The sequence below is a fragment of the Rudanella lutea DSM 19387 genome, assembly GCF_000383955.1.
GTDB classification, from domain to species: Bacteria; Bacteroidota; Bacteroidia; order Cytophagales; family Spirosomataceae; genus Rudanella; species Rudanella lutea.
This window is the reverse complement of sequence record NZ_KB913013.1, coordinates 2114412-2229754: the sequence shown is the minus strand read 5'-3', so window position 1 is coordinate 2229754 and position 115343 is coordinate 2114412. Positions and strand designations below refer to the sequence as shown.

Genomic DNA, 115343 nt, shown 5'->3' with positions numbered 1-115343 from the left:
GCTTTCGATGAAGGGCATCGACAATCGGGCTTACTACCGGCAGGTAGAAGAGAATCCAATCTATTTCAACGACTTTACCGGTACCGGCAATACCGTCGACCTGACGCATCCCCGCACCCTGCAATTAGTGATGGACAGCCTCCGCTACTGGGTGACGGAGATGCACGTAGATGGGTTCCGGTTCGACCTGGCATCGGCTCTCATCCGCGACGAAGCCGAAGCGGGCCGGGTGTCGTCGTTTCTGGACACCGTAGCGCAAGACCCCATTCTGGCGCAGGTAAAACTCATTGCCGAGCCCTGGGACATTGGTTCGTACCACGTGGGGCAGTTTCCGGTAAGCTGGGCCGAGTGGAACGGCAAATACCGCGACTGTGTCCGTAAATTCTGGAAAGGCGACGCGCATCAGGTGCCCGAACTGGCCTCGCGCCTGTTGGGTAGCCCCGATTTGTACGCCAACGATGGCCGTTCACCCGTCAACAGCGTAAACCTCATTACAGCACACGACGGCTTTACGCTCAACGATCTGGTGAGTTACAATGAGAAGCACAACGAAGCCAACGGCGAAGATAACCGCGACGGTGCCAATGACAACGAAAGCTGGAACCACGGTGCCGAAGGACCCACTGACGACCCCGAAATCAACCAGCTTCGTGAGCGGCAGAAACGCAACTTCCTGGCTACGCTGCTGCTCAGTCAGGGAACGCCGATGATCGTGATGGGCGACGAGTGCGGTCGCACCCAGAACGGTAACAATAACGTCTATAATCAGGACAACGAACTGAGCTGGATGAACTGGAACTGGACCGAAGACCAGCAGGCCCTGTTCGATTTTACGAGCCGCCTGACGGCCCTGCGCGGGCAGATGCCCCTGCTGCGTCGGCGGAAGTTCTACGATGGCGAGCAGATTACGTGGGTCCGCCCGGACGGCCATCCGTTCACCGACGAAGACTGGGCCAATGGCGATACGCGTTGTGTAGGCCTGTACATCAATGGCGATGCCGTAACGGATCAGGAGGAAGATGGCTCTGCCGTTGAGCCCGACCATCTGCTGTGGGTGCTCAACGCGTACTGGGAAGAGTTACCGTTTCACCTCCCCAAGCCCGGTCGTGGGCATCAGTGGGCTGTTGTGGTCAACTCGGCCGATCAGACGGTCAATCCCGAAGGCCATAAAGTGAGCGTTAAAACGCCCTTTATGATTCCGGGGCGCTCATCGGTACTGTTGAAAGTGGTGTAATGGTATTCGTTTTTTTTGAATCCCTTCGACCACCCCCCTTCCCCCTCCTTGAACTAAGGAGGGGGTGGCTTATCTGACAGGTGGAGAGTCTTTTTGCATCTCCTTTTTAATGCAAGGTTGATTTTTTACTCCCTCCTTAATTTAACGTGAATTGCTGAAAACTGCTGACGCATAGGCCTTCGACAGGCTCAGACTGACAGGCCGCTATCAAGTCTACAGTCAGCCTGAGCCTGTCGAAGGCCTATGCGTCAGCAACTACTTGTAGGACAAGGGTTTTGCCGTACGTATTGTCCATAACTCACGTTAATTTAAGGAGCGAGGGGGAGACCTAGTAATCAGAGCGCCTTCTTGGCTCCTTTTTTAGTCAAGAGTGACGTTTTTACAACCCCCTCCTTAGTTCAAGGAGGGGGCAGGGGGTGGTCATTTTGTGCCCACTTCACTCCCTGAAAGTCCAGCTCAGTTCTGCTACGTCGGCGTCGTTGAGGGCGTTATACAGCTCGGCATCGTCGGTAAAGGCGAGTTGCGTGAGCTGGTACGATTCAATGTGGACTGTAAACTCACCCGTGGCAAAGGGCCACGGATCGAGCCCCACCGAGCCGTCGGTGCGCTGGTAAATGAAGTAGGGAATCTTGTCGGGGCCTTTGCTCACTTCGAGCCGACGTTCTTCGATCTGAAGCAGGTCCTGGCACAGTACGAGCGAGAGTGCATCGCACCATTGCAGAAAATCGTAGGCATACCGGGCTTCGGCTACGGTGGCCCCGTAGGTTTTGCGCCACTTGGTCTGGTTGGTTTTCTGCTGGTCCAGAAATTCATCTAAGGCCCCGTCTTCGCCCCGTTTTTCGGTATACAGAAACGTGGTGTGCATAGAGAGCATCAGGGCGTTCCAGCGGCTCTTTTCCAGCCCAATCCGAATCATGTTTTTCATCTGCTCCACGGAGTACTCCAGCTCGTGAAAATCGAGGGGAGCCCCGGCATCGGTCAGGTGATTACGGCCCTCCCAGGCATCCTGACCATCGTCGTGCTCAAGCAGAGCGGCCAGAGTTTCGTGCCATCGGGCCGGGCGGTTTTGGGGTTTCCATCGCAGGGCAAGCTGCATCGCCAGAAGCCCGTGCGCCTGCTGATGAATTACCCGCCAGCCTGTGTTGGTAGTGGTTACGATCATGGTCAAAGAGTGAAAGAGTCAAAGAGTAAAAGAGTGAAAGAGTGCTGCCTGATCGCTCGCTCATTCACTCTTTCACTCTTTCGCCCTTTAATTGAATACCTTCCGGTTCTCGCCCTCTTTGTACGTGTCGCCGGTGACGGCCGCGCGGGCCATCTCCAGGAAACGAACCATCCGGCTCGATGTGGAGTCCCAATACTCGGCCAGGTGCGTATCCACTTTCAGGAGGGTCAGTTGCGGATCGTCCTTACCATCGGGGAACCAGGGTTTGGCTGCTGGCGACCATAGTTCTTCAATTTTCGCCCGGTCGTCTACCTCGTGAGCCGTACCACTGATCGACACGTACGAAGCATCCGACACATCGGCGAAGCTCAGATTAACCTGCTGCTCGTGGTTTTCGATCTGATCTACCTTGGGCGAGCTTTTTTTGGTGAAAAACCAGAGCGTGCCGTTGGCATCCATCTGCATGACAGACATCGGGCGGCTCACCAGATGCCCCGCATCGTCGACGGTGGTCATCATGGCAATCCGAATATCTTCAATCAGGTCTTTAACCTTTTCCAGGTCTTTGTTGTGCTGGGGTTGTGTTTCCATAACGTTTTGGTTTGTATGGCTGAAACAGCCGGAGTGGGACCGGGGTTTGAAAAAACGAGCCAACGCCCGATTGGGTAGGTACGGCCTGATTGCGGTAGGCCATATACCAACGAAAAAGCCGCCCCGGAGTAAATCGGAACGGCTTTGTTGGTGAGGTATTAGTCGTTGTCGTTTATGCTTAGTTGTACAGGGTTTCGCGCAGGTCGATTCCGTAGAACAGCGACGACGGTGTCGTGCCTGGGTTGGTTGAATCGAGCGTCTGCTGATGCGACATGTCCAGAATGTTTACGCAGCTCCGAATGGTCTGCTGGCACATGGCATACACCTGTTGCGTTTCGGGGGTGTTGAAATTAGCAGCCTCCTCAGCGCACTTTTCGCACACCTCAATACAGGTTTTGGCCAGTAGTCGGGTGTTTTCAGAGCCCCGAACGTATAGCATCGCTACCTGACGGCAGAGGTCAGCACAGTCCAGATTAAGGAAGATGTAACGATACCAGTTTTCAATATCGGCCTGGCGCGACGCGTTCGTGGCGGTTTCGTCGCAAAGGGCTGCACATCCGGTCAGGGAATCGTAAATGTTCTTCTTCCAGTTCATAACGGTAGAGCGTAAAAGGTTTAAAATCAACGAGAATGAGATGAATACAGGCCCGTAGCGTCGGAACCCGAATAGCTCAACCGAGCCATCCGGCGTGCTTCGCTGATGCTCACAGTGATCGCCTGTTGCTTTGTCATGTCGCCCTGAGCTACCAACCGGTTGGCAATCTCAATTGCTTTCGCCCGAGTGCTGGGGTTAAGCGAGCGCATCGCTGCCGGGAAATGAGTATCGCTCCACATCATCTTCGTATTCATTTACGCTATGGGTATAGAAATTTTGGTGCCAATATGGACGGACCAGCCGGTTCAAAGTAACACCTGTTTTGTAAGCAGTTCAGAATCAAGTCTAATGTATGATTCTGAGTGCTTCAAGTGATTATGTTTTTTCGGGACTGTATCCATTAAACGGTGCAGGCTGTAGAAAAAAAGTGGGGTGAGTGTGGAGTTTATTACCCATCGACGTCCTGGATTCCCCAATAAAAAACCCGGCACTGGGCCGGGTCTGTATTGAGTTCGGAAACAGATTACTAAACCGAAAGCGGAAAGTTGATTCGGAACGTGGTACCGAACCCCTCTTTCGAGTCGACCTCGATGCTGCCTTTGTGGCTGTTTACGATATTCTGCGTGGTGGTCAGACCGAGGCCCATACCGCTGCTCTTCCCCGTGAAGAACGGGTCGAAAAGCCGCTTGCGGTTTTCTTCCGAAATACCACTGCCGTTGTCTTTCACTTCCACAATCACACGGTCATCATCGGAGCAGGACGTGCTCACGGTCAGAATCCCCTTGCCGGGCTCCATAGCTTCCACGGCGTTGATAAAGATGTTGAGCAGGGCCGTTTTGATCTGCTCACTGTCGAGCAGGGCAATGCAGGGGCCTGCACAATAGTTGGTTTGCAACTGCATGGATTTGAGCTTGAGCCGGTCCGAAACCAGGTGCAGTGTGTCGCGCACAATATCGGTCAGATTCTGCGGCTTCCGGTCAAGTTCGCGCGGTTTTGAGGAGTTGAGCATCTCGGTAATCAACTGCCCAATGCGCTCCACGTTGCGCTGAATGATGTCGGTGAACACCTGCGTGCTGTCGTCGTCGGCCGGAAGTTCTTCCTTGAGCTGTTCGAGGGCCAGACTGAGGTTCGTGAGGGGGTTCCGAACCTCGTGCGCAATGCTTCGGGCAATTTTGCCGGTCATCGACAGCTTCTCGGCCACGATCAGGTCTTGCTGTGCCCGCTTTTGCTCGGTCACATCGCGAATAATGCCCTGGTACCAGTTGGGTTGCCCCTGATTATCGTCGACGGCCCAGATCGACACCAGACAGGTACGCTTGCGGCCCGCTTTGCTGATGAGTGTGGTTTCGTAGTCTTTTAGCTGGTTGTGCTCCCGCACGTTGAACCGAATCTCGCGCAGGGCGTCGATATTGGTAAAAAGCCGGGCCACGTTCATGTACTTCAGGTCGTCGCGGGTGTAGCCCAGCAGTTGTTCGACGGAGGGGTTGGCATCCTGAAAGATCAGGTTGCTATCCATCACGAAAATGGCGTCCATCGACCGTTCAAACAAAGCCCGGTACTTGTTCTCGTTTTTAGCCAGTTCGGCCAGCGTTTCGGCCTGCCGCAGGGCGTACCGGATACTCCGGCCCAGTACCTGCGCGTCGATGCGCCCCTTGACCAGATAATCGGCCGCGCCCAGTTCGAGGGCCGAGTTATCGACCGACAGATCGTCCTGCCCCGTCAGCAGAATCATGGGGGCCTGACTACCCAGCCGGAATGCCTCCTGAATCAGGTCGATACCGGTGTTCTCGCCGAGCCGGTAGTCGATCAGGTACACATCAAATTCGTTGCGCTGAATGGCTTTCAGTGCCGAATCGTAATTGTCGATCCACTCGAGTCGGATGTTGGCGTTTTCCCGCGACGAAACCAGTGTACGCGTCAGTACGTAATCGTCTTCATCGTCTTCCACCAGCAGAACCCTGATTTTGTCTTGTTTAGCCGGGGCTACGTCAAACGTAATTTTTTCCTGAGAAATCATGGTTAATATGGATAGCAAAGGAGGCCTTTGGTTTACTGAGGCAGGCGAACCGTTTCGAGCCAATAGGCCTTCAATGCAGCGATAACCTCAACCAGCCGGTTGTAATTAAAAGGCTTGATTACAAAGGAGTTGACGCCCAGATTGTATGAGCGCACCACATCTTCGTCGGCCGAGGAGGTCGACATGACCACCACCGGTAACCGGCGCAGATTGGGGTTTTCCTTGATAAGGCCCAGGGCCTGAAAGCCGTTCATGCGGGGCATGTTCAGATCCAGAATCAGTAGCGTAGGGCGCGGGGCCGACTGAGTCGTGTAGGCGCCCCGCCCATTCAGATAATCGAGTAGTTCTTCCCCATTCTCAACAGATCTAACTTCGTGTGTATAGCCATTTTGTCGTAAAGCCTGCTCCAGAAACATGCGGTCGTCGGCATCATCATCCGCAATTAATATTAGCATGGAGGTACGCTGGGTATTGGTCATGACCGGAAAGTTAGTAGCAACTAATCCAATTGTAATGTAAAACTACTTAATTGATAGGTAATAAGAGTTTAAAAGTGGCGCCTTTATTTGGATAACCCTCGGCCACAATCTCACCCCCGTGGTTCTGAGCAATCTTTTGTACGATGGCAAGGCCGATTCCGGTGCCACTATACTCGCTGCGGCCGTGCAAACGCCCAAAAACCTGAAAAATCCGTTCGGCGTGCTGCTGTTCGAACCCGATTCCGTTGTCGGTAACAACCACCTCGACCACCAGCCGGCGCTCGTCGGAGGGGTCCATGTGCAGGTTGGCCGAGATGTTGATCATAGGCTGCACACCCGCTCGCGTGAACTTGAGCGCGTTGGAGAGCAGGTTCTGAAACAGTTGCCGAAACTGACTGGCATCGCCCTTTACCACCGGCAGCGACCCCACGTGGATGTGGGCGCTTTTTTCGCGGATATTGGCCTCCAGATCGTCGATCACCTCGGCCACAATCTGATTCAGGTTGGCGGGTTTAAACGGGGCGGTTTGGGCCGAAAGTCGGGAGTAGGTCAGCAAATCGTGAATCAGAGCCGACATGCGCCGGGCTGCCAGTTGCATTCGCTGTACCAGATCGTAGCCAGTTTCGCCCAGGGCCTCGCGGTATTGATCGGCCAGCACATCGCCAAAGGATTGCACCTTACGCAGCGGCTCCTGCAAATCGTGCGAGGCTACGTAAGCAAACTGCTCCAGATTGGCGTTCGACCGTTTCAGCTCGTTGACCGACTCCTCCAGCTGCCGCTGAAACAGCCGGTTTTGGGTTACGTTCCGAAACGTGAGCATGGCCATCACGGTTTGGCCGGCATCGTTGTGAACCGGGGCGAAAAAGACCTCGTAAATCTGGTCGCCCACCTGTTCTTCCATCCGTTGGCTGCGGCCCGAGAGGGCTTCGGTAAAGTTGGCCAAACCCTTCTCCCTAAACTCCGGCACTACCATTTCGACAAAAGGCTGGTTGGTAAGAGCCCCATTGCCGCTCACCCGAAAAGCGGGCGGTAGGTCGCCGTTGGCGTACAGGATCCGGAGTGTGTGATCGCAAACGAGCACACCCGTTTCGGGTACGTTGTTAGAAAGGGCCTTGAACAAAATAGACTCGCCCATGAGTGCGTGCTGCGCCTTCCGAACGTCGGTGATGTTCATAAACGCTATCACCAGCCGGTTACTGCCCGACGGCGAAACCGACACGTCGAGCCAGCGTTCAAAACCATCCTGATTCATGTACACCTCCTGCCGGTGTTCTTTCTGTTCGTGCAAACTCCTTTTGTACAGATCAAAGAGGCCCGTGTCGATATGCCAGGGACAGCACTTGAGCAGACTTTTACCGATCAACTCGGCTTCGGTAGTTTCCAGAAACCGTTCGGCGGCCCGGTTCACCACCGCAAACCGGAAGTCGACCAGTTGGTGCCCGGTATCATACACCGCTTCGAGCGAAACCAGGCAACTAATCGACCCATTGAGCACCACCCGGAGCCAGTTGGCCTGCTGCTGTACGGTTTCGAGCGCCAGCCGCGACTCGGTAATGTCCATGAACGTCACCAGCAGGGTCTCTTCGCCCAGCCGGCGAGCCGACTCCTCAAGCCAGAGCGGTTGTTCGTCGCCGTTGTACAAGGCCTGCATTCGCTGCGGTTGCCCGGTTTCCATGGCCTTTACGTACATGTCGAACAGGCCCATCGACAGGTTTTCGGGGAAGAGATGAAGCAAACGCTGCCCAATCATGGTCGATTCGGGCATATTCAGGTACACTTCGGCGGCCTGATTGGCGGTCAGAATCTCGAAATCTTCAATATGGCCCTCGGCGTTACGCATGGCCCGGAAGGTCATGATGCTGTTGATAGAGCCGTCGAGCACACTATTGAGCGTATCGACCAGTTCGCGGTGCCGGATTTCGGCTTCTTTGCGGGGGGTAATGTCGCTGAAGTTCAGAACCAGCCCATCCTGCCACACACTCGCCGAATAAGCATACCACGATCGGCGTTCGGGCTCGTAATGTTCGTACTCGAATGGCTCACTCGTGCCGATCAGCTGCACGCATCGGTCAAACAGCCCGGTTTGTTTGGCTTGTGGGAATCGCCTGAGTAGGGTATATCCCGAGAGTCCGTCGGCCGGATACCCCGACAGTTGCCGGGCTACCGGGTTCATACTTATCACCAGAAAGTCGTACACGACCCCGGCTGTGTCGCGCAGGGGTTTGTAAATCTCAATCCCGTTGGGCGAATTATTAAGCAGATTATGCAGTAGTTCGACCTGGGGTTGATTCTTGGTTTCGTCCAGTCCAAACAAGGCGTGCATCTGATTGGCAGGGTTCATTCTGGTAATAGTTAAGAACGGTGGGTTGGTTGATTAATTCCCCGATTTGGGGAGACGAATACGCAGTTCATGGGAGTAAACCACTCGTTCGTGTGCGTCAATCGACCAGTTAATATGCAAGTAAACAGGGTCATAATCAGTTTCCAAACGTATTTATGACGTTCGGCAATCAACTCTGGCACGAAATTGACCCTATACCTGAGCAATAATGCCTTAGTCGGCATTGTCAACTAACCATTACACGTTATGAAAACTACACGCAAATCATGGTTGGCTTTAGGTCTCATGGGTCTCGGAGCCTTCTTGTTTCAACCTACCGACGCTACTGCACAAAACCGAGTTCGGGCGGGTATCAAAGGCGGTTTCAACGCCAGTTCTATTTCCTTTGAAAACGCCAATGCCAACGACCGTAAAGAGCGGTATGGCTTTCACGGCGGGGTATATGCCCAGATTCCGGCGGGTGAGTTTTTTGCCATTCAGCCTGAGTTGCTATACTCAGCTAAGGGGGCTTCGGCCAATTATAACCTCAATGCAGGCGGGTTTAATTTACAGGGCCGCAATACGTTCCGGCTCAATTATGCCGAACTGCCCGTACTGGCAACCTTCAAACTGGGCAATGCTGTTGAATTGCAGGCAGGCCCGTATGCTGCGTACCTCGTGAACTCAAACGTAAGCTCTACTGGCGACCTGGGCAACAGCACTCTGGCTCTCAACCGGGACGCTTTCAATAAGTTCGATTACGGTGTAGCCGGTGGTCTGAACGTATTTTTGGGCAAAGCCCTGATTGGGTTGCGTTACGGGCAGGGTCTGCAAAATATTGCCAACTCGGCAGCCGCCCGAACAGTACTGGGTAACGCCAAAAACGGCGTCGGGATGATCTCAGTTGGTTTCAGTGTTAACTAACAGAATTCCAGTCTGATAAGCTTACAAAAGGATCGGGGTCGGTAGCACACAGCTACCGACCCCGATTTGTATTGGTATCCAGGAGAGAGATGCCAGGTATCGCGTCTCGACCGCCATAACCCTAAACTCTAAACTGTAAACTGTAAACTGTAAACTGTAAACTCTTACAAGTGTATGTCGTACGCTTTGAGTTTGTTGTAAAGTGTTTTGCGGTCAATGTTGAGTACCTCAGCGGCTTTGGTTTTATTGTAGCCTGTTTTTTCGAGGACTTTCAGGATGGCGGCCCGCTCGGCATTTTCCGATACCGACTTCAGGTTGCTGGCTGGTTGCGCAATTACCGTTGCCCCGGCCCGAATCACGTCGGGGTACACCTGAACGCCAGCCGCTACGCTTTGATCTTCGGGGTGGAAGTACGTCGGGTGGACAATCTCGTGGGGGAGGGCCTCAACCTGCACATAATCGCCCTGCGTGAGGAGTACCGCCCGTTTCACCACGTTCTGCAGTTCGCGGAGGTTGCCGTGCCAGTAGTAGTCGCGGAGCTTTTCTTTGGCTTCGTCCTCAAAACCCTGCACTTCTTTCTCTAACTGTTGATTGGCCAGTTGGAGAAAATGCTCGGCAAAAATCATGATGTCGGTACGGCGTTCGCGCAGAGGGGTCAGCTCAATCCGAAACTCATCGATCCGGTGGTAGATGTCCTCGCGGAAACGGCCCTGCCGCACAGCGTCGCGCAGGTCTTCGTTGGTTGCGCACACAATCCGAACATCAACCGGAATATCCTGGTTGCTCCCGATGCGCCGAATCTTACGCTCCTGAAGTACCCGCAGCAGTTTAATCTGATTGTCGTACGACAGGTTGCCAATCTCGTCGAGAAACAGCGTGCCGCCGTTGGCGTACTCGAAACTACCCGCTTTGTCGGAGAGGGCACCCGTAAAGGCCCCTTTCACGTGGCCAAACAGTTCACTGCCGGCCAGGTCTTTTGAGAGCGCCCCGCAGTCGATGGCCACAAACGGTTTTTCGGCCCGCTTGCTGCGTAGGTGAATGGCGTTGGCCACAAATTCTTTCCCCGTCCCGGTTTCGCCCGTGATAATCACCGACATGTTGGTGGGGGCAATCAGCTCAATGTGTTTCTGAAGCTGTTCGGCGGCCCGGCTCTTTCCAAAAATGAAGCGTTTGCCATCAGGCGCCATTGTGGCCGATTTGGTACCCCGGCCCGACGTCCCTTTGGCGGGGGTTGAGGCTGGGGCAGTTTCGGTTTCAGAAGTGGCTCCGGCAGGGCTGGTTAGGGTTTGCTGACGCCGGTCGAGCGCACTCTTAATGGTGTACAGAATTTCGTCGGGGTAGAGCGGCTTGGTTACGTAATCGAAAGCACCGTATTTGAGAGCCTGTACCGCAATCCGAACGTCGGAGTACCCGGTTATGATGATAACCGCCGTTGATGGGCTGATGACTTTGATCCGGCGCAGCATTTCGAGGCCGTCGATATCCGGAAGCTTAAAATCACAGATAACCAGTTCGAAGGCATCTTTGCGAATCAGGGCCAGTCCGTCTTCACCCCGCTGGGAAGAAGCCGTTTTGTAGCCCTGCTTCGACAGAAACCGTTCGAGCAGCAGGCAGATATCGTTATTATCGTCAACTATGAGAATACGTTCCATGGGCGGTAGTGTCAATGAAAACAAAAGGTGTTGGCAGGGCAAAACGAAAGAGCGTCGTGTATCGACACGACTACCCACGAACACGCGTTTTATGAAATCGGGTGATGCAGATGCAGCCTATACAAAGATAACTTATTCCGAAATAGCTTGCAGGGCCTGTTCAACCGATTTGCGGGTGAATGGTTTGCCGATAAAATAGTCGGCTCCTTGTTCAGTGGCCCTTGATCGCTCGGCGTTGCCATCGAAGGCACTAATCATGATCACCTTGGTCTCATTGTGGGTGGTTTTGATGGTTGGGAGCAGATCAAAGCCTAACCCATCGGGCAGGTTTAAATCGAGAAATACGGCGTCGAACTGTTGCGAACGCAAACACCGACGACCTTCCTCCAGAAAGTGGGCACAGGTGGGTTGATATCCCAACCGTCGTAACAAACCTGATAGCAATAAGCATATATCAGCTTCATCGTCAACGATCAAGACTCGTTTTATAGTTGTCATATCATATTTCACGGTGGGGCGTACTTGCTGACCCGTGTTGGTTCCTATTGCTCGTATCACGATGCAAACAATTCAAAGTTCGGTAATGAACTATTCTAAATTGATGCCTAACTCATCAGGCGAAGCTACCGGGGTGGTTTTTTGACGTTCAAAAACCACAGTATGAGCTATTTAATAAGTTTCTGCGAAGTTTGTTTGTCTATTTCGCTAAATAACTTAACCTGACCGAGTGCGTGAAATCTCTACACTATATTCTACAACTGTAGAGATTATTCTACGGTTTTCATACTGACCGCTTTTGTCTACAAAAGCTGCTTTTTTGTTTTTTACCGCTCATTTTCAACTAATAAGCGGCTCTTAATCTACTAACCACAAAGGTTATCATTTTCTGGCATAACTTTTTCTATAAACTTAACCGAAGCGAGACACAGCCACGGGCTTCGGCCCCTATGCTGCTCTGATTTACTCAACTTTTGCCTCAACGAATGTTTGCCTGCCCGTCGCACCAGTTTGGTAGGCAAACAATGAAAAAATAACAAAGACATTTTCGCTGTCTCGACACAGCAGCGAGCCAATTTAGGTTAAGTACAAGTTACGGTGGGTACGGAATTCCTGCGCCAATTTGAGTGCAGGAATTTTTTGTTTAAACCGGTTTGCCAGCATCCGTATCGGATTGGTTGGCCGACAAAGCCTCCGTTATTTTCTCTTTAGCTTCTTCCAGATCGTTGCCCTCAGGCTCAGGTACCTCGTCTATACGTTGTGGGTCGGGGGCGTAGGTAAGCGCTACCAGAATCGGGAAGTGGTCGGAGCCGCAGTTGGGCATCCGGCGCAAACTGTTGACCGTAAAGTGGTGCGACACAAACACGTGGTCGAGGGGCCACCGCAGAAAGAAGTACTTCGCATGAAACGTGCTGAACAGGCCCCGCCCAATGCGCGGGTCGAGCAGGCCACTCACCCGCCCAAAGAGCCGGGTTGTGTGCGACCAGGCTACGTCGTTAAGGTCGCCAGCCACAATGATCGGTCCCTTCAGGCTGCGTGCTTCCCGGCCTACCAGCAGTAGTTCGGCATCGCGCTCGGTGGAGCGGTAATGCTCGGTTGGGCTGGGCGGCATCGGGTGTACCCCGTAAAAGTGAATCCATTTGCCCGACGGCAGTTGAAGCTGGGTGTAGATCGACGGGATGTCGTCCTGAATCTGAAACCGAACCTGTGTAGCGCGCATGGGCAACCGCGAATAAAACAACATGCCGTACGTATTCTCCAGCGGAATGAGCTGCCGGTAGGGGTAATCAGGTTCAATACCGCTCAACGCCTGCCGCCAGGTTTCGTTGCCTTCCAGAATCAGCACAATGTCGGGCTTATGTTTGCTGATGAGCCGGCACACATCGGGGCATTGTGTATTGTCCATAAACACGTTGGCGATCAGAAGCCGAATGCCGTTGGCTTCGATTTCGGGCGATTTTCGTTTCTGACGCGGCACCTGCACCCGGTGCAGAAACGTGTACGGGTAAATGAGCCAGCCCTGGTACGCCAGAGCCGCCGTCAGGAGCGTCGGTACGAGCAACTGTGGCCATGTCCAGTCATTCTGAAAAATGAGCCAGGCTACCAGCCCCACTGCGGCCAGCACCATGAGCTGAAAATGGGGGAAGTCCCACATCCGAATCCACCAGTAGTCGAGCCGGATAAGGTTGAGGAACGAGGCAATACCGACAAAAAGGCCGTAGCCCAGGAATAGTGATTCGGCGAAGTTCATGGCCAGATAACTAACAGATGTGTTCGTCTGTTGGGGTTGCCCCTCAAAAGTCGCCTGAACGCATGGTGTACCTACTCAGCGGTAATTTGAAGGGCAATAGTCGGCCGGGAAATTATGAGGAATAAAGTCGAAGAAGTGTAGAAAATCATTCCCACGTTTGGTCCCCATCAATCTGTCGGTATAGTTATAATTTTCTGATAAAGAGTATATTATGTCTGGGGTACTTGTCTGGTACGCTTTTTTCTAAAAGGTAGGATGTCGGAAGACGATACACAACCGACTCGACGAACCATGAAAGCATTACCAGGAATTCTGATTGGACTTGCGGCTGGCGTAGTGCTTGGCGTGCTGATGGCCCCCGATAAGGGCAATGCAACACGTAAGCGTATTTCGAACGACGCAGATTCATTCTTTAAAGACTTGCAGGATCAACTGCAGGAGGGCATCGAGACCATTAAGGGGCAATACAATGATTTTGTAGAGACCTCAGCGTCGCGCACAAAAGACGCCCTCGGCCGGGCTGAGCGCCGGGCAAAACGTTAACCGATTATCAACCTAAAAACAAACAACGATCATGCGTAGCACACGCGATTTTCTGACAGGTGTATTGACTGGAGTAGCTATCGGCTTGCTGACAGCCCCACGTAGCGGTAAAGAAACCCGTGACAAACTCAAAGAAGAAGCCAACAAACGTTCGGGCGATCTGAAAGATCAATGGAACAAAGGCGTTGAGCAGGTGAAACAGGGCTACGAGCAGGCTAAAACGCAGGTTTCTGAATACACCGATAAGGCCAAGCAGCAACTTAACGAGTACAAGTCGCAGGCTCAGAATGAGTACGACAAGCAGCGTGCTAAAAGCCAATATAACGACACCGTCGACCAATTGGCCGACCAAACAGAGTCAGGTATTAACTCGACTCGTGAGTCGCTAAAGATTGATTAAGCAGGGCTAACCCCCGCTTTCTGATTTACTCAACGTTATGAACTAAGCCTCCCCACCCGTAAACCGGGTGGGGAGGCTCTTTTTTTGTCCCTTTTAACTATGATTTAACTAGTGTTTAAGTGCGCTTTAACAGACATGTCACAACTTTGTAGTGTCAATAGTCTACAGGCTTTTACCCCCATGCGCACGTCTAACTTTGCTACTGAGTCCTGGTTTCGTCTGATCGCCCTGCTGACCCTGCTGGTCATGGCGTATTTCGCTCAGAATTAACCACCCGGCTTGTTACCTCATCAAAACAAATCGTCTATACAGCACGTTTCCGTTCCAACCTTCGTATCGAAATGACTAAATTGTATTCAACCCCTCCGTGCTTCCGTCGTCCGAAAATTCGGGATGTATTCGGCTTCACAACCACTACAACGCCGGGCAATAGCTTCGCCTTTGTGGTTCGTAAGCAGGCAGGGTATACAACCAAGACTACCCAGGCATTCGCTTGACACCCCTATAAACAAGAAAACCTGCCTCCAGAGGAAGCAGGCTTTCCAATCCCACCATTCACTACACTACCAAGGCCAGTCGAGCCATCGACGCGTGGGCCGATTCGATGCTCTGTTTTTGCCGCAACAGCAACTCTCGGGTGCTGGCGGCCAAGTCGGTTTGCTGCAACACGTTGTTGTAGTCATCGAGCGCTTCTTTGTCGCCCCGCTGACATTCCTGCACGGTTGCTTTATCATTATCACTTGCGAAAGCTGATTTGATGTTGATCCAGGCCCGGTGCAAATCCGACAGAATACTCGTGTTCTTGTCGGGCTCGCCACCCAGTGTCCGGATCTCCCGGTCGAGTTCCATAGCGTACTCGGCCCGCTGCCGTGATTGAGCCAGAAAAAGACTTTTCAGCTCAGAATCCTTCGTGTTTTCGGCAGCTTCCTGATACCCTTCTTCAGCGTCGTGGCTGCGGGTCAATAACGTGTTTAGTGCGTCGAGGATTTCGCCCCGGGTCTGTTTAACGTTCATAATGTTGAGTTGTTGGTAATCTACTTTGCAAATCGACAAAGGCGATTGCATTCGCGTATCTACTTAAATCAGAAAAAGTCACCTTTTGTTTGGATCGTGCCCCCAGTTTTTGAGCGAATATTCCCAGTTACTCTCCCGGCTTTCTTTTGGCTCCTGTGCCGAATGCCGTTTGATATAGCTGATCACCTTCCGCATGTGGGCGTAATCGTCATCGGTGTACTCGGCAGCTTTCTTACCCAGTAACGACACAATGCGCTCACCTGATTTATGGCCAGTTGATTCAGTGTCACCGTTTTGTTTCTGACCAACCGACTTTGACTCGTCGGGGCCGAGCCATTTTTTCAGCTGGGTAGCCGTCATATTTACGAGCTCATCGAACTCTTTTTTTACGGCTTTCTGATCCTGCGTGTCGGTTGTTGTGGCCATCTCTTCTTATCAAACGGTTCACTTCTTCGTAACCTCACTTGCCGATTTAACGACCCTGGTTTTTTTGTCCTGCGTTATCACCAGCGCGGGCTCTTCGGCCGACCCCTTACGTTTAATCGTCTTACCCTGCACGGTTTTGCTTACGTCTGACGTATGCACTTCGGTAACGGTGCCTTCGCCCGTTCCTTTACCGTACTTCCATTCGACTCGGTCGCCTTTTTTTACCGTTGCCATAATCTGTGCGTGTTGAATGTATAGTGAACAATGTAAAATGAGCAATGAATAATTGAGTTATTTTCTGATAATCAGCTATTTAACTGCGCATTTTACATTGTTCATTATACATTGTTAGTCGAGGTTGCCGTTTTTGGCATCCCGCTTCATCTTGTCGTTCGCAAACACCGCGATGTCGACCCGGCGGTTTTTCTGCCGACCGGCTTCGGTATCGTTATCGGCTACCGGTTGCGATTCGCCGTAGCCTTTTTCATCCATTCGGCCAGCTTTCACGCCCTGTGCCTTCAGGTAGTCAGCAACGGCATCGGCCCGTTGGCGCGATAGCCGCAAATTCAACTCGTCGGAACCGGTGGCGTCGGCGTGACCTTCAACCAGAATGTCGGTGTCCTGATACTTCTGAAGGGTTTGCGCAAAATCAGCCAGGTCCTTCCGTGTCTGGGGCTTCAGGTCATATTTGCCCACATCAAACAGAATATCAGACCCGAACGTAATTTTGATGCCCTCCCCGACGCGCTCAACCTTGGCGTTGGGCAGGTCGCGTTGCATCTCTTCGGCAGCTTTGTCCATGCGTCGGCCAATCACGGCCCCAGCGGCACCACCCACGGTGGCACCCAGAATAGCCCCCATCACGGTATTGCCCGACCGGCGCCCGATGATTCCGCCGACTGCAGCACCACCCGCTGCACCGATGGCGGCACCCCGCTGGGTCTTGTTCGTATTGCGTTTAGCCGATTTACAGCTTGTCAGGACATCGCCTGATAGTAACGTGAATGCGATGGCTACTGTGGCCATCTGTTTCTTGGATACTCCTTTATTCCAGTTCATAATCCTGTGGGATGTTTTGGTAAACAGGGGCCAAAAGTTGTACCAGTTGGGTGCCTAGTTAATAAGTAGTTGCTATTTTTGGTGTATAATATGCTGTAATTCAATTGAATATACTTTGTCTATTTATTTTAAAGACTAATAGGCTTTGCCCCAAAGTCGGCTGGAAAGGGAATAGGCTTTCCTCATAATTGTGGAATCGATTCTACGTGGTTTACCCACAAGGGGTTAAGGGTCGGCCCGAAACGATTTATCCGCCCGAATTGTTATGTTTATAGCCGATTACGGCTTTTCTTCCCCCTCAATTTTCCTTCATGCTGTTTACAACAAAGACGTTTTTGAGCGTCCTGATGATGACATTGTTATCAGGACTGGTTTTACTGGGTCCCAGTGGTTGCCGCACCGCGCCCACCGAAGAGGTAGTAACCCCCGAACCCCAGCCATCGGTACTGGTGAGTGCTACGGCGGTTGGGGAATACACAACGGCCCAGCTGGGTAGCCGCTACACGGCTCTGTTTGGTAATCTGGCTCCGGTGTTGGTGGGTCAGTATCTGAAAAACTCGATTACGGTGTATAAACTCACCTACAAAACCCGCAATACCGACGGCTCCGAGATTCAGGCCTCGGGGGCTCTGGTTATTCCGAAGGTGAGCGGACCGTTGGCCATGGTAAGTATGCAACACGGCACCATTCGGTCGGATAGCGACGCGCCTTCGTACAACGGCCCCAACAGCGATACCTACCTCTTCGGCTCTCTGTTTGGCTCGTCGGGCTACATTGTGGCCCTGCCCGATTACATTGGCTACGGGGCCTCGCGCTCGCTGCCGCACACGTATGAGCATCGGGCGGGTTTGGCCCGGGCCTCGGCCGATATGCTGCGCGCCAGCCGGGAGTTTCTGGCTCAGAACAAAACCAACTGGGACAAGCGGCTCTACATAACCGGCTATTCGGAGGGGGGGTACGCAACCATGTCGCTGCACAAATACCTCGACGAAGAAGCGAAAGGGGAGTTTAACCTGAAAGCATCGAGCGTGGGGGCGGGGGCCTACGACAAAACTTCGTTTATGAAGTATGTGGTGAATACGGCTACTACCAGCCGTAATGATTACACCTCGCTGTATATATGGGTACTGCTCACCTACGACCGCATCTACGGCCTAAACCGCCCGATGTCGTATTATTTCAAGGAGCCGTATGCAAGTCAAATTGTGAGTCAGGGGCAAAACGTGAACCTGAATGCCAGCCTGAGCCAGATTTTCACGGATACGTTCAAGCAGTCGGTCAATAGCGGTTCCGATGCTGCTTTTGTGCGGGCTGTGGCCGACAACGATGTGTTCGACTGGAAGCCCTCGGTACCGGTGCAGCTCTACCACGGCACCAACGACCAACTTGTCCCCTTTTTCAATACGCAGAATGCCTTCGATGCGATGCAGAAGCGCGGGGCTACCGTGTCGAGAATTCCCATTGAAGGTGCCAACCATACCGACGTAACGGCCATCAGCACCTATGCTTTGGGTACGTTCGAGTTTTTCAGAACGGTGCAATAAAAAGGAATAAGAGACGAAAGGAAAAGGGAGAAAGGGATCGCTTCGATCATGCACCCTTTCTCCCTTTTCCTTTTTTCCTTCTCCTTGCTTCTAATAACTCACAAACGCGAATTTCCGGCTGTCGGGCGACCAACTGGGTACGTTGATGGTTCCTTGTCCACCACGAAACCGGGCTAATTCGCGGAGGGTTCCTGATTGCAAATCCATAAGCCGGAGCATCACATCCTTGTCGGCCGGGTGAGCCGAACCCTGATCCTCAACATAGCTGATAAATACGATGTACCGGCCATTGGGCGAAGGGTGCGGAAACCAGTTGGCGTACCCGTCGTTGGTGAGTTGGGTGGGTGCGCTGCCGTCGGCGTTCATGCGCCAGATTTGCATCCGACCCGACCGGATTGAATTGAAATAGATGTATCGGCCATCGGGCGAATAATCGGGCCCATCATCGAGGCCGGGTGCGGTAGTCAGGCGGGTTTCGGTGGTACCGCCCGTAATGGGCATGGTATAAATGTCGTAGTCGCGTTTACCATCGGCTCCGGTTCGCTCGCCCACGTACGCGAGGGTTTTGCCATCGGGAGATACTCCGTGCCAATAGGAGGGAGCCTGCTCGGTAATGAGCCGGGGTACTCCGCCCGACGCTGGCAGTGTGAACACCCGCGAATTAGCGCCCGCGGTTACCCGTTTGTCGTTGTGGCTGATGATGAGGGTTTTACCGTCGGGGGTAAGCCCGTGGTCGTTGTTGCAGGCCGTGGCAAAATCGGTGTTGATCACTTCTTTCTGACCTGTTTTTAGTATCACCCGGTATAGTTTGCCTCCCTGATTGATAATCAGAAACCGCCCATCGTTGGTCCAATTGGGGGCTTCGAACCGGACGGTGTCCCGGTGTACGATGCTACGTTGCCCGGTAGCGAGATCGTAGGTTTCGAGTTGGCTGGTCAGGCGTTGGGCGCTTACCCGCTGGATAAGGGTTAAGGCCGTGATACACAGAGAGAGAGCAAGTGTACGGTTCATGCTGTCTAAAGCATGGCCACCTGCTCTTCTCCTGTTTAGCTTATTATACGCCCGGAACGTACGATTCGAGTAGCGTCATCTCCCCGTCGGGGATGAGTGTTACCGACTTAACCGATGCCGGAATGAGCGCGCATTGGCCCATTTTGAGCGTTATCTCATGGTCGCTCCCCGACTGAATGGTAACGCCCCCGCCCACGCAGACCAGAATTACGAATGAATCCAGATGGCTGAAATCGTGCAGGACTTCCCTGTCAAAATGAAGTACGTTGGTCACAAAATACGGGCAGGTAACCGCATTTACGCTGTGGTTCAGGGCTTTCTCGTATTCTGTTTTGTACGTATCGTGGAATTGGTAGTCAATTGCGTCGACGGCCTGCTCGGTATGGAGTTCGCGCTTTTGGCCTTTATCATCGGTGCGGTCGAAGTCGTAAATGCGGTACGTGATGTCGGAAGTCTGCTGAATTTCGGCGAGCAACAACCCTTTGCCGATGTAGTGTACCCGGCCCGCTGGTAGAAAAAATACATCGCCCGGTTTGGCGGGTTCGATGTTCAGAATATCCATCAGGGTGTTTTCCTCCACGGCTTTGAGGTACTCGTCGCGGCTCACGGTGCGGTTGAAGCCGGAGTTAAGCGTAGCCCCTTCGTCGGCCTGAAGAATATACCACATCTCGGTTTTGCCGAACGAATTGTGCCGTTCTTTAGCCAGCTGATCATTCGGGTGAACCTGAATCGAAAGGTCGTCGTTGGCGTCGATGAATTTCACCAGCAGCGGAAACGTATCGCCAAACTGCTCGTACACGTGCTGCCCCACCAAATCGGCTTTATACTCGCCAATCAGTTCGGCCAGGTTTTTACCCGCCAACTGCCCGTCTTTCACCACCGACACATTGCCCGCAACTCCCGACACCTCCCAGGTTTCACCACAATTGGGTAGGGCACCCGCCGACTCGGTAGTGAAGTCTTTGCCGAGGATTGTTTTAATTTTTTGACCACCCCAGATTTTGTCCTTGAAAATCGTCTCGAACGTAAGCGGATACAGCATCGGTAAAAATTGAATGTTGGTAAAAAAGACGTTACTCCGTTTAAAAAGGTCACGCCCCTTGCTCTTTAACGGCAAAGTAAATGCATTGTTGGCAGTATTGAAGTACCGGCCTTCTCCGACCGTTCATCCAGCCTGATAACCATTGGTGGGACGAGCGCATCCAAATGGCAACAAATTGTGAATTTTTTAGTTGAGTAATTAGTTAATATATCAACTGATATTATTTTTGCACCATGGTTTTAGATCGAGATAAAGAATTGAAGGCGAATTTTGCGAGCAAAATGGGCCACCTGTCCATCTTCATGATCAGTCAGGCCGGCCATCTGATTGTTCGGCAAACCAATCGGGAGTTGAGCCGTATGGGCTTTGCCTTGCAAATGGAGCAGCTACCCATTCTGCTCATTATTTACTTTGCCGATGCCGATTTGCTTTCACAACAGGAGATTGCCAACGCACTCCAAAAAGATAAATCAGGTGTGCAACGCTCCCTACGCACGCTGGAGCGGGATGGTTACCTTCGGATTGTAGCCGATAGTGCCGACCGTCGGAAAAACCTGATTCAACTGACGCCCGCCGGTAAGCTGGTCGTCGACAAAGCGATTGAGACCGCCGGTGAGATCAACAAGCGCCTGACCGAACAACTCACCACCGAGGAGTTGGACACGTTTCAGGCTACCCTTCGTAAAATCATTTCATTATTCGACCAATAAATTTTTTCACTAAATAGTTGATATGTCTACAGTAGACACCTCAACGTTTTTTGACTTATGAAACAAAAAATTGCACTGAGCTTATTAGCGCTGCTACCGTTCAGTGGATGGGCTCAATCAGAGTCGCCCCAACCGACTACAGCCCAACCGGCCGTAACGGGTACCTCTTTCCGGCTAAAGGATTGTATTGACTATGGACTGAAGAATTTCGGAACGACCCGCATTGCGCAGTATCAGGTTGAAACGGCCAACCAGCAGGCCCGGCAGGCTCTGGGTTTATACCTGCCACAGGTGAGCGGGGCTGGCACGTTTACGAATAACATTAAGTTGCAAACCTCCATCATCCCGGCCGGGGTGTTTGGGCCGGAGCCGGTTCGGGTGGCTTTTGGACAGAAATACCAGACCAACCTGGTGGCACAGGCGTCGCAGGCCATCTACGATAAGTCACTGCTGCTGGGCCTGAAAGCTGCCAAGCCTAACCAACAACTGGCCGACATTAATTCGCGTCAGACCCGCGAGGAGATCATCTACAACATTGCCAGCAATTACTATCAGGTGTTTGTGGTGCAGCAGCAGATTAAGCTACTGAAAGACAACCTCGAACGCACGCAGCAGGTGTTGAATATCCTGAAGCTGCAACGCGATAATGGCGTGATTCAGCCTATCGACTACACCAATACCGAGGTGAATTACAACAACACCCGGTCGCAGTTGGCTCTGGCCGAAAACGACCTGAATCTGGCCCTGAACCGGCTCAAGTTTCAGATGGGTATGACGCAGGAGCAAACCATTACGCTGGCCGATTCGCTCGTGGCGAGTCAGCTGCCAACGGTGCAGCCCGCCGTTTTTGACCCTCGCAATCTGGCCAGTTACCAGCAGGGCGAAGCCAACCTGGCCCTCCAGCGGATTCAGTTGGAGCGTAACCGGGCGGGATACCTGCCTACGCTGAGCGCAACGGCCAGTTATGGTACCCTGGCGTTTGCCAACGACTTCGGTGGGGCGTTTAAAAACATGACGGGCTTCGGGAGCATTGGCCTTCGGCTGAACGTCCCGATTTTCGACGGTCTACAACGCGATGCACAGGTGCAACAGTCCAAACTGACCGTGCTGACGCAGGAAGAACGGCAGCGGCTCAACACGGCTTCGTTTCAGTTGCAGTTCAACAATGCTCAGTCGCAATTGCAGCGGGCGCAGGTGAGCGCGCAAAACGACGACCGCAACGTGCAGCTGGCCCAGCAGGTGTACAACGTAACTACCCTGCAATACCGGCAGGGCACCAAATCGCTGACCGACCTGCTCAATGCCGACAATAGCTACCGGCAGGCACAGTCGAACTACATCAATTCACTCATTAATTTTTATCAGGCCCGGCTCGACCTCGAACAGTCGCAGGGTACGCTCCTGACTTTCTACAGCGGGCTTTAATCAACCGGAATACAACCGAATGTCATGAAAAAGACACCTTTAATCGTCATCATGAGTGCCTTGGCTATCGTCGCTTTGATCGGCTTCCGGCTGGCCTCCAACAAAAAGAAAATCGACGAGCAGAAAGCGCCCGTCGTAGCTACCAACGTGGCTATTCCGGTTACGGTGGCCTCGGTCGAAGAGGGCACGGTGAGCCAGCAGTTAATCAAAACTGGTAACCTGATTCCGTTTCGGGAGGCCAATATTACAGCCACAACCGCCGGTAAAGTCGAAGCGGTCAACTTCAATCTGGGGAGCCAGATTCGGCAGGGGCAAATGCTCGTGCAACTCGACAACAAGCTGAAAGAACTGTCGCTCCAGTCGACCCAGCTCACCATCGACAAACTGAAAAAAGACGTCGACCGGTACAACACCCTGCTGGCGGGCAACGCCACTACCGAAATTCAGGTAAATGAAACCCGGTACAACTACCAGAATGCCTTGAATCAGGCCGAGCAGATTCGGAAGCAGATTCAGGACGCCAACGTGAAAGCCCCCATCAGCGGGCAGGTGGTGAAAAAGGACATTGAGCCGGGCGAGTACATTTCGCCGGGTACGGTGCTGGGTACGGTACTCGATGTGTCGCGGCTGAAGGTGAACGTGCTGGTCAACGAAAGCGACGTGTACGGGCTCCGCAAAGGGCAGTCGGTACGGATTTCGGCTGATGTATTTCCGGGTCGGACGTTCAGCGGTCAGATTTCGTATATCGCTCCGCAGGGCACCGAAGAGCACAACTACCCCGTTGAGATTACTCTCAGCAGCGCGGGTGGCCTGAAAGCGGGTACGTTTGTCAACGTTGATTTCTCGCAGCAGTCGAACCAGAAAGCCCTGCAAATTCCGCGTATCGCCCTGGTCGAGAGCATCAAGAATCCGTACGTGTACGTGATTGAGGGCGGAGTAGCCCGGCAACGGAAAATCAAAGTAGGCCGCGAGTTTGGCGATTCAATCGAGGTGATCGGTGGACTATCAGCCGGTGATCAGGTAGTCACAACCGGTCAATTGAACCTGAGCGACGGTAAGACCGTGCAAATCACGAAATAAAGCGAAATCATGTCTGTATCCGAAATAGCTGTCAAACGGCCGCTGTTGGTCACCACGGTCTTTATCGTACTGATTTTGTTCGGTGCGCTGGCCTACCAGCAGTTGTCATATAATTTGTTGCCCAAGTTTGAGGCCAACGTGATCAGCGTGGCCACGGTGTACCGGGGTGCCTCGGCCGACGAGGTCGAAACCAACGTGACCAAACGTATCGAAGACGCCCTGTCGTCGCTCGAAGGCCTCGACCGGATGACCTCAACTTCACAAGAGGGGGCATCCATTGTGGTGGTGCAGTTGAAAAATGGGGTGAGTACTACACTCGCCCAACAGGACGCCCAACGTAAGGTGGAGCAGATTCTGAACCTCCTGCCCGACGGTGCCGACCGGCCGATTCTGAATAAGTTTTCGACCGACGAAATTCCGGTGTTGCGGATGGGTGTAACGGCCGATATGCCCCCAACGGCGCTCTACGACCTGATCGATAAAAATATTAAGCCACAACTCTCCAACGTGTCGGGGGTGGGGCAGGTGAATATTATCGGGGGTAACGAGCGTGAGATTCAGATCAACGTAAACAGCGAGAAACTACGCGGTTACGGGATGTCGATCGGGCAGGTGTCGCAGGCGATTGCCGCGGCCAACACCAGCTACCCGGCCGGTCAGATCGAAACTCGTGAGTCGCAGTACTCGATTCGGTTCGATGCGTCGGTCGAAACCACCAACCGGCTGCGGAACCTGATTGTGGCCCGGCGGGCCAATGGCAGCGAGGTGTTGCTGAAAGACGTAGCCGAAGTGGTAGATGCCACCACCAAGCCGACGGCCATTAACCACATCAACGCCCGCCCGTCGATTGGTTTGCAGATTCAGAAGCAGTCAGACGCCAACGCTGTGTCGGTGAGTCAACTGACGCAGGCGCGTATCAAACAGCTCGAAAAGCAGTACGACAACGTGAAGCTGAAGTTTAATATCGCGTCCGATCAGTCGGTGTACACGCTGGCTTCGGCCGATGCCGTGGTGTTCGATATGGGGCTGGCTATCCTGATTGTGTCGGTGGTGATGTTGCTGTTCCTGCACAGTTTCCGGTCGGCCATGTTCGTACTGGTGGCTTTGCCTTCGTCCATGATTCCGACGTTTGCGCTCATGTATATCATGGGCTTCTCGCTCAACCTGATGACCCTCATGGCGCTTTCGCTCGTGGTGGGTATTCTGGTCGATGACTCGATTGTGGTCCTGGAAAACATCAACCGGCACCTCGAAATGGGTAAAGACAAGCGGCAGGCGGCCCTGGATGGCCGGAGCGAAATCGGCTTTACGGCCCTCGCCATTACCCTTGTCGACGTGGTGGTGTTTGTACCGCTCGCCATGACGGGTGGTTTGATTGGTAACATTCTGCGCGAGTTTGCGCTGGTGGTGGTGTTCTCTACGCTCATGAGCTTGCTCGTGTCGTTTACCCTGACTCCCTTGCTGGCGTCGCGGTTCGGTAAAATTGAGGTGCTGAATCCGAAGTCGTTGTGGGGTCGGTTGAACCTTGGTTTCGAAAACATGATTACCCGCCTGACCGAGGGGTATGGCGTGGTGCTGCAATGGTCCCTGGGCCACAAACGATGGATATTTCTGGGGGTTATTGCCCTGATGGTGGGTTCTATTGCGCTGGTGCCGGCTGGGTTTATCGGGGGGGCATTTATGCCGCAGAGTGATCAGGGCGAGATGAACGTTCAGATTGAACTGGCTCCAACGGCCTCTATTTACCAGACCAATGCCGTAGCGCAGCGGGCTGAGCAGATCATCATGAAGCACCCTGAGGTGACCAACGTGTTTACCAACGTGGGCTACAGCAGCAACGGCCTGGCAACGGCGTCGAACAGTAACCTGGCCGACCTGAACGTGAAGCTGGTAGATAAAAAGCAGCGGACCGTATCGACCGAAGGCTTTGGTCAGATTCTGAAAGACGAAGTGGGCCGGATTCCGGGCGTTAAAGTAACGGTAAGCCCCGTGGGTATTGTGGGGGCGCAACAGGCACCTATCCAGATTGCCGTGAAGGGGACCAACCTCGCCGATATTCGGAAGGCGGCTGCCATTGTGAAAAAGGTAACGCAGGCCGTGCCGGGCACGCAGGACGTGAAGTACTCGGTGAAAGACCCGAAACCCGAAGTGACCGTAAACCTCGACCGCGAGAAAATGGCGCAGTTAGGCATCAACGCGGCCGAAGTAGGTATGGCGCTGCAAAACGCGTTCCGGGGTAACGATCAGTCGAAGTTCAAGCAAAACGGCAACGAGTACGATATTCTGGTTAGCCTCGACCGATTCGACCGAAGCAACCCGCAGGACATCAGCCGCCTGACGTTTATGAACAACAAAGGGCAGATGTTCGAGCTGTCGCAGTTTGCCCGCGTGGAAGAGCAGGTTGGCGAGAGCGTGCTGGAGCGCATCGACCGGCTTTCATCGGTGACGATCAATGCGCAGGTCGTGGGTCGTCCGGTGGGTACGGTGGGTACCGATATTCAGAATCTGATGGCCAAAGAGCAGCTGCCCGAAGGCGTATCGATTCAGTATCTTGGTCAGTTGCAGCAGCAGTCCGACGCCTTTGGTAGCCTTGGTTTGGCCCTCGGCATCGCCATTTTGCTGGTGTATTTCATCATGGTGGCCCTGTACGAGAGCGTGGTGTACCCATTCGTGGTCTTATTCTCGATTCCGGTAGCGCTCATTGGGGCCCTGCTCGCCCTGGCCCTGACTATGGAGAGCCTGACGGTGTTCTCGATTGTGGGTATGATTATGTTGCTGGGTCTGGTGGCTAAAAACGCCATTCTGATCGTCGACTTTGCCAATCAGCTCAAAGCCGAGGGGCACGATGTGATTCACGCCTTGCTCGAAGCGGGTAAAGAGCGTCTACGCCCGATTCTGATGACCACCTTAGCCATGATTTTGGGTATGTTGCCTATCGCGTTGGCGAGTGGTGCCGGTGCCGAAACCAAAAACGGTATGGCGTGGGTCATCATCGGTGGTCTTACCTCGTCGCTCCTGCTGACGTTGCTCGTGGTGCCGGCCATGTACCTCGTCGTCGATCGGCTCATTGCCCGGTTCACCCGGAAAAAAGTACAGCCCAAAAAACCGCAGGAGCTGGAAGTGGCCAAGGCCATGAGCTAATGCGTGATTGCACAAGCCGAGATGATATCTCATTTGGAGAGATGTCATCTCGGCTTACTAAGTAGGCACCCTCTCAAAGCTGGTTCAGCGCGGCCTTTGCTTTATTATCAATGCTGTTTTTGTATTCGTGTTTTTTATAGCTCAGTGCTTTCTCGAAAAATTGTCTGGCCAGTATTCGCTGGCCTTTTTGTTGGTGGATGTAGCCCAGTTGCAGAGCAGCCGTAGCCCCAAACGATAACCCCGCCCCGGCGCTGTCGGTGAGGGTAATGGCGCGCCGAAACGGAGCCAGCGACAACTCAGGCGTGTTTCGACGCTGGTAAATCCGGCCCAGCCGGTACTGGTATTCGGCCCGGTCGGCGAGGGTCGAAAAGCGGCCTTCGGTGTAGGGGGCCAACACGGCAAGGGCGCGGTCGGTGAAGCCGCCATCGGTAGCGAGTCGGGCCTGCATCAGTACATTTTGCGCGGGGGTAAGACCCCGGTTACCCTGGGCTTCGGCAAACTTCTGAGCGGCCTTGTCTGACTCGGTCACCGTGCGACCCACCGCTCTGACCTTCTGGAGGTAGGGGAGGGCTACAACCCGGTTGCCACTCAGCCAATGCCCCAGAAACAGTTTGTAGTACGTGTCTTTCAGGAAATTCTGGCCCCGGTACTGACGCAGAAACTGCTCGTAATGCCGGATCGACTCGGTTTCGTCGCCTTTTTGCAGATAAATATCGCCCAGAATATTCTCGATGATGGGCATGGGTAGGTACGCGCTGCCCGTCGGGCGGGTCTCCAGGAAAGCGAGGGCTTTATCGCTTTGCCCGTTTTTCATCTGAATGGTGGCCCCAAAAAAGTGCAGTAGCAGGTTGTCTGGGTTTTGCCCGACAAGGGTGCTCAGCTGTTTGGCGTCGGCATCGCTAAAGCGCAGGATGTACGACCGAATCAGGAGTGTCACCATCTCGACCTCGGTTCGGAACACCGGGTCTTGCCGGGCTCGTTCCAGCTCGGCTAATCCCTGTTGCACATTGCCCCGTAGGCCAATCAGGCGGGTGACCCAGGTATAGTTTTCTGGTACCGACCCAATCAGAATATGCAGCACCCCGAGGGCTTTCAGTTGGGGTAAAAACGTGGGGTGAAGCCGGGCGTTCTCAGCCAGCAGCTTGTATGCCTTGATAATATCCCAGCAGGCGCTCACCTCGCGGCCAAACTTGAGCTTCACAAACGCACCATGCAGCCGTACCTCGGCCTGTAGCATCCGCGCCCAGGGCGATTCGGCCGGGAGGGTCTCCAGCCGTTCGAGTCGGGTTTGCAGGAGGTCACTTTTGCGGTCATACCCCGACTCGTCGTCTGACACGAGCAGAGTAATCATTTCGGCGTAATTGGCCAGCCAGATCGTTAGGCCATTGTTGGGGTTTTCGCGGGCTAGCTGGGCGCGGGCGTCGGCTACGCGTAACTTAATCAGGTCGGTATATGCTCGTTGGAGGCCGGGTGTCCAGCCCATGGGCGGTTGGCAGTAGGCAGTGGGCAGTGGGCAAAAAAGAAGTAGGCAGGAAGCAATTGAGAGAACCAGCCCCCATAATTGCCTGCTGCCTACTGCCTGCTGCCTACTGCTTGCTGCCACTATCTGCGACCGGGTGTTACCGGCTCAGGGGCACCTTCTACGTCGGCCAGAATACGGCCGCAGTGTTCACACACAATAATTTTCTTCCGGTCTTTAATATCAGCCTGACGTTGGGGCGGCACCACGTTGTAGCAACCACCGCAGGCACCCCGCCGAACGGGTACTACCGCCAGACCGTTGAGGGCGTTGCCCCGAATCCGGTCATACGACTTCAGCAACCGCTCTTCGATAGTCAGGGCCTGCTCGTCGCGCTCTACTTTCAGGGTCTTTTCTTCTTCCTGACTTTCGGCCAGAATCTGATCCAGTTCCTGCTTTTTCACGCGCAGGTCTTCTTTCCGCTCGTTCAAAGCGGCCTGCGTAGCCTTAATTTCCTCTTCTTTAGTCCGAATCCGGAACGAAGCTTCGTTGATGCGCTTGTCGGCCAGTTCAATTTCGAGCGACTGAAGTTCAATTTCCTTCGAAATGGCGTCGTACTCGCGGTTGTTCCGCACGTTCATCTGCTGCTCCTTGTACCGGGTAATCAGCTTCTCCGCATCTTTCTTAGCGGTTTTGTTGCGGTCGATTTCGTCGTCCTGCGTTTTGACTTCGTCCTGAAACTTACTGATGCGGGTTTCAAAACCGATGATCTCGTCTTCCAGGTCGCGTACTTCCTCGGGGAGGCTGCCCCGAATCTTTACCAATTCATCGAGTTGAGAGTCAATAGATTGCAATTTGAGGAGAGCATCGAGCTTTTGCGCAATCGTTAGTTCCATGTTGTTAATATAAAATGATTAATGAAGAACGGATAATGGGCGAAGGGGATAATTGAGCCTTGAAAATGACTCATTTCATTACTCGCTACTCATTACACATTGTTCATTAAAAAAAGTAGCTCACCGGATTGGTGACTGTTTCCGATAAAATTACCGCAAAGGTAGAGAAATTTTTTTCCAAATGCTGTCCAATCAGGTCTTTCGTGAACACTTCGCTCTCGTAATGGCCTATATCGCAGATGGTAACCCGGTTGTCGGCATCGAAAAATTCGTGGTACTTGTAATCCGCCGTTACGAATACCTCGGCACCGGCCCGTATGGCATCGTTGAGCAGGAAGCCGCCCGATCCTCCGCAAACGGCCACCCGGCGCACCGGCCGGTCGAGCAGGGCCGTGTGCCGAATCACCGACAGGCCCATCTGATGTTTCAGATAATGCAGCCACTCGCGGGCGTACATGGGGGCGGGCAGGTCGCCCACGGCTCCCGAGCCTACGGTCTGATTGGCGTTGTTGAGCGTGTATAAGTCGTAGGCGACTTCTTCGTACGGGTGGGCCTGTTTCATGGCCGCCACTACCGCCGATTCGAGGTAGCTCGGAAACACCACCTCTACCCGGTGTTCGGTCACGGCCTCGTCGTCGCCCACAGCCCCGATGGCGGGGTTAGCCCCATCGAGCGGCCGAAATGTACCAGTGCCTTCGGTTCGGAATGAGCAGCGGTCGTAGAGGCCAATTTGCCCGGCCCCGGCATCGTGCAGGGCGTTGAGCAGGGTTTGCGAATGATCGACGGGGACAAAAACGACTAACTTGGTCAGTACGCCACTTTTGGGGGCCAGAATCCGAACGTTCTGAAGCCCCAGTTTTTCGGCGATCATGAAGTTGACCCCGCCCACCACATTATCGAGGTTGGTATGAATAGCGTACAGGGCCACATCGTTTTTAATAGCCTTAATCACGGTACGCTCCACGTAGGTGCGGCCGGTGAGTTTCTTAAGTCCCTTAAACACAATGGGATGGTGGGCTACTACTACGTTGCAGCCTTTGGCGATGGCCTCGTCGATAACGGCTTCGGTGGCATCGAGCGAAACCAGCACACCGGTTACCTCGGCGTTGGGGTCGCCCACAATCAGGCCCGAGTTGTCGTACGATTCCTGGTAGGCCGACGGGGCCATCTTTTCGAGGATAAAAGAAAGTTCGCGGAGTTGAGTCATTCAAATTGGGTCTAAAACGTATGTATTGGCTACAACGTAGGAGGATGAGAAAAGAGTTTAGCGTTGCCGGTGAGTGCTACCCAAAACGCTAAACCCAAAATGAACTGTTAGTCGGCCAATTCGAACATGGCTTCAATTTCGACCGATATATTGCCCGGCAACGAACCCATTCCGACGGCACTACGCACGCCAACGCCGTTTTCTTCGCCCCAAATTTTGGCAAACAGCTCGCTGCAACCGTTGATTATCCTGGGGTGCTCGCCGAACGTTTCTACAGCGTTGACCATGCCCAGCACTTTTACCACGCGCTTTACGCGGTCGAGGCTCCCCAGGGCTGCTTTGAGCGTAGCCAGAATAGCGAGGCCCGTTTGCTGAGCAGCTGCAATACCGGCTTCCATATCCACTTCGGAGCCGACGCGCCCCACCATCAAGGTATCGTCGGGCTTGTAGGGACCGTGGCCCGATACGTAAATCATATTGCCCACAATCAGTGAGGGCTTATAAACGCCCTTGGGAGCCGGGGCTGGCGGTAACTGAAGGTTGAGGGCTTGAAAATTCTGTTCGGGAGACATAGGGGAGTTTTGAGTTTATGGTTTATAGTTTTGGGTTTCTGGTTTATCGTTTCTGGTCTCTGGTTGAGGATGAACAACCCTAAACTAAATACGATAAACCAGAAACCCCACTTCTATCGACGGCGCAGCAGGGCGTCGCGGGAGAGCGTAATCAGGTGCCCAATCGGCTGTCCGTTGCGGTACGTAATCACCCGCAATGTGATGGGCCCATCGGGTACAGCAACGGGTTGCGTGTACTTAGCCGATTGCTCGTCGGGCATCGTGTCGTCGAAGGTATAGTGAATAGCGAGACCCGGAATTTCGCCTTCCAGTTCGAGCATCAGTTTACCATCTTTCTGAACCGTGCGGATTATGGGGTCGTAAATCGCTTTGGCGTAGTTGATGTTGGCGGCATCGGCCCGTTCGAAGTGGGTTTCCATCCGTTGTACAAAGTTCGGCCAGTTTTTGGCTTCTACCGGCGACCAGAACACCTCCGACAAGGCCCACGCCCGCGGGAACGTCATGTACTCCATGTGCCGGACCGTCGGGACTTGCTCCGTCCAGAGGTTACCCTGCCCGCCCAGAATCCGTTTGGGGTCAACGCCCGGCGGCACGGGATCGTAGCTGTAGCTTTTCTGCGCCCGCAACGATGCGTAGATAGGCGGGTCGATGGTAGGGTCGCCCTGGGTATAGTCGAGGTAGGCAAAGGTGGTCGGGGTCATCACCACGTTGTGGCCGGCCTGAGCCGCTTCGATACCGCCTTTGATACCCCGCCAGCTCATAACGGCCGCATCGGAGGGGACGCCCCCTTCCAGAATCTCATCCCAGCCGATCATTTTCTTGCCTTTCGACTGCACAATTTTGGCCACCCGCTCCATGAAGTAGCCCTGTAAATCTTCGACATGTCGGATGTTGAGCTTCTTCATCAGAGCCTGACAGCCGGGGTCGGCGGCCCAATATCCTTTGTAGCATTCGTCGCCCCCTACGTGGATATACGGGTTCGGAAACAGCGTAGCTACTTCCGTAAATACCTTGTCCAGAAACTCGTACACCTTCTCGTCCGACGGGTTCAGCGTATTTTCTACGAGCATCTTAAACGTACCGTTGCCGTACCACTCCGAGAAAGCCGTGCCGGGGTTTACGCTGACGGCCGCTTTGGTGCAGCTCAGTTCGGGGTAGGCGGCCAATGCGGCCATGCTGTGGCCGGGCACGTCTATTTCGGGTACGATGGTCACATGGCGGTCGGCGGCATAGCGCACTACCTCCCGAATATCGTCGTGGGTGTAAAAACCGCCGTAGGTTGTCGGCTCGTTGGGTTTGGGGGCCTCGCGCTGCCCAAACTTACCCGACCGTGCCACCCGCCACGCACCTACTTCGGTGAGTTTGGGCAACGACTTAATCTCGATTCGCCAGCCGTTGTCGTCGGTCAGGTGCCAGTGGAAGGTATTGTATTTTAAGGCTGCCAACTGATCGATGTATCGTTTTACTTCCTCTTTGGTGAAGAAATGGCGGCTCACGTCGAGCATAATGCCCCGCCACGGAAAGCGCGGATAGTCGGTAATGTTCACAGCCGGCGCGGTCCAGGCCACGTTGGCCACCTTACTGCCGTTGACCTCTTTCGGGAGCAGTTGCAAAAACGATTGTACCCCGTAATACAGACCGGCGGGTTGGTTGGCCGCAATCACCACCTGCCTGGGCGTTACCTGTAGGGTGTACCCCTCAGAGCCGAGCTTTGGGTCGGGGGTGCCGTTGATTTTCAGTTGAATCCCGCCCCGGTCGCCGGGAACCGCCCGGAGTTTGAAGCCGGTAGGGGTACTCAGTTTCTGGGCGAGCATATCGGCTGCGTACTGTGCCGGTAACTGCCCGAAATGAATACTGGTGGTATTGGTGAGCCGAAACGTACCTGCCCCGGCCTGTACCGATACCGGCTGCGGAATAATCGAAATCGGCAGCTGTTGGGCAGTCAGCGAAATCGAAAACAGCAAAAAGCCGTTTAGGAGGGCCAATAGTGATAATTTCATCAATCCTGTGGTTTATGAAGTTCGTGAAATAAAAAGGACTATCTCGTTTTGCCAAATCGGTGGGTGCGGCCGTTTTCAGAAAAAACAGGAGGGTGTCCCAACCCTTTTAAAGCAAAAAGGGTCTTAAGGCTATCCATGCCGACGCGAATCTTTCGGTTCTAAGGTGAAATGGTTCGGTTGGTGGTCTACGATTCCCGGTTTATCTAAACAGCAAAACAATGAAAACAGAACGTATAAGCACATACCTGCTCACCGCGGCTACTACGCTTGCTTTGGCGGTGGGCTGCACCTCGTCGCCCCAAACGCCTGATCCCGGTAGTACGGCCGGTTCATTGCGGGTGTCGGCTCCATTTGCCGCCCAAACCACCGACTTCGCTTTCGATCTGCTCAAACAGGTTAGTGTGCAGGATGGCAAAGAGGCCAACTCGTTTGTGTCGCCCCTGAGCCTGCACATGGCGCTGGGAATGTTGCTCAACGGAGCCAAGGGCCAAACCGCGACCGAAATTCAGAAAACGCTCAAACTCGACGCACAAACGCTGTCCGAAGCGAATCAGACGTACACTAACCTGCTCGAAAACCTGCCCGGTGTAGACCCGAAGGTGAAACTGACCCTGGCCAACTCGGTCTGGTACCGGCAGGGGGTTACCGTCGAAACGTCATTTGGGGACGTGTTGCGGAAAAGCTTCAAGGCCGAAGTAACGGCCCTCGATTTTGCCAGCCCCACAGCCAAAGACCGCATCAACACCTGGGTAAGCGACCAAACGGCCGGTAAAATCCAGAAGGTGATCGACGAGGTAAAACCCGACCACGTAATGTTTTTGCTCAACGCTCTGTACTTCAAGGGGGACTGGAAAACCGAGTTCAAAACCGAACAAACCGGGGATATGCCTTTCCGGCTGGCATCGGGGAGGAGCAAAAATGTGAAAATGATGCGGCTCAACACCGGCCTGCGTCGGGTGTTTCGGCCTGCTTACACGGCGTTTGAACTGCCTTACGCCAACGGTAACTTTGTCATGACGGTGCTGCTGCCTGCCGAAAACTCGTCGGCCGAGGCCCTCATCAATAGCCTGAACGGTGCCGAGTGGACCGCCCTCCAGAAAGACATGACCGAGGGCACTATCGACATTGGGTTGCCCCGGTTTACGCTGAACTACGAAATTCAGCTGAACAACATTCTGGCCAAAATGGGTATGCCAACCGTGTTCACCAACGCAGCTGACCTTAGCGGTATCCGGCGCGAGGGCGGCCTCAAAACCGATTTTGTGAAGCAGAACACCTTTATCGCCGTCGATGAAAAAGGTACCGAAGCTGCCGCCGTTACCTCCATCGGAATCGTGGTCACGTCGATGCCAGCCTCGTATCTCTGCGACCGTCCGTTTGTGTTTGTTATCCACGAAAAAACGTCGGGTACGGTGTTATTTACGGGGAAAATCGCCGATCCGCAGACCAACGGATAAGGCTCGGTGCTAATTTAGGCGAACCAACCGCCGGGCTGATGAGCCGGATACGCGCGGTTGTTCAACGGATGATAGCACAACGTATTTCTAACTTTCTGGTGGCTTTGTGGCTGGGCTGTACGCTCACCGGTACGGCCCAGCCTCTGCCCAATAGCCCCGACAATGTGGGCTCAATTAAAGAAGCCGAAATCAAACGCGACCTGTTTGCACTTTCGGGCGATCATTTCCGGGGTCGCCGGGCCGGTACCCTCGACGAACTGCGGGCGTCTATGTGGATTGCCGAGCAGCTCCGGGCTATGGGCCTGCAACCGGCAGGCGACGACGGTACGTACTTTCAGTTTTTTCATCTTCAACGCACCCGTATTTCCGAAACCAGCCGCCTGAGCATTGGCAACCGTACCCTCGAATACGGCGAAGACGCCATTGCGCTGGCACCGGCCATTGCATCGGTGGTGGCTCCGCTGGTATATGTAGGTACGGGTACGCCCGACGAACTGGCGAAGGTCGACGTGAAAGGCAAGGCCGTCGCGATTCTGTTTTCGGGCAACCCGCCCGGCGATATGAGCTACCGTCGGTTCCTGTTTTCGAGCATGCAGCAGCGGTCGGCGGCTCTGGTCAAGGCCGGGGCAGTGGCCGTTTTGTTTGTGTCGGATGCGCCCGCTCAGGCCATTTTTGAGCGGTGGAGCGGTGCTTACGATGCCGGTCGGTACGACCTGCCCGGTGGCCCCAATACCCGTGTGTTCAGTCAGGCGCCCACCATCTGGCTACCGGCCAAAGCCCTGCCCTGGGTGCAGCAACCCGACGCGCAGTTTACCAACATCGTCAACGTCGAAAGTTTCAGTTATCCGTCGGTCAATATTGTGGCCAAAATACCGGGCACCGATCCGGTGCTAAAAAACGAGTACGTGCTGTTCAGTACGCATCAGGATCACGATGGGCTCCGGCGTCCGTTTATCGAGGGCGACTCCATATACAACGGGGCCGACGACAACGCGACGGGCTGCGCGGCTGCCATGGCTATTGGCCGGGCGTTTGTGAAGAAACCCGGCAAGCGATCGGCGCTGATTGTGTTTCACGGGGCCGAGGAGCGGGGTCTGCTGGGCTCGCGGTATTTTGTGGATAACCCAACGGTGCCTAAAAACAGTATTGTGGCTTGCCTGAATGGGGAAATGATCGGTCGGAATGCCCCCGACAGTGCCGCTCTGCTGGGTTCGCAGGTACCCCACCGCAACTCGCCCGATCTGGTCAATATTGCCCTGGCGGCCAACCGCGCTACGGCCAATTTTAAGCTCGACACGCTCTGGGATCGGCCCGATCACCCCGAAGGCTGGTACTTCCGCAGCGACCACCTGCCGTATGCGCGGGCGGGGATTCCGGCTATCTGTTTCACCACCCTGCTGCACCCGGATTACCACACGGCCAACGACGAACCCGACCGGATCGACATTCGGAAGCTGACCAACGTAACCCGCTGGATGTACCGAACGGGCTGGGCCATAGCCAATAATCCTAAACGCCCGGCCGTCGACCCGAATTTCAAGCTTGAACGGTAAACACCTTACCGAATACGCCCATCCACTACGGCCTCGTCGTCTTCGCCCCGGTTCAGGTTGCCATTGCCGGGCGTAGAGTCGAGGTCGGTGCCGGTGGCCGCGCTTATCTCGCTTTTGAGTTGAAATGGCCCTCTGTCCGCTCCAGCACGGAGGGTAAGCACCTGTGTGATGGTTTGGCCGGGGTCAAGCAGGCCTAGCGGTACCGTCACTACCCCGCCCGATTGATTCGCTCCGGTGGTTGGCAGCAGTTGCCAGCCTGCCGGAAGGGTAGTTTGCACCGAAACGGCCGAAGCCGATAGCCCACCCGCGTTGGTTACGCGAATCCGTAGCTGAAGCGTGTCGCCGGGTTGGGCAACGCGACGGCTCAGGTCGGTGGCGAGGCTGAGGTCGGTGCGGGTAGAGTCGGGGAGGGGCTGGTTGGGAACAACCGTTGGCAGCACGCGCCCGTTGGGATTGGGCGAAACCCGGCGGGTAAGCGCCCCGTCGGGCGTACGGGCATCGGTACCGGCCATGTCGTTCTCACCATCGTCGGTACCCGAACCGGGCAAACTGTTCGGGTCGGTTTGGTCGAGGGCCGTGATTTCGGCGCGGTTGTCGAACACGCCCGGTGCCGTAATAACCGCGCTGAACGTGAGCGATTGGGTAGCTCCCGGTTCGAGCCCAGCCAACGTAGTCGAAATGACACCACTGGCTGCGCTCAATCCCGTTCCGGTGCCGAATTGCAGGGCGTCGGGCAGTCGGTTGGTCAGGCCAATGCGGGTGGCATCGTCAGGGCCGTTGTTGGTAACCTGAATGGTGTAGGTGAGTTGCCCACCCACGGGCGCAACTCGCTTATCGACATGCATTTGCAAAGCCAGATCGGCCCGGTCGGGTAGTGATTTGGGCGTTGGAGCTGCTTCGTTGGCGATGTACACCGTATGCCGTTTGTCCAGAAACGTTCCTTCGACCCATACCCCCGCGCCTGTGTCGCCCTGCCGCCGTACCGACAGCCGGTAGCGCCCCCATTCAATACCTCCCACACCTAAGGCTACCGGCGGGTAGTTTCGGAACTGATTAAAACTGGGGAAGTTACTCGTTGGCGTGGCAACTGCCCAGTTCGTATTGGTAAACGGGCCGCCATCGAGTCGTTGCATCTGTATCTCAACCGGCACCGATGCCCAGATGAGCGCTTCAAAGCCGTGGGTTGGCGCGTCGTATCGATACCCAATCCGCTCGATGGCAGGATCGGCCTGACCACCCGTTACGAATGGGGCCGACGCAACTGGATTAGGGGTCGGTGCAGCCGCTGGGTCAATCTGGAAGGGTTCGCTCCAGGGGCTATTCAGCATAGGTGAGGTGGTTTGCACCCGCACCCGGTACGTACCCGGCCCTAAGCGGTTGGGGATGATCCACCGGATTGGATCTTGATCGGTGACCGGCTCCGACTGGGCCACGATCAGCTCATCGGTCGCGCGGGCGAGTTGGAGCCGAAACTGGTTACCGGGCAGCAAGGGGGCCGTTTGCAGGAACGGGACCGAGAGGGTATCGCCCGTACGGCGGGTGAGCGGCAGAATATAGCCTGTGGTGAGCAGGGCCACCGAGTCGGGAATAAAAGGAGTTGCCGAAGCGAAAAACGGGTTGGAGAGCCGCTCATTCCAAAGGGTAGCCAGCAGGCTTAGCCCCTTGTTTCCTCCAAAATGCAGGCCATCGAGCCGAAGCGAATCACTCGTGTACAGGTCGGTTTCGGGGCCGGGCCACACGTTTGGGGTGTTGGCAATCAGCCCATTCTGCGCCTGAATAATGGCATTGCTGGTGGTGCCGCTGATGTAGCTGGTACGCGATATGAGCCAGGGTAGTTGCGCAAAGCCGGTTTGCTGCCGGGTTTTCTGAATCACTGTGAGCAGGTTGTTCATGTACGTTTGTACCGAAGTGCCACCCAAATTATCGCTCTCGCCCTGATGCCAGAGAACAGCCCGCAGGCCCGTCCGGGCCGCGTAGTGCCGCAGCGCCACCCCCAACCGGCGGTAGGGCGACAAGTATGCCGGGCCGATGCCACTCGCGGTCTGGGCCCATTCGGTACTGGAAGTGCCCCCCTGAGCCGCGCCCAGAAACAAGACCGGTACATTGAGCCGTCGGGTCAGGCTATCGCCCAGAATGGTCCAGATATACGGTGGGTTGGCGGGCCCGATATTGGTTTTGGCCCCGGCCCGGCTGAACGGTAGCAACAGGCATTGCTCGGAGGGGTCGTCTTGCCGGGAGTCGATGCAGGACACCCGGTCGTCGGTGGCATCGACTGATTCTTCGAACACACCGAGTGCGTTGGATTGCCCCGCCACCACAAACACCTCGCCCACACCCACCCGGTTGAGGGTAGTTTGGGCGAGTACGGTAAACCCGGCTTTGGCGCGTACCTGAAGTTGATACCAGCCCCCCGTTGCCCGCACATGCCCCCGAAACGCGGTTGTACCGGTAATGAGCGAGAGCGATTGCCAGTTGGTCGGCGTGCCCATCCCCTCCGACAACGGCAACAGGCGGGCCTCAAGGCGGGTGGTGCCGGTGGGGGCGAGGCCCGTTACGGGTACGCGGGCTTCATTGTTCAGGTCGCGTTGGTAAACAATCCGGGCCTGTGGGGTGGTCAGAATCATGGACTGTGCCTGAACGGTAAGCGTACTGAATAGAAGAAACAGAAACCGGTAAAATATCGGCATATAATAACGGATAATGGTGGGTAGTGCCCGGACGCCGGGTGTACTATCAGCATCTAATTACTGGCAATTAGACGCCGATGAAAGCAAACGTACTATGTTTTTATTATTCGTAAAGGTGTCTATTTATTTCTAAATCTTCATATGTATTTGGGCGGATTAATCGGTTTATAACTGAGCTTTTACCGCGTCTCTGGCCGCCTTGTATGAAATATTGTACTTGCTGTATTTGAGCTTGTGTTTAAGTAAGGTTTGGGTGTGTTTTTCGGTGTAATTGTGTGCGAAGAACCTGAGTAAATAATTGGGGTTATTTGTCTGTTTTATCGGCTGGGCGATTCTTTCGGAATGGCGTGCCGAGTCAGGATACGCTGTTTTTCGGCCTGACCAATGGCCGTTTTGCGAGGCCGGTGCAGCTCGGTCTGGGCCGCGCGCCCGGTAACGGCAATGTCGACAATGGGGGCCGGGTAGTCAACTCCGACCCTAAATCGGTAAAGGGCCTGCTCGAGCGGGGGCATGGTCCAGGGCTGATGGATGTAGGCGTTGGGGCAATGGGCGAGCTCGGGCACCCACTGCCGGATAAACACCCCGTCGGGGTCATGGTCCTGCGATTGCTTCACGGGGTTGTACACCCGCACCGTATTGGTGCCGGTCATGCCAGCCTGCATCTGAACCTGCGCGTAGTGAATGCCGGGCTCAAAATCGGTGTAAAGCCGCGCCAGATGCAGGGCTCCCTCTTTCCAGTGCTGGAACAGGTGGTGGGTCAGAAACGACGTGAGCATGGCCCGCATCCGAAAGTTAATATATCCGGTTTGGTGAAGGCAGCGCATACAGGCGTCTACCAACGGGTATCCGGTGCGCCCTTCGGCCCAGGCCTGGTATTGCTCAGAATCAGCGTTTTTGGTGAGGCCATCGAACGCCCGATTTACATTCTCAAACTCAATCCGGTCTTCGCTTTCAAACTTCTGGATAAAGTGACAATGCCACCGCAACCGCGACGCAAAGGCGGCCAACTGCCGTTTGTGCCCGTTGGTCCGTCTGGCGGCCTGTTGCGCCCCAAATACCTGCCGAATGCTCAGGCACCCCCACGCCAGATACGGCGACACGCGGCTGCATCCCCGCCGACTTTCGAGCGGTTTTGAGATACTCTGCGCGTAGAGGGCTATTCGGTCGGTGAGGAACGAATAGAGGTACCGATGGGCGTTGTATTCTCCGCCCGGCTGAAAACGAGCATCGGGCTGTTGCCAAGCATCGGGTAGGGGAGTTCCTTTCCGGTGCGTGTACCAATCGGGATCGAGCTGGGCGGGCAGCCAGTTGGGTAAGTCGGGGTGTTGTTGCGGAGCCCGTACGGTCTGATGCCAGCGGGCCGTCCAATCGGTACGGTTGGTGAGTCGCCGAATTACGCCGTTACTCTGAAACTCCCGCCAATTGATGCCCTGCTCCCGGCAAAAGCGGGCCACGGCCTTATCGCGCTCGAAGGTGATGCGCAGGCCGGTTTCCTCGTGCGAAAACAGGTTCTGAATGGTGTATTGGGTGCTTAACTCGGTGAGCACGTCCAGTACTTCGCGGTGAAACACCCAGATCTGTTGCGGGCCGGGTGCCGGGCCTTCGGTTGGTGCTGGCGGGGGCAGTTCTTCCTCATCAAACACAAACGGTAGCCATTCTACGGGCTTTGGCGGGTGGCTGGCCGAGGTTGCCGGAGAAGCCCGTTGCACATCGGCGAGTTGGCGGTTGAGGTCGGTGAGGCACTCGTTCACAAAGCGCCAATGCCGCAGGTCGTAGTTGGGGTCGGCCACGACCGAGGGCTCAAAACAATAGAGCAACAACAGCGGGACACCGGCCGCACAGGCGTCGATAGCGGCTTGCAACGGGGCGTGGTCGCGCAGGCGCAGGTCACGTTTGAACCACAGAATGTTTATCGTCGGGCGAGTCTCCACAGGGTTGGGTCGGGCCAAATAGCTCGGCTAGCCGTCCAATCAATTGCTTGTTGACCCTTTTTGTTTTGGGCAGGCTGGGGCCTGAATGCCGTTGCCTTTATACCACCAGCGTGCCACGTTGGAATGAAGTCCGCCTAATCTCGTACATTCGGATTCAGGCATTCACGAAACCAACATCCGAATATGACTCCCGAAACCGCTTTCACGCTGGCCAATGCGCTGGTATTTCCGCAATGGTTGCTGATGATCATAGCCCCGCGTTGGCGGGTGACTCAATGGCTTGTCGGCACGCTCATCATTCCGATGGTGCTGGCCGTGATGTACCTGGCCTACCTCTTTACTGGCTCAAAGCCGCTGGACTTTATGGCCTTCAGCACGTTGCAGGGGGTAATGTCGCTGTTGGGCTCGGGCGACAAAGGTCCGGCGCTGGCGGGTTGGATTCATTACCTCGCTTTCGATCTGGTGGCCGGTAGCTGGGTGCTCCGCGACGGGCAGCAGCGCCAGATTCACCACGGTTTGCTGGTGCCCTGTTTGCTGTTCTGTTTTATGCTCGGCCCCACGGGTTTGCTGTTGTATGGAATTGTGCGGCTGATGGCATCCCGGAAGTAAACATATAGAAAAATACCCCAAACGAGGTGTGCCCAAGGGAGTTAGGTATCTTTGAACAACAATACGTTTCGGTAAGGGACCTTTAATGTATGGCAAAAGACATTTTTCACGATATTGTTAAAACAGTCCTGCAACAGGATGGCTGGACTATTACGCATGATCCGCTTACTCTTAAACTCTCTAAACGAAACCTTTTCATTGACCTGGGAGCCGAGCGAATTATGGCAGCCGAACGGGACAATCAGAAAATAGCCATTGAGGTCAAGAGTTTTGTTGGACTTTCGCCGTTGACTGATTTTTACAAAGCACTTGGGCAATACCAACTCAACATCTTGGCGCTCAAACGAAAAATGCCATATCGGGTGTTATATCTGGCAATGCCCCAAGAGAGCTACGAAACCTTAATGAATGATGATATACTCGCCGAATTTCTGAACGAATTGTCGCTCAGATATATCATCTTCGACCCGAAAAACAAACAACTTGTGCAATGGATAAATTGACTCAATATCGGCAAATTGCCCAGCAGGTTGTGACTGAGACTGCGGCCAAACTTAATTCGGCCGAAAACCTGGAAGCACTGCTCTCAGTAGATAATCAGCATGGGCAATACCTGGTTCTTACCGACGGTTGGGAGGGTATTGAACGAATATACGGTCCTTTGGTGCATCTGGAAGTAAAGCCTGATGCCAAAGTCTGGCTCCGCTACGATGGCACTGATTTAGAAATCGGTCAGGAGCTTCTCAACCGGGGCGTTCTATCAACCGATCTTGTTCTGGCGTTTCATTCGCCACAACTTCGAGAGTATTCGGGGTATGCAGTCGCCTAAAAACATTTTAGGCCTACCTTCATCGCAATTCCTTCCAGCTATACGCATACAGGCCGACAAAAATGAGGCTGAAAAATACCCCGAAGGAAGTATGCAATGCGCTGAAACCGAGTAGCGCGATGGGGGCAATAATACCTACCAGAACACCGGCTACGTACACGAAAAATCCCAGCCGGCGCCCGAAAAACATCAGGACGGCACCTATCAGCGTGATGAGGTTGTAGACAAAGCTCGAAGCTGCCAACGGCCGGATTTCCTCAGGGTCGCCGGGGATGGGGTCGTCGCTGTTGGAGCGATCTTCGAAATACTCGGGGGGCTTATTGGGGTCGACTACGCGCGGGCGTTCGATGCGCTGCGTGCGAGCCACATCGGCCGTTCGGGTGTACGACGTAGCACTATCGATAAGACCGATTCCGCAGCTCATAAACGTCAGGATGCACAGCAGGGTCAGAAAGTCGGAGCGTTTGGGCATTTTTAATACGTTAGTTCGTCAAATGATGGCAAACTTACTACATAAACAAGCCATCTGCCGTATTACGGGGCAGATGGCTTGTTACTACACTTCCAATCGACTACTTATTATCTCCCTGGTAATCCTGATCTGACATCAATAATATCTCTTGAATCGGCGGATGAACCTTGGTGTATGTTCTGGTTTCCATAACCATTTTATCAACAGTAGCCCCGCTCCTGCATTGATAATCAGAAGGGGCAGAAACCCAGATCCCTGCCAGTTGATACGGAAGGCATAGTGCTCAAGGCTGAACCCACCGATAACACCGAGTAATATACCGACCACTCGCTTCATGTTTTTTCGTCGGGCGTATCGTCTACACAATGTCAGCGTTGCATCCTTTGCAGACGCGTAATCTCCACCTGGTTTCATATCCGCAGTTTGGGCAGGTCAGGGTGTTCATGTTGGATACCACTATTCTTTGATGAGTTTTCGAGTGAGTTGTTTATCTCCCGCTTCGGCGCGTAGGAAAAAGACACCACCGGGCAAGTCACTTACATCAAATGTATGCTCGTGTTTGCGTTGCCTTACGCCAAATGCCTGTGCCTGTAGTTGCCGCCCGGCTCCGTCGAACAACCGAAACGTGGCCGTAGCCGGGGTGTCAAGTACCAGCCGGACGCGGAGCAGCGCAGTGGCTGGGTTAGGCGAAACTTCCAGCGCAAAACCGGGCAATGTGGGTTCGGTGGCCAGGATAATGCTCACGACGGTAGGCACTGAGATAGCCTGGCAACCGGCGCGTGCGACGACCACCGCATACGTACCTGCCTGCGTGACGGTGAGACTGCTGTTGTTGGCCCCGGCTATAGTTTGCCCGTCGCGCGTCCAGAGATATACCTGGCCTGCTACGGCTGGTACGCTCAATACCGTAGCTGTGCCGGTAAGCAGCGAAATTGCCCCACTTGCTGTGATAGTCGCATTAGGCGTGGGTATTTGGACCAATGTGAACGCGGGCGAAACAGCCGTCAGGCTCTGGCTGTCCGTAATCGTTACAGCATAAGTGCCGGGGGCGTTGGCAACCAATTGGTTTGCGCTACCCGGCTGGAGAGTTCCGTTCAGCCGCCACTGGTAGGTAAAGGGGGCTGTTCCATTGGTGGTATTTGCCACGAGCGTTGTGCTCTGTCCGCTACAGACTACAGCCGACCCGCTAATTATGACTTGTAGGGCCACGCTGACACGCACAGGGGGCGACGTAATCAGACAACCCTCCCGATTCACCGCAATCGTATAGTCACCCGCCGTATTGGCAACATATTGGTGACTGGTTGCTCCGGTGATACTGATACCATTGCGAAACCATTGGTAGAGCTGCCCACTGACATTCGGCACGCTCAGGGTAACGGTAGTGCCAGATTGCAGCGTCAGTGACCCTCCGGCAGTGATAACAACCGAAGAGGGCGGTACGCTCGGTTTCACAAAAACCCCCAATGTTGCCGTACTGGACGTACAGTCGTTTGAGGCCGAGACAGAAACGGTGCGTTGGCCGCTTTCAAGCCATTCTACCGTTATGGTCGAATCATTGTTGGCAACGATTCGGCCACCCTGTACCGACCACCTACGAATTTCCCCCGCCCGGGGTGTGTTTACGCGGTATCGCTCTACGGTTCCATTACAGGGTAAGGTACCGCCCAAAATGACCGGGCGGGCAGGGGGGGTACAGGAAATATCGAGGGCGTATAGCTCTTCCCCTGTTCGTGAGCTATACGTGCCTGCATTGATGCTGCCTTCGTATTCTTCGGCGGCAAAAACCAGCCTGTTGCCTAATCGGATGGGCCGTGTGAAACTTTCTATATCCAGGGTTGTTGCTGTGTATTGGGCAACATCAAATAGTAGCCGGGTACCAGCTTCTGTACCGTCTGTTTCGTAGATACTCGTGCTATTGTTGGCTGGGCTCGACGGGCTACGCTGCGGAATATACATCCTGACTTGCTTGGGGTTTAGCCTGTAGTATTCATAGTCTTGCGGAGAAAATCCCCCCCCATCTATCGGCAGGCGCACCGTGCCCCGCACTGTACCGTCGCTAACCCAAAATTCAAATCTGTTGGTATCGATTGCCTTCGTAAAGCAAACTTTATTATTAAGATTGACCAGGACATCATTTCGGAATGGCACATTACGTTTATGTAAATCGCTTATTTTCAATGTACCCTGACTGGTTTCATCGCTGACCCAAAGCTCTTGCTGTAAGTTGCTGTCTCGCTGAAAAATGTAGTAAAGTTTTTTCTCTATGGGGAGTACTTCCCATATAACCGTTTTATACCCCTGAGGGGCCGGCGAGTCATCCAGCACCGTCAGTTGCCGGGTGCTCGCTACCGTTCCATCCGAACGCCAGAGACTATGAACTTCCCTGTTGGGTAATAATTCCTTGACGATCAAATACACACTATTACCCGCAGCCCGCATATGCACCACACTGGAGTTTTGGGTAAACAGATTGGGCACATTTAACGGTGTAGTGCCATTTCTTGTCCCATCCGATCTGTAGAGTCGTCTATCGTTGATAAAATACAGCGTATTGTCTGTGGCCGTCAGATTGCTGAAACCACCGCGAAGATCCGTTGCCGAAATAACCCTCACAGTACCGGCCAAAGTGCCGTTGGTTCGCCAAAGCTCATCCTGCACTACAAAATAGTTTTGATTATTGAAGGCCTGGAAATTGCTGAGTGTGGAAGTAGTCCAGGTTGTAAATTCAAACATTCTGAGCTGAAACGTGCCATTTTTTGTCACATCCGAACGCCATAGTTGCGCCCGAGTAACATTTCTATTTGCGTCAATGGCATATAAGTAGAAATACAGCAGGCCGTTAATCACCGCTTTATTGACCAGTTCAACCTCCCATTGGCCCTCTGGCCAGAACATGATTTGCTGCGTACCATTTTCGGTGCCATCGGTCACCCACAAGGCGTCTCTCCCTCTTGTTTCGCCATTGACCACAACAATCTCCTTAGCCGTAAAAACAATCCTGTTATTCACCTCAATGAACCGTTCGGGGCTGGAGCTATTCGGTTTGGCAAATGGGCCCATCTGAAAGAATCCCGGATAAATATCTTTCAACAGACGCGGCTTTTGCGCCAGGGCCTGCCCCAAACCAATTAGCATCAGGAAGCCCAATAAGAGATACCGTCTGCCTGGTTGATACTCCAGTATTGATAGTCTGTAGGGGTGTGTCATAGCTTTCTCAAAAAGGTTAGCTGTCCGATTAGCCGGAATCTGCTTCTTCTACTTCCGCAGAATTACAAACTCGACCCGGCGGTTTTGCTGCCGACCCGCTTCGGTGGTGTTGGGAGCTACCGGTTTGTTTTTGCCATAGCCTTTGCCAATCAGTCTGGATGCCTGTATGCCCCTCGATTGCAGGTAGTAGCGTACGGCGTTGGCCCGGTCCTGCGAGAGTATTTGGTTAGCTGCATCTCCCCCGACGTTGTCGGTATGCCCAGCTATTTCGGTCACGATACTCCCGTTTGCCTTCAGAAAATCGGCTATCCGGTTCAACTCCAGAAACGATTCGGGCAACAGGGCAGCTTTGCCGGTTTCAAAGAAGATGTTGTTCAGCGTAATGGCATTTCCTGCTTCAATGGTGGTAATGGCCAATTCGCCTGGGATGCTTTTGGGGGCTGTGTTGATGTTCGTGAGGTCAATGTTGGTCGAAGCCGCGATAAAGCCCTCGCCTTTGGCCGAAATGCCGTAGCGTTTGCCGTAGGGTAAATACAGCACAAATTCGCCCGTACGCCCATTTACGTCGGCCTGACCGAGCATTTCGCCGGTGCTGAGATCTTCGTAAAAGACTACCACATGCTGAGGTACGGATCTGGTTTTCTTATCTGTCAGAACACCCCGGTACTCGAAGGCCGACGGCTTTTGATCAGCCTTTTTGCTGTCTGTCTGCCCTGCTTTCTTCTTCAAGACCACCTGAATGTCGGCAGGGGTAGCCAATGTGCCAGTCCCTTTTATTACATCGCCCGATATCGTTCCCTCTACGGGTATGGCATCCAACTGCACCTGGATTTTAGTGCCATTTACCGTTCCCCTCACGTCTCTTTTTACGATTCGCCCCTCCTCATCGGTGTAGTAGCCTGTAAACTGATTACCATCGAAAGCCGTGATAAACAGGTTGAAATTATAGTACATGGCCCCTCTCATTTCGCCCTGCCATTGGCCAATAAAGTTCTGGGAGCTGGCTGTATTCTGAGGTTGGGGTTTGGCCTGTTGAGAAGGGCTCCCATAACACTCAACCCGTTTTGAAGTCCCCAGTAGTTCGTACGTTTTGTTCAGGTTATTGACCAATTCACACTGATACGTTTGAACCCTGTGAGCGCGCTCGAAATAGGCTGCGGCCTTCTCAAAATTTCGCCGTTGTGAACTTAGCGTTTGCCCGGCCTGCATTCGATTAGCCCCCTCATTGTAATAATAGACACCCAGATTATACAGCGCATCATACTGATTTGGGTCAATACCGATTGCTTTTTCGTAATTGCTTACTGCACCAGCTTTGTCGCCTTTACCGTCTAAAAAAATCCCCAGGTTGACATAAGCCTGAGTGCTATAGGGGTTTTGTGCAATGAATGTGTTCAGGTGATCGATTACATCATTTATACGGTTGTCAGCTATCAATGTATTGACTATCAAACTTGATAAATCAACATTCGAAGGGTGGACCAAAAGACCTTTTTTCAGAACCCCCAGGGCTTTATCCGTATTTCGCTGCTGTGTGTAGATAGTAGCTAATGCGTAAAAAATGGACACGTCTCTGCCACCCGAGTTAATGTAAGTGGTGAAGTGGGCTTCCGCTTTTTCTGGGTTATTGGCCGATTGAGCACTGATTCCTGCATAGAGAGCAGAAAGCGTATCCCGACCGTTTTTGAGGGACAATGCTTTTTCAAACTTTGTAAGAGCTTCAGCGTAAGCACGCTCCTGAAATTTTTTTGATCCCTCGTCAAGCAGGGCTTTATAATTGGGTTGAGTGGGCTGAGGAGAGTTGGAATTTAAGGTTTCCTGCTTAGCTTGAGTCAGCGTTGGTTTCGGGTCATCTGGATAGCTAATACGTACATCCTTGTATTGCACGGTATACACGTAAGTCTCAACCACAAAATTGAACTTGACCAGTTTAAAATACCGTACTCTACGGGGGACCTTGCTCAGTTCGACGTAGGCTTTTTGTTCAACGCCCTTGGATAAGGGTAGGGCGTTGAGACCTCTGTTGACAACATTGAACTGTTCGGAATCATAGCTGTTGCCTTCCATGTCAATAGCCGTAAGCTCACTTACATTTCCAAAACCATCTTTGGAGTTGATACTGGTGAATGAGAAGTCGAGCCTGACCGTTTGGGATTGCGGGTTAAATGCGCAACTTAAAAACCGCATTTGTACGCCCTGTAAAACATCGACCGTCTCAAAAGGTCGGTCTTTCATATTTAGACTTCTCTTGAGACCATCTAACTCGGGACAGTTCTGGGCAGTGGAATTAATCCAGAATACCATCCACAACAGACCCGTCAGTATAGTTTTCATGAAACAAAATGCTGTTAATGACTTCATTTCCAGTCTATTTTGACATTGCGATATTCTACGACTTTCTGTTGGCCATCGACATAAATGTTTAGTTTCATAATTCTAAACATTGGAATATCAGGGCTGATATTATCAAAAGTCAGAAACATACTGCGCGGAATATCCGAAGATAGAGCCATCGGTTCGCAGCAACCAACTTTGTACTCATTGCCTTCTGGATCCAATACATAGTGGTAGTAGTAGAAACTCCCACTTTTATCTGTTCGTTGGCTGGTAAAGAGCGCATTCACTTGTACGGTCTTCGTTCGCTTACTGCCAACGACAGACACTATTTTAAGTTCTACACCCATTACCACGTCAGTGAAAACTGGATTACTCTGCATCTTAAGTGCATTACGGAGGTAGTCCACTTCTGCTCGTAATTGATCGCAGTCGTTATTAGTTTGGGCAAACGCAGGCAAGGTTATGGTCCAGCATGCCGCAACGAAAAGGAGGAAAAGTGATCTCATTGGTTTTGGTCGGTTTGGCTTGAATGGAATGGAAATTGGCAGGATGGGACAATAAGGTGAGTTAATTTTCCCACCAATTACTCATTCTCATGCACACACAAAGTGAGGTTCTAATCGGCAGATTTGTACTTCTAATGAAACTGCCGATTTTTCCTATGAAGTGTTTTAGTCGAAAAGACCGCCAGCTTTATTTGTCATTACGGACAGACAGTTCATAAAAAACCACCACATGAAAAAAGCGTACATCAGTTTCATGTACCAGCGGTCGTAGAGCAGGTGCTGCCGTCCGTAATAAAATACCCCGGCGGTAATGGCAGCAATGAGCAGACCAGCGAGCCAGGGCGACAGCGTTTTGAGGTAGCCGACGGCCAGCGAGCCACCTGTAAGCGCAAAAATCAGACCGAGCATATTCCACCAGAAACGCCGGGGAGGACGATGAAAGGTACTCGTTGATTCTGTGCGTAGAAATCTGTCGTATTGATCGTAGTAGTCGATTTTTTCGACTTCCCAATAGGTGTTCTCGTCTTTGTACTTCTGCCAGGCGGCATCGGTTTTCTGCCGGAATTCGCTGGTTTTTCGTTTAATTTCGGCTCGTTTGCCAGGGATAATAGTAAGCCCAAACAGCCATTTCAGAAAGAGTAGCCAGCAACTTATACCTATAATATTGCCCAGCAGGGTCTTGCCCGAGAAGGTAAATAGCATGATAGTCAACATGGCAAAGCAGGAGTAAGATGATTTGATGCGTTTGATGTCTTCCAAGTACTTAAGTTTTGGCCTTGACATTCACGCGAATCTTACGGGTGAGCTAATTTTTCTCATGAAACTGGAGCTATTTCTGACGAAGAAATTTTCCGGGAAGTTATATGTGTCTTTGCGTAGCTTTGGTATTCATCAAATGCGTACAAGTGGCTGTTTTTCAGATTCAATACACTATTTGTATAGGGCTGTTCTGTGGCTTCTCGGGCATGTGCCAGGGGCAGAACGTCCTCCCCGCTGCCGACAAAATGGCCGCTGCCCAACAACTGGAGCGGGAAGCCACCACCCAGCGCGATTCGGCCAAACTGGCTAAGGCTTACTACCAATTCGGTAAGGTCTTCAATGCTCGGGCAAACTACCTACAGGCCCAGCAGTACTACACGAAGGCATTGGGAATTTTGACCAGACGGGCCGACTCCTACGAGTTGGGGCAGGTGTACCTGCGCATGTCGGAGTTGGAGGCCGAACAGGAGCACAGTCTTAAATGCATCGAATATGCCCGCACAGCCCTGGCCATCTTTGAACGAATTGGCTCCGATAAGGGTCGGATGATTGCCTACGGGGCACTCAACAATGGGTACGTAAAAATCTGGATGAGTCAGCAGCAAAGCGATCGCCAGCATCCCCTCTGGGACACATTATGGCAGTACACCCGTGCCAGCGAACGCCTGGCTTATCAACTACAAGACTCGCTGGCAATCGCCGAAATCAGCATTAGTATGGGTAGTTTGTACGCGCATGCCCAAGACCGTAAAGCACTGTTGTATTTGAATCGGGGTAAAGATTATTTTCAAAAAAAGGCCAGGCTGTACCTGTACCAGTTATCGTCTACCTGGATTACTCTGGCGAATGCACACCTCGCACTCGGAGAGCCCGCCCGCGCCTACGAAGCTCTGCGGGCGGGCGAACGGGTATATCGGCAGATGGCCGCTGAAAATACAATAGACCGTAGATTTCTGGAGACATACATTCGCTACCATAAAGCCACTCGCAACTTTCCCAAAGCGTTTGAATACGCTGAAAAACTGCGGGCTTTGGAAAGCAAAATACTCCTTGCCGACCGCGAGGGGGCCATCAGTCGACTCAACATTGCCTATGAAACGGAGAAAAAAGATGCCCATATCAAAAACCAGCAACGAGAATTACAGCTACGGGCCGAAAACGAACGAAACCAACGCCTGTTGTTGGGGGTGGGCCTATGCTTACTGTTAGGGGCTATTGCCACCAGTGTAGCCTTCTATCGGCTTTATCGCCGAAATAGGCGTATCAGCCACCAGAACGAAGTGCTGGTGAAAGAGCAAAACCACCGGGTAAAGAACAACCTGCAGGTTATATCCAGCCTGCTGAACCTACAGGCTCGCCGACTTACCGACGAGGCCGCCCGACGAACCATGCGCGAAAGCCAGGTGCGTATCGAATCGATGGCTATTTTACACCGAAGCCTCTACGAACAGGAACAATTGGCGCAGGTCTATCTGCCCGAGTTCGTCGCCGAACTGGTCGAAAACGTGGGTCAGTCGTTCGGGTATAGACCGTCAGAGCAACGGATAAACATAGACCCGATGTTTCTGGATGCGGACAAAGCTACATTGGTCGGTTTAATTTTGACTGAGTTGCTGACCAATGCGTGGAAATACGCATTTCCAGACGCCGACGCGTCGGTGCTCCGCATCAGTGCCACGCAGAACGAACGTATGCTGGAGATTATAGTCGCCGATAATGGCCCCGGTTGGGACGGTACCACCGACCAAAAATCGCTGGGAATACGCATTATCCGGGCACAGGCCGCGCAACTTCAGGCTGAATATGGGTTTAAACAGCACCAGGGAACCGTATTCTGGCTACGGTTCTCCAATCAGACCACCACTCTATGAATACACTATGAGACAACGCTTGAACATCCTGATTGTTGAAGATGAATCGGTTACGGCAATGGACATTCAGGAGACTTTGGAAGAAGTTGGCCATACCGTTTTGGCTATTGCTGACACGTATGAAAATGCCCTGCAGGCTATTCGGAAATACCCACCCGATTTGGCAATTGTGGATGTGAAACTGAGAGGCTCGGCCGCAGATGGTATCATTCTGGCTAAAGAGCTACAGCAAACCCACCAGACTCCTGTTATTTTTCTGACGGCTAATTCTGAGCCAAAAACCGTGCAACGCGCCAAAGAGGCCAATCCTACGGCCTATCTGCTCAAACCCTTTCGGCCCGAAGAGCTGCTGATTCAAATCGAGCTGGCCTGGGGCTATTTTAAAAACAGGCAGGCCGATCCGGGGCGTTTCCTGTTTTTTCCCATCAAGAATAAAGGGCACAAGCGAATTGACCTGAATGAGGTAATGTATGTGAAGGCGTCAGGAGCCAATACCCACATCTTTTTGGCCGGCGAAGTAGTCCATTACGAGGTAAGCACCCATCTGGCTAATGTAGCTCAATACTTCTCTGCACCTAATTTTTTCAGATTATCGAGGTCGTTGATTGTTAATTTGGACATGATTGATAGTATCGAAGCTGAGAAAGTGCGGATGAGGGGTAAAGTTCATACCCTCGAGATTTCGCCTAAAAACCGGAAAGAACTACTTCATCAATTTAGCGTCGTTAAAACGAAACCACTCAACGGCTAATTCGCCATTGTATCAGATGAAGCCATCGTTTTTTGAATTCGTACAAATCCGGTATAGTTTTGACAAAACGTAGTAGGCCAACAGGCAGGCTCATCGGCCAGAAAGCCGTTACGTTTCAACGAGCAAAACAAACGAAAAACCAATTACCAATGACTTTACAGGAACTTACTGAGCAGATCCGACTGAAAGCCGCCCATGCTGACGGCCTGGATGCGACCGTGAAAATTGATACCGATCAGGGCCCCATTTTTATCGACGCCCGTCAGTCGCCCGCCGTGGTGACCAATGACGATCAGCCTGCCGATACGACCATTTCCGTGAGCGTGTCTGACCTGGTGAAAATGGGCTCCGGCGATATGAACCCCATGATGGCCTTCATGACCGGCAAGCTCAAAGTAAAAGGTGATATGGGCCTGGCCATGAAAATGGGTCAGATTATGGGATAAGGTAAATGAGTTAAAAAGCGAAAGAGTGAAAGAGTGGCTATATTCGCTCTTTCACTCTTTCGCTTTTTCTCTCTTTATGTCTCGTCGCAACTTTCTCAAAACCAGCGCCGTGGCGGCCGCTGGTTTTTATATTGTCCCCCGCCATGTGCTGGGGCGGGGCTTCGTGGCTCCCTCCGACAAACTAAATATTGCCGCTGTAGGCTGTGGCGGCAAGGCCGACTACAATATTCAGCAGGCTTACAACGGCGGCACCGACAACCTAGTGGCCCTCTGCGATGTCGACGACCGGCAGTCGAAAAAATACCGGGCTAAGTTTCCGCAGGCGCCTTACTTCAAAGATTACCGGCACCTGTTCGATGGGGCCGGCAAAACCTTCGACGCGGTCATTATCAGCACGCCCGACCACATGCACGCACCCATCGCCATGGCGGCTATGCAACTGGGTAAGCACGTGTACGTGGAAAAGCCCCTTACGCACAACATTCACGAGGCCCGTATGCTTACCGAAGCCGCCCGTAAATACAAGGTGGTGACCCAAATGGGGAATCAGGGAAGTAGTGGCGATGCGACCCGGCAAATCGAGACGTACATTCAGAAAGGTCTCATTGGCCGGGTACATAAGGTGGAGTGCTGGACCAACCGGCCGGTGTGGCCGCAGGGCGTGAAGTCGCCCAAAGACCGGGGCGAAAGTCAGCCCGTGCCGCCCGAGGTTGACTGGAAACTGTGGCTGGGTACGGCCCCTTTCCGCGAGTATCATGAGGCTTACATGCCGTTTCGGTGGCGGGGCTACTGGGATTTCGGGACTGGCGCCCTCGGCGATATGGGTTGCCATTTTATGGATGTGCCTTTCCGCGCCTTGAAGCTCAAATACCCTACCTCGGTTGAGTGCAGCGTGGGTTCGGTGTACGCCGATTTCTTTCAGGAGGCTTTTTTCGATGATGTGTGCCCGCCCTCGGCAGCCATTCACCTCACGTTTCCGTCGGCTGACCCCAAAGTGAAAGAGATCAAATTTTCGTGGTACGACGGGGGTATCCGCCCAGCCCTGCCCGACGGCATTCCGTACGAGGTCATGTTTGCCAGCATCGACGGCGGTATGATTTTCTACGGCTCCAAAGGCATGCTGACGGCGGGCCTGTTTGGCAATAATCCGCGCCTGTTTCCCGAAGAGAAATTTGGCGGCAAGAAGCTACCTGAACCCGAAAAACCATTGGTGGAGGGCAAAACCGAAGGCCATCAGCAGCAATGGGTGAAAGCCTGCAAGCAAGGGTACGGGGCTTACACGTCGTCGTCGTTCGATGAGGCCGGTCCGCTCACCGAGACCGTACTGATGGGCAATCTGGCTACCCGCAGTTTCATGTACCGGGAGGGCAAGCAGTTTCCGGGTCGTAAAAAGCTGCTCTGGGACGGTGAAAATATGCGCATCACCAATTTCGACTACGCCAATCAGTTTGTGAAATAGGGGAGAAGGGAGGAAGGGGAAGATGGAGGAAAGGGAAGAAGGGGAGGAGTAAGCGTTTGGCTTTTTCCCTTCTCCCTTTCTTCCCCTTCCTCCCTTTTCTCTTTTTTTTACAACCCCCGATTCGTTACGTCACGTTCGGGGTCGATGGTACGGTCGGAGTCGGTGCGGTGCATATCGGCGTTGGTACCCGACAGGTTTTGCACGTCGACATCGGTATGGCGCACCGTATCGCGGATGGTTTCGTCGCGTTCAGTCACGTCTTTGTTCAGTCGTACCTCTTCCACAACGCGGGCTTCTTTGCCCACCACAGGTACCTCAGCATGTTCCACCATTTCGACGTCGCCTTCGCGGAAAGCCGTAAAATCGGCGTCGGTGGCCGGGCGGTTCACGGGGTTACGATCAACCCGAACCCGCTCTTCGCGCAGGCGAACGCTCTCTTCCACGGGTCGCTCAACAATCCGGCTCCGCAGCCGCATACCCCCGCGTTCAACGGTCCGCTTGCCTACGTTGAGCTGTTCGTCGATAATCGGAATGTTAAGGCTCTCGTCGTTTGTCGTGTTTCTGAACTCGTCCCGATCCATCCGGCCCCGGTCCATAGTGTCGCGGTCATTCAGGTTAGTGTCGGCATAGTTGGTCGTGCCCGAGGTGGTAATACCCGAGGTGACACCGTAGGCGGGGGCGAGTGGGTCGGCTGATACGCCGGTGCCCAGGGTTGAGCCCGAATAGCCTTCGTCGGTATTGTACGAGCCCCGGTTGTCGGCATAGGTGCTGCTGCGGTATTGGTCGGCCCGCTCGTCAACATCAATCGCCCCGGCATCGTCCATAATGTCGGCCGCCCGCTGGGCCTCGTCCGCATCCATGGCGTGAACGGTCAGAATAGAGTGCCGGTCGCCCACGGTGGTGTAATTGTCGCGGAGCCGCCGATCGTCGTCATCGTCGGTACCGAAGAGCGACGCAAAGAACCCGCTAATACCGCCTTTTTCTTCGCGGTTTTCGTGGGTGTGTGCGCTATCGGTCTGGTACGAACTGCTGCCAGTCATGTCTGAGCTGGTTTGCGCCGAAAGGTCGATGTTGTTGCGCGAGAAACCCGCTTCCATCAATTCCTGCATTGCCTGTTGGGCTTCTGAGGCATCATCGAAGACGCCGATCACGGTCTGTGCCATGGTTTTGTTTTTTAACGTTGATACTTCATTTATAACTCAGCAGATGAGTCCGTTGGGGGTGATGCCCTGGGTACCCGTTCGACGCCCACCGTCTCCTGCCGTAGCGACACGGTTTCCTGCCGATGGGTGTGCACGGGCTTGCGGGTGATGTGGACCTCTTCGACCAGTATCAGGCGTTTCTGCACCACAACCTCCTCGCGTAGTACCGGGATGATGAGTGTATCGCCCTCGTGCCGTACCGGGGGAGCTGTATGGATAACCTGATTGACGGCCACCCGGTACACCTCGGTTTCTTCGTGCATTTCGGGTAATTCAATCGACTGTACCGTTTCGTCGACTGACTTGCTCACCCGCAGGCGACCCGTTTCGACAATCTGACTATCCACCCGTAGTTCTTCCGCCCGAACCGGAATCACCACTGAGTTGGTCTGCTCAAATGGCCTTGTCTCCTGTTCTGCATTGGGCTGCTTTTCCGGTTGATTGTTCATTTATTTATTGTCTATGGGTTTAGTAGGTGAACAGGTGGCCGAGCGCGTTGTTTTGAAAAATTTCGTTATCTGAATTAAATTTTTCGTGAGCCTGCCCGGCTAAATAGGTGGTTTCTTTGACTGATAAATAGGTTAGAGAGGGCGCCGTTGAGTAAGCATATTGAGTGTCATTTAGGACTATTCCGATAAAGCCCTATTTTTGTTGCGTACAATCACCACCTGCTTTGGACAGTTCGACGGTAACTCCCTCTGATACCATTTACGTTGTTATTCCTCTTTTCAATGATTGGGAGGCACTGAGCCTGTTGCTCGAACGGATGCGCGCGGTGGTGCCCGCTCCCTTACTGAGCCGGCTTTCGTTTCTGGTGGTCGATGACTGTTCGGCGCAGGATTACCGCACGTTGCCAACGGGTATTGGTCGGTCGTTGTCTATTTTGCGTTTGTACCGCAACGTGGGCCATCAGAAAGCCATAGCCCTGGGGTTGTCGTATCTGGCCGACGAGAAAGTGGCCTGCCCGGTAATTGTGATGGACTCCGACGGCGAAGACCAACCCGAAGACATTGCCCGGCTGGTAGCAGCCTCGGAGCAGCAACCCGGCCATGTGGTGTTTGCGCACCGCGCCAAACGCCGGGAACGGCTCCTGTTTCGGGTGTTTTATTCCCTGTACAAAAGCATGTTTCGGTTGCTGACGGGCAAGGTAATTACGTTTGGCAATTTCAGTCTGGTACCGGCTCCGTTATTGCGTAAACTGGCGCACGTGTCGGAGATATGGAACAACTATCCCGGCGGGGTGATCCGGTCACGACTACCCTACACGGCCATTCCGCTCGAACGCGGTAAGCGGCTGGCGGGCGAGTCGAAAATGAATTTTGTATCGCTCATTCTGCACGGGCTGAGTACGGTGTCGGTCCTGATGGACACTACGGCCGTACGTATTGCCTTGTTTTGTGTGATGGCCGCAGCAGCTTCGGTGGTGGGCATCGGGCTGGTCGTGATTGTGCGGTTCTTTACCGACTTTGGTCCCAAGCCGGGCGTACCCAGCTGGGGCAGTTTTCTGGTGTTTTCGTTTCTGGTGGTGATTATGCAGGCGTTTCTGATTTCGCTGCTTCTGGTATTTATTGTGTTGACCTACCGTACCCAACCGCAGTTTATTCCGGCTATTGAGTATCAGAGCTTTGTAGAACGGCGGGAGGTAATTTATTGACGTTGGATACTGGCCGTTAGACGCTGGACTAAAACCGAAAGTCTATTGTCTAACGTCCAGTATCTAACGTCTTCTACTTATGATTTCATTAGATACGACTTCGCTTGTTAAAACCATCATTGCCCTGGGGCTTTCGGCGGTGGTTATGCTGGTTTGGTACGGGCAACGACGCCTTATGCCCGTATTAGACGCAAACGAGCGCACAACCCGCTGGCTGGCGTTTGTGGCATTGCGGCTTGTTCCGTTTGCGGCTGTTTATCTGGTACTCGATCAGGAGCCGCGCTCCGATGTTATATTCTTCTACGAGCGCGCCGTACCCGCCATGGAAGGCAAGCTGGTGTACCGCGATTTTCTGTCGTTTCATGCGCCCTTGTTCACCTACCTCACCGTTTTACCCCTGTTTATCTGGAACAATGCCCGGGTGCTGGTGCTGATGATGGCCTTGATCGAGTTCGTGATTGCCAACGCTACCTACCGCTATGTGCGACCTACTACGCCCGATGCGTTGCTTCGGTACGTGTTGTACTACCTGTTGCCATTGCCCTTTGTGGCCATGGTGCTCAGCAGCGAAGAGGATGTCTGGATGTGGGGCTTTGGCCTGCTTACACTTGCCCTCCCGGCGAGCCTGAGCGACCGCCGGTTTGCTTTCCTGACGGGCCTGATTTGGGGTGTAGCCATGCTGACCATCAAGTTCATGCTGGTTGTGCTGCTGATTCCCTTGTTTTTTCTGATCAAGGATCGGCTGTACTATCTGTTGGGTCTGGCCGTTATTGGCATTCCTTCCATTCTGATTCTGTATGCTCTCATGGGAACGGCCTTCCTGATGCCGATTCAGCACTCGTCGTACCCAATGGCCCCGAACCTGGTCAGCGTACTCCGGCCTATTCTGGGAAGTTTGTTTGGGCAGGTGTCGCTCACGAGCCTCAACTGGGTGGGTTTGCTGGGGACCATTGGTGGCGGTTCATGGGTAGCCTGGCAGTTTCGGCATCTGGGGTACCGGCGGGCGTTTCCGCTTGTATTCTGTTTTGTGTTCGGGTTGTTTATGGTGATGCTGCCCAGCGCCCCGGGTTATTACCTCTTTACGCAGGAGATGGCTCTGGTATTTGTGTTGCTGGCCAATACCCGCACGCACTGGTTTCGGTTTGCCGTACTGAATTTTTTACTGGTGGTACAGCCAATCCTGATGATTGTGTACGCCGACAATGCGCTGTACACCAGCCTGGCTATGCTGGGTAATCCGGTGTATTTGCTCGATTACGGTATTCAGGTAGTCGAGCTGGCCGGGCTCATCTGGCTCGTCGTTCTGAGTTATAACAAACTAAAAGTGGAACAGGGAACAGGGAGAATGGTACAGGGAGGGTAGTTGTCTACCCCCTTTTCCCTTCTCCTTTTTCCTTTCTCCACCCGTTTTTATGTTTATCGTCCTTGTAAAAACAGCTGTTTCCGTCGGATTGTGTTTGTGGCTGGCGGTGTTGCTCTGGAAACGGCTGTGGATCACCGAGTATCTGCAACAGCATCACCGAACGCCCTGGATCGCCCTGTTTTATACCATCTTCCGGTTGTTGCCGATTGTGCTGACGTTCTTTGTGATGGGCTATCAGCCGCAGTCAGACGTACAGTATTACTACTACCCCATAGCGAATACGGCCCGTCAGTTCGGGATTGTGTACCGTGATGTGTATTGCCCCTACAGCCCGTTTTTCGGGTACTGGCTTTCTATCCCGCTGCACATCTGGAACGACATGCGGACTATTGTGGTAGCCATGACCCTCATTGAGTGGCTGGCGGTGTATGTTACGTTCCGAATCTACCGGGGTGTCGAAAGCAACGGTCAGCGCCTGTTTCGGGCCCTGTTTTATTTCAGTCTGCCGGTACCGTTTGTGATGTGTGTGTTTAGCGGGCAGGAAGACGTAGCCCTCTGGCTGCTGGCTCTGGTGGCCGTGTGGGTCTGGCAAGAGAAAAAGAGCCCGTTCTGGGGGGGCGTATTGCTGGCCCTGGGCCTGCTTTCGACCAAGGCGGTGTTTGTGTTCCTCATCATCCCCTTGTTTCTGATGGCCCCTAACCACCAGAAAGCCCCCCTGGTAGCGGGGTTGGCCGCCCTGGGCCTGCCGGTGCTGGCGTTTCTGTACTGGAAAACGGGTTTGTTATTTATTGAACAACCCCTCGACGAAGGCGAATACCTGAAAGCGCCCAACTGGCGGTCGGTGCTCAACCCGATTATTGGTGGGTTTATTCCCGAAAATGGGGGCGTCTGGAAATGGGTAATGATGCTGGTCACGCTCGTCATCATCTCGCTGACCGGCATCCGGGCGTATGGTAAACGTCTGGTGGATACATTGCCCCTGATATTTCTGGTTGCCTTCGGGAGTATGACGGTATTGCAGCAAAACGCCGTGAGCAATTACGCGTATCTGTTTGTGCTGCCTGTTGTGTTTACGATGACCGACTTCAAAAGCCGTCTGACTACCTTTTTATTGGTTGGTTTCAACGCGCTGGCTGCTATTCATCCCTCGTTGTGGTGGCGTATTGGCCAGCCATTTTACAAAGGCCTGAGCATGTTTAGCCGCCCCGAATATGCCCTGGAGTACGGGATCGAACTGGCCCTGGTGGCGGGTTTTCTATACTACGCCTGGCTGGGATACAGAGCTATTGACGATGTGCCGCTCTCGGCCGAAGGGGCCGTACGGAACCGCTCGTTTCGGGGGCGGTTGTTTGGCCTGAAATAGCTCCGGATGGGCGTTGGCCAATCGGGGTTCGCCCGCAATGGATTACTTTTGTACAAACCTGGCTGTCTGGGGCTACGCTCAACCGAGCAACCTGCCCGGGCCGCATCGACGCATAAACACCTACTTATTACCGAATGACCCCTTTAATTTCCATCGTGGCTCCTCTCTACAATGAGCGCGAATCGTTTGGGCCGCTTATTGAGCGACTCAATGCGCTCATGGACAAACTGCCCTACCCGGTAGAGGTGGTGCTGGTCGACGATGGAAGCCGCGATAATACGGCCGACCTGATTCGGCTCACTGCCTTGTCGGACCCCCGCTATCATGGAGTGTTGCTGGCGCGCAACTTCGGCCATCAGACGGCCGTGACGGCGGGTATGGCGGCCGCGCGCGGCACTGAAGCGGTGCTGATTATCGACGGCGATTTGCAGGACCCGCCCGAGCTGCTCGAAGAGTTCTACGCGCATATTCAGAATGGCTACGATGTAGTGTATGCCGTTCGGCGGAAACGCAAAGAAGGAGTGCTGAAGCGGTTTGCCTATTCGACCTTCTACCGGATCCTGAAGAATATCTCGTACGTCGACATCCCGCTCGACAGTGGCGATTTCTCGATGGTGAGCCGCCGGGTAGTCGACATTATGAACAAGATGCCCGAGGAGAGCCGGTTTTTGCGCGGTATGCGGAGCTGGATCGGTTTCAAACAGATTGGGGTGGAGTACGAACGGAGCGAGCGCGTAGCGGGTGTCCCCAAGTATTCGTTCAAGATGCTGCGTCGGCTGGCGTACAACGGCATCTTTAACTTTAGTGAGTTTCCGGTCAAGTTTATCATCCGTACGGGGGCCTTCGCCATCGGGATCGCTTTGATTTACCTGATTCAGACGCTCGTCAAGAAATACGTATTTGGCACGGTGCCGCAGGGGTTCACGGCCCTTTTGTTTGTGATTATCCTTTTCAGCGGTATTCAGCTTATGGCCCTGGGTATTATCGGGGAGTACGTCCTGCGTGTGTTCTTCCAGGTAAAAGGCCGCCCGTTGTTTGTGGTGCGGGAGGAAATCTGTGAGCAACGAACAATGGACAGTGAACAACGAGCAGTGAACAATGGACAGTGAACGACGAGCTGTTAATAGGGTAATGCTCTAACTTGCTCCATCTTTAACTTTCTAACTGTCATGGAAAAAGCTAGTGTCATTTACCCAAAAGCTTGTGTATTTGCTATTCGAATTGTCAAGGCCTATCAGTTTTTGTCAGAAAATAAACGAGAGTATGTTCTCTCCAAACAACTACTTCGTTGTGGTACATCGATTGGTGTTAATCTTGCAGAAGCAAATGGGGCTATTTGAAAGGCAGATTTTTCGGCTAAAATATCCATAGCGTATAAAGAAAGCCTTGAGACCAAATACTGGCTGGCTCTATTGAAAGACACAGGCTATTTAGAACAAAACCTCTTCGAAAGCATGCATCATGATGCAGATGAATTGTCAAGAATGTTGTTTGCTACTCTCAGGTCAACTCGTATTAGTCCATTGAAGATGATAGTGCTCTGGCTAACCGCTTTCATCCCCTAATTAGCGGCTCCCCTCGTTCGTTGCTAATTGTTCGTTGTTCTCTGTTAACTGCTCGTTGTTAACTGTTCGTTGTTCGTTGTTAACTGTTCCCTGAAAATTGCTTTTCAACTCTCTCCAATTCCTGCTTTTTTTCGTCGTCGTGACGATCCTGTACTTCAGCCTACGGTTTCAGCTGAGGTGGGCGTTGCTGCTGGCTGCCAGTTGTTATTTCTACATGGTGTTTCAGCCGGCGTACATCCTGATTCTGTTTCTCACGATTGTTATCGATTACATAGCCGGGCTTTGGATTGAGCGCTCAGAAGGGAAAACGCGCAAATGGCTGCTTATTCTTTCGCTTATTTCGAACATCGGCATTCTGGCGTTTTTCAAGTACCTCGGTTTCTTCACCGAAAACATAGCGCTCCTGTTCGATGCACTCAGTATGCCCGACCTTGCCGACCGCATCACCAACGGTACCAACCGCATTTTCGTGGGTGTGCTGAAGCTCTTCGGCGAGAGCGGAATTGATTCGTTCAAAGATAACATGAGTATTCTGCCCATTGGTCTGTCGTTTCACACGTTTCAGGCCATGAGCTACACCATAGAAGTGTACCGGGGCAACCAAAAGGCCGAGCGGCATTTCGGGATTTACGCCCTGTACGTGATGTTTTACCCGCAGTTGGTAGCCGGCCCTATCGAGCGACCGCAAAACGTATTGCACCAGTTTCATAAGCCACACGCTTACGATTTTGAGGAGGTAAAAGCCGGCCTTATGCAGATGGCCTTCGGGTTTTTTAAGAAGTGCGTGATTGCCGACCGGCTTGTCTTGTTTCTCGACCCAGCCTTCAACCACCCCGAAGGGTACAACGGCCTGTCGCTGCTGATGGCCACGTTTTTCTTCACCATCCAGATCTACTGCGACTTTTCGGCCTATTCCGACATTGCCATCGGGGCCGCCCGCGTGATGGGCTTCAAGCTGATGGAAAACTTCCATACGCCGTACTTCGCCCATTCGATTTCGGAGTTCTGGCGACGCTGGCACATCTCGCTGTCGACCTGGTTTCGCGATTATCTGTACATCCCGCTGGGCGGTAACCGGAAAGGCCCGGCCCGGACGTACCTCAACCGGTTTATCGTGTTCATGACGAGCGGCCTCTGGCACGGGGCCAACTGGACCTACGTGATCTGGGGGGCGCTGCACGGGCTGTACATCGTGCTCGATATTGCGCTGGACAAGCGAAAAGCGCAGAAAGGAAAAGCCGAAAAGACGACCACGCAACTGGGCGGGGTGGGTCTGCCCCGACGGGTGTTTGGCGTACTGTTTACGTTTGTGCTGGTAATGCTGACGTGGGTGTTTTTCCGGGCTGTATCGGTGTCAGACGCCCTGCTGATTCTGGGCCGTATCGTTACGCTCTCACCCTCCGACCCGCTCCAATCGGCTCTGAACCCAACCGAACTTTGGTTCAGCTTCGGGCTGATTGCGTTTATGTTCTGGAAAGAGTGGTACTATTTTATCATTCCTACGCGCAGCACTGTCCGCTTCGCCGTGCTGTTTGGCTTACTCGCCTTTACCACCTACCTGTTCGGGGTGTTTACGAGCAATCAGTTTATCTATTTCCAGTTTTAGGGGTTGCCCGGCTTGAGCAACAGAATCGTTTCCTGATGGTTCCGAAGGGTGGCCAACTGCCCGGTCTGTCAACCGTTACTCATCGGGTAAGGTAATCCCCTCGTCCTTGAGTTTGGATTTGGTATCGCGAATGGCTTCTTCCACCGAGTGCGACTGGCGCAGATCGCGGGCCCGGCGCGTTAGTTCGGCCATAGTATGGTAGTGCTGGCACAACACTTCCAGTTCATCATCGCCCATTTCTTCCACGGCAACAAGCCGGTTACTGGCACCTTTGGTAGCCGCAATCAGTTCGTTGAGCTTTAACTGTATGGCCAGCGAATCTTTGTTCTGCGCTTTCTGGATGATAAACACCATCAGGAAGGTTACAATGGTTGTGCCGGTGTTGATGACCAGTTGCCAATCTTCCGAATAGTTGAAAATCGGGCCGGTGATTGCCCAGACCAACACCACGCCGAAGGCCGTCAGAAAGGCCCCCGAACTCCCCGTGACTTTGGTGATGTACGTGGCTAAATGATCAAATTGGGTGTTGAGTCGACTCGGTTTGTGATTCTCCATGACTGTAGGCCTTCGTGAGGGTAATAACAAAAACCAGAAAGGAACCCACCTATTTATTATCGGGAGGTTCCTGTCGGCCACTCAGAAATTAATATCCCCCAGTTCAAAGTCGGCTTTGAGCGGAATCACGCCTTTCTGAAAACCGGGATGGTAGATAATCTCTTCGGGCTGAATGAGTTGCTGAATATTGCCCGTGTCGCGTCGGCCGTTGCCGTTGCGGTCCAGAATAAGCCGCACCCGGTACCGTCCCGGTTTGAGCCGCGCAAACACGTAATTGGGCGTGTTGGCCACCGACCGAATCACCTTGTAGTTCTCATCGGTCAGCTCCACAATGAATTTTTCGCCCGCGGGCCGGTTCACCTGCCCCGAAATAAGCCCGAAATCCTCCGTATTAAGCACCCGGTACTGAAGCCGGGCTCGCGACGAAGTGTCGTTCTGAATGCTCATAAACGCCCCCCGCCGAAACAGCAGGTTGAGCGTATCGGCTATGTTAGTGCGGGCCGTAATGGTCAGGCGGGTGTTGCCGTTACTGAACGAAAACGACGTGGCCGAGGCCGGTAGCGCCTTCGTACTGTCGGAACGGTAAAGCCGGATCAGGGCGGGGTTAATGGTCTTGATGGGTTTGTTGAACGTGACCGTAAACACCTGATTGTTGTCGATGGCCTCGCCCGATTTCGGGTCTACCTCCTGGCCCAGCACCACCCGGTCGCGGGCGCGTGATTTGAGCGGGGAGAAGTACAGCCGCTCGCGGAGTTCGTTGGCATTACCCACCGAGTCGACTGTCGTGATCAGCACCGGAATGGTATCGCCCGCGGCCCGGCCTTCGGGTTTGTAGATGCGGATGAGGGTGGGCCGTTCCAGAAACGACACCACCGAGTCGACGGGAGTAAGGGTTGAGCTGCTCGGGATCTGCGGTTGCAACTGGTAGCTCGCAATGCCGCTGCTCAGTTCGAGGCCCATGGTTTCGTCGGTGCGTTCGCGCCGGGTGATCCGAGGTTTCACATACCCCCGGAAGGCCACCAGATTCACGTCATCGTAGTTGCGATTGAGGTTCACGACCGAATCGCGGAAGGCCACCCGCTCACCGGGCTGATTGTTGACCAGGTTCAGGTCTTTGTCTTCAAAGGCAAACGGTTTATACTGGGCGGCTTTGATATTCTCGATCAGGTACACCCCGTTGCTATCGGTCCGGGCAAAGTACTGCGGGCGTTTTCGTTGTACCGGCAGGGTGTCGTTGGGGGCAAAAAGCCCAACTACCATGCCCAGAATCGGCTGTTTGGTGTCGGCGTCGAGTACGGTGCCGCCAAGGCGGAGCGAGTCGATAGCGGGGCCGGTGCTGAACACCAGCTTGGGGTTTTCGGCCACGTTGCGCTCGGTCACGTCGCGGATGGCGTCGGCAAAGCTGATGGTGTAGGTTGTGTTGGGCTTAAAGTTCTGGTTGAACACCAGCCGGAACCCCTGCGGGAGCTGCCGCACCACAAACGGGTTGGTATCCTGCGGAGTGATGAGGATTTTCTGTTGCAGGTTCTCGGCCGACACGTACTCGTCAAACAGGAGTTCGATGGTTTTACCCTGCACATTCAATTGCCGGTTTTTAGGGATGCTGCTCACCAGTTTGGGAGCCAGTGTGTCTTTTTTGCCACCCGGTGGGTTAGCTACCTGCGCGCAGTTTTGCAGCAGAAAGGGCAGCGAAAGCAGAACCAGAAAGAAACTTATGCGTAAGGACATTCAAGTGTTGGAACGGTTGAGAGCCCCCAGATAAACGGGCCATCAGTATTTCAGAACAAACATACGGCCCAGCCGGACAGCCGCCGATGCCCAACCCCTTAAAATTAGTTAAGTAGCCGGGAAGATGTAACGTAAAAACGGCCGGCATGGGTGCCCAGCGGAGGCATATTGGAGGGTAAATATAGAGTAGGGTACTGGTAAGTCGTTGATTACTCGTTGTATAAGTCTACGTTTATGCCCGCTTGAGGGGGTATTTTGTCTATAAAAACATAAAATTATTAGCGCATTTACATTTTACAGACCAGATAACAGATTAAGCTTTATTGATATAATGGGCCTGCATAGTTTTGGTAAACCTCGACAAACCTTAACTACTTTATAATCACATGGATGCAGGCGGCTGGGATGTTATCTACGCCAGCGATGTAGCCCGGCTCAACGTGGTGTTGGGCGGATCATCGCAGCAGTTTATGCCGACGTTTTCGTTCAGCGACTCGTCGACGCAGGTGTCGTTTAACGGCACATTTGGCCCGTGGGCCATTACGCCGGGCGGTAGTGCCAACCGGATCAATGTGCAGGTGCCCGTTACGCAGGGAACGCTCAACGCACCGGGCTTTTCCAATTTTTCGCTGACGGGCATTCTGCCGGTCATGAACATGGCGCTCACCTTCGTGGAGGATGCCAACAGCGCCGGTACCCAAAACGTTGTGTTCGATATTCAGTCGGTGGCGGCCTCGGCTATGTCGGCAACGGATGGGCAGATTTACGTGGCCAACCCCGACGCCAGCGGAATTCTGAACCAGCGCGACCCGTCGGGCACGGTAAAAAGTATGCTGGAAACCGACTTGCCCCAGTGTTTCATTGCCAACCGGGCGGCTATCTCGTTTGTGTTTGCGGCCTTGTTCACCAATCCGCAAAATGTGCCGTGGTTAACGCCCAAAGCCAGTAGCATCGTGTATTTCGGGTCGAGCGACAACTCGATTCAGGCCATTGCTATCCGGACACTCACGCAGTCGCCCTGGGGTCCGGTGGGGCTGTCGACCTCGGTAGATCCGAGTCTGCTCAGCGCGAGTCAGAATCTGTTTTACGCGCTCTCGCAGGGTGTGTTTATGAAAAACCTGTTGCTGCCCGCCTTACCCTCGGCCATGGGAAATGTGGCGGCCGATGTGTTCCAGTTCAACGGACCCACGCAGCCCAATCAGCAAAACGCCTGTTCGATCACCAATACGCGCTCGTTCAACACTAAATCCGTCGAAAACGCGGGCACCACCTACTACCCGCAAATTGATAGCTTCACGATGAAAATAAGTGATAATCAGATTATCACAACGGCATCGGGGCAGTTCAATATCACCGGGTTAGCGGGGGCGTGGGTGTCGTTTGATAACCTACAGGTTGTCAACTCCATCTCGTACAACCCGGCTACCAAGTCTATTCAGTTTCAGTTGGTCAGCCAAACGTCGCCCTCAACCACGCGGCATATTCCGTGGGAATACTGGTTCCTGGCGTTGGGCGGGCTGATTGGGCTGATCGTGATCGCCATCATAAACATTGTGGTGACGGTGATCGAGAACGCCGTACAAAGCGCCCTGACCGGAGCCGGCAATCTGTCGGTGGTGGGGTTGCCCACCAGCACAGCCTCGTGGGCGGGTGCCGGTTCATTCCAGATCAACCAGGCCGACCTCGAAAGCGCCCTCGTTATTCGGGGCGAAAGTGCTTCCTGACACGTAGTTGGTGGTTTTGGGTAGCCTATTTACCCCAAAACTGGCCCATCACGCCAATTTTTTCAGTGCCTCTTTATTCCGTCAACCAAAAACAAAACAATCATGGTAATGCAGGAAAATCCGACGGCTACCCCCAGCGGTGGCGTCGACCTTATGGGCTGGGATACCGTTTTTGCCCTCTCGCTCGAAGCCCTCAACGATTCGATTGTGGCGCAAAATACCACCCCGCCCTCGTTTTCGGGTACCGACCCGCAGGGTGGGGCCTCGGTGAGTGGCTCGTGGGGCCCGTGGAGCGTGACCGGGGGCGAAGGGACCGGTATTTACATTAAATGCCCGGTCAAAACGGGGCAGCTAACCGTGCCGGGCTCGGGCAATCCATTCGCATTGGACGGGGGCTCAGTATGCGTCGAGATCACGTTGCAGCAAAACAAGGCTCCCCAACAGATCGACGATAGTTCGGCTAAGCCGGGTACGGGGACTACGTATCATTTTCAGGCTAACGGCACCTCGGAGGATCCATTTCAGCAGCCTAAAGTGATTGGGGTGAGCTTCACCAGCGTAACGGGCTACATCGTGTATGCCTGCGAAGCGGCCTTCGGTAACTACTTCAACAATAACCTATCGGCGTTCGATGCGGTTTTTTCGGCCGTTCGGCTCGAAGAAGAAGCGGTTGAAGCGGGCAAGCAGTGGCTCAAACCGCAGGTTTCGCTGTATGCAATGGCCTCACCGGGCTCGTCGGTAGCGGCCGACGGCAGTGGCGGCACCCCCTGCGATCAGATTCAGACCGGTGCTTACTTCGGGATTCTGAGCCTTACCTCGCCCGCACCGGGTAAGCTGCCGCAGCAGAACTTCGATCTGCAAATGTTTGCGCCTTTTGCCCAAACAACCCCGCCTACCAACTCGGTTTTTGCCATTTCGGGGCCATTGGCCATGCAAAACATGATTATGCAGTCGGCTTCGTTGTGCGTGAAACAGTCGTCGGTGAGTGATTTCAAGATTACCAACAACGGCATCACCGTTACCAACGTGAACACGTTGAACTGGGGCGATTTTCAGTTCGATAAAAACGACCCGACCAGTATCGTGACCCCATCTATCGCGCCGGGCAACTTTCAGCTCACGCTCGACGGGTCGCAGTTTCACCTTTCTATCAGTCAGGCGGCTTTCACCACGCCCGACGGAAGTTGCGACGTAAAAATCACGGCCGACCAGTACTTTAATTTTGGGGCCACCAAGCTCTCCGACGGCAAGTACTATTTCACACCCGACCCCGGTTTGGGGACCAACAGCATTCGGGCCGACGTAACGGCCAACAAAGGGTTTGAGATTGCCATGATTATCGAAAGTGTTGTGATTGGGGTGGCCTTCGGGTTCATTGGCTCGTCGTTGGGCGAAGCTCTGGGCGATGCCCTCTCGTCGGGTACATCGTCGGCTACGGAGGGGGCCGTGGAAGGTACGGCCGAGGATATCGAAAACAGCATCAGCGAAATGAGCGAAGAGGAGGTGCAGCAGGCTACGCAGGATTCGCTCACCGACGCTACCGATTCGATCGCGTCGGAAGGGGAGAATACGGGTGGGAAGACCGGTATTTTCGCCAACAAGTTTAAGATATGGGGTGGGGTACTGGGCGGTATGTTCGGGATTCCGGTTGGGTTGCTGCCGCAGATTATGACCGCCATTTACAACAATAAAATTACGGAGGGCAACGTGCCGACCATCGACGATTTCGCGGCCAACTTTACCGGTACGGTGCAATGGCCGCAGGTGTCGAGCTGGCAGGTAACGGGAGGCACATTTCAGGGTGCGTTTTTGCTCGGGGGGAGTGCGTCTGCCGCAACATCAGCCACCGAATAACCCACCCAGGCCATGTGTAATTCAACAACAACGGGCGAAATCTCGACGTTTGGGTGGGATACGGCTTTTGCCGTGCGCATCGAAAACGTGAATGCCGCCATTGTGAGCCAGAAGTCGTCTCCGGCGGGCTTCAGCTTCACCGACCCGGCCGATGCACAGGTACACTGCTCGGGTACGTTCGGAGACTGGCAGGTGGTACGCGGGGGCGATGGCAGCGGGGTAAACGTGCAACTGCCGCTCCTGAACATCAGCGGGCAGATGAAAGACAACGACGGGTACGTGCCGTACACCTGCGCGGGGGCTTCTATCATCGTGACGGTTCGGCTGACGTATTTCGATACGGGGCAGCCGAACGAGCAGAACCTGAAAGTAAAACCAACCAGCGATACCCCCGACGTGCCGGTGGTGGAACTCTACTCGGCCGATTTTTCGCAACACCCCGTGCAGCCGAGTTATGCCCTGTATGCCATTCAGGCGGCTGTGATGAACTGGTGTGCCGATAATCTGGCCGATTTTGAACACATATTTTCGGTGATCGACATCAACGACGAAGCCGATACCGGCGCGTGGTCGTTTCTGAAACCAACGGCTGTGTCGTACGCCTACGTAGATGGCGAAACCGACGCCGACGCGTTTCTGGGGGTTCTGGCCATGACCACCGGGAGTCCGTCGGGAGGGCTGCAACAGGTACTCGACACGCGCATTGTGCAGGCATCTGAAGAGGGAGCTTTCTGTATTTCGCGGGGGCTTTTGCTGAGTAAACTCATCCTGCCCAATCTGATGGCCCTGTGGCCTAACTTACAGGCTACGCAGATTTCGGTGCTCGACGACTGCATCAAGCTCAACCCCAACCAGTCGGTCGATTTGCCGCAGACCGAGTATCAGGGGAATACCTATACGCCCCAGCTTAAGCAGTTTACGCTTTCGATTGAAGGGCAGCAGGTAACTATCGACGCCTATACCGAAACCGATGTGCAGGACGGTGTTACGGCCTGGTGCCGCAACGTGGCACAGTACACCCTGGTGAAAAGCACGAACAAAAGCGGCCAGACTACCCTCGCGTATGAGCAACTGGGTGAGCCCCAGACGAGCAACGGCCACTACATTGCTGAGTGGGTCGAGATCACCGACGCTATCCTGGCCGTTGTGCTTGGGGTGGCGCTGGCGGCTCTGGCCATTGTGACCGGTGGGGCTGCGGTACCCATCATTGCTGTGATTGGTGCCCTGATTGTGGGAGCGGTTGCCCTGTCGCCCACGATTGATGGGATGATTCAGAACAACGATGCCCCCGCTATCGACCTCTTGCAGGAGAATATCTACGCGCCCATTGTATGGACCGATAGCCAGGCATTTGCCGTCAGCAGCGTCGACCTGAACGGCTCGCTGCGGCTGGGTGGTGCGCTCGGGTTCAGCGCCCTCCGGCAGATACTGGCTAACCAACAACCCCTAAACGCGCTACAAGCATGTTAACCGAACTTTCTGACTCTACCACGGCCAGCCCGGCCATTACGTCGCTGGGCTGGGATATGACCTACGCCACCACCTTTGTGCAACTCAATCGGGTGCTGGCTGCCTCGGGAACACTACCTCAAACCTTTTCGGGCGCCAGCTCTGCCCCGGCCTCTGCTGCCGTATCGGGCGAGTGGGCGTCGTGGACAGTAGTGGGTGGAGGTCCCAGCAATCGGCTGTGCCTGAACTGCGTAGTGGCCCACGGGCAATTGACTACGGCGGCTGGCCAAAGCGACATCAACGGCTCGGTCTGGACGGTGCAGTTTGGGCTTGTGCTGGCCAAAGGGGCTACCTCCACCGGTGGAGGTACGGTATGGCAACTGACTACCTCGGCCACCGGCCCCGAAGCCCCTATACTAACCGGCCACGCGAATGTTCAGGTGTCGGGCAGCGATTTGTACGTGCTGGAGCAGCTTATGGCCGAGGCTATTGTGCCGCAAGTGCTGGCACTCGACCTGTCGGGCATTGCCATTACTACCGGCGATACAACTTCTGCATCCGACCAACCCTGGCTGGTACCAACGGCGGCCGCGTTTGCCTGCGAGTCGTTGCCACCGGGCGACGCACGCGGGGGAATCATCGGGCTACTGGCCATGACCGAGGGGCGGTCGGCTGCGGGGAAACAGGTGGTGATTGATGCCCGCGTGCTCGACGGTGCGCCCGATGGGGCGTCGGCGGCCTGGTTTCTGGGGCCCACGCTTATGACCAGTCAATTGCTGGCTCCGGCTATTCAGGGGCTGGTGCAGGGCTCGCAGGCGGCCAATTTTAGCGTCGATGGTACGGGCACTACGGTGTACAACAATTCGGATATGACCTGGGGGGCTTTTACGTACGATGAGTCGGATGGAACAACCGTAACCGTTACACCCCGGATTCCGAAAGGAAACATTCAGCTGTCGCTCAATGGGTCGCTGGTGCACTTGTCCATGTCGAATATTAATTTCCCGTATCCGGGTTGGGCCGGGCCGGGCGAAATCACGGTGGCATTTAATGCCGAGCAGTTTATTGGTTTCCAGTTTATTCAGCGTACCGATGGAGGGCTGGTAATGGTGCCCGATACGCAAACGTTTGGCAGTAGCAGCAACATCACCATCATACCGGATCAGACCGTGCTGGAGTTTCAGATTGCGCTTAATGCCGTAACGCAGGTCCTGATGGCGTTTGTGGGGGGCGCTATTGAGAGCGTGGGCGAAGCCGCCGGGGCGGCCATGCAGGAGGGGGCCGAGGGCGCATACAACGCCGAGTTTGACCTGATCGAGATGGAAGAACTGGGCAATAGCGTGAACGCGAATGTGGAGCAAACCGAAGAGGACGCAGCGACGCAGGCTGGCGACGCGCTCGCTAACGAGGGAAATGCGGGCTACGTGCAGCGGTTCAAAAACGCCGTTATCGCCAACCGCTGGAAGATTCTGTCGAAGGTGGTGCAAAAAATGGTGACGATTCCGGTGGGTAAGGTGTCGGACATTGCGCTCTGGGCAGCCGAGAAAGACTACGACAAACTCCCCACGTTGCAGCCTTTTGTGAGCAATGCCGTCACGGCTGTGCACTGGGCCGACGGAGCCACGTTTACACCCGTGGGTGGTAGTGTGCAGGGCGGTATGTTGATCTGGGGAAAGCTAACCTAAACGTCGCCTAGACGGGTGTCGGGCTCCTGACTCTTCCGAAATAGGTGTCATACGTGCTTAGTCGTGTTCATCGACGTTTTTGGTCGACCAGAAGGCCCGTTGCGGTTGGTCAGCCACAGACGTTGGTGAACACGTTTTGTTTGACCGTTTGTCCTAAAATAAACAACCTTAACCAATCGGCGGCATACTTTCGTTAGGTTAAAAGACGTTAACGGTTTTTGATGCAGGGCACCATTCTTCATTACGATTCGCTCACGGGCTGTGGCCTCCTTCGCGTCGACGCCCATCGGCGCGACGACCACCCTATTTTGTTTCGGCAAAACCAGCTGATCGACGCCCGATCTGTGAAAGCGGGTCAGCGTATTTCGGTCAGCGGCTCAGGTGCGGGGCTAACTATTGTGACCCGGTCTGGCGAGACCCGGTCTGGAGAGACCCGGTCAGGCGAGACCAAGCCATCTGATGCCATCCCCGACCAGTATGAGGAGTTGCTGGATGCCGAACCGGTGACGTACCTGGACGCCAAACCCGTATCCCCACGCTCACAACCCATGTACGACCAGCCCGTGTATAACGCCGGTTCTGGACCCGTTGCACCCGCGTCGGGTGGGTTGTACAACTGGCCGGGTACGCTGGTGGCTGCGGCTGCGTTTGGGCTGTTGCTGGCAGCCGGGCAGGGCTACAAACCCGAAAGCCGGGTCGAGAAAAACGTGCCGCTGATCAACTCCATCTGGGGTATGGTGGCGGCTGCGCTGCTTGTGATGACCACCTACTGGCAGGCCGTTGGTATGTCGCGGGGGCGGGTACGCTCGGCCGTGTGGGGTGTGGCCATTTGCTCAATAATGGCGTATCTGTTGCAGGGTTGCAGCGGATTTGTGGCCGATGGCGCGGCTCAGTGGTACATTTACGCCCTCATTGTCTTGTTTTTGATTGTCTATATATTGCCGTACCGAGTACGGTTTTAATGCGTGTAGCGAAGAGACACTTCGCCCGGCCGTTAGGCCAGAAAATGAATCCTATAATTGGCCTGACGGCCGGGCGGATCGGAGCGCCGAACCAGCACCGCTCCACTGTATATTGAAAACACTATGCTTACTTTGAGACTAACCGTTTCGGGTTTCGTTATTGCGTCTGTCCTGCTCTTGTCTGGCTGTGGGGGAGGGGGCAAGCGTAAACCCAAAGACGAAGGGACCAAACCCGCCGAGAAAGTGGCTGGTATTGGCCGTATTCACTTCTTTTTGGAAACGTCGGCCAGTATGGGCGGCTACCTAAAGGGAGCCACTACGTTTAAAGACGTAGTGTCGGAGGTAGTCAACAAAAGCAACCAGATTGCTCCTGTTTCGGTGTACACTATCACCGATAAGCCGCAGCCGTATCAGGGTGGGGTAGGGCCGTTTGTGGAGGGACTGGCTACCACGCCCTTAGCCAATGGCAAAAGCTCGAAACTGCACACCATTTTTGGGCAGGTAGGGGCCAAGGCTACAGGCAATGATGTAGCCGTGCTGGTGTCAGACTGTATCCTGTCGTTTCCCGACGCCGACATCAAGCGCGACCCCGAAATTAACCGCAACAACGCGTCGAGTGTCCTGAAAAACCAGATAAACGATCAGTTTGCGAGCCTGAGCCGCAAGGGAATATCGGCCACAGTGTACGCGTACAACTCGGCTTTCAACGGCACGTATTACGATTACCAGAACAAGAAATCGCAGCTCAATGGTGAGCAGCGGCCGTTTTATATCTGGGTGATTGGCAAGCAATCGCTCGTGGCCGATTTCGATCGGCAGCTGCTGGAGCGCCTGAGCGAACGCCCGGCTCAGCAGCTTAGCTTTGGCTCGGGCGATGGGCTGAAAAAGTACGAACTGTTTTTCGGCCTGAACAAAAAAGGCGACTGGCGCGCTGAGCGGGGCAACGTGACCGAGATCAAGTTTGGCCGGAAAGCCGAACCGGCGGAGTTTGCCATCGGCCTCGATCTGGCCGGGCTGCCCGCCTACGCGCAGGCTCCGGATTATCTGAAAGAGAATCTGGTGATTAAGGCCGACAATGCCACGCTCAAGCTCGTGAACGTGCAACGGCGCGAAAACGTGAACACCACCAAACGCATGACCGACCGCGAGCAACAGTTACTGGCCCGGAACTCGCACGTGCTGACCTTTAAAATCGATGATCTGTTCGACGATGAAGCCACGGTGAACGTGCGGATGCCCGTTCGGTTCGATACGTGGTACCAAACCGACTGGTCGACTATGGACGACCGCACCGAAGCCGGTCGGCGGAAGAAGACCTTTGCGCTCGTTCACCTCATGAATGGCGTCCGCGAAGCCTATCAGACCGGCACCAACGATTTTGTCAACTTTACATTTAAACTCGAAAAATAAGACGTTAGACTGGTAGACATTAGACGTTAGACTCATCGAAGAAGGTCTAACGTCTAATGTCTACCAGTCTAACGTCCCAATAACTATGTTTACATCCCTATACGAACTCTGGCTGGGTCAGAACGACGACCCGATTTACGCAGAAACCATTTTCAACCCGGTTGGCCTGCTCACGCTGGTGGTGGCATTTGTACTGGCGGCTATTTTTTACCTCGGTCTGGGTCGCTGGAAAGCCGTTTTCTATAAAGTAGGCCCCTGGGTGGTCACACTGATTGTGGCGGCTGTGTTTGGCTACGCGTATGCCCTGAGCTACGCCCTCGACCAAACCGGGGCCGACGAATCGGACGCGTACATGCAGGGATTCGGTGGGGTAAATGCCCTGTACGCCGTACTGTACTTCGTTCTCTTTTCGTTTTTACTGAAGCGTTTCTCGATTTACGCCCGGCGGACACCGGTTTAAACTGGCGTTGAGTGATGAGCGATGAACGATGAGTTTGCTGACGCCTGTAAATTAATCGAGCGCCAGCCCACTCATCGTTCATCGCTCATCACTCATCACTTCTCAAAGTATGAAACTATTCCTTTTCGGCATCGGCGGAACCGGTGCCCGCGTATTACGCTCGCTGACCATGATGTTGGCGGCCGGGGCCAAAACCCCCGCTGATCTGACCATTGTGCCTATTCTGCTCGATATGGATATGCAGAATGGCGACACCGAACGCAGCCTGCGGGTGGTCGACCTGTACCGCACTATCCGCCGGGGTGCGTACGAAGGACCTACCGGTTCGCAGGGTCAGAAAACCTTTTTTGCCACGCCTTTGCAGCCCCTCGGTACCTTGCAGGCCGAAAACGCGCAGGAGCGACTGGGTGATTCGGTGATGCCCAAGCTGACCGATCACGAGGGTACGTTCGAGGAATTTTTGCAGGTGAGCAGTATGGACGATACCGACCGCGAACTGCTCAAACTGCTGTACGATAACTCAGCCAAGCCCACCACAGCCGAGCTCAAACTGAACCTGTCGGTGGGTTTCAAAGGCAACCCCAACATCGGGAGCGTAGTGTTCAACGCGCTCGAAGACTCGGCCGTGTACAAATACTTCACGGGGGCCTTCAACGATGCCACCGACCGGATCTTTATCATCAGCTCCATCTTTGGTGGTACGGGTTCGTCGGGGTTTCCGCAGTTGGTGAAACTGTTGCAGCAACCGAATCAGAAGCTACCCATTCGGAACGCCCGCAAAGGGGCCGTGACCGTGATGCCCTATTTCGCGCTCGAAGACAATACCAATAGCTCGATTGATCAGAACCGGTTTCTGTCGAAAACCAAGGCGGCCCTGAGTTATTACCAGACGCAGGTCCACCTCGATGCCCTGTATTATATTGGCGATCAGGCCGGTGGTAAGTTGTACCCCAACGTAGAGGGCGGGGCGCAGCAGGTCAACAATGCCCACGTGGTAGAGATGCTCGCGGCTGCGGCTGTGCTCGATTTTGCCCGTCGGCCCGCCGATGAGTTCGGGGGCGGCAAGCAGCATTACGAGTTTGGGGTGAAGCGCAACGACCGCACCCTCGATTTGCCCCATTTTTACGACCGTACCTACAACGACCTCCTCGAACCGCTCATCCGGTTTGCGTACGCTACCAAATTTTACACCGATTTCCTGCCGGGTCATCTGACCGAGGCCTTTGCCCGCAACCTGAACCTGCGGCAGGACATCACCACCAACTCGTTTTACACAGCCCTACAAAACTTTATGGGCGTGCATTTCCGGGGTTGGCTGGCCGAAATGGCGCAGAATGACCGGGCCTTCGCGCCGTTCGACCTGAACGCCGATTTTAACTCGATGGTCCGCTCGAAGCAGATCGAAACCGGCTTCTTCAAGAAAGGCATCAGCGAGGGGTTCCTGCGCGACCAGGCTGGCGAGGTCGAAAATAAGTTGCAGAAGACCTTCCCCCAAAACGAAGCCCGTTTTATGCAGATGCTCATCGAGGTAGCCGACCGTTGCCGCGAAAAATTGGAAACAGTAAACCGACAATTAGCTGATAGTTAATGAATAATGTAAAATGTATAATGAAGAATGGCTTCGCAAGCGTGAGTCATGCATCCTAAGCCTCATTATACATTATTCATTAATCATTATACATTAACCAACTATGCCACATATCCTTCGCATTGATAAAGACCCGAATGTGGGTCAGCAGGACCATCAGGACTGGACCCAGAGCCGGGGTGGCCTGACGGGCAACCGCATTGAACACATTCCCGATACGCTCACGGGTGGTAGTGGCTCGGCCTCGAAAGCAGGCACGTCGATTCCGTCGCCGTTTGCCCGGCTGTACCTGTTCGATACGGCGTTTCGGATGGTCAAGAATGACCTAAACCCCCGCGAGCACTCGCTGTACCACGTGCTGGTGTCGCACTGCCTCGACCTGCTCGAACTGTTGTTTCAGGGTGGGCCACGCAACACCGACATCACGTATCGGGTCTGGAACAAAGGCGAACGGCTTGAAGCGCTTCGGCAGCGAGCCGGTGCGCCGGGATCGGGACAGCGACACGCGCACGCCATTCTGGCCAAGGCGCTCGAACTGGATTTGCAGGGCGACCTGGGTACGCTCCAGCAGATTACCATGATCTACTACAAGGGTGCGTTGCTCGGCGGCACATCGCCCCTGTCGCTCGTGTTTACCTCGCCCAACTGGGAGCAGGAGCGTCAGAACCGATTTATTGAGCCGCCCAAAAGCACCAACGGCCGTACCTTGTTTCGCAATGAATATGTACCCCTGGCCGACCGCGACATTGCCTTTGTGACTTATCTGGCCCGTATTTATCGGGAGCAGAATGGACTGCTCACGGGCGGCTTCCGGGAGTTTTTGTACCGGATATTCGACGATAACACCTCTCCCCTGCGTACCGAAGCCGACAAAACCCTGGGCAGCTTTGACCCGATCACGGTGGGGGGCGAAACCAATGCGACCCTACAGGTGGTACCGGGGCTGGTGCTCTACGGCGTTCGTGAAGCCGACGTGCTCGAAGATATTGAGCGCGAAAGCGATTTTGTGATGCAGCCCACGGTCGATTATTACGCGGCCGAAACCTACGCCAACGGAGCCCCGACCAAAGTACGCAAGCCACTGGCGTTGGCCTCGCGCATGGAGGTGGCCGGGAAGTACGTCAAAAATACCGACTGGAACCCGCGTACCGAGGTCTTACCCGTTCACCTGAACGACCTCAGCCGCGATGGCCTCCTGGCCGACCGCTACCTGCCCGGCGTGGACAATGTGCGGTACCCGTTTGTATCAACCGACGACTTCCTAGAGGATTTTCTGGTTCGGATGCCGTACAAGATCAACAACGAGCGTTTCCGGACAGGCCTGCGCGATGGGGCCGACTGCCACTTTCTGTTGCCCGTTCGGAAGGAGTATTTCAACTTCTTTACGCCTGAGGATCTCGACCGGTACCTGACTATTCAGATCGACGCCAACATGGTAACGGCCACGCTCGAAGTGCCCGTCAAGAACAACCGGCGGGTTACGTTCCGCAAAGCCTACGACCTGCGCGATCCCAATACGGTTATTGAGTTTCGGGCCGATCTGGCGTTTTTCCCGTTCTACCGGGTTACCCGCCCCGATTTGCAGGATCTGAACAATTACACGGTCATGCTGGCCGACGGCAGCGGGGTGGAATACGGTTTCCGGCCCACGGGCGTACACTTTTACCAGTTCCCGAACCTGATTCGGAAAGCGCCGGTACAGGTGAATACACCCGAAGCACGGAGCCTCAAATCGCCCCTGGCTCCGGCTTCGTACTACTACAAAGTACCGCAGGCCTTCGATCTGATGGAGGTGCAGCTCAATTACGGGGGTGATACCTACCGGGGGCTTATTCTGCCCTCGTTCCGGGTCATAAACCAGAGCTACCGGGCCTTTACGTTTGCCATCGACTTTGGCACGTCGAACACGCACGTAGCCTATCTGGAAAACGATGGCGTCGCCGGTAATGCCGAACCGCAACCCCTGACCGTAGCCGAAGATGCCGAACTTCAGGTGGTGCTGCTCAACAAGCCTTATAACGGCCCCGAAGCCCAGACAAGCTACCAGCGGTACGCGCTGAAGAGCGGGTTTGGTACGTTCGATGAGATGGAGCCGCTTATTCGGCGGGAGTTTGTACCGCCCGTAATTAGTGCCGACGGCCGGGCGGGTTCGCCGTTTGCGTTTCCGTTGCGGACCACGGTGTACGAGAAAAAAGGGATTCAGGACGGGGGCGATTACCTGTTCAGCAAGCTCAATCTGGGCTTCAATATCGACCTCGAACAATCGGCAAGTGGCGATGTAAACCGCTACGTGACCAACCTCAAATGGTTGTTTGAGAATCAGCCCAAAGATGCCCTCAACCGGCCGCGGGTACGGGCGTTTTTTGAGACGCTGCTCCTGCTGATCCGCAATAAGATTATTCTGAACGAGGGCGACATCACCAAAACCAAAGTCGTTTGGCTGGCTCCGTCGAGTATGCGTCGGGGTACCCGCAACGGGCTTGTTGAAGAGTGGCAGAAGGCCTTTGAGCAGGCGTTCAGGGGCAGCGGTCAGTTTGTGTACGAACCTATTTCGGAGTCGGTAGCACCGTATTTCTACCTCATGAAAAAAGGCGTGCTGCCCACGTCCGACGCCGTCAACATTGACATTGGGGGGGGAACGTCCGACATTATGTTGTTTGTGCAGCAGCAACGGCGGTATCTGAACACCTCGTTCCGGTTTGCCGCCAACGACATTTGGGGGGGCGGCCTCAACGAACAGGGGTATCCGTCGTACCGCAAAGACAACGGGTTTATCCAGAACTACCTGCTGTACAAACAGCGGAACCCTATGCCGTACCGGGCCGAAGACGGTACGCTGGAGTCGTTTTTGCAGAAAGACGAGATGACCGCCGAAGACGTGGTGAGTCTGTTGTTCAAACAGGATGCGCACTTCCGGTTTACGCAGTCGATGAAAGACTTCCGACCGGCCCTTCGGATGGTGCTCTACCTGCATTACGCGTCGATTATCTACCACCTGACGCAGTTGCTGGAGGCCAACGGCTTGCAGTTGCCGCGCTTCCTGACCTTTACAGGCCGGGGTTCGCAATACCTCAATCTGCTCGGCTCCACCGCCGACCTGACAGAGTTTACCCAACTGCTGTTTCAGGCGTACTCCAACCAGCCGGCACCGGGCGGTTTCCGGATTGTGTTTACCGACAAACCGAAGGAAACCACGGCCAATGGTGCTGTGCTGTACCAGCAACAACAAGACACCAACGTGGGGCAAAGCGTGCGGCCTGAGCCGGTTACGTACTGGGGCGAGGCCCGGAAAACCGACGAGGCACCGGTCGATTTTGTGTATAACATCACCAGCGCCGAGGAGGCCCGTTTGCGGACCGATTTCCACGAAGCCGTGATCGAAAACGTGCGGGTGTTTCTGGAAAAGACCCTCAAGAATCGCACAATCGCGTCGTTTCTGGCCGATTTCGATATTCAGCGGCCCGACCAGTATTACGATTTCCTGGTGGGCAACGACCCCGCATCGCGCCATAACGTGCTGTGGGATAGCTACCTGCTGGGCCGGTTGGCGATTGAGCGCGACCCCGACGCCCGTTTGTCGGAGACGTTCTTTTTCCTGCCGCTTAAACACGCGTTGTACGAGTTGTCGAAACATATTCAGCAGGGCTAACCACCGCGAACCCACATGAAAACCTTTCTAACTCTCTTTCTTTTCCCGCTGGCAACCCTCGCCCAGACGCTTACCGCCGATCAGGTGGGCGACCGGGCTTTCAAAATGGCCAAAGCAACGGTGGAGTTTCTGGCTACCGACTCCAAAACGTACGGCTACCCGGCCAAAAAATCGTGCCCCGATTGTGTGAGTTATCCGAGCCTGAAAACGTTTATTCGGGAGCAGAAACTCACCAAGGCCGATGAGCTTGTGAGTGAGGTGGAGCGGTGGGCGGCCAACCCGGCTACAGCCGCCAAGGACCCCACTGCGGCTCTTGCCGAGCTACGGACCGATCTGCTCAACCGCGTAACCAGTGGGACTGAGCGGCAACACCGGCGGAGCTTGCCGTCATTTTCTTCGTACGAAGCCCAGATGACCGAGCTGTCGGGCGGGCAGTCGGCACCGGCAACGCTGGCCATGAACGCCCCAACGCAGGGTGAAGCCCCGGTTGAGGGTGGTGTGACAGAAATTGACACGACGTATGCCGATGCCGATGACATTACCCCCGTGAGTGCCGCGCAACAGGCTGATAATGGCTGGCTTTCTAAAAGTGGTTTGGCGTTGATTCTGTCGTTGCTGGGGCTGGCGCTGGCCGGGTGGGTGTTTTTTATCCATCGCCGTTCGGGCGGGTCAGGAACGGCCCCCAAGCCACTCGACGCGGCTACCGATAGGCAACTGGCGCAACTAAGCGATGATCTGTTTCACCTGAAAGGCGAGCGCAATCGGGTGCAGGATGCCAACCGGCGGCTCGAAGAGCGAGTGGCTCAGCTGGAAAGTCAGCTTGCCGTGCTGCAAAAAGCGGTGGGGCTGCCAACGGGTATTCCGGTTGTGGCGGCTCCGGCCACTAAAGAGCCTATGCCCGCCCCGGCCGGCCGGTCGCAAGCGCAGCAGATGGCTCCGCCAAACCCGGTCCCGGCGCCGTCGCCCGCAGCCGATAACCGCCCGCAGAACCCGCCCTCGGCCCCTCCGCAGAACCGGCCCCGTTCAGCAACCCCGGCGCCGGCCCAGCCGCCCGTGCCGCCAACACCAGCCGCTCCGTCTCCGCAACCGGCTCCCGCTGTGGTGCCGCCCGCCCCTACACTCCTGTATGCGCGCACGGTGGATTTGGGCGATGGATTCAGCGCCGACTCACTCTCTGAGAAAACAAGTGAGCGACCCATGATTTACCAGTTGCAGATACAGGCCCCCGGTCAGGCTACTTTCCGCGTCGCCGACGACCCGTACGCGCAGCGGCTCGCCCTCAGCGACCCGTATTCGTATCTGAACGATGCCTGCGAATACACCTCGCAGCCCGCACCCAACAGCCGGATTCAGACAACTCAACCGGGACGACTCGTTTTGCAGGGGAATAAGTGGCTCATTCAGGAAAAGGCACAAATTGCGTTCAGCTGAGAGACAGGCGATTCAATGCTTTGAATTGCCTGTCGTGATGCGTATTTAGATCATAAAAAAGGTGCTGATGCAAAGCTTTATGCCGCGCCAGCACCTTTTTTACGATCTTCTGAATCAGTCGCTTAATTTAGATTATGCGCCGACAGGGCCATTTGGCGGCAAGCCTCAGCGCAACGGCGGCAGGCTTCGGCGCAGGCTCGGCAATGGTCTTCGTCGTGTTTACCACACTCAGCCGCGCAGGCCTCGCAAATGTGCGCGCACAGCTTGCACACGTCGGCCGCATGCGCACTGTTCGACGCCATAAACGAAACGGCCATCTGACAGATTTTGGCGCAGTCGCGGTCGAGCCGGATACACTCAACCATGTGGTGTACGTGTTCTTCGCCTAAGCAGGCATCAGCACATTGGTCGCAGGCAAGGGCACAAGCCTGGCAGGCATCGATACAATCCTGAAAGTGTTGAGCAATCATAGCGTATAAGGTTTGTTTACCGCCTTAACTCGGTAGACTATTGAATGTTGGTCGATTGCGATTCCCCGGTCGTTTTCCAAAAATTATGTACAGATTCGGGCCGGTTTGGCTACTGACCGATTGGGCAAAATGAGTCTAAACAGGTACACACAAGGTGCCTGATTTATGAAAAAATGGCCTCGGTTCAACGTTACGTCGCCCAATGATCTGTACAATTTTTCGACCAGATCGCGTGATATACGTTCGGTTAGGTTTCTGATTGTCATTGGTTTGCTGTTTGTTGGGGCGTTTGGATACGTCTATTTTCAGCCCGCCAACCGGGGCTACTCGTGGCTGTTTGTGCTATTGACGGTCTCGGTCGTGTTCAAACTGCTCCGGCTTCTGCACGAGTGGTACCATTACTGGAAGGTAGTGCCGCCCGTGAAGCCACCCGTAACCCGTACCTGGACCGTCGATGTGCTGACTACCTATTGTCCCGGCGAGCCGCACGAGATGGTCATCAACACCTTGCAGGCTATTCAGGGCATTACCTATCCGCATACTACCTACCTCTGCGACGAAGCCGACGATCCTTACCTGAAACAAGTGTGTGCCGAGATGGGTGTGCGGCACGTGACGCGCACCGATAAAACCGACGCTAAGGCAGGAAACATAAACAACGCCCTGCGCGAGGCTACCGGCGACATATGCCTCGTTATTGACCCGGACCATGTGCCGGTGCCCGATTTTCTCGATCAGGTATTGCCCTATTTTGAAGACCCCAACATCGGGTTTGTGCAATGCACGCAGGCGTATTACAACCGTAAAGAAAGCGTGGTGGCTTTTGGCGCTACCGAGCAGACCTACAGCTTTTATGGGCCCATGATGACCTGCATGGGGCAGTATGGCACGGCGCAGGCCATCGGAGCCAACTGCACATTTCGCCGGGCCGCCCTCGACTCCATCGGGGGGCATGCCAACGGCCTTTCCGAAGACATGCACACGGCCATGCGACTCCACGCCAACGGCTGGCAGTCGGTGTATGTGCCCCTGCCGCTCTCGTACGGTCTGGTGCCAGCCACGTTGTCGGCCTACTACAAACAGCAGCTGAAATGGTCGCGCGGTACGTTTGAACTGCTCGTGACAACTCTGCCGAGGGTGTTTGGCGGGCTCACGGGTCGGCAAAAAATCCATTACCTGACCTTGCCTTTGTATTACCTGCTCGGGGTGGTGCAGCTCATCGATCTGCTGATTCCGATCTGTTCGCTGGTGATGATGCGGTTACCCATCAAGCTCGATCTGGTTTTGTTTGCCATGGTGTACACGCCCTTGCTGCTGACGGGCTTTCTGATTCGGCAATTTGCCCAGCGGTGGCTCATCGAACGGCACGAAGCGGGCTTTCACCTGCTTGGTGGTATTCTGGCGGGCGGAACCTGGTGGGTGTATGTGCTTGGGTTTGTTTACACGCTGTTTCGGGTGCGGGTGCCCTACATCCCGACCCCCAAAGACGACCGCCCACGCAATAACCGGGTGCTGATTTTGCCCAACTTGCTCATGGTGCTGGCAACGCTGGGGGCTATTACGTACAGCATTTATCACTACGGCCGTTTTGCACTCAACAACACCTATTCGCAGCTCATGATCGGTTTCGGGCTGGTTAATGTATTGATGCTAAGTACAAATGTCCTGATCGGGCAGGAACTGTTCTGGGCCCGGTTGGGCAACCGCCTACAGGCCCTGTCGACCGGAAACATGGCGGTCTGGCGAATGCGCATTGCTGCCTGGAAAGTGCGTTATGGGCTGTACTACGGCTTGCGACTGTCGGCCATTCCGTTGGCAGGGGTGGTGCTGCTGCTCACACTTGGTATGACCATGTACAGCTACCGAACCGAGATTATCCGGCCAACGATTGATATCCGGTATGCCAATACCCAGCCGTTTTACGTGGGCATGAACGGCATCACCAAACGAACCTCGGTACAACTGGCCGATTCGGGGTCCCTCATCATACCGCAGTCGGTGCGGTGGTCGCTCGGGCCGGGGGGGCGTATCGGGCAGCCTGACTGGCCGGTTTTGGCGGGTCAGATACCCTTTTTATCCATTGAACCCGAGGCCCGGACCAAACCCTCGGAACAACAGATTGCCGGGTTTCTGAATGAAATTGTAACGCATCGGCACGATGCTGAGTTGCTCGAATTTCTGCGGGTTTCCAGGGCCTATGGTCGCCCGGTACTGGTTAGTTTTCTGCCTCAGTTCGATAACCCCCACCGGCCCTGGGGCTCGCGTCGGGATACCACGTTGATTTTGTATCGTATGGCGTGGCAACGGATCGTTCAGCTGGCCCGGCAACAGCGTGTGCAAAATCTGGCCTGGGTGTGGTGCCCGGTGCAGCCGTCGAGCATCAGTGCGCACTATCCGGGCTCCGACTTTGTGCACTGGATTGGCCTGAGTGTAATAAACGACCCCACCCGCGCCCCCGATGGCCGTAGCCATTCGTTTGCGGCCCTGTACCAACCCCTGCACACCACCATTCGGACCCATGCCGCCTACAGCATTCGACAAAAACCGATTCTGCTCACCCATCTGTATTCTGCCGAGGGGGGGGCTGCTGGTGGGCAGTGGCTCACCGAAGCGCAGAATCTGCTGCATGAGCGGTACCCACAGATTCGGGGGGTAATTTTTGAGTAAGCTTCAAACGCTCGTCTGCTACGAGCTGAAAAACGCCTGCCGACGTTACTTACTCAGCAGTAACCGCGCGCAGATTGGCGCTTTGGCGGATAGGCAAACTGCCCAACCGTTGACTTATGCGCACCGTACTGCTTTTCTTTCTGATTGGATGTTTGGGCTCCATGAGCCCCTCCGGGCTACAGGGCCAAACCCTGCCCGAACTGCCCCTTTGGGCCGGCGAAAAACCCGTTACGGCCGATTGGCTCGTGACCCCGGTAGCGGCCCCGGCACGGGTGTACCGCTCGGCCGACAGCCGCGAACTGTACCTGACCAACGGCCTCTTGCTCCGGCGGTTTCGGCTGACGCCTAATGCCGCTACTGTTTCGTTGAAGCACCTCGGCACAGGCGAGCAGTTTGTGCGTTCGGTACGGGCCGAAGCCCGTCTTACTCTCAACGGCCGTACGTACAACATCGGGGGCATGACAGGCCAACCGCTGCACGCGTACCTGCGCGAGGAGTGGCTCGATAAGCTGACCGCGTCGACGGCTGATTTTCAGCTGCAACGGGTAGAGGTGGGGAGCCTGAAACCCTATGTAAACTGGAAACCGAAGCTGTGGGCTACCAATCCTAACCCGCCCACTGGCCAAACGCTCTCGTTTACGTACATCCACCAGGCCACCGAGCTGAAAGGCGTCACCGTGACGGTGCATTACGGCCTGTACGACGGTCTGCCGTTGCTGGTAAAATGGCTGACGGTGCAGAACACGGGCACGGCTGAGGTGACGCTTGATGCCGTGACAAACGAGATTCTGGCCGTACCCGAAGAAGAATCGGCGGTGGTGGGGCGGCCCGATCAGATGCAGAAACCCGCCCGGTTGTACATCGAGAGCAACTACGCGTTCAACAATGCCATGAAGGCCAATCTGTCGGACCAGACAACCCACTGGAAAACCGATAGCCTGTACCGCTCGCAGGTCAATTACGACTATCAAACACCCTGTTTGCTCGAAGTCCATCCACCCATTGGGCCGGGCGTAACCCTGTCGGCCGGGGGGGCGTTTACCTCGATTCGGACGAACGAGTTGCTGCTCGACTCTTACGATCGGGAACGCAACGGGCTGGCCAAGCGCCGGATGTACCGGACCATTGCCCCCTGGACTACCCAAAACCCGATTTTCATGCACCTCATCAGCACCGATCCGGGTAAGGTGCGCGACATGGTGGATCAGTGCGCTGCTACGGGCTACGAAATGATTATCCTGAGCTTTGGCAGTGGCCTGAATATGGAAGATACCTCGGCGGCCAATATTCAAAAGTTCAAAGCCCTGGCCGATTATGCCCATAGCAAAGGAATTTTGCTGGGTGGCTACTCGCTGTTTAGCAGCCGTCGGATTAGCGATGCCGACGACGTGATTGACCCTAAAACGGGCCTGCCCGACAAAGGGGCGCAGTTTGGGGCGGCCCCCTGCCTTGGGAGTGTCTGGGGGCTCGCGTATCTGAAAAAGCTGAAGAAATTTATAAGTGAAACCGGCTTCGATATCCTCGAACACGACGGCCCGTACCCCGGCGATGTATGCGCATCCACTACGCATCCCGGCCACAAAGGGCTGGCTGATAGCCAATGGGCGCAGATGGAGATGCAGAAAGGATTCTACCGGTGGCTCAATGAGCGCGGGGTGTACATCAATGCGCCCGACTGGTATTTTCTGGACGGTACTCACAAAATAGCGATGGGCTACCGCGAGGTGAATTTCTCGCTGCCCCGCGCTGAGCAGATTGTGCACGGGCGGCAGCATATTTTCGACGGAACCTGGGAGAAAACCCCTTCAATGGGCTGGATGTTTGTGCCCCTGACCGAGTATCAGGGCGGGGGGAGTGCCGCTACTATTGAGCCCCTGTCGGAGCACCTGCCCGACTACAAAGCCCTGATGTTGCAGAATTACGGTTCGGGGGCGCAGGCCTGTTACCGGGGCCCCCGCCTGTACGATACCGACGCAACCAAAGCTGTGGTGAGCGAGGTGGTGCAGTGGTATAAAATGTACCGAACGGTTCTGAACGCCGACCTGATTCACCTCCGCCGACCCGACGGCCGTGATTGGGATGGGATGTTGCACGTCGACCCGACGGGTAAGCAAAAGGGCCTGGCTATTTTGTTTAATCCACTCAAAGAACCCATTACCCGCACTATTCAGCTGCCTTTGTATTACACCGGCCTGATGGGAAAAGCCCGGATTCGGGTGGGCGAGGGGAAGCCCCGTTTGTATTCACTCAACGGGCAGCACGAAGCTACCGTTACGCTCGAAATGGCCCCCGAAAGCATGACATGGCTACTGATCGACTGAGGCCGGTTTGCCGGTGATCTCGAACGAAAAATTACCCGTAGCTACGTGGTTATGGGTGTCGTACACGTTGACGAAAAGCCGGTAAGCGCCCGGTTGCGTAGGGAGCCGAAACGAAACCGCCGATTGGTTGGACGTCACGAACAGCCCTTCCAGGGCCGGGCGTGGCGTGCCAATGTAGTCGGCTGTGCGGAGGGCGCGGGGCTTTATTTCCCACAAATACGTTAGGCTGTCGCCCTCGGCATCGGTAGCCATCACCTGCCCCCGGTGCAGGCCGTCTCCGGTCTTTCGTGACCCGGTCAGGAAAGACCGGATAGCGAAAGATTGGTGGGTAGTGGGTTGGCCATCAATCAGCAATCCCCGAATCGACGGGGCCTGGTTAGCTGGTGATCGGCCGCTCCAAAGCTCCTGCATAAGCCCCACGAGGGGTGTTTCCCGACCTTTGTCATCAAACACACTAAACCACGTGTGCGACTCCTCCTGTTTGGTGCCCCAGTAAAAGAGGTAGGCCCCCAGGCAGTTGGCCGGTCTTGAACCGATGTATGCGGGGTAGAACCGACGCACGAAGTCGGCTTTCTGGTCGCTGCTGGGTTCAATCGGGGCCGACCAGGGCGTAGTCGTGGTTTCCCAATACGCCTGAGCGCCGTATTCCGAAATGATGTAAGGCCCTTTCCAGCCGCCTTCGCTGAAAAACTCGCTCAGCTGACTCGTGAGCGCGTACGCATTGACCGACAAGACATCGACCGCCGGGCACCGCTGCGCCACCAGCCAGATAGCCCGTTTGCTGTCGGGCGAGATAGCCGTGCTCACGGGATGGTCGGGGTCGAGGTCGTGCACCAGTTTGGCCAGCCGGTTCACCTCGTCGTAAACCTTGAAATTGTCGGCGTTCTGCGCCCACTCGTTACCCACACACCAGAGCAGGAGAGCCGGGTGATTGCGGTATTTGAGTACGGTTTTGCGGATGCGTTCATACTGCCGGTCCACAGCCGCCTGATCATCGTAATCGAAGCCTTCGATTTCGCGCTCAACCCACAGGCCAAACATGACCGTAAGCCCCAGCCGGTGCGCTTCGTCGAGCAGTTGGCCCGCGTCGATGTCGTCCCAGATTCGGATGGAGTTACCGCCCGCGGCTTTGAGCCGGTCGTAGTACATAATACCGCCGGCTCCTTCGATAAAATACGGTTTGCCGTACCGCAGCAACTGGTAGGTTTTTCCGTCGTACCCGATTGAGGTAGGCTTGTTAGACTGGCCTGAGGTAGGTTGGCCCGATTGGCTACTGGTACAGCCGGGAAGTAGCCAGCTACTCAGCAGCGTCAGCAGCAACAGGGTAGCAAAACGCATGAGTCAATGAGAATAGCGATCCTGATTAATTGACCCTCGGCACCGGTCATCGTCACTTTTTGGGAGTAAAGTTGTAAGCATTCCGCATAATTGTGTAAAAATAGGCTGGCTGGGTAGGTTGGAGGTTTCCGGGTGGGCGTGTCAAACGTGAGTAAACAATGCCGGGGCTTCGCTACTTTTGTAGCCAGAAGAACATGGCAACATTACAGGAGCGTATTAAGGAAGAAATTGTTCTCCGGCGAGGACAGGTAAAAGAGCGCCATTGGCGGCAAACCGGCTTGCCCGAAGAAGCGGCCCGTGAGGGTATTTCGGCCGAAGATTTTCGGCGACTGGTCAACGAAGTGAGTCGGCAAATCAACTTCGAAAAGCTAGCTGATCTACGCCGTCGGCTCGAAGATGCGCTGTCGGCCCCACCGCAGTACCAATTACATCAGACTCAGACCGACGATTTTGTGGCCGAGGCCGAACGGATGGGCCTGAGTAATTCTTTTGTGCGCGACCGCTGGATTCCGCAACTGATTGCCGACCTCAAACAAACAGCCCCGGTTGCACCGGAGGCCGTAACCCCGCCCCCGGCGGCACCACCTGTTCCCGAAACGCCGGCATCCCCACCGACCGCTCCGCCCATTCAAGCGCCTGACCTTGGCCCGGCGCCCCGACCGACCGCGGCCCGACCGATCGCGGCCCGTCCCGATGATGCGGCTGCCGTGCGCGCACGGGTCAAAACAATTCTGGATGAGTACGAGGGACATATTACGGCCCGGGAGCTGCGGTTGTTGTTTCGGGCCATGCCGACCGACGAAAACGTGCTGTCGGAAGAGGTGTTGGCGTACTTGTCGGCCAACTTTTACGCGTCGGTGAGCGAGCCCGTCGGTAACAACCTCACCGAAAAGATACTCTCGACCGATTGGCGGCACCTGAGCTGGTGGGACAAAGAACCCGAGCCCGCTCCAGCCCCCGTTGTTGAGCCTGTTCGGGCGTATGTACCCCCGACACCACCCCCTCAGCGCCCCGCGCCAACGCCCCCCCCGGCACCGCCCCAGAGTTCGCTCTCGTCTAATGCGGGTGTTTGGGGCGCCGTGTTTGCCGTATCTGTACTGCTTATTTTGTACCTGCTGATTAAGCCAAATGCGAAAAACAAAAATACCGAAACCGACGAAGACCGCCCGGACCGTTCGGAACAGGTTGAAGAGACGCCTGCCCCAAAACGCAAGCGCGAAAAAGCAAAACGAACTTCCGAACCGGTAACCTCCAGCGAAAGCGAGGCTACCGACGAGCCCGCGCGTGAACCCAGGACGGTCCCTGAACCTACCTCGACCGAGAAGCCGGTGGTTGAAGAGAGCAAACCTGACAAAAAGTACGATCAGGTGCTGGCAACGACGGGCGACTTTGGTGAGCGCCCGGCTCGTTTGGGCCGTAAGTGGGGCCTTTGGCGCGACAATGACTGGATGATTTTTCCGATCTACGACGATATCACCGTTTTCCGCGACGGTCGGGCTACCGTTGTGCGCAACGGCCGCACCTACGACATCGACGAGAAAGGTAATCCGGTTGAGTAAGCCCGGTTGGGCGCGTGTCAGGGCGTGCGTACCGTAAGGTTGCGGAAGGCGAGCCAGTTGCCTTTGGCAAATACCCCCACGCCGTTCCCCCGCACCACCCGGTTCAGAAACGGGCTACCGGGTAGCTCTTTGTCATTGACAAATACATGCAGCCGGTTGCCCCGTCGCCATACCGTGATTCGGTTACGCCCTTTCTGTATCGGAAACCGAACACTGGCGAGCCGGTCGGTGGTCGAGGCCGCGTCGGGTTTACCATCGACAATCTGTTGCACAGTTACCCGGTTTTTACCGTCGAGCCACACCCGGCTGTAATTGAGTGAGTCGGCCACGCCGAATAGCAGACCACCGTTGGGGTACGTATCGGCGCGGGGCAACAGGTCGAGTTGCACCATAAATGTATCAATGCGGGGCAAATCGAACCGGTTGGCGAGCTGAATCCAGGCGCGGGCCATTTGGCTGCTGTCGGCCCCCCTGCGTTCCAACTGGTAGCCTACCGGGCCGGGCGTGTAGGTAAAGCCCCCGCGCAGGCCAACGGGCCACCGGTTGGGGTTGGCTTCAGTAAAGGTTTCGCGAAATACGAGCCCCTCGGGGGCTTTCCAGGGGAGCATCGGGCTGGTTTCTACTGCTACCCAGGCACTACTGGCTGATTCAACGGTTTTCGACTGGGCGAGGGCCAGGCCCGGCAGCCAAACGAGCAGAATGAATAAAAGTCGGATCACGGGTGGTATTTGATTTAGTAGCTACGTTCACGTATGCTCCTCAAAACCGGGCGCGTACCTGGGCTATTAGTACCCCGTTTTGCCAACCCGGTGCCCACGATACAGTCGAGGCTTTTCGGACCGCACGTTGGTCGCGCAGGCCGCGTATAAGCGTGAGCGTCACGTCGGTAGCCCAGATTAGGGCAGCCACTCGCGTGGCCAGGTAATATCGTTGGTGATACGTGTTGGCGGTTTGGTAGAAGGGTTCGCCTTCGGTCGGGTTTTTCTGGCGGGTGTACTCGTCGTACCACGCCCGTGCGAGTCGGCGCTGATTGAGCCCGTACAGCAGGGCACCGTAAAAGCTGGCGGTCACCAGCGGCCGGGCTCCCACCCGAACTTTGGGCTTGCCGGTTTCGCCCCGGTGTACAAACATATTGCCCACACCGGGCAGCACAGCCGACAGGGCCGCCCAGCCGGGGCCAATGGGCCAGCGGCTTTTATCGTTCAGAAGTGGATATAGGGCAATGGCTTCGGGGGCTTCCTGCACAATAGGGCCCGGCAGCGCGAGGGGGCGGGCCAGTACGCGCACCTGTACGTCGGATTTGATGCGGTGGCCCTCGTCGTAGAGGTACCACACGATACGGCGGTTGGGTCCTACGGGCACATCGCGGCCGTAATCGCCGTAGAGGTAGGCTGCCGTGGGTTTGAGTTGCCCACCAAAACGGGCCTCCACTTCGATCCAGACCGAATCGGCGGGTTCGAGGAGGTTATACCAGATTTCGAGTCGGGTAGGGTCGGGCATGCGGAGCCGAACATCGCTCACGAGCTGCGCCATACAAAAACCCGGAAATAACCATAGAAAGAGTAAAACGTGTTTCATCCGCAACAACCATAGAAACCATACCTGTTTGCTACCCGTTGCCTGCTACTGAATGGTGATGGTTCGGCTCGTCCGAAAAACGTCGTTACAGCTGTTGGCAATAACGATGGAAACGGTGTACGTGCCGGGTTTTGCGTAGCGGTGGTACACCGGATTGCCCACGCGCGTACGCCCATCGCCCAAATCCCAACCCACGGAGCCAATGTCGCCCCGCGGGTTGGTCAATGAGAATTCAACTTCCAAAAGATCTTGTTTGAAGCGAATGCCTGCTTCGGGTGCCTGACACTTCGGAAAGTCGAACCGCCGTAAATCGTACGGTTCACAGGCCGCAAAAAGGCACAATATGAAGCATAGAGGGCCAATTCGTTTGATCATCATTCATATGGGTAGAGTCTGCAAACATACACCAGAGCCACCCACAGGCGGCCCTAACTGTCGTGCAGTCAGATAATAAGACGAGTTGCCGGGGGGGAAGTATCGCATAAGCCGTCTTTTTTTGTAGTTTAGATGATTCATGGATACCAAACGGTAGACCGGTGTGTGCCACACAGCCGCCATACAGCCAGGTATCAAACAGCCAACAGCATTCGTTGTGAACACGCCCTCATCAACATTGCCAACTCAAACCGCCCTTGCCACGCAGCCCGCTACGTTCGACGTTCGTCAGACGGTCGATCAGCTCAATTTGATTGGACTGACCGTCGACAAAGACGGTACGCTTAGCTACGCCAATCCGTACACCTATCGCGTAACGGCATGGCAACCCGACGACATCATCGGTCGTAATTTTTTTGATGTGTTTGTGCCACCCGCCGACCGCGCCAAACTCGAAGGAGAATTCGAGGAGGCCCTCCGGCGCGGGGGCTTCGTAGAACAGCGAGAAATCGACCTGCTGGCCCGTAGTGGGGCCGTCAGGAACGTACTCTTAAACTCGTTTATCGTCAATCACAGGGCCGGTGAACTGGCTTCGTTTACCATTATTGGCGAAGACATCACCACAAAAAAACGCGTCGCGTCGGCACTGTCGTTTTCAAACGCGCAGCTACAGGATCTGGTCGATAACACCTCCGATCTGATTCAGCTCGTCACGCTCGACGGCAAGTTCATGTTTGTGAACCGCGCCTGGCGTGAGGTGCTCGGATTCGGCTCCGACGAGGTGGCCTCCCTAACCCTTCGCGATGTCCTGCATCCCGATTACGCCGATGTGACGATGCAACGGCTTGGGCGGATACAGGACGGGGAGAAACTGCCTTACTTCGAAACGGTTTTCCGCAGCAAGGCCGGCAAAACCATCTTTGTGTCGGGCAGCGTCAACTGTCGCTACGACAACGGCCGGCCGACGGCCTTCCGTTGTATCCTGCACGATACAACGAGCAAAATTCGGGCCGAAAAAGCCCAGAAGCTGTACTACAGCATTGCCAACTGGACGATCAATACCCGAGACCTCGACGACCTGTACGGCAAAATTCACGAGGAACTGGGTAACATTATCGACGCCCGTAACTTCTTTATTGCCCTCTACGATGGCTCGAAGCGTTACCTCTACTTCCCGTATTACGTGGATGAGTACTTCGGCGGACACCTTCGGTTTACCAAGCGCCGACTGGGCAACGGCCTCACCGAGTACGCTATCCGGGCCAATAAAGCCTTGTTTCTGTACGAGAAGGATATTCGGCAAATGGCTGACCAACACCAGCTTGACCTCTACGGGCAGCTTCAGCCGAAGGTGATGCTTACGGCTCCGCTGCGCGTGGGTGAGCAGGTGACGGGTATTATCGGCGTAAAATCGTACACCGATGAGCGTACCTACGGCCCCCGCGATCTGGAGTTGCTGGAGTTTATTTCGGGGCAGGTGGCCTTGGCTATTGCCCGCAAACAGGACGAAGCTGCTCTGAACAAACAGACGGCCCGGCTCAACGCAATTGTTGAAAGTAGTACGTACCTGATCTGGTCGGTCAACAAAAGTTTGCAGCTGACCTCCTTCAACAAGAATTATACCAGCCTCATCGAACGTAACGTGGGCGAGCGCCCGACCATGCTGGGCAGTGCGCCCAATTTGGGCTGGCGGATGATCGGGACCGAAAACCGCCGGGTTCTGGAAGAGAAGTACCGGCAGGCGTTTCGGGGGGTGCCCCAAACGTTTGAAATGCGGATTGGCGGTGAGGGAACCGGCACGGCCGAAACCTGGCTCGACTTCCAGCTCAACCCGATTCTGTTGTCGGGTGGGGTGATTGAGGAGGTATCAGGCATTGCGCGCGACATTACCAACCGCAAGCGGGCCGAAATTGCGACCCAGCAGAGCGAAGAGAAGTTCCGGGGTATTTTTGAAAACCTCCAGGACATTTACTGCCGCGTGGACCGCAACGGGCATATTACCATGATCAGCCCGTCGGTGTACAAGCGTATGGGCTACACGCCCGAAGAAGTGCTCGGGCAGGACGTAACCCAGTACTTTGTCGACAAGAGCATTATTCACAAGGCTATGTTGCGGCTGGTGCGCAACCGGAGCCTCCGCAATTTTGAGGTGACCCTCCGGCGGAAAGACGGCACCGAGCGGCAGTTTATGTTCAACATGCTCCTGCTGAAAGACGATGCCGGGCATCATTCGGTGGTGGCTGTACTGGCCCGCGATATTACCGAACTGAAACGGCAGGCCGCCGAACTGGTGAAGGCTAAAGAAGAGGCCGAACGCTCGCTCAAGGTGAAAGAGCGTTTTCTGGCCAATATGAGCCACGAAATCCGGACGCCCATGAACGGCGTAATCGGGATGATTGACCTGCTCAACGATACGCCCCTCGACGTGGAACAGCGCGACTACGTGCGGACCATCAAGCGGTCGAGCGAAACGTTGCTGAATATTCTGAACGATATTCTGGACCTCTCGAAGATTGAAGCCGGTAAAATGGTGCTGCACGAAGCGCCCATTGCCCTGCGGGAGGTGTTCGACAAACTAATTGCCTTGTTTGGGCAGCAGGCGGCCTCGAAAAATAACCAGCTCACTTACCGCCTGGCCGACGACCTGCCGACGTTCGTGATTGCCGATCAGACGCGCCTGTTGCAGATTCTGTCGAACCTGACCTCCAACGCTATCAAGTTTACCGAAAACGGCGAAGTGACCGTAACGGCTTCGCTGGTGGGCAAAAAAGGGAAGTTCAACCGGATTCGGGTAGATGTGCGCGACTCGGGTATCGGGATTTCGCCCGAGAATATCAAGTTGCTGTTCAACTCCTTCAGTCAGGTCGACGAGTCGTCACGCAAGTCGTTTGGCGGCACGGGTCTGGGGCTAGCTATTTCTAAGGAGTTGGCCCTGCTGATGAAAGGCGAGGTAGGCGTGGAGTCGATGGTAGGGAAGGGGAGTACGTTCTGGTTTGTGATCGAACTGAAAGAAACGGCCATCAGCCCCACCCAGCAGGCAAGCGAAAATACGGAGGTTACCCTCATCGATTTCTTCAAAACTACGCACCCGCAGGTGTTGCTCGTAGACGACAATACTACCAACCGGAAAGTAGCGAGCGAGATTCTGCGGAAGGCGGGGTGCTTGGTGACTACGGCCGCAAGCGGACCCGAAGCGATTGAAATTGTAAAGGGAAGACGAGCGCAACCGGGCGAAGCGTCGTCGGATACCGCTTCGCTGCCGTTACCGCCTTTTGATGTCATTTTTATGGACATCCAGATGCCCGATATGGACGGCGTAGAAACGACTCGCCACCTGCACGAGCTATTCGGCAACGACCTGCCGCCCATTGTAGCCATGACGGCCTACTCCATGCGCGAAGACCGGGAGCGGTTCCTTAGCCAGGGGCTCGATGACTACATTGCCAAGCCGATTCGGGCGCAGAGCCTGATTGCGAAGGTGAAAGAGCTGGTAGATGCCGCCAGTACCAAGCGTGAGGCCCAGCAGCTACAGCTCCGGCAACAGCAGATTGCCCAGCAAACGGCCCAGATACAGGCCCCGCTGCCGCCCGTGATTGATGAGGAGATTGTGTCGCAGTTGCGCGATCTGGGTGGTCAGGAACTGGTGGATGAGATTATGGGTGAGTTTGTGACCGAGGCTACCGAGTTGGTCAACGGGGCCAACGATGCCTTTGCGCTCGGCGACATTCCGACGGTGAAGAGTCACCTGCACACGCTCAAAGGCAGTGCGGGCACTATTGGCGTGTCGCGGGTGGCTCACATTGCCCGCGAGGCCGAGGGTAAGCTCAAATTAAGCGATACCAGCCACCTGGCCGAAGAGCTTCAGGCGCTGACCAGAGCCTTTGAGGAGTTTTTGCTGACGCGTAAGGGGTGAAACATAATGCACAATGTGTAATGTATAATGCGTAAAAAACCAGACGCTGTACACGGCATATTGTGCATTACTCTTTTGTAAGGTCATGACCCAATCGCGCATTCGATGGTGAACAGGGCTACCGAGTCGGCTACGAGGGTAACCGGTGGCGCGGTGGGCTGCTGGGCCTGAGCGGTGAGGGTAAAGAGGAGCAGGAGAATGGAAGGTAGCGTTCGTTGCATGGTTTTGGTGGCTAGATTATTCCACTAACTTTCATAATTGATGTAAAAGTCAACTTTTTCCTTTAGATGGTTAAGCAAAAAGTTTTGATTAGTCAGGTTTTCGTTTGGCGACCCAAGTCTACATACCGAAACCCCGGCGGGCTTCTTCTAAAAGGCGAGAGTTAAGCAAAGGGCTAGCCCCTTCTTTTCATCATAAATTCAAGGCGGGCTAGCTCTTACGAAACTACCCCGCCTTGGCATAATCAGTTTATGGAAACTTACAGCTTAGTCAGTATCTGTTTCAGCTTAGAAATGTCCTCCGGTAATGTTGAATTTTCCAGGCGAGAAATTTCATGCTCCATAATTCCCACTATAAAGTCCTTTTTAAAGTCCCCATTCACACGTATTTCTTTCCTATTTTGAAGACTATTTTTAATCGCTGCTATTGCTTTTTGATTTGATACAAGTCGTTGTTCTGCATCATGTAGTACAAGGCGCGTTTCTTGTTCAAGGCGCGTCTGGTCAATGTGACCATTGAGTTTAGATAACCCTTTAGCAAGGGTACTGAAATCTAATGTTTTAGACATTCGTAGCTGGTCAACATAGTAATAGATTAAATCATAATCTGTTTGATTTAACAGGTTATACTGATTTAGCATTACCCGTGCATAGCGCTGTTGAAACAAAGGAATGACCTTATCACCTTTATGTTGATCCAAAAAGGCAGTGTACCGCTTATGGGCTTCCTCTACAGATATAGCTGGCTGACTATTCTCAAGAGGAATGGGTATTGTTGCAATTTCTGACAAGTGCTCTTGTAACGCTTCATTCTCCAAAGCAGCAACCTTCATTTGAGCAGCAGAGAGCTTAGAATTAGAAGGGTTGACTCCCGGAAGATTTAAAGGAATCGCATCAGCTACGAGTGGTTTGTTCGATGTTATCCCTGAAGAAAACCTATCACTTGAAACGTTTTCTTGCTCAGTAATCCCACAGCTTGATAATGTGAGGGCAACACAGCTAATTATTATGTACTTTTTCATGATAAGTCAGTTTAGCTTGGATTAATGGATGAATTACAGCCAGCAGCATACTGGACTTCAGCAATAGTAACGTAGTACGATACTGTAGATGAATACACCCCGTTTATATAGTAAGCGTAGGTTACTAATGCTAATCCTGATGTCCGTGCGCAGCAGTCTGTATCTTCGACGACCCACTTGATTATTGCTACACCCGCAAGCGTACCATCATCAAAATGTCCTGTTCCTGTACATTCGTTTGCTTTCCCAAAACTTGTAGTTATACCCATAACTAAAGCTAGCCCTACTAAGAAGGCTCTCGCAATTTTTGTGTAAATGATTTGCATTAGTGGATAGAATATTTGTGTGAAGAATGGCATCTAACGCTCCCTCTCCAGAGTTCAAGGAGGTTAGATCTTCTCAAATGTAAAACATATTTATAGTTTTGTTAAAACATATGTATACTTTGATTGTCAATCTATTAAACGGCTGCTTTTTATTTGTATAATACTGTTGCTCATAGTGTTCAGGGCTTTTGTAGTCCAGCGACGACCGGGCTGCCTACGTACCTAATTGTAGTAACCTTCAATGTAGGCTAACACTTCGGTTCGGACATCTTCAGCACTCAAAAATACTCCGTCTTTGAGCAATTCAGCTTTTAGACGGCCCCATAGTGACTCAGCGTAAGCATTGTCATATGGATCGTCTGCCCAGATACAGGCCCCGCTGCCGCCCGTGATTGATGAGGAGATTGTGTCGCAGTTGCGCGATCTGGGTGGTCAGGAACTGGTGGATGAGATTATGGGTGAGTTTGTGACGGAGGCTACCGAGTTGGTCAACGGGGCCAACGATGCCTTTGCGCTCGGCGACATTCCGACGGTGAAGAGTCACCTGCACACGCTCAAAGGCAGTGCGGGCACTATTGGCGTGTCGCGGGTGGCTCACATTGCCCGCGAGGCCGAGGGTAAGCTCAAATTAAGCGATACCAGCCACCTGGCCGAAGAGCTTCAGGCGCTGACCAGAGCCTTTGAGGAGTTTTTGCTGACGCGTAAGGGGTAATGAGGAATGCACAGTGTGTAATGTATGATGCGTAAAGATTATGACCAAAGCCCACATTAACCCGATGCCGGGGTTCTTCGATCGGTACATTAAGCTGGCACCTGATGGGGAACTGAACGATGCGTTGGCGGCCGGTGCCCGGCTCGAAACGCTATTGCCTGCCCAAACGCTCGAAAACCTGGGCGATTACCGGTACGCACCCGGTAAATGGACGGTCAAAGATATTGTTCAGCACCTGATTGATACCGAGCGGATTATGGCGTACCGAGCCTTACGGTTTGCTCGCAACGATCAAACCCGGTTGCCAGGCTTTGAAGAAGACGATTTTGCGCAGTACGCCCAGGCGTCGCGCCGGTCGCTGACCGATCTGTACGACGAATACGCGCTGCAACGGCAGTCGACACGGGCGTTATTTCGGAGTTTCGATGCCGGGATGCTACAGCGTACGGGCATCTGTTTCAACCAGACTATCTCGGTTCTGGCGTTAGGGTTTGTGCTGGTTGGCCACCCAATACACCACGCCCGGGTGATTCAGGAGCGGTATGTGCCGGGTGTACAAAAATAGCCGGTTGCCGCACGGGTTCTTATCCGTGCGGCAACCGGCCAAAAACTCGTCAGTGATTAATCGCGAACCGGAAACTGTTGCAACTGTTCATCGAGCGTCACAATGGCTTCCTGAAGTTGCGTAGAGTCGGGCGAAAGAGTCAGATAAAACGCTTGCTGATCGGTCGGTTGCCAGCCGGGCTGAGCCTCGTGCGAGAGCTTGAGCCGTAAGTCGTACCCATCGGTACCGCCCGAAAAATCGCTGAAACTGATTTCGGGTTCCACAAACGTAATCCGGCGGGATTGGTGCTGATGGGCCGCTACCGACGACATCCAGTCGCGGAGAAGTTCGAGCTCCCAGGTCGAGAGCACAGGTACCGCCTGCGACCATTCGTGGTTCTGGTGCCGGGTTCGGATGTGTACCAGCAAGCCGTTGCGCTCCAGAAACCGGGGCGAATCGCTGTATTCGTAGTCTAATACAGCCAGTTCAAATGAGCCCGTGGGGCCGGTGAGTGTCATAGGTTTCATACGGAAAGAGAGGTAGGTTACACGATGAATGAGCAGGGCAATACGATAAGATAAGGGCCGCCTGCTCGGAGCCCCACCGCGCTTCAGAAGATAGTGCAGATTAAAATCTGTCGACTGGAATAGTAAATATACGGAATAACTTCCTGATTTTCTGTGAGCGTCACATTAAATTTTGCCCATCCGGAGTGGGTGTAACGGAGACCGCTAAACGCCCGTAATTTTTTACGTTAAGCGATTTATCCGTAATTTCACACCGAATCAATTGCCAACTCCGGTTTCCCCATGTCAGCCAAGCGCGTTCTGATTGCCGAAGACAGTTCTGTCATTCAAAACTTAGCTCGTAAAATTTTAGAGTTCCAGAATTACGACATCACCTCGGTCAAAAATGGCGAGCAGGTGCTTCAGATTCTGGCCAAGGAAGACTTTAACATCCTGTTGCTGGACATTAACATGCCCGTTATGGATGGTATGGAATGCGTGCGGCAGGTGCGGGCGTTGTCCGACAAAACCAAAGCCGACGTACCCATTGTGGCCATTACCGGCAACGCCAAAAATTACACCGAAGAAGAATTCAAAACGGCTGGTTTCAACGATGTCCTCGTTAAGCCTCTCAACTTTGACCGGTTGGTAGAGGTGGTGAATCAGCTAACGGATAAGTAATAAAGTAGTTAGGAGGTAGTAGTGAGGAGTGAGGAGTTGCTGACGCGTAAGCAGTATTGGGCGTCAGCAACTCCTCACTCCTCACTACTACCTCCTGTCTCCTCCTTCTTTATGCTCATCACCCTCCTCGGAACGGGCACATCGTCGGGTGTGCCGATGATTGGTTGTACGTGTGCTGTATGCCGGTCGCTCGACTTCCGCGACAAGCGTCTGCGTACATCGGCCCATATCGCGGTGGAGGGAAAGAGCCTGTTGATCGACACCGGCCCCGATCTGCGGCAACAGGTACTCCGGCTGGGCCTGACCCAGCTCGACGCCGTCCTGTTTACCCACGAGCACAAAGACCATACGGCCGGTATGGACGAGGTGCGGGCGTTTAACTTCCGGCAGGGCGAAGAAATTCCGGTGTACGCCCGCGAACAGGTGCTCAATCAGCTCCGGCGCGAATTTGCCTACGTCTTTGCCGATTTTAAGTACCCCGGCGTGCCGCGCGTACAAACCCACGAAATCACCAACGAACCTTTCGAAGCCGCTGGCATTCGGATTACACCGATTGAGGTGTGGCACCATAAATTGCCGGTTTATGGGTTCCGAATCGGGGATTTCACGTATCTCACCGACCTGAACGGTATTACCGACGATGAGCTAGACAAAGTGCGCGGTACCCGTGTGCTGGTGCTCGACGCCCTCCGGCGGGAGCCACATCTGTCGCATTTTACGCTTCAGCAAGCCATCGACCTCGTCGAGCGCGTGCGCCCCGAGCGAACCTACCTGACGCACATCAGCCACCAAATGGGCCTTCACCGCGAGGTGGAGAAAGAGCTGCCGCCCTACATCCGGCTGGGGTATGATGGCTTGCAGATAAGGGTTTAGTTTTTGGTTTTTAGTTCCTGGTTTTTGTAAGTCGTTGTGCTGTCGGTTATTATCTGGTAAAAACGATAAATGATTTCACCAGACACCTGCACAGACGTTGCCCCCCTTTTCCCTTTCCTCCTTCCTCCCCCTTCCAAACCCTTTTCCTCAACAGTCCGTTTACCGGGTATGACAACCACCCGCATAAAACCCACCCGTGCTTTTACCGCTGAATGGCTCGAACGGTACCGACAAATAGGTGACCCTCCGGCCGATGCTGTCGTGTCCGAAGTGGTGGCGCAGGGCGGTCGCGAGGGAGTGAGCCAACTGATGCGTTGGCTGGGTAATACGAGCCAACTGGCCCCCACCGATCAGCTGCCTGTCGTACAACAGTTTTTTGCCGATCACGGCACCATGCCCGTCTGGGCCGACACGGCTCGTATGCAGCGGGGAATGGCCTTTTTCAAAAAGCACGAAGGGGCCATTGGGTTGGCGTTGGGGACGCTGTCGTTGCCGTACACCTATCTGGGCGCCAATGGCGTGCAGGTGCTCTGGCTCACCGAACGGATCAAAACCGATACGGCCCGCCGGTTGCAGGAAACCGGCGAATGGGTATTTGCCGTGAACAATCCCAAAAACTGGGTATCGTCAGCGGGCACTCCGTCGGCCATTTTGTACACCCTCAAAATTCGGCTCATTCACGCGGCTTCGCGCTGGTTTGCCGGGCATACTGGTCGTTGGAATGATGCCTGGGGAACGCCTATCTGTCAGGAAGATATGGTGGGTACCATTGGGGCGTTTGGGTACATCGTGCTGCGCGGATTGCGCAAGATGGGTGTCTCCATGACCGATCAGGAAGAAGAAGACTATCTGCACCATATCAACGTAGTGGGCCATTTCAACGGGGTAGCCTATGAGCTGTTACCTCAGAATATGCGGGAGGCCTACCATCTGGATGCATTGATCGCACGTCGACAGTTTGCTCCGTCCGAAGCGGGTCGGGGGCTCACCAAATCGTTGCTCGAAGCCATTGTTACCATCAGTGGGAATCCGGCAGCCCGGAACCTGGCAGCCGCTCAAATGCGTTTCTTCCTGGGCGACGCCCATGCCGATGCGCTGGGACTGCCGGCGGTGCCGCTCGAACAGGGGCTCATCAACGTGGTGAATCGGCTGCCTATTTTTCCAAAATTGATAACCAAGTAGTTTTTAGTTTACAGGTTTGGGTTAGCTGCCGCGAGGGGGCCAACGTCAAGCCCTGCAACGGACCCAAGGGCCCGGAGAGGGACCTGGTAGCTCTACGGGTTAAACTGAAAACGGAAGACGTTTATGCAACAATTTGAACCCATTGCGGCACTGGCTACGGCCCCCGGTATTGGTGCGATTGCCGTGGTGCGGGTGTCGGGCGAAGGGACTATCGAGATCACCAACCGAATTTTCAAGGGGAAAGACCTGAGCACCCAACCGAGCCATACGGCACATTTCGGTACGCTCCGGCAACCCGACGGCACTATCATCGACGAGGTGCTGGTGACGGTATTTCGGGCGCCTACGTCGTTCACTAAAGAAGACGTAGTCGAGATTTCGTGTCACGGTTCTGATTATATCATCCGGCAGATTCTGACCCGGCTCACCCGCGAGGGCGTTCGGCTGGCGCGGCCCGGTGAGTTTACGCAGCGGGCCTTCCTGAACGGTCAATTTGATCTGGTACAGGCCGAAGCTGTGGCCGACCTGATTGCGGCCGACTCCGAAGCGAGTCACCGCTCGGCCCTGAGTCAGCTGCGGGGTGGTTTCTCCCGAAAACTAAAGGACCTGCGGCAGCAACTCATCGATTTTGTGGCTCTGGTGGAGCTGGAGCTGGATTTTGGCGAAGAGGATGTCCAGTTTGCCCGGCGCGACCAACTGCGTAGCCTGATGGTGGATGTCCGGCGGGTGCTGCACCCCTTGATCGAGTCGTTTTCGGTAGGAAATGCGGTGAAAAACGGCGTGCCTACGGTGATTGTGGGTAAGCCCAACGCGGGCAAATCGACCCTGCTCAACGCCTTGCTGGACGAAGAAAAAGCGATTGTGTCGGATATTCCGGGTACTACCCGCGACGTAATCGAAGACGAACTGTTTATCGACGGAATCCGGTTCCGGCTTATCGACACGGCGGGTCTGCGGCACACCACCGACACCATCGAGGCTATTGGTGTGGAGCGCACCCGGCAGCAGATGGAGAAGGCTTCGGTGGTGGTGTACCTCTTCGACGGGGCCGAGACTACCCCCGGCGAACTGCGCCGGACCATGGCCGAGCTGGAGGAAGCTGGTAAGCCCTATCTGTTGGTGGGCAACAAGGCCGACCTTACGCTTGATTCGGGTCGGCAAACCCTCGACGATATTGCCGGAAAAGGGAAAATAATCTGGATTTCGGCCCGCGACCAGCGTATCGACGACCTCAAAGCCGCTCTTTCGCTGCGCGTTCGTACCGACTCGGCCGTGCAGACCGACGGTGCATTGATCACCAACGCCCGGCACCTCGAACACCTCACCGCTACCGACGACGCGCTTGCCCGCGCAATCAACGGCCTCGATGCGGGCGTGACCGCCGATTGGCTCGCTATGGATCTGCGCGTAGCCCTGCGCCACCTCGGCGAACTGACTGGTGAAATCACGACCGACGACCTGCTCGACTCTATTTTTGGCCGGTTCTGTATTGGTAAATAGTGGTTTTAGGCACTGCCTGGATTTTTGGAAATACGCTATATTTTCTATTCGGGTATGGTGGGTTTCGTTTAATGTACTAATATTATACCCTATGAGGTATAATATCGGATCTTGTGTCGCTTTATATACCTTATCGGGTATATTATGAAAACAGCAATAAGCTATTTTGTAAAGGAGCGCCGAAAACTATTTAAGCTGACACAGGAAGACCTGGCTCAGAAAGCGGGTGTTGGGCTACGCTTCGTGCGTGATCTGGAGCAGGGGAAGGCCAGTTTACGTCTCGATAAAGTCAATCAGGTATTGGGTTTATTCAACCATGAGGTGGGGCCGGTGCCAACTCGGTCTTCATTCGAATCAGAAAAGGAAATACCATGAGGCAGGCCAATGTGTACGTATTCAATCCGCCTATATTGGCGGGCCAACTGAAAGAAGCCGATGAAGGATACGTGTTTACATACGATGCCGACTATCTGGTAAGTGATGGTGCCATGCCTGTAAGTTTGACTTTACCACTTGCCGGTACGCCTTATCGTAGCACGATATTGTTTCCATTTTTCGATGGTTTGATTCCGGAAGGGTGGTTACTTGATATTGCTGAACAGAACTGGAAGTTACGGCCTAATGACCGTTTCGGTCTGCTGTTGGCCTGCTGTCGCGATTGTGTTGGAGCTGTAAGTATTGTTTCTGTTACCAGTGAGCCATGACACGTTGCTTAGCCTGTTACGAGCCGTTGGCTGTTGATGAAACTGATTTTCATGCAAAATGCAGTCGGAAAATGTTTGGCACTATACAGGTCCCTCTGTTGCCGTATTCGCTGGATACAATGCATGAACTAGCGGCAGAGATTGTTCGGCAGCGTGTAACCGTAACGGGCGTACAGCCAAAATTATCGCTTGATCTGCAACGACAGAAAGGGGTAGATCGCCTGACGTTGGTGGGACTTTGGGGGCAGTTTATTCTCAAGCCGCCCTACATCCCTTACCCGGAAATGCCCGAAGTCGAAGATCTGACTATGCATTTGGCGGCCCACTTTGGTATTGAGACTGTGCCCCACGCGTTAATTCGGCTACAGACGGGAGAGCTGGCTTACCTGACCCGTCGTATCGACCGCGATAGGAAAGGCCGTAAGTATGCTATGGAAGATTTCTGTCAGTTGGCTGAAAAAATTACCGCTGATAAGTATAAGGGTTCTATGGAACTTGTTGGACGATTGGTAAAGAAACACAGTACACAGGCTGGATTAGATGCGCTGACGTTGTTTGAGGTGACGGTGTTTTGCTTTCTAACGGGCAATGCCGATATGCATTTGAAAAATTTTTCGCTTTGGCAGAAAAATGGTTTTATAGCCCTTACGCCAGCCTACGATCTGTTGGCTACAAAGTTACTGTTGCCATCTGACTCCGAAGAACTTGCTTTGTCGATGAATGGGCGAAAGAGCCGTTTTCAACTAAGCGACTGGCACGCCTTTGCCAATTATCTATGCCTCACTGAACGGCAGCAGAGTAACATTTTTGCGCGCTTCGAAAAACGCATCCCCGAAAGTTTTGAGTGGATAGATAAAAGTTTTCTTAGTGCCCAAATGAAAACAGCCTATAAGGACTTGCTCCGCGACCGGGCCGGCCGTTTGGGGCTTACCGCATAACCCCCCTTTTTACCTTGCCTATCGGGTTTCCGACATGAGCCGGATGTTGGTCATCACGAAGCCACTTTGGGGGTGTGTCGGCTTACGCGAAAGGCTGAAGTGGAGGTTCTGAGGGGGCACCTCGTAGGTGATCTGGCGAGTCAGAAAACGGAGCGCGAGCTTGATAGCTTCCAGGGTAATGGCCTCGCCCGGGTACCGGTGCCCGCCCAGATAATCGCCCCCTCCGGGCGGAGTCAGATTGAACGGGGTAGGGGCATATTCGGCAAACTCCTGCCACGCCCCGGTCATGGGCGCAACGGGGTAATTCCGGCGTACCTCGTCGGCAAACCAACCCAATTCTGTATCAGTAGCGGTTTGTAGGCGTTGTCGCCAGGTCGGGTGTTCGTGCAGGGCGAGAGCTGCAAACGTGATATACCACGAGATAGCCACCGTGGGCCGCATCAGGTTGATCAGCTCAACCCCGGCGAGTTGTGCAGGCAGATGCCGCATCTTACCCTGTTCATTCGGTTCGCGGTGGGTAGCTATCCGGTGCGCGGGCGAGTCGGTAGCTACCAGCTGATTGCCCTTTCGAACCTGCTCAACAAAATGCCGGGCCCAGCGCTCGGTTTGGTAGCGTGCCCACCGCCCACGCAGGTGACGGAGCCCTACGCCCCCAAACGCATCAATCATCCGGGCCATGTCGCGGCTTCGGCGAGCCACCTCGCGGTTGGGCAGCGGAATCCCGACCCAATCGCAGGCTGCCCGACAAAGTAACTGCTGGGTTTCTTGCATCAGAACCACAGGTTCGTGGGTACGAGCCCAGCGTTTGGTAGCCGTTTGCCAACCGTCGGCCATGTGTTTCAGGAGCACCCGGATACTGTCAGGGGCCAGAATCGCCATGAACAACTGTTTGCGCTGCCGGTGCTGCTCATCGTCGAGCGTCGGGGCACTTTGTTCGCCCAGCAGGGGATGCTGGATGGCACCTTTCCGGACGAACCGGGAGGTGTCGTAACACAGGCGCGTACCCTCTTCGCCCGTCGGGTAGATGGCGGGTTGGAACAGGAAACGGATGCTGAACACATCGGAATGATGGTGTTGGCAGCGCTTTTGGATAAACCGAAAGCCGTCGCGGATCAGAGCTATTGAACTATCAATGCTCTTTTCACGGGGAATCGTTGCCATGGGCTGTATGGAAACTGAGCGTCGTTTTTGGAAAGAGAGGCCGCCGGGGCCGGGTGGCAACCGGTGGCTATTTGTTTAACTGATCTATAGAGTGAATCGGTACTAAAAAAGACATTAGCTGAGCCAACGGTCCCACGGGATAGGAAAATACAGAACAATGTTTAACCATTTGTTAGCCAGCTAGTTGTCAAGATAGAGTATTTGGAATGCTCCGTACTGGACATTCGGAGTCGATTGTTGGTCGGCTGCTAAAACGGCGCAGAGGCCGGACCGTTGCCTCATTCGGGCATTGGGGTTGTGTGTGATTGGACGTCGGTGGGCGGTTGTTTGCTATGAACGGGCGGGCTTCGGAGTCAGCTTTACAACCGTTCGATGCACTTACTTTTTCACCTTACGTAAATCGAAAGACGTCATGACAACAATGGACGAATTCATGGAGCACACCATTCAGGATCTGTACTCCGCCGAACAGCAGGCACTGGAAGCCATGCCCCAATTGGCCGAGCGGGTTCAAAACGACAAGCTTCGGCAGGCATTTACCACCCACATGCGCGAAACGGAGCAGCAGCTTCAACGACTGGAGCAGATTGCCCAGCAGTTGGGTATCGAGCCTGAGGGCGAGGTGTGCCTGGCCATGCAGGGACTCATTGAAGAGGCACAGGACCTGATTGATCAGCTCGAAGATGGCGAACTGGCCGATGCCGCCATTATTGGCGCTGCCCAGAAAATGGAGCATTACGAAATAGCCAGCTACGGCACCGCCCGGACCCTGGCGCAGCAAGCCGGGCAGCAGCAGGTTGCCGAACTACTGGAGCAAACGCTCAACGAAGAGAAAGCAACCGACGAAAAGCTGACGGTGATTGCTACGAGTGGGGTGAACCAGCAGGCCGCCCAGAAATAGTTATCCGGTTGGTTGGGCAGGGGGCTCGCTCAAATACGGCCGCCCACCCAACCAACCGGGCCCTTTTAGACCACATCTATGCACACACACGTACCGACCTTCGCTACCAACGCTCAGCCACTGGCGTTGTGGGGTGGCCTCGAATGCACCGTCAATCGGGTAGGCGACCAGTATGGCGATCAGGTTGTCCGAACCGGGCATCACGACCGACTCGACGATCTGGGGAAACTGGCCGATCTGGGTCTCCGTACGTTGCGCTACCCCATCTTGTGGGAACGCACCGCCCCGCACCACCCCGACCAACCCGACTGGCGCTGGGCCGACCAACGGTTGCACCGCTTGCGCAAGCTCCGGATTCGGCCCATTGTAGGGCTGGTGCATCACGGCTGCGGGCCCCGGTACGCTACGTTTGAACAGACGGCGTTTGAACGGCACCTGCCCCGGTACGCCCGGCAAGTAGCCGAACGGTATCCGTGGGTAGATGCGTACACACCCATCAATGAGCCGCTGACAACGGCCCGGTTTTCGGGGCTTTACGGATTTTGGTATCCGCACGGGCAGTCGGATCGGCTGTTTGTCGATCTGTTGCTGCGGCAGTGCCGGGCCACGGTGCGGGCCATGCGCGAAATTCGGCAGGTACGGCCCGATGCCCAACTGGTGCAGACCGACGATCTCGGCTACACGCACGCTTCGCCCGCGTTTGGGTATCAGGCCGATTTTGAGAACGAACGGCGTTGGCTGGCGTGGGATTTGCTGAGTGGCCGCGTCACCCCCGGCCATGCGCTGTGGAATTACCTCCGCCGGTCGGGGGCAACGGAAGGGCACCTTTGGTTCCATGTCGAAAATCCCTGCCCACCCTCAGTAATTGGGGTCAACCATTACGTGACGAGTGAGCGCTACCTGTTTCCCGACCGCAACTCACCTACTGGCTACGGTGATACCGAGGTGGTTCGGGCCGCCCCTGAGCAACGCCTGGGTCTTGGCAATCTGTTGGTACAGGCGTGGGAGCGGTACCAACGCCCTATAGCCGTAACGGAGGCTCATCTGGGCTGCACCGTCGATGAACAGATGCGTTGGCTGGCCGAAAGCTGGCAACAGGCCGAGTGGGCCCGTCGGCAGGGAGCCGATATACGGGCCGTGACCGCCTGGGCTTTGTTTGGCCTCTACGACTGGCATTGCCTGCTTACCCGCTGCGAAAACCGCTACGAACCGGGTGTTTTCCATGTGGCCGATGGCCAACCGCAACACACCGACCTGAGCCGTATGGTGCAGCAACTGGCCCAAGGTACTCCCGTCGAACAACTGGCCCCCGCTGGTCTGGGCTGGTGGCAGGTCGAAGAAATTGAGAGTCTGATTTGAAACCGAAACTGATCTATGAACGAGCAACTTGAAGTCGTTGCCGAGGGCGGTGGTCGGTGGGAAGAAAAACAGGCCGACGAATGGCTATTCGGTCAAACAACCGACCGCCGTCAAATTGGCGTGAGCTTTTTGGCCGATGGCCGGGCGCAGGTTATGGTGTGGGCACCCCGTGCCCGTTGGGTCGATTTGGCCATTGAAGGAAACCCCGATTCCCTGCCCCTCGATAAAGAAAAGTTTGGGTACTGGTGCCTCACTACCGATCAGCTCCGACCCGGCGACCGCTATCGGTTTGTGCTGCACGGCCCCGAAGGCACTCCGCCCCTGTACCGACCCGACCCGGCTTCGCTGGCGCAGCCCGAGGGGGTACACGGCCCCTCGCAGGCGGTAGATACCCGTCAGTTTTACTGGGAAGATGCCTGTTGGGTCAATCCGCCCCTGTCGTCGTACCTGATCTACGAAATTCATACGGGCACGTTTACGCCCGAAGGCACGTTTGCAGGCATCGAGCAAAAACTCGATTACCTCAAAGCGTTGGGTGTCAATGCGATTGAGATTATGCCGATTGCTGAGTTTCCGGGTAATCGTAATTGGGGCTACGATGGCGTGCTGGGCTTCGCAGCGCATCATGCCTACGGGGGGGCTAAGGCCCTGCACCATCTGGTCAATGCCTGCCACTACCGGGGAATGGCCGTGGTACTCGACGTAGTGTACAACCATTTCGGGCCGGAGGGCAATTACCTCGATGACTTTGGCCCGTACCTCACCGATCAGTACCAGACGCCCTGGGGTAAGGCCGTTAATTTCGACGATGCCTGGTGCGATGGGGTCCGGCGGTATGTGATCGAAAATGCACTTATGTGGCTGCGCGATTTTCATATCGACGCCCTGCGGCTTGATGCCGTGCACGCGATTAAAGACTTTGGCCCGGTGCATATTCTGCGCGAACTCCGGCAGCATGTCGATGCGCTCACGGCTAGTACCGGCCGCACCCATTACCTGATTGTAGAGAGCGATCTCAACGACCCCCGTGTGATTAGCCCATTGGCTGAGCAGGGCTACGGAATGGATGCGCAGTGGGTCGACGAGTTTCATCACGCCCTGCGCGTAACCGGGGGCGGGGAGCGAACCGGCTACTACGCCGATTTTCAGAAAATTTATCACCTCTCCAAATCATATATTGACGCCTACGCCTACGACGGGCAGTTTTCGGCGGTGCGACAAAAGCGGTTTGGCCTCCGGGCCGACCGTAACCCAGGCCATCAGTTTATCGTGTTTTCGCAAAATCACGATCAGGTTGGCAACCGAAAAGGTGGCGAACGGTCGAGTCAGTTGTTTAGCTTCGACATGCTCAAACTGATGGCCGGGGCCGTGCTGGTGAGTCCGTTTATCCCGATGCTGTTTATGGGCGAGGAATGGGGCGAAACAAATCCGTTCTTCTACTTCGTGCACCACTCTGATCCGGCGCTTATTCGGGCCGTGCAGGAGGGGCGCCAGAAAGAGTTTGAGGCTTTTTACGATGGCGGTCAGATGCCCGACCCCCAAAGCCAGAGCACGTTTCGGCAGAGCAGCCTACAGTGGAGCCTGCCTACGCAGGAGCCGCACCAGACCCTACTGCGGTATTATCAGTGCCTCATTGCTATTCGGAAACAACTGCCGGCTCTGCATCACCTGAGTCGGCGGCATTTGCGGGCCATGCCCGACGAGGCCAATCAGACCCTGGTGTTGCACCGCTGGCATACCGAGACCCACGTGCTCTGTCTGATGAATTTCTCGAAGGAGATCCGTTTGATTGCGCTGCCCGATGGCGAGCACCGCTGGCAAAAACTATTCGACTCATCGGCCGAGGAGTGGCAGGGGCTGGACCAAGCCGGTCCGAGTCCCTCGCCCGAGAGCGTGGTTTCGGGCGAGGCAATACCCGTGCGGCCTGAGTCGATGGTACTCTACGGCCGGGGTCATGAGCGGTTGCATCTGGCGATGCACACTTTCTATAGCTACTCAACACGATGAACTTTACGCTCAGAATCTGGCGACAGAAAAACGCCAATACCCCCGGCAAATTTGTGTCGTACGCCGTGAACGATGTTTCGGCGGATATGTCGTTTCTGGAAACCCTCGATGTACTCAACGGGGCGCTTATCCGGCGGGGCGAAGACATCATTGCTTTCGATCACGACTGCCGCGAGGGCATCTGTGGTTCCTGCTCGCTCTACGTCAACGGTCGGCCGCACGGCCCCCAAACGGGTGGCGCGGTATGTATGCTGCATATGCGCTCGTTTCTCGACGACAGCACCATTGTGGTCGAACCCTGGCGGGCGCGGGCTTTCCCGATCATCAAAGACTTATCGACCGACCGCACGGCCTTCGACCGGATTGTGCAGGCGGGTGGGTACATCTCCGTGGGTACGGGCTCGGCCCCCGACGCCAACGAGATCGCCATTCCACGCGAAACCCAGGAGGCTTCGATGGATGCGGCTGCCTGTATTGCCTGTGGGGCCTGTGTGGCGGCCTGTAAAAACGCGTCGGCCATGCTGTTTGTGGGAGCGCAGGTGACCAAGTTTGCCTTATTGCCACAGGGGCAACCCGAACGCAAAAAACGGGCTGAGCGCATGGTGGCGCAGATGGACGCCGAGGGCTTCGGGGCGTGTTCGTTTACGGGTGCCTGCTCGGTAGAGTGCCCGGCTTCGATTCCGCTCGATGTGATTACCCGCCTGAACCGCGAGTACCTTGGGGCTAAGCTTACCTCCGAAAACGAGACCTAAACACCAGCCGCGACCACCATTCGGATTTCGCCAAACGACACCGAATTGTTTAGCCCAGCTCTGATTTCGCTTGTTTTCAACCCCTGGTTAGCTCGTACAAACGCCCGAATCCGGTCGATGGTGTCGGCCGCAACGAGCGACTCCACCGGCACCTGACCGGCTTTAATCGCCTGAGTGAGGTGGGTTTCGATAGTCGAGAGCGACAGCCCCCGTTTATCGGCAATGGCCTGGGGCGACAACCCGGTGAGTAACAGGCGGATGGTGGTTTCGTGCGTGGGCTCTTTATCGGCTTTGGCTGGTTTGGTGCCTGAGCGGGTTGTGCCTGTGCCACTCCGGTACGCGTCCAGAATCCGCATAATATCGGGGCCGATTTGCTTTACCTTGGTTTTGCCAAATCCTTTGATAGCCAGCAGCTCGGCCGTCGAGTTGGGTCGGGTTTTTACCAGTTCCACAATGGTCTTGGTAGGTAGCACCATGTAGCCGGTGGTGTTATGTTCGGCGGCCATTTCATCGCGCCAGCGCACCAGGGCCTTGTACAGATCGTCGCGGTTGCTGCCGCCCGATTCGGTAGCTTTTTCGAGCCGTTTGCGACTGGGTTTGAAGTCTAGTTCGGCATGGTTGCGGGCTTGCAGGTACCCGAGCGCATCGAACCCCTCGGCACACCGCTCAAAGCACTTCAGCTTCACAAACAGTTCGCGCTCCAGCTCGTCCATCACGTCGAGCAGAGCCTCCCGCACGGCTTTGTTGTCGGAGTCGGTCGGGGCCTGTTCGAGAGCCGGGAGCAGGTCGTTGGCCAGTAGCGGACCGAAGTAAGCGGCCGCCTTGCGTACCCGTTCCTGAAGCGCCTCGTTGGCTTCGGGGAGGGGTTCTTGTGCAAAATAATGGGGGAGTTGCTGCGCAAACCGGCGGCCAATGTCGCGGGCTTTGGGGCGTAGTTCGTTTTCGAGCGCTTCGAGGGCGGGCGCGAGTTCGTCGGAGAAACTGGCTCCGTGGGTGTTTACCTCGCGCCGACACCGGTACAGAAGCGTACTGGCATGTTCAAACGAAAAGAGCTCGTCCAGCAGTGTTTCCTGATTGAGCCGCTTGGCCTCGTGCAGGTGTTGCTCGGTGGGCGTTTGCTGCTGCACCTGTTCGTGAAAAACCTCCAGCGTTTGCTCAGTTTTGATGCTGCTCGACGGAATCGGCGTGCGGAGAACCAGCCCGTCGAGGGTTTTGCAGCGGCTCAGGGCCACGTACACCTGCCCGTGCGCAAAAGCCGCCGACGCATCGATAATGGCCCGCTCAAACGTAAGGCCCTGACTTTTGTGAATCGTGATGGCCCACGCCAGCCGGAGCGGGTATTGCGTAAAGGTGCCGATGACCTCGGCCGTAATTTCCTTGGTTGCCGGGTCGAGGGTGTAGCGAATGTTTTGCCACTCGGCAGGCGTCACCATGATAGTATCGCCGTCGGCCTGCCCCTCCACATAAATCACCCCGTCTTCCTCATCAATGCGGAGTACCCGCCCAATTTTGCCGTTGTAGTACAGTTTCTCGCGGGAGATGTCGTTTTTGATAAACATCACCTGCGCGCCCACTTTGAGCGTCAGCTCCGACTCAGTAGGGTAGGCCGAAGCCGGAAAATCGCCCGTGGTGGTGGCTTCAAACGCGTACTCCTGCCCCGGCAGTTCGGCGAGCCGGGTGCTGTTGATCTGTTGGGCCGTGTTGTTGTGGGTCGAGAGGGTAATGTAGCCCGCGTCGTCGGCCGGGCGGAAATCGGCAATGTACCGTTGGTTGAGGTCGGCCAACTGGGCGGAACTGATGGTTTTTTCCCGGATGGCGTTGAGCAGGGTGATAAACCGCTCGTCGGCTTGCCGGTAAATATGGGTCAGCTCGATACTCACGTACGGAATTTCGCGCAGGGCCCGGCTCCCGAAAAAGTAGCCCGTGTCGTAATAGGGGCGGAGCAAGGCCCAGTCGTCGTCGCGGATTACGGGCGGTAGCTGCTGCATATCGCCGATCATGAGCAGTTGGACCCCACCAAACGGTACGTTGGGGTTGCGGTACCGGCGCAGCACCTCATCAATTCCGTCTAGCACATCGGCCCGTACCATACTGATTTCGTCGATAATCAGGAGGTCGAGGGTGCGCAGCAGCCTGATTTTGTCGCGGTTGAATTTGCGGCCCTCGCGGGTGGTAGCACCGGGCGTGAGTGGCCCAAACGGCAGCTGAAACAGCGAGTGAATGGTAACACCCCCCGCGTTGATAGCGGCTACACCCGTTGGCGCCACAACGGCCAATCGCTTCACAGCCGCCCCTTTGATCTGGTGCAGGAACGTGGTTTTACCCGTGCCGGCTTTGCCCGTCAGAAACACGTTGTGGCGGGTATGAAGCACAAAATCAGTGGCAAGCAGGAGTTTTTCGTTGACGGGGGCAGGCATTCGTTTGGGTGTTCTGGAGGTACAGGTTTGCTATCGGCCGGGGGGCGCGCCGGAGTCATGCCCGATAAGACGAGCGGCAACCGGCGGAGTAACTTCGGGCACAAAGTACAAACAAAGAACACCAATCGGGAAACTTACGATCGCTGATTATCCGATAATCGACCCGCTCACCCGTCGATGCGCCGGAAAAATTCATCGCGGTAGGTATCGCCCACCGGAATAACGGCCTTACCAATGTATATCCGGTTGCGTTCGATGGATTCGATCCGGTTGAGGGCAACAATGTATGATTTGTGCACCCGTACAAACCGGCTCACCGGCAGTTTCTCTTCCAGATGCTTGAGGGTCTGTAACGTCAGCAGGCGGGTCGGATCGGGCTTGCCGGGTGGGGGTGGCAGAAAGAGCGACACGTAATCTTTCAGCCCCTCGGCATACAAAATGTCGGTCAGGTCGACGCGCTGGAGCCGGTATTCGGTTTTAACAAAAATAAAGTCGGGGTCCGGCGAGACGCGTTCGGCCCATTCATGGGCGTGCGACACGGCAGCCCCTGCCCCGGTAGGTAGTCCTCCTCCGGTGGGTGTGGTGGGGTTTGGCTGGGCAATCAGTTTTTGCACCGCCCGGTAAAACCGATCGAATGAAATGGGCTTGAGCAGATAATCGACTACATCGTGTTCGTACCCATCGAGGGCATACTCGGCATAGGCCGTGGTCAGAATAACCCGGCAACGGCTGCCCCGGATGATGTTCAGAAACTGAATCCCCGTGAGTTCGGGCATCTGAATATCCAGCAAAATAAGATCGACCTCGCCCGCCTGTACACGTTGCAGGGCCGCAATGGGGCTGGTTGTGGTGCCGGTAAGGGTCAGAAAAGGGACTTTGCCGACATAATCGCTCAGGATCGTGAGGGCCAGCGGTTCGTCGTCGACAATGAGGGTACGGAACATAGGGAAAAGGGGCTTACAGGCTTATTTCGAGCCGACAGACAAACGTCTGCGCGTCTTCGTGGATGTGGAGTTGGTGCCGGTTGGGGTACAACAAAGCTAACCGACGGCGCACGTTGGGCAAGCCTATGCCGCCGGTCGCGTCTTTCTGATGATGGCCTTTTTTGTTGGTAACCTCGGCCTGTAACTGCCCCTGCCGCACACTCAACCGAATAACGAGGGGGTGGTTGGGGTCGGTGAGGTTGCCGTGTTTAAAGGCATTTTCCACGAGTGAAATAAGCAGCATTGGCTCAATGCGGTATAAATCGGTGTTCCCATCGACCACAAACTGGACCTGTGCGTTGGGAACCCGCAGAGTTTCCAGATCGACCAGGTTGCGTAGGTACTCAATCTCCCGGCTGAGGATTACTTTCTGGGGTGGAGAGGCATCTCCGCCCGGTCCGCCCGTGCTTTCGTAAAGCATGTAGCGCATCAGCTCCGACAGTTTCAGAATGGCCCCCGGTGCGGCATCTGACTTGGTGTAGGCCAGGGCGTAAATATTGTTGAGCGTGTTGAACAGAAAGTGCGGGTTGATCTGCGATTTAAGGAAAGCCAGCTCGGCGGTTGTTTTCTCGCTTACCAACGCCCGGCGCTCCTGTTGCAGCACAATCCAGTCTTCGATTAGCTTAAACAGAACACCCAGCCCCACGCTTGCCAAAGCGTAGTATCGGTTATCGCTCAAATAATAACTGGCTGTCAGGTCGGTAGGGTCGTAATTGACTGACCCGAACAAGAGCCGGGTTAACTGCTGCTCAACCAGATAGCGCACGCCAACAAAAAAGAACAAGGCCAAAATCGACCCCAGCCCGGTTTGTACATACTGCTGCCTGTCGAGAAACCGGTTCAGCACTACGACGTGCTCAAACCAGGCCGTGAGCAGAAAAACAAGCACAAAGGTGGATCCAAACAGGCTGAACTCGATTCGGTCGCGGTTGGGGTTGATGAGGTCGAGCGAGAGGGGTAGCAAAAATAGACCCAGGTACAGCAGGTTACGGAGAAGGGGGCGGCTAAGTTGGCGATTGAACGTCATGGCATGGGCGGAGCGTGTACGCGGTTTTGGTTACGCTGCAAAAGTGCTCGGTAGGGTGCATACGCCCAAACCGGTTCGACCAACGCCCTTTTTTTGCCGACCAACAGGCTTGGGCTCTGCAACGGGCGTTTGCCGACAAAACGGCCCGGTTGGTCGAGTTGATGAAGCGCTGCGAAATGGGCTCCCGCACCTTTGTCCCATCAATCAACCGAACACAACACAACCGTATGAAACCGCTATTCGCCCTGCTCGTTCTCCTGTTTACAAGATTACCAACCACCGTTGGCCAGCCCCTCGACGTACTCATGGTGGGTACGTCGCACAATTACGGCAAAAAGCAAGTTGAGAAATTCGATAGTCTGATTCGGCAGATTGCCACGTTCAAGCCTGACGCCCTGTACGGCGAGTTTTTGTCGGCCGCCGACTACGACGC

The 115343-nt window shown here is 54.7% G+C and carries 96 protein-coding genes and 2 pseudogenes (2 of these 98 cut by a window edge); 52 read left to right on the top strand and 46 right to left on the bottom strand.

The features are described 5' to 3' along the window. Positions 1-1234: the 3' portion of a glycogen debranching protein GlgX gene (glgX, locus tag RUDLU_RS0109265; protein ID WP_019988097.1), read on the top strand. 911 nt of this gene lie to the left of the window's left edge; the window shows 1234 of its 2145 coding nt (coding positions 912-2145); the start codon falls outside the window, past its left edge; it ends in the stop codon at positions 1232-1234. A 436-nt stretch (positions 1235-1670) separates the two neighbouring features. Here glgX and RUDLU_RS0109260 read toward each other — a convergent pair whose 3' ends face one another. The 7 genes from RUDLU_RS0109260 to RUDLU_RS27205 all read right to left on the bottom strand — a co-directional run bounded on the left by RUDLU_RS0109260 (position 1671) and on the right by RUDLU_RS27205 (position 8419). Next, the gene (locus RUDLU_RS0109260) at positions 1671-2396 is read right to left on the bottom strand and encodes a DUF3891 family protein (RefSeq protein WP_019988096.1); all 726 of its coding nucleotides are present in this window, start codon (positions 2394-2396) and stop codon (positions 1671-1673) included. 87 nt (positions 2397-2483) lie between these two features. Then, a complete protein-coding gene (locus RUDLU_RS0109255) occupies positions 2484-2987 on the bottom strand; it encodes a pyridoxamine 5'-phosphate oxidase family protein (protein ID WP_019988095.1) in 504 nt (167 codons plus the stop codon). Positions 2988-3165: 178 nt separating this feature from the next. Then, positions 3166-3582 (bottom strand): four-helix bundle copper-binding protein, encoded by a 417-nt coding sequence (locus tag RUDLU_RS28710; protein ID WP_019988094.1) that lies wholly within the window; start codon positions 3580-3582, stop codon positions 3166-3168. Positions 3583-3608: 26 nt separating this feature from the next. Next, the gene (locus tag RUDLU_RS0109245; protein ID WP_245581647.1) at positions 3609-3836 is read right to left on the bottom strand and encodes a DUF2188 domain-containing protein; all 228 of its coding nucleotides are present in this window, start codon (positions 3834-3836) and stop codon (positions 3609-3611) included. A 272-nt stretch (positions 3837-4108) separates the two neighbouring features. After that, on the bottom strand, positions 4109-5599 hold the full coding sequence (locus tag RUDLU_RS0109240) for a hybrid sensor histidine kinase/response regulator (RefSeq protein ID WP_019988092.1): 1491 nt from the start codon (positions 5597-5599) through the stop codon (positions 4109-4111). Positions 5600-5631: 32 nt separating this feature from the next. Continuing rightward, the gene (locus RUDLU_RS0109235; RefSeq protein ID WP_027302902.1) at positions 5632-6054 is read right to left on the bottom strand and encodes a response regulator; all 423 of its coding nucleotides are present in this window, start codon (positions 6052-6054) and stop codon (positions 5632-5634) included. 70 nt (positions 6055-6124) lie between these two features. After that, positions 6125-8419: a PAS domain-containing protein gene (locus RUDLU_RS27205; protein ID WP_019988090.1), complete on the bottom strand. Its 2295-nt coding sequence runs from the start codon at positions 8417-8419 to the stop codon at positions 6125-6127. Positions 8420-8665: 246 nt separating this feature from the next. Here RUDLU_RS27205 and RUDLU_RS0109225 point away from each other — a divergent pair, with 246 nt between their 5' ends. Next, positions 8666-9322 (top strand): porin family protein, encoded by a 657-nt coding sequence (locus RUDLU_RS0109225; protein ID WP_019988089.1) that lies wholly within the window; start codon positions 8666-8668, stop codon positions 9320-9322. A gap of 164 nt (positions 9323-9486) precedes the next feature. Here RUDLU_RS0109225 and RUDLU_RS0109220 read toward each other — a convergent pair whose 3' ends face one another. The 3 genes from RUDLU_RS0109220 to RUDLU_RS27200 all read right to left on the bottom strand — a co-directional run bounded on the left by RUDLU_RS0109220 (position 9487) and on the right by RUDLU_RS27200 (position 13222). After that, positions 9487-10974: a sigma-54-dependent transcriptional regulator gene (locus RUDLU_RS0109220; protein ID WP_019988088.1), complete on the bottom strand. Its 1488-nt coding sequence runs from the start codon at positions 10972-10974 to the stop codon at positions 9487-9489. Between the two features lie 132 nt (positions 10975-11106). Beyond that, positions 11107-11472: a response regulator gene (locus RUDLU_RS0109215; RefSeq protein WP_027302901.1), complete on the bottom strand. Its 366-nt coding sequence runs from the start codon at positions 11470-11472 to the stop codon at positions 11107-11109. Positions 11473-12115: 643 nt separating this feature from the next. Beyond that, on the bottom strand, positions 12116-13222 hold the full coding sequence (locus RUDLU_RS27200; protein WP_019988086.1) for an endonuclease/exonuclease/phosphatase family protein: 1107 nt from the start codon (positions 13220-13222) through the stop codon (positions 12116-12118). Positions 13223-13513: 291 nt separating this feature from the next. Between RUDLU_RS27200 and RUDLU_RS0109205 the strand changes: the two genes are divergently transcribed. Further along, positions 13514-13765 (top strand): YtxH domain-containing protein, encoded by a 252-nt coding sequence (locus RUDLU_RS0109205; protein WP_019988085.1) that lies wholly within the window; start codon positions 13514-13516, stop codon positions 13763-13765. A gap of 31 nt (positions 13766-13796) precedes the next feature. Continuing rightward, positions 13797-14165, top strand: a complete 369-nt coding sequence (locus RUDLU_RS0109200; RefSeq protein WP_019988084.1) for a YtxH domain-containing protein — start codon at positions 13797-13799, stop codon at positions 14163-14165. A 558-nt stretch (positions 14166-14723) separates the two neighbouring features. On the opposite strand, the gene RUDLU_RS0109195 is transcribed toward RUDLU_RS0109200, so the two are convergent. The 4 genes from RUDLU_RS0109195 to RUDLU_RS0109180 all read right to left on the bottom strand — a co-directional run bounded on the left by RUDLU_RS0109195 (position 14724) and on the right by RUDLU_RS0109180 (position 16664). After that, positions 14724-15179 (bottom strand): ferritin-like domain-containing protein, encoded by a 456-nt coding sequence (locus RUDLU_RS0109195; RefSeq protein ID WP_027302900.1) that lies wholly within the window; start codon positions 15177-15179, stop codon positions 14724-14726. 78 nt (positions 15180-15257) lie between these two features. Next, positions 15258-15605 (bottom strand): DUF3140 domain-containing protein, encoded by a 348-nt coding sequence (locus RUDLU_RS0109190; RefSeq protein ID WP_019988082.1) that lies wholly within the window; start codon positions 15603-15605, stop codon positions 15258-15260. Between the two features lie 18 nt (positions 15606-15623). Next, positions 15624-15839 carry a hypervirulence associated TUDOR domain-containing protein gene (locus RUDLU_RS0109185; RefSeq protein ID WP_019988081.1) on the bottom strand — a complete coding sequence of 72 codons (216 nt, stop codon included), beginning with the start codon at positions 15837-15839 and terminating at the stop codon, positions 15624-15626. Positions 15840-15953: 114 nt separating this feature from the next. Then, positions 15954-16664, bottom strand: a complete 711-nt coding sequence (locus RUDLU_RS0109180) for a YiaD family glycine zipper/OmpA-like lipoprotein (protein WP_019988080.1) — start codon at positions 16662-16664, stop codon at positions 15954-15956. A gap of 311 nt (positions 16665-16975) precedes the next feature. On the opposite strand from RUDLU_RS0109180, the gene RUDLU_RS0109175 reads away from it, so the two are divergent. Beyond that, a complete protein-coding gene (locus RUDLU_RS0109175) occupies positions 16976-18208 on the top strand; it encodes an alpha/beta hydrolase family protein (RefSeq protein ID WP_019988079.1) in 1233 nt (410 codons plus the stop codon). Positions 18209-18298: 90 nt separating this feature from the next. On the opposite strand, the gene RUDLU_RS0109170 is transcribed toward RUDLU_RS0109175, so the two are convergent. Then, complete coding sequence (locus tag RUDLU_RS0109170; RefSeq protein ID WP_019988078.1) at positions 18299-19219, bottom strand: TolB family protein; 921 nt, start codon at positions 19217-19219, stop codon at positions 18299-18301. Between the two features lie 43 nt (positions 19220-19262). After that, positions 19263-20261 (bottom strand): type I phosphomannose isomerase catalytic subunit, encoded by a 999-nt coding sequence (locus RUDLU_RS0109165; RefSeq protein ID WP_027302899.1) that lies wholly within the window; start codon positions 20259-20261, stop codon positions 19263-19265. A gap of 233 nt (positions 20262-20494) precedes the next feature. Between RUDLU_RS0109165 and RUDLU_RS0109160 the strand changes: the two genes are divergently transcribed. The 4 genes from RUDLU_RS0109160 to RUDLU_RS0109145 are packed head-to-tail and all read left to right on the top strand — an operon-like array spanning position 20495 to position 26617. Beyond that, positions 20495-20971 carry a MarR family winged helix-turn-helix transcriptional regulator gene (locus RUDLU_RS0109160; protein ID WP_044129391.1) on the top strand — a complete coding sequence of 159 codons (477 nt, stop codon included), beginning with the start codon at positions 20495-20497 and terminating at the stop codon, positions 20969-20971. A 57-nt stretch (positions 20972-21028) separates the two neighbouring features. Continuing rightward, positions 21029-22396 (top strand): TolC family protein, encoded by a 1368-nt coding sequence (locus RUDLU_RS0109155; protein WP_019988075.1) that lies wholly within the window; start codon positions 21029-21031, stop codon positions 22394-22396. 24 nt (positions 22397-22420) lie between these two features. After that, on the top strand, positions 22421-23476 hold the full coding sequence (locus tag RUDLU_RS0109150) for an efflux RND transporter periplasmic adaptor subunit (RefSeq protein WP_027302898.1): 1056 nt from the start codon (positions 22421-22423) through the stop codon (positions 23474-23476). A gap of 9 nt (positions 23477-23485) precedes the next feature. Continuing rightward, positions 23486-26617: an efflux RND transporter permease subunit gene (locus tag RUDLU_RS0109145; RefSeq protein WP_019988073.1), complete on the top strand. Its 3132-nt coding sequence runs from the start codon at positions 23486-23488 to the stop codon at positions 26615-26617. Positions 26618-26690: 73 nt separating this feature from the next. On the opposite strand, the gene RUDLU_RS0109140 is transcribed toward RUDLU_RS0109145, so the two are convergent. The 5 genes from RUDLU_RS0109140 to RUDLU_RS0109120 form a co-directional block, all read right to left on the bottom strand. Next, positions 26691-28100, bottom strand: coding sequence for a tetratricopeptide repeat protein (locus tag RUDLU_RS0109140; RefSeq protein WP_019988072.1), 1410 nt, complete (start codon positions 28098-28100; stop codon positions 26691-26693). A 119-nt stretch (positions 28101-28219) separates the two neighbouring features. Next, positions 28220-28972 (bottom strand): zinc ribbon domain-containing protein, encoded by a 753-nt coding sequence (locus RUDLU_RS0109135; RefSeq protein ID WP_019988071.1) that lies wholly within the window; start codon positions 28970-28972, stop codon positions 28220-28222. 106 nt (positions 28973-29078) lie between these two features. After that, positions 29079-30179 (bottom strand): Nif3-like dinuclear metal center hexameric protein, encoded by a 1101-nt coding sequence (locus RUDLU_RS0109130; RefSeq protein ID WP_019988070.1) that lies wholly within the window; start codon positions 30177-30179, stop codon positions 29079-29081. A 107-nt stretch (positions 30180-30286) separates the two neighbouring features. Next, on the bottom strand, positions 30287-30751 hold the full coding sequence (locus RUDLU_RS0109125) for a RidA family protein (protein WP_019988069.1): 465 nt from the start codon (positions 30749-30751) through the stop codon (positions 30287-30289). Between the two features lie 113 nt (positions 30752-30864). After that, entirely contained in the window at positions 30865-32751 is a 1887-nt protein-coding gene (locus RUDLU_RS0109120) for a beta-N-acetylhexosaminidase (protein WP_019988068.1), read from the bottom strand. A gap of 218 nt (positions 32752-32969) precedes the next feature. On the opposite strand from RUDLU_RS0109120, the gene RUDLU_RS0109115 reads away from it, so the two are divergent. Further along, positions 32970-34208, top strand: a complete 1239-nt coding sequence (locus RUDLU_RS0109115) for a serpin family protein (RefSeq protein WP_019988067.1) — start codon at positions 32970-32972, stop codon at positions 34206-34208. Between the two features lie 68 nt (positions 34209-34276). Further along, entirely contained in the window at positions 34277-35761 is a 1485-nt protein-coding gene (locus tag RUDLU_RS0109110; protein WP_157580141.1) for a M28 family peptidase, read from the top strand. A gap of 5 nt (positions 35762-35766) precedes the next feature. Here RUDLU_RS0109110 and RUDLU_RS0109105 read toward each other — a convergent pair whose 3' ends face one another. After that, entirely contained in the window at positions 35767-38448 is a 2682-nt protein-coding gene (locus RUDLU_RS0109105) for a sialate O-acetylesterase (protein WP_019988065.1), read from the bottom strand. Between the two features lie 317 nt (positions 38449-38765). After that, a complete protein-coding gene (locus RUDLU_RS0109100; protein ID WP_157580139.1) occupies positions 38766-40379 on the bottom strand; it encodes a cryptochrome/deoxyribodipyrimidine photo-lyase family protein in 1614 nt (537 codons plus the stop codon). A gap of 183 nt (positions 40380-40562) precedes the next feature. Between RUDLU_RS0109100 and RUDLU_RS0109095 the strand changes: the two genes are divergently transcribed. The 3 genes from RUDLU_RS0109095 (at position 40563) to RUDLU_RS0109085 (ending at position 41817) form a co-directional block, all read left to right on the top strand. Then, on the top strand, positions 40563-40988 hold the full coding sequence (locus tag RUDLU_RS0109095; protein WP_019988063.1) for an ABA4-like family protein: 426 nt from the start codon (positions 40563-40565) through the stop codon (positions 40986-40988). A gap of 89 nt (positions 40989-41077) precedes the next feature. After that, positions 41078-41491, top strand: coding sequence for an element excision factor XisH family protein (locus tag RUDLU_RS0109090; RefSeq protein WP_019988062.1), 414 nt, complete (start codon positions 41078-41080; stop codon positions 41489-41491). Next, positions 41479-41817: a XisI protein gene (locus RUDLU_RS0109085; RefSeq protein ID WP_019988061.1), complete on the top strand. Its 339-nt coding sequence runs from the start codon at positions 41479-41481 to the stop codon at positions 41815-41817. The genes RUDLU_RS0109090 and RUDLU_RS0109085 overlap by 13 nt, the downstream gene beginning before the upstream one ends. A 19-nt stretch (positions 41818-41836) precedes the next feature. On the opposite strand, the gene RUDLU_RS0109080 is transcribed toward RUDLU_RS0109085, so the two are convergent. From RUDLU_RS0109080 to RUDLU_RS0109055, 5 genes are all read right to left on the bottom strand, one after another. Continuing rightward, the gene (locus RUDLU_RS0109080) at positions 41837-42289 is read right to left on the bottom strand and encodes a hypothetical protein (protein WP_019988060.1); all 453 of its coding nucleotides are present in this window, start codon (positions 42287-42289) and stop codon (positions 41837-41839) included. A gap of 456 nt (positions 42290-42745) precedes the next feature. Then, complete coding sequence (locus RUDLU_RS0109070; protein WP_083940549.1) at positions 42746-45499, bottom strand: T9SS type A sorting domain-containing protein; 2754 nt, start codon at positions 45497-45499, stop codon at positions 42746-42748. A gap of 48 nt (positions 45500-45547) precedes the next feature. Then, on the bottom strand, positions 45548-46936 hold the full coding sequence (locus RUDLU_RS30010) for an OmpA family protein (RefSeq protein WP_169578035.1): 1389 nt from the start codon (positions 46934-46936) through the stop codon (positions 45548-45550). Positions 46937-47856: 920 nt separating this feature from the next. Beyond that, positions 47857-48342: a hypothetical protein gene (locus RUDLU_RS0109060; RefSeq protein WP_019988056.1), complete on the bottom strand. Its 486-nt coding sequence runs from the start codon at positions 48340-48342 to the stop codon at positions 47857-47859. Between the two features lie 165 nt (positions 48343-48507). Beyond that, on the bottom strand, positions 48508-49101 hold the full coding sequence (locus tag RUDLU_RS0109055; protein ID WP_211220204.1) for a hypothetical protein: 594 nt from the start codon (positions 49099-49101) through the stop codon (positions 48508-48510). Between the two features lie 245 nt (positions 49102-49346). Here RUDLU_RS0109055 and RUDLU_RS28700 point away from each other — a divergent pair, with 245 nt between their 5' ends. From RUDLU_RS28700 to RUDLU_RS0109035, 4 genes are all read left to right on the top strand, one after another. Next, positions 49347-50972 carry a sensor histidine kinase gene (locus RUDLU_RS28700; RefSeq protein WP_169578034.1) on the top strand — a complete coding sequence of 542 codons (1626 nt, stop codon included), beginning with the start codon at positions 49347-49349 and terminating at the stop codon, positions 50970-50972. 7 nt (positions 50973-50979) lie between these two features. Further along, positions 50980-51723, top strand: coding sequence for a response regulator (locus tag RUDLU_RS0109045; RefSeq protein WP_019988053.1), 744 nt, complete (start codon positions 50980-50982; stop codon positions 51721-51723). 149 nt (positions 51724-51872) lie between these two features. Beyond that, positions 51873-52169, top strand: coding sequence for an SCP2 sterol-binding domain-containing protein (locus RUDLU_RS0109040; protein ID WP_019988052.1), 297 nt, complete (start codon positions 51873-51875; stop codon positions 52167-52169). 76 nt (positions 52170-52245) lie between these two features. After that, on the top strand, positions 52246-53628 hold the full coding sequence (locus tag RUDLU_RS0109035; protein WP_019988051.1) for a Gfo/Idh/MocA family oxidoreductase: 1383 nt from the start codon (positions 52246-52248) through the stop codon (positions 53626-53628). 107 nt (positions 53629-53735) lie between these two features. Here RUDLU_RS0109035 and RUDLU_RS0109030 read toward each other — a convergent pair whose 3' ends face one another. Further along, on the bottom strand, positions 53736-54791 hold the full coding sequence (locus RUDLU_RS0109030; RefSeq protein ID WP_019988050.1) for a YsnF/AvaK domain-containing protein: 1056 nt from the start codon (positions 54789-54791) through the stop codon (positions 53736-53738). 29 nt (positions 54792-54820) lie between these two features. Then, positions 54821-55279, bottom strand: a complete 459-nt coding sequence (locus RUDLU_RS0109025) for a YsnF/AvaK domain-containing protein (protein ID WP_019988049.1) — start codon at positions 55277-55279, stop codon at positions 54821-54823. Positions 55280-55503: 224 nt separating this feature from the next. On the opposite strand from RUDLU_RS0109025, the gene RUDLU_RS0109020 reads away from it, so the two are divergent. The 6 genes and pseudogenes from RUDLU_RS0109020 (at position 55504) to RUDLU_RS0109000 (ending at position 62381) form a co-directional block, all read left to right on the top strand. Next, entirely contained in the window at positions 55504-56484 is a 981-nt protein-coding gene (locus RUDLU_RS0109020) for a glycosyltransferase (RefSeq protein WP_019988048.1), read from the top strand. A 79-nt stretch (positions 56485-56563) separates the two neighbouring features. After that, positions 56564-57847, top strand: coding sequence for a hypothetical protein (locus tag RUDLU_RS0109015; protein WP_019988047.1), 1284 nt, complete (start codon positions 56564-56566; stop codon positions 57845-57847). A 49-nt stretch (positions 57848-57896) separates the two neighbouring features. Next, positions 57897-59210 carry a hypothetical protein gene (locus RUDLU_RS0109010; protein WP_157580137.1) on the top strand — a complete coding sequence of 438 codons (1314 nt, stop codon included), beginning with the start codon at positions 57897-57899 and terminating at the stop codon, positions 59208-59210. Between the two features lie 134 nt (positions 59211-59344). Beyond that, positions 59345-60319, top strand: a complete 975-nt coding sequence (locus RUDLU_RS0109005; protein ID WP_019988045.1) for a glycosyltransferase family 2 protein — start codon at positions 59345-59347, stop codon at positions 60317-60319. A gap of 60 nt (positions 60320-60379) precedes the next feature. Further along, positions 60380-60775 (top strand): annotated as a pseudogene (locus RUDLU_RS29240) (four helix bundle protein). A gap of 97 nt (positions 60776-60872) precedes the next feature. Then, positions 60873-62381, top strand: coding sequence for an MBOAT family O-acyltransferase (locus RUDLU_RS0109000; RefSeq protein ID WP_019988044.1), 1509 nt, complete (start codon positions 60873-60875; stop codon positions 62379-62381). 75 nt (positions 62382-62456) lie between these two features. Here the strand turns inward: RUDLU_RS0109000 and RUDLU_RS0108995 are convergent, their stop codons facing one another. Beyond that, on the bottom strand, positions 62457-62936 hold the full coding sequence (locus RUDLU_RS0108995) for a low affinity iron permease family protein (protein ID WP_019988043.1): 480 nt from the start codon (positions 62934-62936) through the stop codon (positions 62457-62459). 81 nt (positions 62937-63017) lie between these two features. Then, a complete protein-coding gene (locus tag RUDLU_RS0108990) occupies positions 63018-64664 on the bottom strand; it encodes an Ig-like domain-containing domain (protein WP_019988042.1) in 1647 nt (548 codons plus the stop codon). A gap of 386 nt (positions 64665-65050) precedes the next feature. Here RUDLU_RS0108990 and RUDLU_RS0108985 point away from each other — a divergent pair, with 386 nt between their 5' ends. From RUDLU_RS0108985 to RUDLU_RS0108940, 10 genes are all read left to right on the top strand, one after another. Continuing rightward, positions 65051-66388 carry a TULIP family P47-like protein gene (locus RUDLU_RS0108985; protein ID WP_019988041.1) on the top strand — a complete coding sequence of 446 codons (1338 nt, stop codon included), beginning with the start codon at positions 65051-65053 and terminating at the stop codon, positions 66386-66388. A gap of 102 nt (positions 66389-66490) precedes the next feature. Beyond that, positions 66491-68242: a TULIP family P47-like protein gene (locus RUDLU_RS0108980; RefSeq protein ID WP_019988040.1), complete on the top strand. Its 1752-nt coding sequence runs from the start codon at positions 66491-66493 to the stop codon at positions 68240-68242. A gap of 12 nt (positions 68243-68254) precedes the next feature. Then, on the top strand, positions 68255-69712 hold the full coding sequence (locus RUDLU_RS0108975; protein WP_019988039.1) for a TULIP family P47-like protein: 1458 nt from the start codon (positions 68255-68257) through the stop codon (positions 69710-69712). After that, positions 69706-71376: a TULIP family P47-like protein gene (locus RUDLU_RS0108970; RefSeq protein ID WP_019988038.1), complete on the top strand. Its 1671-nt coding sequence runs from the start codon at positions 69706-69708 to the stop codon at positions 71374-71376. The genes RUDLU_RS0108975 and RUDLU_RS0108970 overlap by 7 nt, the downstream gene beginning before the upstream one ends. Positions 71377-71597: 221 nt before the next feature. After that, positions 71598-72338 carry a hypothetical protein gene (locus tag RUDLU_RS0108965; RefSeq protein WP_019988037.1) on the top strand — a complete coding sequence of 247 codons (741 nt, stop codon included), beginning with the start codon at positions 71598-71600 and terminating at the stop codon, positions 72336-72338. 123 nt (positions 72339-72461) lie between these two features. Next, positions 72462-73748, top strand: a complete 1287-nt coding sequence (locus tag RUDLU_RS0108960; protein ID WP_083940545.1) for a hypothetical protein — start codon at positions 72462-72464, stop codon at positions 73746-73748. 85 nt (positions 73749-73833) lie between these two features. Next, positions 73834-74208, top strand: a complete 375-nt coding sequence (locus RUDLU_RS0108955; protein ID WP_019988035.1) for a hypothetical protein — start codon at positions 73834-73836, stop codon at positions 74206-74208. Between the two features lie 109 nt (positions 74209-74317). Beyond that, entirely contained in the window at positions 74318-75796 is a 1479-nt protein-coding gene (locus RUDLU_RS0108950; RefSeq protein ID WP_019988034.1) for a tubulin-like doman-containing protein, read from the top strand. Between the two features lie 103 nt (positions 75797-75899). Next, the gene (locus RUDLU_RS0108945) at positions 75900-79445 is read left to right on the top strand and encodes a hypothetical protein (RefSeq protein ID WP_019988033.1); all 3546 of its coding nucleotides are present in this window, start codon (positions 75900-75902) and stop codon (positions 79443-79445) included. 15 nt (positions 79446-79460) lie between these two features. Then, positions 79461-80876, top strand: coding sequence for a hypothetical protein (locus RUDLU_RS0108940; RefSeq protein WP_019988032.1), 1416 nt, complete (start codon positions 79461-79463; stop codon positions 80874-80876). 122 nt (positions 80877-80998) lie between these two features. On the opposite strand, the gene RUDLU_RS27180 is transcribed toward RUDLU_RS0108940, so the two are convergent. Beyond that, positions 80999-81346 carry a four-helix bundle copper-binding protein gene (locus RUDLU_RS27180; RefSeq protein ID WP_044129390.1) on the bottom strand — a complete coding sequence of 116 codons (348 nt, stop codon included), beginning with the start codon at positions 81344-81346 and terminating at the stop codon, positions 80999-81001. 165 nt (positions 81347-81511) lie between these two features. Between RUDLU_RS27180 and RUDLU_RS0108930 the strand changes: the two genes are divergently transcribed. Next, positions 81512-84013 (top strand): glycosyltransferase, encoded by a 2502-nt coding sequence (locus RUDLU_RS0108930; RefSeq protein WP_019988030.1) that lies wholly within the window; start codon positions 81512-81514, stop codon positions 84011-84013. Between the two features lie 116 nt (positions 84014-84129). Next, a complete protein-coding gene (locus RUDLU_RS0108925; RefSeq protein WP_019988029.1) occupies positions 84130-86334 on the top strand; it encodes a beta/alpha barrel domain-containing protein in 2205 nt (734 codons plus the stop codon). Here the strand turns inward: RUDLU_RS0108925 and RUDLU_RS27175 are convergent. Continuing rightward, positions 86320-87672 (bottom strand): glycoside hydrolase family 2 TIM barrel-domain containing protein, encoded by a 1353-nt coding sequence (locus tag RUDLU_RS27175; RefSeq protein WP_019988028.1) that lies wholly within the window; start codon positions 87670-87672, stop codon positions 86320-86322. The two genes, RUDLU_RS0108925 and RUDLU_RS27175, sit on opposite strands and share 15 nt — an antisense overlap. Positions 87673-87866: 194 nt before the next feature. Here RUDLU_RS27175 and RUDLU_RS0108915 point away from each other — a divergent pair, with 194 nt between their 5' ends. Continuing rightward, positions 87867-89231 (top strand): hypothetical protein, encoded by a 1365-nt coding sequence (locus RUDLU_RS0108915; RefSeq protein WP_157580135.1) that lies wholly within the window; start codon positions 87867-87869, stop codon positions 89229-89231. A 17-nt stretch (positions 89232-89248) separates the two neighbouring features. Here the strand turns inward: RUDLU_RS0108915 and RUDLU_RS0108910 are convergent, their stop codons facing one another. The 3 genes from RUDLU_RS0108910 to RUDLU_RS30280 form a co-directional block, all read right to left on the bottom strand. After that, the gene (locus RUDLU_RS0108910) at positions 89249-89950 is read right to left on the bottom strand and encodes a hypothetical protein (protein ID WP_019988026.1); all 702 of its coding nucleotides are present in this window, start codon (positions 89948-89950) and stop codon (positions 89249-89251) included. Positions 89951-89990: 40 nt separating this feature from the next. Continuing rightward, positions 89991-90764, bottom strand: a complete 774-nt coding sequence (locus RUDLU_RS28695; RefSeq protein ID WP_157580133.1) for a hypothetical protein — start codon at positions 90762-90764, stop codon at positions 89991-89993. 90 nt (positions 90765-90854) lie between these two features. Beyond that, the gene (locus RUDLU_RS30280) at positions 90855-91052 is read right to left on the bottom strand and encodes a PKD domain-containing protein (RefSeq protein ID WP_245581646.1); all 198 of its coding nucleotides are present in this window, start codon (positions 91050-91052) and stop codon (positions 90855-90857) included. A gap of 370 nt (positions 91053-91422) precedes the next feature. On the opposite strand from RUDLU_RS30280, the gene RUDLU_RS0108895 reads away from it, so the two are divergent. Beyond that, positions 91423-95097, top strand: a complete 3675-nt coding sequence (locus tag RUDLU_RS0108895; RefSeq protein WP_044130123.1) for a PAS domain S-box protein — start codon at positions 91423-91425, stop codon at positions 95095-95097. Positions 95098-95180: 83 nt separating this feature from the next. On the opposite strand, the gene RUDLU_RS29665 is transcribed toward RUDLU_RS0108895, so the two are convergent. The 4 genes from RUDLU_RS29665 to RUDLU_RS30600 all read right to left on the bottom strand — a co-directional run bounded on the left by RUDLU_RS29665 (position 95181) and on the right by RUDLU_RS30600 (position 96966). Then, positions 95181-95318: a hypothetical protein gene (locus RUDLU_RS29665; protein ID WP_019988022.1), complete on the bottom strand. Its 138-nt coding sequence runs from the start codon at positions 95316-95318 to the stop codon at positions 95181-95183. A 257-nt stretch (positions 95319-95575) separates the two neighbouring features. Further along, positions 95576-96337: a hypothetical protein gene (locus RUDLU_RS0108885; protein WP_157580131.1), complete on the bottom strand. Its 762-nt coding sequence runs from the start codon at positions 96335-96337 to the stop codon at positions 95576-95578. A gap of 11 nt (positions 96338-96348) precedes the next feature. Then, positions 96349-96663: a hypothetical protein gene (locus RUDLU_RS29660; RefSeq protein WP_157580129.1), complete on the bottom strand. Its 315-nt coding sequence runs from the start codon at positions 96661-96663 to the stop codon at positions 96349-96351. 222 nt (positions 96664-96885) lie between these two features. Continuing rightward, complete coding sequence (locus tag RUDLU_RS30600; protein ID WP_394367382.1) at positions 96886-96966, bottom strand: hypothetical protein; 81 nt, start codon at positions 96964-96966, stop codon at positions 96886-96888. Positions 96967-97039: 73 nt separating this feature from the next. Here RUDLU_RS30600 and RUDLU_RS0108880 point away from each other — a divergent pair. Both RUDLU_RS0108880 and RUDLU_RS0108875 read left to right on the top strand, forming a co-directional pair. Further along, positions 97040-97375: pseudogene (locus tag RUDLU_RS0108880) on the top strand (Hpt domain-containing protein); the annotation flags it as partial. Positions 97376-97415: 40 nt separating this feature from the next. Continuing rightward, positions 97416-97940, top strand: coding sequence for a DinB family protein (locus RUDLU_RS0108875; protein WP_019988019.1), 525 nt, complete (start codon positions 97416-97418; stop codon positions 97938-97940). Positions 97941-97996: 56 nt separating this feature from the next. Here RUDLU_RS0108875 and RUDLU_RS0108870 read toward each other — a convergent pair whose 3' ends face one another. Beyond that, positions 97997-98446 carry a WapI family immunity protein gene (locus tag RUDLU_RS0108870; protein ID WP_019988018.1) on the bottom strand — a complete coding sequence of 150 codons (450 nt, stop codon included), beginning with the start codon at positions 98444-98446 and terminating at the stop codon, positions 97997-97999. A 282-nt stretch (positions 98447-98728) separates the two neighbouring features. Here RUDLU_RS0108870 and RUDLU_RS0108865 point away from each other — a divergent pair, with 282 nt between their 5' ends. The 7 genes from RUDLU_RS0108865 (at position 98729) to RUDLU_RS0108835 (ending at position 104303) form a co-directional block, all read left to right on the top strand. Further along, positions 98729-99106 (top strand): response regulator, encoded by a 378-nt coding sequence (locus RUDLU_RS0108865; protein WP_019988017.1) that lies wholly within the window; start codon positions 98729-98731, stop codon positions 99104-99106. Between the two features lie 111 nt (positions 99107-99217). Continuing rightward, positions 99218-99979: an MBL fold metallo-hydrolase gene (locus RUDLU_RS0108860; protein WP_019988016.1), complete on the top strand. Its 762-nt coding sequence runs from the start codon at positions 99218-99220 to the stop codon at positions 99977-99979. A gap of 168 nt (positions 99980-100147) precedes the next feature. Beyond that, positions 100148-101161, top strand: a complete 1014-nt coding sequence (locus RUDLU_RS0108855) for an oxygenase MpaB family protein (RefSeq protein ID WP_019988015.1) — start codon at positions 100148-100150, stop codon at positions 101159-101161. Between the two features lie 123 nt (positions 101162-101284). Further along, on the top strand, positions 101285-102661 hold the full coding sequence (gene mnmE, locus RUDLU_RS0108850) for a tRNA uridine-5-carboxymethylaminomethyl(34) synthesis GTPase MnmE (protein WP_019988014.1): 1377 nt from the start codon (positions 101285-101287) through the stop codon (positions 102659-102661). Positions 102662-102805: 144 nt separating this feature from the next. Continuing rightward, positions 102806-103036 carry a helix-turn-helix transcriptional regulator gene (locus tag RUDLU_RS0108845; RefSeq protein ID WP_019988013.1) on the top strand — a complete coding sequence of 77 codons (231 nt, stop codon included), beginning with the start codon at positions 102806-102808 and terminating at the stop codon, positions 103034-103036. Next, on the top strand, positions 103033-103365 hold the full coding sequence (locus RUDLU_RS0108840; protein ID WP_019988012.1) for a HipA N-terminal domain-containing protein: 333 nt from the start codon (positions 103033-103035) through the stop codon (positions 103363-103365). The genes RUDLU_RS0108845 and RUDLU_RS0108840 overlap by 4 nt, the downstream gene beginning before the upstream one ends. Then, complete coding sequence (locus RUDLU_RS0108835; protein WP_027302894.1) at positions 103362-104303, top strand: HipA domain-containing protein; 942 nt, start codon at positions 103362-103364, stop codon at positions 104301-104303. Before RUDLU_RS0108840 ends, RUDLU_RS0108835 begins: the two co-directional genes overlap by 4 nt. 18 nt (positions 104304-104321) lie before the next feature. Here the strand turns inward: RUDLU_RS0108835 and RUDLU_RS0108830 are convergent, their stop codons facing one another. Next, a complete protein-coding gene (locus RUDLU_RS0108830) occupies positions 104322-105464 on the bottom strand; it encodes a cytochrome P450 family protein (protein ID WP_019988010.1) in 1143 nt (380 codons plus the stop codon). A gap of 421 nt (positions 105465-105885) precedes the next feature. On the opposite strand from RUDLU_RS0108830, the gene RUDLU_RS0108825 reads away from it, so the two are divergent. The 4 genes from RUDLU_RS0108825 to RUDLU_RS0108810 all read left to right on the top strand — a co-directional run bounded on the left by RUDLU_RS0108825 (position 105886) and on the right by RUDLU_RS0108810 (position 110483). Further along, positions 105886-106365 (top strand): ferritin-like domain-containing protein, encoded by a 480-nt coding sequence (locus RUDLU_RS0108825; protein WP_019988009.1) that lies wholly within the window; start codon positions 105886-105888, stop codon positions 106363-106365. A gap of 78 nt (positions 106366-106443) precedes the next feature. Next, the gene (locus RUDLU_RS0108820) at positions 106444-107724 is read left to right on the top strand and encodes a glycoside hydrolase family 1 protein (protein WP_019988008.1); all 1281 of its coding nucleotides are present in this window, start codon (positions 106444-106446) and stop codon (positions 107722-107724) included. 15 nt (positions 107725-107739) lie between these two features. Beyond that, positions 107740-109731, top strand: a complete 1992-nt coding sequence (treZ, locus tag RUDLU_RS0108815; RefSeq protein ID WP_019988007.1) for a malto-oligosyltrehalose trehalohydrolase — start codon at positions 107740-107742, stop codon at positions 109729-109731. Continuing rightward, on the top strand, positions 109728-110483 hold the full coding sequence (locus RUDLU_RS0108810; RefSeq protein ID WP_019988006.1) for a succinate dehydrogenase/fumarate reductase iron-sulfur subunit: 756 nt from the start codon (positions 109728-109730) through the stop codon (positions 110481-110483). The genes treZ and RUDLU_RS0108810 overlap by 4 nt, the downstream gene beginning before the upstream one ends. On the opposite strand, the gene RUDLU_RS0108805 is transcribed toward RUDLU_RS0108810, so the two are convergent. The 3 genes from RUDLU_RS0108805 to RUDLU_RS0108795 form a co-directional block, all read right to left on the bottom strand. Then, entirely contained in the window at positions 110480-112900 is a 2421-nt protein-coding gene (locus RUDLU_RS0108805) for a helix-turn-helix domain-containing protein (protein WP_019988005.1), read from the bottom strand. The genes RUDLU_RS0108810 and RUDLU_RS0108805 overlap by 4 nt on opposite strands. Positions 112901-113067: 167 nt before the next feature. Continuing rightward, positions 113068-113844, bottom strand: a complete 777-nt coding sequence (locus RUDLU_RS0108800; RefSeq protein WP_019988004.1) for a LytR/AlgR family response regulator transcription factor — start codon at positions 113842-113844, stop codon at positions 113068-113070. 13 nt (positions 113845-113857) lie between these two features. Continuing rightward, positions 113858-114910, bottom strand: coding sequence for a sensor histidine kinase (locus tag RUDLU_RS0108795; RefSeq protein ID WP_019988003.1), 1053 nt, complete (start codon positions 114908-114910; stop codon positions 113858-113860). Positions 114911-115137: 227 nt separating this feature from the next. Between RUDLU_RS0108795 and RUDLU_RS0108790 the strand changes: the two genes are divergently transcribed. Beyond that, positions 115138-115343 carry the 5' end (the start) of a DUF5694 domain-containing protein gene (locus RUDLU_RS0108790; protein ID WP_245581645.1) on the top strand. Its footprint extends 844 nt past the window's final position, so the window shows 206 of its 1050 coding nt (coding positions 1-206); it begins with the start codon at positions 115138-115140; its stop codon lies beyond the right edge, outside the window.

Excerpts from the sequence above, each read along its gene's own strand:
- RUDLU_RS0109200 (WP_019988084.1), top strand. The coding sequence starts at position 13,797 with ATGCGTAGCACACGCGATTTTCTGACAGGTGTATTGACTGGAGTAGCT.
- RUDLU_RS0108995 (WP_019988043.1), bottom strand. The coding sequence starts at position 62,936 with ATGGAGAATCACAAACCGAGTCGACTCAACACCCAATTTGATCATTTA.
- RUDLU_RS0109060 (WP_019988056.1), bottom strand. The coding sequence starts at position 48,342 with ATGAGATCACTTTTCCTCCTTTTCGTTGCGGCATGCTGGACCATAACC.
- RUDLU_RS0109260 (WP_019988096.1), bottom strand. The coding sequence starts at position 2,396 with ATGATCGTAACCACTACCAACACAGGCTGGCGGGTAATTCATCAGCAG.
- RUDLU_RS0109120 (WP_019988068.1), bottom strand. The coding sequence starts at position 32,751 with ATGAAATTATCACTATTGGCCCTCCTAAACGGCTTTTTGCTGTTTTCG.
- RUDLU_RS0108930 (WP_019988030.1), top strand. The coding sequence starts at position 81,512 with ATGAAAAAATGGCCTCGGTTCAACGTTACGTCGCCCAATGATCTGTAC.
- RUDLU_RS0109095 (WP_019988063.1), top strand. The coding sequence starts at position 40,563 with ATGACTCCCGAAACCGCTTTCACGCTGGCCAATGCGCTGGTATTTCCG.
- RUDLU_RS0108955 (WP_019988035.1), top strand. The coding sequence starts at position 73,834 with ATGTTTACATCCCTATACGAACTCTGGCTGGGTCAGAACGACGACCCG.
- RUDLU_RS0109235 (WP_027302902.1), bottom strand. The coding sequence starts at position 6,054 with ATGCTAATATTAATTGCGGATGATGATGCCGACGACCGCATGTTTCTG.
- RUDLU_RS0108855 (WP_019988015.1), top strand. The coding sequence starts at position 100,148 with ATGACAACCACCCGCATAAAACCCACCCGTGCTTTTACCGCTGAATGG.
- RUDLU_RS0109185 (WP_019988081.1), bottom strand. The coding sequence starts at position 15,839 with ATGGCAACGGTAAAAAAAGGCGACCGAGTCGAATGGAAGTACGGTAAA.
- RUDLU_RS0109115 (WP_019988067.1), top strand. The coding sequence starts at position 32,970 with ATGAAAACAGAACGTATAAGCACATACCTGCTCACCGCGGCTACTACG.
- RUDLU_RS0109125 (WP_019988069.1), bottom strand. The coding sequence starts at position 30,751 with ATGTCTCCCGAACAGAATTTTCAAGCCCTCAACCTTCAGTTACCGCCA.
- mnmE (WP_019988014.1), top strand. The coding sequence starts at position 101,285 with ATGCAACAATTTGAACCCATTGCGGCACTGGCTACGGCCCCCGGTATT.
- RUDLU_RS0109070 (WP_083940549.1), bottom strand. The coding sequence starts at position 45,499 with ATGACACACCCCTACAGACTATCAATACTGGAGTATCAACCAGGCAGA.
- RUDLU_RS0108825 (WP_019988009.1), top strand. The coding sequence starts at position 105,886 with ATGGACGAATTCATGGAGCACACCATTCAGGATCTGTACTCCGCCGAA.
- RUDLU_RS0109040 (WP_019988052.1), top strand. The coding sequence starts at position 51,873 with ATGACTTTACAGGAACTTACTGAGCAGATCCGACTGAAAGCCGCCCAT.
- RUDLU_RS0109165 (WP_027302899.1), bottom strand. The coding sequence starts at position 20,261 with ATGCTGTATCCGCTTACGTTCGAGACGATTTTCAAGGACAAAATCTGG.
- RUDLU_RS0108820 (WP_019988008.1), top strand. The coding sequence starts at position 106,444 with ATGCACACACACGTACCGACCTTCGCTACCAACGCTCAGCCACTGGCG.
- RUDLU_RS0109205 (WP_019988085.1), top strand. The coding sequence starts at position 13,514 with ATGAAAGCATTACCAGGAATTCTGATTGGACTTGCGGCTGGCGTAGTG.
- RUDLU_RS0108800 (WP_019988004.1), bottom strand. The coding sequence starts at position 113,844 with ATGTTCCGTACCCTCATTGTCGACGACGAACCGCTGGCCCTCACGATC.
- RUDLU_RS0109255 (WP_019988095.1), bottom strand. The coding sequence starts at position 2,987 with ATGGAAACACAACCCCAGCACAACAAAGACCTGGAAAAGGTTAAAGAC.
- RUDLU_RS0108860 (WP_019988016.1), top strand. The coding sequence starts at position 99,218 with ATGCTCATCACCCTCCTCGGAACGGGCACATCGTCGGGTGTGCCGATG.
- RUDLU_RS0109140 (WP_019988072.1), bottom strand. The coding sequence starts at position 28,100 with ATGGGCTGGACACCCGGCCTCCAACGAGCATATACCGACCTGATTAAG.
- RUDLU_RS28695 (WP_157580133.1), bottom strand. The coding sequence starts at position 90,764 with ATGGCGCAGCTCGTGAGCGATGTTCGGCTCCGCATGCCCGACCCTACC.
- RUDLU_RS0108970 (WP_019988038.1), top strand. The coding sequence starts at position 69,706 with ATGTTAACCGAACTTTCTGACTCTACCACGGCCAGCCCGGCCATTACG.
- RUDLU_RS29660 (WP_157580129.1), bottom strand. The coding sequence starts at position 96,663 with ATGCAAATCATTTACACAAAAATTGCGAGAGCCTTCTTAGTAGGGCTA.
- RUDLU_RS0109240 (WP_019988092.1), bottom strand. The coding sequence starts at position 5,599 with ATGATTTCTCAGGAAAAAATTACGTTTGACGTAGCCCCGGCTAAACAA.
- RUDLU_RS0108985 (WP_019988041.1), top strand. The coding sequence starts at position 65,051 with ATGGATGCAGGCGGCTGGGATGTTATCTACGCCAGCGATGTAGCCCGG.
- RUDLU_RS27200 (WP_019988086.1), bottom strand. The coding sequence starts at position 13,222 with ATGAACTTCGCCGAATCACTATTCCTGGGCTACGGCCTTTTTGTCGGT.
- RUDLU_RS0109215 (WP_027302901.1), bottom strand. The coding sequence starts at position 11,472 with ATGACAACTATAAAACGAGTCTTGATCGTTGACGATGAAGCTGATATA.
- RUDLU_RS0108980 (WP_019988040.1), top strand. The coding sequence starts at position 66,491 with ATGGTAATGCAGGAAAATCCGACGGCTACCCCCAGCGGTGGCGTCGAC.
- RUDLU_RS28710 (WP_019988094.1), bottom strand. The coding sequence starts at position 3,582 with ATGAACTGGAAGAAGAACATTTACGATTCCCTGACCGGATGTGCAGCC.
- RUDLU_RS0108830 (WP_019988010.1), bottom strand. The coding sequence starts at position 105,464 with ATGGCAACGATTCCCCGTGAAAAGAGCATTGATAGTTCAATAGCTCTG.
- RUDLU_RS0108940 (WP_019988032.1), top strand. The coding sequence starts at position 79,461 with ATGAAAACCTTTCTAACTCTCTTTCTTTTCCCGCTGGCAACCCTCGCC.
- RUDLU_RS0109195 (WP_027302900.1), bottom strand. The coding sequence starts at position 15,179 with ATGAACGTTAAACAGACCCGGGGCGAAATCCTCGACGCACTAAACACG.
- RUDLU_RS0109005 (WP_019988045.1), top strand. The coding sequence starts at position 59,345 with ATGACCCCTTTAATTTCCATCGTGGCTCCTCTCTACAATGAGCGCGAA.
- RUDLU_RS0109225 (WP_019988089.1), top strand. The coding sequence starts at position 8,666 with ATGAAAACTACACGCAAATCATGGTTGGCTTTAGGTCTCATGGGTCTC.
- RUDLU_RS0109015 (WP_019988047.1), top strand. The coding sequence starts at position 56,564 with ATGATTTCATTAGATACGACTTCGCTTGTTAAAACCATCATTGCCCTG.
- RUDLU_RS0108925 (WP_019988029.1), top strand. The coding sequence starts at position 84,130 with ATGCGCACCGTACTGCTTTTCTTTCTGATTGGATGTTTGGGCTCCATG.
- RUDLU_RS0109155 (WP_019988075.1), top strand. The coding sequence starts at position 21,029 with ATGAAACAAAAAATTGCACTGAGCTTATTAGCGCTGCTACCGTTCAGT.
- RUDLU_RS0109245 (WP_245581647.1), bottom strand. The coding sequence starts at position 3,836 with ATGAATACGAAGATGATGTGGAGCGATACTCATTTCCCGGCAGCGATG.
- RUDLU_RS0109080 (WP_019988060.1), bottom strand. The coding sequence starts at position 42,289 with ATGCCCAAACGCTCCGACTTTCTGACCCTGCTGTGCATCCTGACGTTT.
- RUDLU_RS0108915 (WP_157580135.1), top strand. The coding sequence starts at position 87,867 with ATGGCAACATTACAGGAGCGTATTAAGGAAGAAATTGTTCTCCGGCGA.
- RUDLU_RS0109010 (WP_157580137.1), top strand. The coding sequence starts at position 57,897 with ATGTTTATCGTCCTTGTAAAAACAGCTGTTTCCGTCGGATTGTGTTTG.
- RUDLU_RS0108885 (WP_157580131.1), bottom strand. The coding sequence starts at position 96,337 with ATGAAAAAGTACATAATAATTAGCTGTGTTGCCCTCACATTATCAAGC.
- RUDLU_RS0109110 (WP_157580141.1), top strand. The coding sequence starts at position 34,277 with ATGATAGCACAACGTATTTCTAACTTTCTGGTGGCTTTGTGGCTGGGC.
- RUDLU_RS0108870 (WP_019988018.1), bottom strand. The coding sequence starts at position 98,446 with ATGAAACCTATGACACTCACCGGCCCCACGGGCTCATTTGAACTGGCT.
- RUDLU_RS0109175 (WP_019988079.1), top strand. The coding sequence starts at position 16,976 with ATGCTGTTTACAACAAAGACGTTTTTGAGCGTCCTGATGATGACATTG.
- RUDLU_RS27180 (WP_044129390.1), bottom strand. The coding sequence starts at position 81,346 with ATGATTGCTCAACACTTTCAGGATTGTATCGATGCCTGCCAGGCTTGT.
- RUDLU_RS0108875 (WP_019988019.1), top strand. The coding sequence starts at position 97,416 with ATGACCAAAGCCCACATTAACCCGATGCCGGGGTTCTTCGATCGGTAC.
- RUDLU_RS0108835 (WP_027302894.1), top strand. The coding sequence starts at position 103,362 with ATGACACGTTGCTTAGCCTGTTACGAGCCGTTGGCTGTTGATGAAACT.
- RUDLU_RS0108805 (WP_019988005.1), bottom strand. The coding sequence starts at position 112,900 with ATGCCTGCCCCCGTCAACGAAAAACTCCTGCTTGCCACTGATTTTGTG.
- RUDLU_RS0108965 (WP_019988037.1), top strand. The coding sequence starts at position 71,598 with ATGCAGGGCACCATTCTTCATTACGATTCGCTCACGGGCTGTGGCCTC.
- RUDLU_RS0109105 (WP_019988065.1), bottom strand. The coding sequence starts at position 38,448 with ATGCCGATATTTTACCGGTTTCTGTTTCTTCTATTCAGTACGCTTACC.
- RUDLU_RS0108810 (WP_019988006.1), top strand. The coding sequence starts at position 109,728 with ATGAACTTTACGCTCAGAATCTGGCGACAGAAAAACGCCAATACCCCC.
- RUDLU_RS0108865 (WP_019988017.1), top strand. The coding sequence starts at position 98,729 with ATGTCAGCCAAGCGCGTTCTGATTGCCGAAGACAGTTCTGTCATTCAA.
- RUDLU_RS0109150 (WP_027302898.1), top strand. The coding sequence starts at position 22,421 with ATGAAAAAGACACCTTTAATCGTCATCATGAGTGCCTTGGCTATCGTC.
- RUDLU_RS0109090 (WP_019988062.1), top strand. The coding sequence starts at position 41,078 with ATGGCAAAAGACATTTTTCACGATATTGTTAAAACAGTCCTGCAACAG.
- RUDLU_RS0109160 (WP_044129391.1), top strand. The coding sequence starts at position 20,495 with ATGGTTTTAGATCGAGATAAAGAATTGAAGGCGAATTTTGCGAGCAAA.
- RUDLU_RS0108845 (WP_019988013.1), top strand. The coding sequence starts at position 102,806 with ATGAAAACAGCAATAAGCTATTTTGTAAAGGAGCGCCGAAAACTATTT.
- RUDLU_RS0109180 (WP_019988080.1), bottom strand. The coding sequence starts at position 16,664 with ATGAACTGGAATAAAGGAGTATCCAAGAAACAGATGGCCACAGTAGCC.
- RUDLU_RS0109190 (WP_019988082.1), bottom strand. The coding sequence starts at position 15,605 with ATGGCCACAACAACCGACACGCAGGATCAGAAAGCCGTAAAAAAAGAG.
- RUDLU_RS0108945 (WP_019988033.1), top strand. The coding sequence starts at position 75,900 with ATGCCACATATCCTTCGCATTGATAAAGACCCGAATGTGGGTCAGCAG.
- RUDLU_RS0109220 (WP_019988088.1), bottom strand. The coding sequence starts at position 10,974 with ATGGAACGTATTCTCATAGTTGACGATAATAACGATATCTGCCTGCTG.
- RUDLU_RS0108960 (WP_083940545.1), top strand. The coding sequence starts at position 72,462 with ATGCTTACTTTGAGACTAACCGTTTCGGGTTTCGTTATTGCGTCTGTC.
- RUDLU_RS0109130 (WP_019988070.1), bottom strand. The coding sequence starts at position 30,179 with ATGACTCAACTCCGCGAACTTTCTTTTATCCTCGAAAAGATGGCCCCG.
- RUDLU_RS0109170 (WP_019988078.1), bottom strand. The coding sequence starts at position 19,219 with ATGAACCGTACACTTGCTCTCTCTCTGTGTATCACGGCCTTAACCCTT.
- RUDLU_RS0108990 (WP_019988042.1), bottom strand. The coding sequence starts at position 64,664 with ATGTCCTTACGCATAAGTTTCTTTCTGGTTCTGCTTTCGCTGCCCTTT.
- RUDLU_RS0108840 (WP_019988012.1), top strand. The coding sequence starts at position 103,033 with ATGAGGCAGGCCAATGTGTACGTATTCAATCCGCCTATATTGGCGGGC.
- RUDLU_RS0108795 (WP_019988003.1), bottom strand. The coding sequence starts at position 114,910 with ATGACGTTCAATCGCCAACTTAGCCGCCCCCTTCTCCGTAACCTGCTG.
- RUDLU_RS0109030 (WP_019988050.1), bottom strand. The coding sequence starts at position 54,791 with ATGGCACAGACCGTGATCGGCGTCTTCGATGATGCCTCAGAAGCCCAA.
- RUDLU_RS28700 (WP_169578034.1), top strand. The coding sequence starts at position 49,347 with ATGGCCGCTGCCCAACAACTGGAGCGGGAAGCCACCACCCAGCGCGAT.
- RUDLU_RS27205 (WP_019988090.1), bottom strand. The coding sequence starts at position 8,419 with ATGAACCCTGCCAATCAGATGCACGCCTTGTTTGGACTGGACGAAACC.
- RUDLU_RS0109045 (WP_019988053.1), top strand. The coding sequence starts at position 50,980 with ATGAGACAACGCTTGAACATCCTGATTGTTGAAGATGAATCGGTTACG.
- RUDLU_RS27175 (WP_019988028.1), bottom strand. The coding sequence starts at position 87,672 with ATGCGTTTTGCTACCCTGTTGCTGCTGACGCTGCTGAGTAGCTGGCTA.
- RUDLU_RS0109085 (WP_019988061.1), top strand. The coding sequence starts at position 41,479 with ATGGATAAATTGACTCAATATCGGCAAATTGCCCAGCAGGTTGTGACT.
- RUDLU_RS29665 (WP_019988022.1), bottom strand. The coding sequence starts at position 95,318 with ATGCAACGAACGCTACCTTCCATTCTCCTGCTCCTCTTTACCCTCACC.
- treZ (WP_019988007.1), top strand. The coding sequence starts at position 107,740 with ATGAACGAGCAACTTGAAGTCGTTGCCGAGGGCGGTGGTCGGTGGGAA.
- RUDLU_RS0109035 (WP_019988051.1), top strand. The coding sequence starts at position 52,246 with ATGTCTCGTCGCAACTTTCTCAAAACCAGCGCCGTGGCGGCCGCTGGT.
- RUDLU_RS0108975 (WP_019988039.1), top strand. The coding sequence starts at position 68,255 with ATGTGTAATTCAACAACAACGGGCGAAATCTCGACGTTTGGGTGGGAT.
- RUDLU_RS0109145 (WP_019988073.1), top strand. The coding sequence starts at position 23,486 with ATGTCTGTATCCGAAATAGCTGTCAAACGGCCGCTGTTGGTCACCACG.
- RUDLU_RS0108950 (WP_019988034.1), top strand. The coding sequence starts at position 74,318 with ATGAAACTATTCCTTTTCGGCATCGGCGGAACCGGTGCCCGCGTATTA.
- RUDLU_RS0109135 (WP_019988071.1), bottom strand. The coding sequence starts at position 28,972 with ATGGAACTAACGATTGCGCAAAAGCTCGATGCTCTCCTCAAATTGCAA.
- RUDLU_RS0109025 (WP_019988049.1), bottom strand. The coding sequence starts at position 55,279 with ATGAACAATCAACCGGAAAAGCAGCCCAATGCAGAACAGGAGACAAGG.